The 107,893-nt window shown below is 52.6% G+C and carries 91 protein-coding genes, 1 tRNA gene and 1 other annotated feature; of the genes, 24 read left to right on the forward strand and 68 right to left on the reverse strand.

Annotated features, from left to right (window positions below):
- Positions 1-991 precede the first annotated feature (991 nt).
- From I2D94_RS09805 to I2D94_RS09865, 13 genes are all read right to left on the reverse strand, one after another.
- Positions 992-2,380 (reverse strand): MATE family efflux transporter, encoded by a 1,389-nt coding sequence (locus tag I2D94_RS09805; RefSeq protein WP_195396655.1) that lies wholly within the window; start codon positions 2,378-2,380, stop codon positions 992-994.
- Between the two features lie 116 nt (positions 2,381-2,496).
- Positions 2,497-3,852, reverse strand: a complete 1,356-nt coding sequence (locus I2D94_RS09810; RefSeq protein ID WP_195396657.1) for a dicarboxylate/amino acid:cation symporter — start codon at positions 3,850-3,852, stop codon at positions 2,497-2,499.
- A gap of 219 nt (positions 3,853-4,071) precedes the next feature.
- Positions 4,072-4,446: a DUF6054 family protein gene (locus tag I2D94_RS09815; protein WP_195396658.1), complete on the reverse strand. Its 375-nt coding sequence runs from the start codon at positions 4,444-4,446 to the stop codon at positions 4,072-4,074.
- Positions 4,447-4,542: 96 nt separating this feature from the next.
- Positions 4,543-5,283, reverse strand: a complete 741-nt coding sequence (locus I2D94_RS09820; protein ID WP_195396660.1) for a tyrosine-protein phosphatase — start codon at positions 5,281-5,283, stop codon at positions 4,543-4,545.
- A 417-nt stretch (positions 5,284-5,700) separates the two neighbouring features.
- Positions 5,701-6,672 carry a 3'-5' exoribonuclease YhaM family protein gene (locus I2D94_RS09825; RefSeq protein ID WP_195396661.1) on the reverse strand — a complete coding sequence of 324 codons (972 nt, stop codon included), beginning with the start codon at positions 6,670-6,672 and terminating at the stop codon, positions 5,701-5,703.
- A complete protein-coding gene (locus tag I2D94_RS09830) occupies positions 6,662-8,647 on the reverse strand; it encodes a RecX family transcriptional regulator (protein ID WP_195396663.1) in 1,986 nt (661 codons plus the stop codon). Before I2D94_RS09830 ends, I2D94_RS09825 begins: the two co-directional genes overlap by 11 nt.
- The gene (locus tag I2D94_RS09835; RefSeq protein WP_006058904.1) at positions 8,644-9,693 is read right to left on the reverse strand and encodes a lysylphosphatidylglycerol synthase transmembrane domain-containing protein; all 1,050 of its coding nucleotides are present in this window, start codon (positions 9,691-9,693) and stop codon (positions 8,644-8,646) included. The genes I2D94_RS09830 and I2D94_RS09835 overlap by 4 nt, the downstream gene beginning before the upstream one ends.
- A 155-nt stretch (positions 9,694-9,848) precedes the next feature.
- Positions 9,849-10,868 (reverse strand): glycosyltransferase, encoded by a 1,020-nt coding sequence (locus tag I2D94_RS09840; RefSeq protein WP_072684162.1) that lies wholly within the window; start codon positions 10,866-10,868, stop codon positions 9,849-9,851.
- Positions 10,869-11,122: 254 nt separating this feature from the next.
- Complete coding sequence (gene nifJ / locus I2D94_RS09845; protein WP_195396665.1) at positions 11,123-14,629, reverse strand: pyruvate:ferredoxin (flavodoxin) oxidoreductase; 3,507 nt, start codon at positions 14,627-14,629, stop codon at positions 11,123-11,125.
- 207 nt (positions 14,630-14,836) lie between these two features.
- Complete coding sequence (locus I2D94_RS09850) at positions 14,837-16,240, reverse strand: MATE family efflux transporter (protein ID WP_083538485.1); 1,404 nt, start codon at positions 16,238-16,240, stop codon at positions 14,837-14,839.
- A gap of 234 nt (positions 16,241-16,474) precedes the next feature.
- Entirely contained in the window at positions 16,475-17,503 is a 1,029-nt protein-coding gene (locus tag I2D94_RS09855) for a M42 family metallopeptidase (protein WP_072684552.1), read from the reverse strand.
- Between the two features lie 38 nt (positions 17,504-17,541).
- Entirely contained in the window at positions 17,542-18,051 is a 510-nt protein-coding gene (gene pyrR / locus I2D94_RS09860) for a bifunctional pyr operon transcriptional regulator/uracil phosphoribosyltransferase PyrR (protein ID WP_072684160.1), read from the reverse strand.
- An 18-nt stretch (positions 18,052-18,069) separates the two neighbouring features.
- A complete protein-coding gene (locus I2D94_RS09865) occupies positions 18,070-19,287 on the reverse strand; it encodes a class I SAM-dependent rRNA methyltransferase (RefSeq protein WP_195396667.1) in 1,218 nt (405 codons plus the stop codon).
- Between the two features lie 207 nt (positions 19,288-19,494).
- Between I2D94_RS09865 and I2D94_RS09870 the strand changes: the two genes are divergently transcribed.
- Positions 19,495-19,941, forward strand: coding sequence for a sporulation initiation factor Spo0A C-terminal domain-containing protein (locus I2D94_RS09870; RefSeq protein WP_195396669.1), 447 nt, complete (start codon positions 19,495-19,497; stop codon positions 19,939-19,941).
- 12 nt (positions 19,942-19,953) lie between these two features.
- Positions 19,954-20,151: a hypothetical protein gene (locus I2D94_RS09875; RefSeq protein WP_195396670.1), complete on the forward strand. Its 198-nt coding sequence runs from the start codon at positions 19,954-19,956 to the stop codon at positions 20,149-20,151.
- Positions 20,152-20,187: 36 nt separating this feature from the next.
- Here the strand turns inward: I2D94_RS09875 and murD are convergent, their stop codons facing one another.
- From murD to I2D94_RS09930, 11 genes are all read right to left on the reverse strand, one after another.
- Positions 20,188-21,516: a UDP-N-acetylmuramoyl-L-alanine--D-glutamate ligase gene (murD, locus tag I2D94_RS09880; protein WP_195396672.1), complete on the reverse strand. Its 1,329-nt coding sequence runs from the start codon at positions 21,514-21,516 to the stop codon at positions 20,188-20,190.
- 1 nt (position 21,517) lies between these two features.
- Positions 21,518-22,480, reverse strand: a complete 963-nt coding sequence (gene mraY, locus I2D94_RS09885) for a phospho-N-acetylmuramoyl-pentapeptide-transferase (RefSeq protein ID WP_195396674.1) — start codon at positions 22,478-22,480, stop codon at positions 21,518-21,520.
- Between the two features lie 17 nt (positions 22,481-22,497).
- Positions 22,498-23,937: a UDP-N-acetylmuramoyl-L-alanyl-D-glutamate--2,6-diaminopimelate ligase gene (locus tag I2D94_RS09890; protein WP_195396675.1), complete on the reverse strand. Its 1,440-nt coding sequence runs from the start codon at positions 23,935-23,937 to the stop codon at positions 22,498-22,500.
- On the reverse strand, positions 23,888-25,804 hold the full coding sequence (locus I2D94_RS09895) for a penicillin-binding transpeptidase domain-containing protein (RefSeq protein WP_195396677.1): 1,917 nt from the start codon (positions 25,802-25,804) through the stop codon (positions 23,888-23,890). The genes I2D94_RS09890 and I2D94_RS09895 overlap by 50 nt, the downstream gene beginning before the upstream one ends.
- A 78-nt stretch (positions 25,805-25,882) precedes the next feature.
- On the reverse strand, positions 25,883-28,066 hold the full coding sequence (locus I2D94_RS09900; RefSeq protein ID WP_195396679.1) for a penicillin-binding protein: 2,184 nt from the start codon (positions 28,064-28,066) through the stop codon (positions 25,883-25,885).
- Positions 28,067-28,071: 5 nt separating this feature from the next.
- Positions 28,072-28,374 (reverse strand): hypothetical protein, encoded by a 303-nt coding sequence (locus I2D94_RS09905; RefSeq protein ID WP_006058889.1) that lies wholly within the window; start codon positions 28,372-28,374, stop codon positions 28,072-28,074.
- Between the two features lie 4 nt (positions 28,375-28,378).
- Entirely contained in the window at positions 28,379-29,317 is a 939-nt protein-coding gene (gene rsmH / locus I2D94_RS09910; RefSeq protein WP_195396681.1) for a 16S rRNA (cytosine(1402)-N(4))-methyltransferase RsmH, read from the reverse strand.
- Positions 29,314-29,745, reverse strand: a complete 432-nt coding sequence (mraZ, locus tag I2D94_RS09915) for a division/cell wall cluster transcriptional repressor MraZ (protein WP_072684150.1) — start codon at positions 29,743-29,745, stop codon at positions 29,314-29,316. Before mraZ ends, rsmH begins: the two co-directional genes overlap by 4 nt.
- A 271-nt stretch (positions 29,746-30,016) precedes the next feature.
- Positions 30,017-30,172, reverse strand: a complete 156-nt coding sequence (rpmF, locus tag I2D94_RS09920) for a 50S ribosomal protein L32 (protein WP_006058885.1) — start codon at positions 30,170-30,172, stop codon at positions 30,017-30,019.
- A gap of 13 nt (positions 30,173-30,185) precedes the next feature.
- A complete protein-coding gene (locus tag I2D94_RS09925; protein WP_072684149.1) occupies positions 30,186-30,689 on the reverse strand; it encodes a DUF177 domain-containing protein in 504 nt (167 codons plus the stop codon).
- Between the two features lie 144 nt (positions 30,690-30,833).
- A complete protein-coding gene (locus tag I2D94_RS09930; protein WP_072684148.1) occupies positions 30,834-31,769 on the reverse strand; it encodes an alpha/beta hydrolase in 936 nt (311 codons plus the stop codon).
- A gap of 159 nt (positions 31,770-31,928) precedes the next feature.
- On the opposite strand from I2D94_RS09930, the gene I2D94_RS09935 reads away from it, so the two are divergent.
- Positions 31,929-33,041 (forward strand): nucleotidyltransferase family protein, encoded by a 1,113-nt coding sequence (locus tag I2D94_RS09935; protein ID WP_072684147.1) that lies wholly within the window; start codon positions 31,929-31,931, stop codon positions 33,039-33,041.
- A gap of 681 nt (positions 33,042-33,722) precedes the next feature.
- Here the strand turns inward: I2D94_RS09935 and tagD are convergent.
- Positions 33,723-34,115 carry a glycerol-3-phosphate cytidylyltransferase gene (gene tagD, locus I2D94_RS09940; RefSeq protein ID WP_020223869.1) on the reverse strand — a complete coding sequence of 131 codons (393 nt, stop codon included), beginning with the start codon at positions 34,113-34,115 and terminating at the stop codon, positions 33,723-33,725.
- 182 nt (positions 34,116-34,297) lie between these two features.
- Between tagD and I2D94_RS09945 the strand changes: the two genes are divergently transcribed.
- A complete protein-coding gene (locus I2D94_RS09945) occupies positions 34,298-35,065 on the forward strand; it encodes an SDR family NAD(P)-dependent oxidoreductase (RefSeq protein ID WP_072684146.1) in 768 nt (255 codons plus the stop codon).
- A gap of 105 nt (positions 35,066-35,170) precedes the next feature.
- Here the strand turns inward: I2D94_RS09945 and I2D94_RS09950 are convergent, their stop codons facing one another.
- From I2D94_RS09950 to I2D94_RS09970, 5 genes are all read right to left on the reverse strand, one after another.
- Positions 35,171-35,893 (reverse strand): YebC/PmpR family DNA-binding transcriptional regulator, encoded by a 723-nt coding sequence (locus I2D94_RS09950; protein WP_072684145.1) that lies wholly within the window; start codon positions 35,891-35,893, stop codon positions 35,171-35,173.
- A gap of 83 nt (positions 35,894-35,976) precedes the next feature.
- Positions 35,977-36,846, reverse strand: coding sequence for a PHP domain-containing protein (locus tag I2D94_RS09955; protein WP_195396683.1), 870 nt, complete (start codon positions 36,844-36,846; stop codon positions 35,977-35,979).
- Between the two features lie 112 nt (positions 36,847-36,958).
- Positions 36,959-38,683, reverse strand: a complete 1,725-nt coding sequence (locus tag I2D94_RS09960; RefSeq protein ID WP_195396685.1) for a M56 family metallopeptidase — start codon at positions 38,681-38,683, stop codon at positions 36,959-36,961.
- Positions 38,670-39,041 (reverse strand): BlaI/MecI/CopY family transcriptional regulator, encoded by a 372-nt coding sequence (locus I2D94_RS09965; RefSeq protein WP_072684142.1) that lies wholly within the window; start codon positions 39,039-39,041, stop codon positions 38,670-38,672. The genes I2D94_RS09960 and I2D94_RS09965 overlap by 14 nt, the downstream gene beginning before the upstream one ends.
- A gap of 110 nt (positions 39,042-39,151) precedes the next feature.
- Positions 39,152-40,108, reverse strand: coding sequence for an NAD-dependent epimerase/dehydratase family protein (locus I2D94_RS09970; protein ID WP_195396687.1), 957 nt, complete (start codon positions 40,106-40,108; stop codon positions 39,152-39,154).
- A 331-nt stretch (positions 40,109-40,439) separates the two neighbouring features.
- Here I2D94_RS09970 and I2D94_RS09975 point away from each other — a divergent pair, with 331 nt between their 5' ends.
- Positions 40,440-40,619 carry a hypothetical protein gene (locus tag I2D94_RS09975; protein WP_072684140.1) on the forward strand — a complete coding sequence of 60 codons (180 nt, stop codon included), beginning with the start codon at positions 40,440-40,442 and terminating at the stop codon, positions 40,617-40,619.
- 337 nt (positions 40,620-40,956) lie between these two features.
- Here the strand turns inward: I2D94_RS09975 and parC are convergent, their stop codons facing one another.
- Positions 40,957-43,506, reverse strand: coding sequence for a DNA topoisomerase IV subunit A (gene parC / locus I2D94_RS09980; protein ID WP_072684139.1), 2,550 nt, complete (start codon positions 43,504-43,506; stop codon positions 40,957-40,959).
- Positions 43,503-45,425 (reverse strand): DNA topoisomerase IV subunit B, encoded by a 1,923-nt coding sequence (gene parE / locus I2D94_RS09985; protein ID WP_072684138.1) that lies wholly within the window; start codon positions 45,423-45,425, stop codon positions 43,503-43,505. The genes parC and parE overlap by 4 nt, the downstream gene beginning before the upstream one ends.
- A gap of 195 nt (positions 45,426-45,620) precedes the next feature.
- On the opposite strand from parE, the gene plsY reads away from it, so the two are divergent.
- Positions 45,621-46,226 carry a glycerol-3-phosphate 1-O-acyltransferase PlsY gene (gene plsY / locus I2D94_RS09990; protein WP_195396689.1) on the forward strand — a complete coding sequence of 202 codons (606 nt, stop codon included), beginning with the start codon at positions 45,621-45,623 and terminating at the stop codon, positions 46,224-46,226.
- 73 nt (positions 46,227-46,299) lie between these two features.
- Here plsY and I2D94_RS09995 read toward each other — a convergent pair whose 3' ends face one another.
- The 6 genes from I2D94_RS09995 to I2D94_RS10020 all read right to left on the reverse strand — a co-directional run bounded on the left by I2D94_RS09995 (position 46,300) and on the right by I2D94_RS10020 (position 50,231).
- Positions 46,300-46,713, reverse strand: coding sequence for a hypothetical protein (locus tag I2D94_RS09995; RefSeq protein WP_195396691.1), 414 nt, complete (start codon positions 46,711-46,713; stop codon positions 46,300-46,302).
- Between the two features lie 106 nt (positions 46,714-46,819).
- Complete coding sequence (locus tag I2D94_RS10000; RefSeq protein WP_195396693.1) at positions 46,820-47,533, reverse strand: biosynthetic peptidoglycan transglycosylase; 714 nt, start codon at positions 47,531-47,533, stop codon at positions 46,820-46,822.
- Positions 47,534-47,688: 155 nt separating this feature from the next.
- The gene (locus I2D94_RS10005) at positions 47,689-47,904 is read right to left on the reverse strand and encodes a YneF family protein (RefSeq protein ID WP_072684134.1); all 216 of its coding nucleotides are present in this window, start codon (positions 47,902-47,904) and stop codon (positions 47,689-47,691) included.
- A gap of 57 nt (positions 47,905-47,961) precedes the next feature.
- Entirely contained in the window at positions 47,962-48,306 is a 345-nt protein-coding gene (locus I2D94_RS10010; RefSeq protein WP_139248592.1) for a hypothetical protein, read from the reverse strand.
- A 349-nt stretch (positions 48,307-48,655) separates the two neighbouring features.
- A complete protein-coding gene (locus tag I2D94_RS10015) occupies positions 48,656-48,817 on the reverse strand; it encodes a hypothetical protein (protein WP_159432770.1) in 162 nt (53 codons plus the stop codon).
- A 103-nt stretch (positions 48,818-48,920) separates the two neighbouring features.
- Positions 48,921-50,231 carry a hypothetical protein gene (locus I2D94_RS10020; protein WP_072684132.1) on the reverse strand — a complete coding sequence of 437 codons (1,311 nt, stop codon included), beginning with the start codon at positions 50,229-50,231 and terminating at the stop codon, positions 48,921-48,923.
- Between the two features lie 362 nt (positions 50,232-50,593).
- Between I2D94_RS10020 and sigK the strand changes: the two genes are divergently transcribed.
- From sigK to nagZ, 3 genes are read left to right on the forward strand one after another with little or no spacing between them, the layout of a single operon-like run.
- Entirely contained in the window at positions 50,594-51,298 is a 705-nt protein-coding gene (gene sigK, locus I2D94_RS10025) for an RNA polymerase sporulation sigma factor SigK (protein ID WP_195396695.1), read from the forward strand.
- A gap of 53 nt (positions 51,299-51,351) precedes the next feature.
- The gene (locus I2D94_RS10030) at positions 51,352-52,011 is read left to right on the forward strand and encodes an HAD family phosphatase (protein ID WP_072684109.1); all 660 of its coding nucleotides are present in this window, start codon (positions 51,352-51,354) and stop codon (positions 52,009-52,011) included.
- Positions 52,008-53,783, forward strand: a complete 1,776-nt coding sequence (gene nagZ / locus I2D94_RS10035; RefSeq protein WP_195396697.1) for a beta-N-acetylhexosaminidase — start codon at positions 52,008-52,010, stop codon at positions 53,781-53,783. Before I2D94_RS10030 ends, nagZ begins: the two co-directional genes overlap by 4 nt.
- Positions 53,784-53,876: 93 nt before the next feature.
- On the opposite strand, the gene I2D94_RS10040 is transcribed toward nagZ, so the two are convergent.
- From I2D94_RS10040 to I2D94_RS10105, 14 genes are all read right to left on the reverse strand, one after another.
- Positions 53,877-54,107 carry a hypothetical protein gene (locus tag I2D94_RS10040; RefSeq protein ID WP_195396699.1) on the reverse strand — a complete coding sequence of 77 codons (231 nt, stop codon included), beginning with the start codon at positions 54,105-54,107 and terminating at the stop codon, positions 53,877-53,879.
- 96 nt (positions 54,108-54,203) lie between these two features.
- Positions 54,204-54,842: an orotate phosphoribosyltransferase gene (pyrE, locus tag I2D94_RS10045; RefSeq protein WP_195396701.1), complete on the reverse strand. Its 639-nt coding sequence runs from the start codon at positions 54,840-54,842 to the stop codon at positions 54,204-54,206.
- A gap of 2 nt (positions 54,843-54,844) precedes the next feature.
- A complete protein-coding gene (pyrF, locus tag I2D94_RS10050) occupies positions 54,845-55,552 on the reverse strand; it encodes an orotidine-5'-phosphate decarboxylase (RefSeq protein WP_229056844.1) in 708 nt (235 codons plus the stop codon).
- Positions 55,549-56,466: a dihydroorotate dehydrogenase gene (locus tag I2D94_RS10055; protein ID WP_195396702.1), complete on the reverse strand. Its 918-nt coding sequence runs from the start codon at positions 56,464-56,466 to the stop codon at positions 55,549-55,551. The genes pyrF and I2D94_RS10055 overlap by 4 nt, the downstream gene beginning before the upstream one ends.
- Positions 56,451-57,206, reverse strand: a complete 756-nt coding sequence (locus I2D94_RS10060) for a dihydroorotate dehydrogenase electron transfer subunit (RefSeq protein WP_195396704.1) — start codon at positions 57,204-57,206, stop codon at positions 56,451-56,453. The genes I2D94_RS10055 and I2D94_RS10060 overlap by 16 nt, the downstream gene beginning before the upstream one ends.
- Before the next feature lie 9 nt (positions 57,207-57,215).
- Positions 57,216-60,395 carry a carbamoyl-phosphate synthase large subunit gene (gene carB, locus I2D94_RS10065; RefSeq protein ID WP_195396706.1) on the reverse strand — a complete coding sequence of 1,060 codons (3,180 nt, stop codon included), beginning with the start codon at positions 60,393-60,395 and terminating at the stop codon, positions 57,216-57,218.
- 1 nt (position 60,396) lies between these two features.
- Complete coding sequence (gene carA, locus I2D94_RS10070; RefSeq protein WP_195396708.1) at positions 60,397-61,482, reverse strand: glutamine-hydrolyzing carbamoyl-phosphate synthase small subunit; 1,086 nt, start codon at positions 61,480-61,482, stop codon at positions 60,397-60,399.
- 3 nt (positions 61,483-61,485) lie between these two features.
- Positions 61,486-62,772, reverse strand: a complete 1,287-nt coding sequence (locus I2D94_RS10075) for a dihydroorotase (RefSeq protein ID WP_195396710.1) — start codon at positions 62,770-62,772, stop codon at positions 61,486-61,488.
- Positions 62,773-63,648, reverse strand: coding sequence for an aspartate carbamoyltransferase catalytic subunit (locus I2D94_RS10080; protein ID WP_195396712.1), 876 nt, complete (start codon positions 63,646-63,648; stop codon positions 62,773-62,775). It lies immediately after the preceding gene.
- A gap of 387 nt (positions 63,649-64,035) precedes the next feature.
- Positions 64,036-65,421 carry a PTS transporter subunit EIIC gene (locus I2D94_RS10085; protein WP_195396744.1) on the reverse strand — a complete coding sequence of 462 codons (1,386 nt, stop codon included), beginning with the start codon at positions 65,419-65,421 and terminating at the stop codon, positions 64,036-64,038.
- Between the two features lie 124 nt (positions 65,422-65,545).
- Positions 65,546-66,034 (reverse strand): PTS glucose transporter subunit IIA, encoded by a 489-nt coding sequence (locus tag I2D94_RS10090; RefSeq protein ID WP_072684100.1) that lies wholly within the window; start codon positions 66,032-66,034, stop codon positions 65,546-65,548.
- A 4-nt stretch (positions 66,035-66,038) separates the two neighbouring features.
- Positions 66,039-66,926 (reverse strand): ferredoxin family protein, encoded by an 888-nt coding sequence (locus I2D94_RS10095; protein ID WP_195396714.1) that lies wholly within the window; start codon positions 66,924-66,926, stop codon positions 66,039-66,041.
- On the reverse strand, positions 66,907-67,788 hold the full coding sequence (locus tag I2D94_RS10100; RefSeq protein WP_195396716.1) for a PRD domain-containing protein: 882 nt from the start codon (positions 67,786-67,788) through the stop codon (positions 66,907-66,909). Before I2D94_RS10100 ends, I2D94_RS10095 begins: the two co-directional genes overlap by 20 nt.
- A gap of 644 nt (positions 67,789-68,432) precedes the next feature.
- Entirely contained in the window at positions 68,433-69,557 is a 1,125-nt protein-coding gene (locus tag I2D94_RS10105) for a helix-turn-helix domain-containing protein (RefSeq protein WP_195396718.1), read from the reverse strand.
- A 298-nt stretch (positions 69,558-69,855) separates the two neighbouring features.
- Here I2D94_RS10105 and I2D94_RS10110 point away from each other — a divergent pair, with 298 nt between their 5' ends.
- From I2D94_RS10110 to I2D94_RS10135, 6 genes are read left to right on the forward strand one after another with little or no spacing between them, the layout of a single operon-like run.
- Positions 69,856-77,136, forward strand: coding sequence for a non-ribosomal peptide synthetase (locus I2D94_RS10110; protein ID WP_195396719.1), 7,281 nt, complete (start codon positions 69,856-69,858; stop codon positions 77,134-77,136).
- Complete coding sequence (locus I2D94_RS10115) at positions 77,133-79,010, forward strand: histidine kinase N-terminal 7TM domain-containing protein (RefSeq protein ID WP_072684094.1); 1,878 nt, start codon at positions 77,133-77,135, stop codon at positions 79,008-79,010. The genes I2D94_RS10110 and I2D94_RS10115 overlap by 4 nt, the downstream gene beginning before the upstream one ends.
- Positions 79,010-80,545 carry an HD domain-containing response regulator gene (locus I2D94_RS10120; RefSeq protein ID WP_072684093.1) on the forward strand — a complete coding sequence of 512 codons (1,536 nt, stop codon included), beginning with the start codon at positions 79,010-79,012 and terminating at the stop codon, positions 80,543-80,545. The genes I2D94_RS10115 and I2D94_RS10120 overlap by 1 nt, the downstream gene beginning before the upstream one ends.
- Before the next feature lie 15 nt (positions 80,546-80,560).
- Entirely contained in the window at positions 80,561-82,222 is a 1,662-nt protein-coding gene (locus tag I2D94_RS10125) for an AMP-binding protein (RefSeq protein WP_195396722.1), read from the forward strand.
- 9 nt (positions 82,223-82,231) lie between these two features.
- Positions 82,232-82,459 carry an acyl carrier protein gene (locus I2D94_RS10130; RefSeq protein ID WP_195396724.1) on the forward strand — a complete coding sequence of 76 codons (228 nt, stop codon included), beginning with the start codon at positions 82,232-82,234 and terminating at the stop codon, positions 82,457-82,459.
- Entirely contained in the window at positions 82,452-83,012 is a 561-nt protein-coding gene (locus I2D94_RS10135; protein ID WP_195396726.1) for a 4'-phosphopantetheinyl transferase superfamily protein, read from the forward strand. Before I2D94_RS10130 ends, I2D94_RS10135 begins: the two co-directional genes overlap by 8 nt.
- Here I2D94_RS10135 and I2D94_RS10140 read toward each other — a convergent pair.
- From I2D94_RS10140 to I2D94_RS10160, 5 genes are all read right to left on the reverse strand, one after another.
- A complete protein-coding gene (locus I2D94_RS10140) occupies positions 82,997-83,659 on the reverse strand; it encodes an amino acid ABC transporter ATP-binding protein (protein WP_195396727.1) in 663 nt (220 codons plus the stop codon). The genes I2D94_RS10135 and I2D94_RS10140 overlap by 16 nt on opposite strands.
- A gap of 11 nt (positions 83,660-83,670) precedes the next feature.
- Positions 83,671-84,303, reverse strand: a complete 633-nt coding sequence (locus tag I2D94_RS10145) for an amino acid ABC transporter permease (protein WP_072684088.1) — start codon at positions 84,301-84,303, stop codon at positions 83,671-83,673.
- A 2-nt stretch (positions 84,304-84,305) separates the two neighbouring features.
- On the reverse strand, positions 84,306-85,103 hold the full coding sequence (locus tag I2D94_RS10150; protein ID WP_195396729.1) for an amino acid ABC transporter substrate-binding protein: 798 nt from the start codon (positions 85,101-85,103) through the stop codon (positions 84,306-84,308).
- Positions 85,104-85,210: 107 nt separating this feature from the next.
- Positions 85,211-85,469 (reverse strand) — a binding site (T-box leader).
- An 80-nt stretch (positions 85,470-85,549) separates the two neighbouring features.
- Positions 85,550-86,437 (reverse strand): SDR family oxidoreductase, encoded by an 888-nt coding sequence (locus I2D94_RS10155; protein WP_195396731.1) that lies wholly within the window; start codon positions 86,435-86,437, stop codon positions 85,550-85,552.
- Between the two features lie 186 nt (positions 86,438-86,623).
- On the reverse strand, positions 86,624-87,724 hold the full coding sequence (locus I2D94_RS10160; protein ID WP_195396733.1) for a M20 family metallopeptidase: 1,101 nt from the start codon (positions 87,722-87,724) through the stop codon (positions 86,624-86,626).
- Between the two features lie 119 nt (positions 87,725-87,843).
- On the opposite strand from I2D94_RS10160, the gene I2D94_RS10165 reads away from it, so the two are divergent.
- The 5 genes from I2D94_RS10165 to I2D94_RS10185 all read left to right on the forward strand — a co-directional run bounded on the left by I2D94_RS10165 (position 87,844) and on the right by I2D94_RS10185 (position 93,638).
- Positions 87,844-89,436 carry an NAD(P)/FAD-dependent oxidoreductase gene (locus I2D94_RS10165; protein ID WP_072684085.1) on the forward strand — a complete coding sequence of 531 codons (1,593 nt, stop codon included), beginning with the start codon at positions 87,844-87,846 and terminating at the stop codon, positions 89,434-89,436.
- A complete protein-coding gene (locus I2D94_RS10170; RefSeq protein ID WP_195396735.1) occupies positions 89,433-90,203 on the forward strand; it encodes a threonine/serine exporter family protein in 771 nt (256 codons plus the stop codon). Before I2D94_RS10165 ends, I2D94_RS10170 begins: the two co-directional genes overlap by 4 nt.
- Positions 90,197-90,619 carry a threonine/serine exporter family protein gene (locus I2D94_RS10175; protein ID WP_072684083.1) on the forward strand — a complete coding sequence of 141 codons (423 nt, stop codon included), beginning with the start codon at positions 90,197-90,199 and terminating at the stop codon, positions 90,617-90,619. Before I2D94_RS10170 ends, I2D94_RS10175 begins: the two co-directional genes overlap by 7 nt.
- Before the next feature lie 267 nt (positions 90,620-90,886).
- Positions 90,887-92,149: a glycosyltransferase family 2 protein gene (locus I2D94_RS10180; RefSeq protein ID WP_229056845.1), complete on the forward strand. Its 1,263-nt coding sequence runs from the start codon at positions 90,887-90,889 to the stop codon at positions 92,147-92,149.
- A 343-nt stretch (positions 92,150-92,492) separates the two neighbouring features.
- Positions 92,493-93,638, forward strand: a complete 1,146-nt coding sequence (locus I2D94_RS10185) for a S1C family serine protease (RefSeq protein ID WP_072684081.1) — start codon at positions 92,493-92,495, stop codon at positions 93,636-93,638.
- A 167-nt stretch (positions 93,639-93,805) separates the two neighbouring features.
- Here I2D94_RS10185 and I2D94_RS10190 read toward each other — a convergent pair whose 3' ends face one another.
- Both I2D94_RS10190 and I2D94_RS10195 read right to left on the reverse strand, forming a co-directional pair.
- On the reverse strand, positions 93,806-95,878 hold the full coding sequence (locus I2D94_RS10190; protein ID WP_072684080.1) for an elongation factor G: 2,073 nt from the start codon (positions 95,876-95,878) through the stop codon (positions 93,806-93,808).
- Between the two features lie 11 nt (positions 95,879-95,889).
- Positions 95,890-96,558: an ankyrin repeat domain-containing protein gene (locus I2D94_RS10195; protein ID WP_072684079.1), complete on the reverse strand. Its 669-nt coding sequence runs from the start codon at positions 96,556-96,558 to the stop codon at positions 95,890-95,892.
- A 597-nt stretch (positions 96,559-97,155) separates the two neighbouring features.
- On the opposite strand from I2D94_RS10195, the gene I2D94_RS10200 reads away from it, so the two are divergent.
- The gene (locus I2D94_RS10200) at positions 97,156-97,905 is read left to right on the forward strand and encodes a sugar isomerase domain-containing protein (protein WP_072684078.1); all 750 of its coding nucleotides are present in this window, start codon (positions 97,156-97,158) and stop codon (positions 97,903-97,905) included.
- Between the two features lie 102 nt (positions 97,906-98,007).
- On the opposite strand, the gene I2D94_RS10205 is transcribed toward I2D94_RS10200, so the two are convergent.
- On the reverse strand, positions 98,008-99,156 hold the full coding sequence (locus I2D94_RS10205) for a MalY/PatB family protein (protein ID WP_195396737.1): 1,149 nt from the start codon (positions 99,154-99,156) through the stop codon (positions 98,008-98,010).
- 108 nt (positions 99,157-99,264) lie between these two features.
- Entirely contained in the window at positions 99,265-99,945 is a 681-nt protein-coding gene (locus I2D94_RS10210) for a peptidoglycan-binding protein (protein WP_072684076.1), read from the reverse strand.
- A 138-nt stretch (positions 99,946-100,083) separates the two neighbouring features.
- Here I2D94_RS10210 and I2D94_RS10215 point away from each other — a divergent pair, with 138 nt between their 5' ends.
- Entirely contained in the window at positions 100,084-100,578 is a 495-nt protein-coding gene (locus I2D94_RS10215; protein WP_072684075.1) for a peptidoglycan-binding protein, read from the forward strand.
- 73 nt (positions 100,579-100,651) lie between these two features.
- On the opposite strand, the gene I2D94_RS10220 is transcribed toward I2D94_RS10215, so the two are convergent.
- From I2D94_RS10220 to I2D94_RS10245, 6 genes are all read right to left on the reverse strand, one after another.
- A complete protein-coding gene (locus I2D94_RS10220; protein WP_072684074.1) occupies positions 100,652-101,155 on the reverse strand; it encodes a hypothetical protein in 504 nt (167 codons plus the stop codon).
- Between the two features lie 84 nt (positions 101,156-101,239).
- Entirely contained in the window at positions 101,240-103,174 is a 1,935-nt protein-coding gene (locus I2D94_RS10225) for a sensor histidine kinase KdpD (RefSeq protein ID WP_072684073.1), read from the reverse strand.
- A complete protein-coding gene (locus I2D94_RS10230; RefSeq protein WP_072684072.1) occupies positions 103,149-103,844 on the reverse strand; it encodes a response regulator transcription factor in 696 nt (231 codons plus the stop codon). The genes I2D94_RS10225 and I2D94_RS10230 overlap by 26 nt, the downstream gene beginning before the upstream one ends.
- An 82-nt stretch (positions 103,845-103,926) precedes the next feature.
- Complete coding sequence (locus tag I2D94_RS10235; RefSeq protein ID WP_072684071.1) at positions 103,927-104,616, reverse strand: M48 family metallopeptidase; 690 nt, start codon at positions 104,614-104,616, stop codon at positions 103,927-103,929.
- Between the two features lie 164 nt (positions 104,617-104,780).
- Positions 104,781-105,806, reverse strand: a complete 1,026-nt coding sequence (locus tag I2D94_RS10240; protein WP_195396739.1) for a DUF4097 family beta strand repeat-containing protein — start codon at positions 105,804-105,806, stop codon at positions 104,781-104,783.
- Positions 105,803-106,120: a PadR family transcriptional regulator gene (locus I2D94_RS10245; RefSeq protein ID WP_072684069.1), complete on the reverse strand. Its 318-nt coding sequence runs from the start codon at positions 106,118-106,120 to the stop codon at positions 105,803-105,805. The genes I2D94_RS10240 and I2D94_RS10245 overlap by 4 nt, the downstream gene beginning before the upstream one ends.
- Before the next feature lie 130 nt (positions 106,121-106,250).
- On the opposite strand from I2D94_RS10245, the gene I2D94_RS10250 reads away from it, so the two are divergent.
- Positions 106,251-106,967, forward strand: a complete 717-nt coding sequence (locus I2D94_RS10250) for an RcpC/CpaB family pilus assembly protein (protein WP_072684068.1) — start codon at positions 106,251-106,253, stop codon at positions 106,965-106,967.
- Positions 106,968-107,050: 83 nt separating this feature from the next.
- Positions 107,051-107,127 (forward strand) — tRNA-His (locus I2D94_RS10255).
- Between the two features lie 418 nt (positions 107,128-107,545).
- Here I2D94_RS10255 and I2D94_RS10260 read toward each other — a convergent pair.
- Positions 107,546-107,788 carry a DUF948 domain-containing protein gene (locus tag I2D94_RS10260; protein ID WP_195396740.1) on the reverse strand — a complete coding sequence of 81 codons (243 nt, stop codon included), beginning with the start codon at positions 107,786-107,788 and terminating at the stop codon, positions 107,546-107,548.
- Positions 107,789-107,893: the final 105 nt, after the last annotated feature.

Consider the following 107,893-nt stretch of genomic DNA (forward strand, 5'->3'; position numbering starts at 1 on the left):
TGAGTCCCATTTCTGGAACTCATCTGCGTCTTTCTTGTTTCGGTTTTTCTCTCACCAACACTATTTTTGAAAGAGCCATTTTAGTGAAGAAAGTTTTGCCAGAAAGCAAGCATGTAAGATACAACCATAATAACTAGAACCATTTAATATTAAAGTTATACTAAATAGAATTTTTGAGCTAAAAGAATTAGGAATTAAACCTAAACTTTCAACTGTATAACAAACAAAGCCAATGTTAAATATCCAAATAATTATGAAAAAAAACCTGCTTAAATTCCAGTTAAATAGTGAACTATTATATTTTTTATATAGATTATTATAATCAGAATTTTCATTGTAGATATATTTTAATTTTTTAATTCTATTATAAAAATTTTTAGCCACTCCAAACCATATAGATATAATTAAAATCAAAATAAAATCATACATGATTTTATACGTATTAGATTGTTCATAGATAAATAAAACAAAATAAATAATTATCAAAAATTCAAAGACAGATACACTGAATTTAGTATCAGTTTTTTTAAATACTAAAGGAAATTTTTCAATAAAAAATTTTAACAACATACTTTCTTTAGTATATTTTTATAAACTCATATACAGAGAATTTTAAAATATACAATTCCTCCTAATATAATATGAATACTAGAAACCATTACAACCAGGATAATGCTTAGTAATCACGTCTGTAAGCATTGACACGCTGATCGATTTTATTTATAATGAAAATAATTACCCTATCTTCTTACATTAGACATTATAAAAGTAGATCGTGTGAATGTCAATGAAAGTGTAAGTAAAGTTCCAGTTTCAACACTTAAAATGTAATGAATTACCTGTTTTTTGTCCTGAACGTTCACTAAAAATTATAAAAAATCGAAGAATTTTTACCTTCGATTTTCTTATTTATACAGTTTTATAACTCAAGAAAATCTAACTTGGCTTACATCCTGACGAATCTTATAAACTGTTTAAAAGAATAAACAAATCAATTTTGAAGCCCTTTTCTCTCTTCTTTTTTCAACCTGCGCTTTAACCAGCCACCCTGCAGATAATACAGCACAAACAGGATCGAAGTCAGACTCCACGTCAACGGATAGCTGAACAAAACATTCTCAATTGTAGGATTCAGCGGAACGGCGATCCAGATCCAGACGACGCGCAATACACATACCCCCATGCAGGTCATGATCATCGGAATTACAGAATCTCCTGTGCCGCGCACCACCCCTGACAGCACCTCAATACACACATAAGTGAAATAATAGGGAGCCAGATACAACAACATCTGCATCCCCACCTCAATCACCGCCGCGTCCTGCGTAAACAAATGATAGATCCAGCGACTGGTCACCATCAAGATCCCACTCATTCCCAATGCTGTGCCAAATGCCATCGCCAGGCACACCCTGACGCTCTTGTGAATCCTGTCGATTTTACGCGCGCCGAAATTCTGTCCGACAAACGTCGTGATCGCCACGCCGAAAGCCCCCATGATCATCCAGAAGATCCCATCGATCTTCCCATACGCCGTATACGCCGCAATCGTGTCCGTGCCAAACGTATTCACGCTGGCCTGAATCACAATATTCGATACCGAATACATGACCGACTGCAGCCCAGCCGGGATCCCGATTACGACGATTTCCTTCAACAATTCGCCATGCAGCCGAATTCGCTTGCGGATCAGCCGGTAACGGTCATCCTCAGCCTGAGATAAGCTCAGATAGACAAGTCCGCCGCTGATAAACTGCGCCAGACAGGTAGCCGCCGCCGCACCGAAGACACCCCATTGGAAGACCAGGACAAAAAGCAGATCCAGAACCACGTTGGCCAGGCAGCAGACAATCAGAAAGTACATCGGCCGCTTGGAATCCCCGACGGCCCGCAGAATACCAGACCCGACATTGTACAACAAATTCGGAATCAAGCCGACGAAGTAGACAATCATATAAATCAATGAATAATTCATGATGTTCTCCGGCGTCCCCATCGCCCTTAACGCCACCGGTGCGCCGAAAATCCCGATCACCATCATGATCGCCCCGCCGATCAACGACATCGCCACCGCCGTGTGCACGGCGTCGCTTGACTGCTCCACCTTTCGCGCGCCATAATACTGTGAAATAATGACCGTCGCGCCCGAAGACAAGCCGACAAAAAAGCCGACCAGCAGATTGATCAAAGTCCCCGTCGCGCCCCCAACCGCCGCCAGCGCCTCCTTGCCGACAAACTGGCCGACGATGATCGCGTCGACCGTGTTGTATAACTGCTGGAAGAACGTGCCCAGCATAATCGGAAAGAAAAACAGCAGCAGCTGTTTCCAAATAACCCCTTCCGTAATCTCATTGACTGTCGGATGTTGATGCTTTCTCATCAGTGATGCTCCCCCTTAAACTGAATACTAGAATAGCACTGAAATTTCCGTTTGTCACGAACAAATATGAAAAAACCAGAAGCATTTTTCAGCTTCTGGCCAACTCTTTTCACACTCTAATTTTGTTCGGCATTGTATTGCTTTTCATCCAGCATTTTCTCGCTCCGGGCGACGATGACCGACGTTGCGGCATCCCCGACGACGTTCAGCGAAGTGACCAGCATTTCAATCGGCCGGTTGATCGCCAGGATCAGCGAATACGCCAGCAACGCCGCGTCATTGGTATAACCCATCCCCGTCAAAATCGTGAACAGGATGACTGCTCCAGCCCCCGGAGCCGCCGGCGTGCCGATCGAAGCGATCAGCGCCAGGATCGCAATGATCGCGATGCTGGAAACCGTCACAGAATAGCCGGAGGAGGCCGCGACGAAGATCGCGGCAATGACCTGCATGATCGCCGTTCCGTCCATGTTGACCGTCATGCCTAACGGCAGGGTAAACGATGCAATTTCATCGCTGACGCCCAGTTCCTCGGTTACCGTCTTGCGGTTCAGCGGCAGCGTTGCCGCACTGGAGGAAGTAGAGAAACCGAACACCGCAACTTTCGCAATCTTCTTAACGAACGGAATCGGATTGATCCGGCCCAAGACCGCCACAAAGATCGCATAGCCGACGATCAGGAAGGCCAGCAGAAGCAGCACCGTCGTCACGACATAGGCCAGCGCCGGCTTCAGATGATCGACGCCGTAGATCGCAAACGTCCGGGTCAAAAGGACGAAGATTGCCAGCGGACCAAATTTATTGATCACATAGCTTAAGCAAACTGTGATGATATCGCTGATCTCCTGCAGCAGCTTCTTTAAAACGGTTACCTTGGAACCTAAGGCGTTGATGCCCAACCCCGTCGCTACCGCTAAGAACACCACTGCCAGCACCTGCCCGTTGGTTGAGAACGCGCTGGTCATGTTGTTCGGGACGATCGACAACAAGATTGACAGCGGATTGCTTCCACTGGACCCCGTCGAAACATTCAAGCCGCTGACTTCCACCGCATTGAAAGCCCCTGTCGCATAAACAGTAAGACCGACAGCGCCGGCGATCACCAGCGCCACCACGGTCGTCAGTAAGAAAGTCCCCAGCGTCTTGCTGGAAATTCGCCCCAGCTTGCGCGTATCCGTAATCTGACAGATCGCCAACGCAATCGAACAGAAAATCATCGGTACGATGATGACCTGCAGCGCGTTGACAAACAGCTGACCGACGATGTAGAACAAACCGATCGCATTCTTGCCGGCCTCTGCCGTAATATCCTGGAATAATAGATTGTTGATGGCCGCCCAGGTCTGGGTCTGGCCCGAGGTCAAGAGATTTTCACGAAGCATCAGCATGGCCAGGCCGCAGATTAGCCCCAGAACCATCGCGATCGCCATTTTGACGGCAAGATGATTGCCTTTTTTTTCTGTTTTTTTCATACAGTTCCCCTTTCATAAAAATACTCCTGACCCTTTAAGATCAGGAGTAAATGAACAGGCGAAACGTATTCATCTTCCTTGAGCAGCCTCACGGGACTCTCTTAAAGGATCACTGCAAAAAGTATACTCATAAATCCCTCCCTTGTCAACAATCAAAAAAGCACTTGTTTATGGAGCATTTTTATCCCTGGCGTATCCTTAACTTTTTTCTGAAATGATTTAAGGACGAACGCTGATCGCGCCCGGGATCCACTTGAAAGCATACGAAAGCAAAAGCTTCTCCACCTTTTTCAAATAATTTTCATAGTTGCCCCAGCTGATATTGAACGGTCCTTCGCCGCCGGCCACAACCGCAACATAAGCCGTGATCTCCCTTTCTCGAATCACCAAGGTGATCGTCACGCCCGTTGCCGAATTCACCCGCGCATAATAGCGCTCAGCTGTGATTATCTGAACCTCGGTATCACCCGCCTGCTGTCGATAAACAACGACATCCCCGCTAAAAGCCTTGACTTGTCTGACGAAGGTTTCCGCAAATGAAGCCTCCGGCTGACCTTCAAAACGATAGAGCTGATCGATGATATTTTTACTCATTTTCCTTCCCCTTTCCCTTTCATTTGGCCCCGGATCTTGGTTGTTCTGCTTTCACGCCGGTCAAATTGTCCTATTCCTTTCCTGATGATTTTCACCTCAGCGATGGATCAAGGCGTCACCCGTGATCAGCCGCCGCCCGTTTTCATGGCACAGCAACAGAGCAGTATCCCGGTCTGTCCGCCGTTCAATCTCGGCCTGAACATCGCTCAGCTTGATCACCCGCTTGCCCCAGCAATGATGCGCGTCGGTGCCGATGGCGTCGCAATAGCCTTCCTCTACCATCCGCCAGGCCAGCGCGCATTGTTCCTTATCGTCGTTGTGGATCAGCGAAGTCCGGTTGACCTGAAAATCGCAGCCCAGGGCCCGCCATCGCTTCAGCGTAGAGAAATCCTCCTGCACGCTCTTATACCGTTCCGGATGCGCGATGATCACCTCATAGCCCGCATCCAACACCTGCTTTAACAGCTCGGTTTCGCTGCTGCCCAGCTGGACCTTCTGATACCAGGGAAATTCGATCAACAGCCGCCGCGAACCGTTCAGCGTCAGCGCCCGGCCGCTGCGGATCCATTCCAGCGACGCATCGGTCAAAAAGAACTCGCAGCCCAGCGCCGTTTCAATCGGCCAGTTTTCTTCGGCGATCAGCTCCTGCAGCGCCGCAAACGGCGCCGCCAGCGTTTGGGCGTCGTTTTCATATTTATAATAAGGAAGACTGTGCGGCGTACACAAGATCGCCTCAATTCCATCCTCTACCGCAATTTGCAGCATCTTCTTCGTTGTTTCCCGATCCTGCGACGCGTCGTCGACGCCCCACAACACATGACAATGAATATCAATCATTCCATTTTTTCCTCCTCTGTCCGCAATCGCTATCCTTATTATAATAGAGTGTACAAAAAAGAAAAGAGAATCCCGCAAGATTCTCTTCAGTCTTCATTTCACAAAGTCGAACCGTCAAAATAAAGATCAGACGGATATTTGAGTTCATCTTGATTCGCAAATTCGTCAATAAACTTGTCTGACGAATATTGATTCATCTGATAATCTCAAACCAGGATTTGTTTGATTTCCTCCCGCCGCAGATCCACGTCCACTTCATTCACATAGACAATCCCATCCACGTCCACACAGGATACATAAATTTCATAAACCAATCCAGTGACGAAAACAAGCTGACTTCGACGGTATTATCCAGCACTTCGTTCATGATCAGATATTTATCTTATAATGCCTCTCAGCTTACCGAAATCTGTGGCCTTAATCCACTTCATCCTGTTTTTCATTCTTTTTCGATTTCGGCTTGTAAAACGCCCGGTTTTCCATCGGGAACAGACGCGATGTGAAGCTGCCCGGCTCCGTTTGCGCGTACGCCTTATCCAGTGTGTTCATGCGCGCGTCCAGATTGTCGATCAGATGCAGCACTTCCGCCTCCGCGACCATCGGCATGACCGGCGAACCGAATTCCAGCTGACCGTGGTGCGACAAAACCATGTGCCGCAGTAAAATCGCTTCCTCGCTCTTTTCGTAGCCCAGCTGAACGGCGACTTCCATAATCTTCGCCTGCATGATCGAGATATGCCCGATCAGCTTGCCCTCCAGCGTATATTCCGTCATGACCGGGCCGGACAGTTCCGTCAGCTTGCCCAGATCATGAACCAGCACGCCGCTGACCAAAAGATCCCGGTCCAGCAGCGGATAGAGCTTGACGATCTCATTCGCCAGATCGACCATCCCGGTGACATGCACCGCCAGGCCGCCGACGAAGTTGTGATGGTTCTTCGCCGCCGCCGGATAATCAAAGAACGGCTTATCATATTCCGCGAACAACGCGCTGACAATCCCTTTATAAATCGGATTGGACAGCGAGCTGATCGCGTCCTGGATCTTCTGCTGCAACAGCTCCTTGGGAATATCCGAAGCGATAACATAATCGCTCAATTCAATACTCTGCTGATCCATCGGCGTCAACCGATGTACGCGCAGCTGCAGTGAATTCCGGTACCGCAGCACCTCGCAGCTGACCTCGCCGACCCGTCCCGGCACGCAGGCAGCCGCCTGTTCTTCCTTCACATCCCAGATCTTGCCTTCGATTGTGCCGGATTTATCCTGCAGCGTCAAAGACAGATAGGGTGAACCATTGCTCGTCACGCCCTTGGTGACCTGCACAAGCAAAAGCGGCAGCGTCAGGCTTTCTCCTTCCTTAAACTCACTGATTTTCTTATTCATCATCCCACTCCATTTCACTTAAAATTAAATAAATATCCTCAACGTCGAAGCCCTGGGCTGAACAGTAGCGGAAGACATAATTGCGCAGCTTGGTGCCGCTATACTTCGACTGATACCGTTTCTTCGCTTTCGCCGCCGTCTTGCGCAGGCTCTCCAACTCGGCCCGTTCTTCCTCAACAAAGCTCAGGTTGTCCATGACCTCATTGATCACGTCGACCGCAAAGCCCTGAGCGATCAATTTGGATTTCATCATATTCTTCTTCATCCGCACTGATTTTTCCTTGATCGTCGGCTGCAGCTTCTGCGCCCACTTCAACGCGTTGCGGAATTCCGACTGTTCATCCTCGTCGGCGAACACGGATTCAATCATCTCATACGGGATGCCCTTCTTCCGCAATGTCCGGCTGATCTTGTTTTTGCCCTGCATCAGAAGCTTCAGATTATAAACTTGATTTTTGGTATAGCGCAGGTCGTTGATCAGATCCCGTTCTTCCAGCTTCTCAACGATCTCGTTGATCTGCTTGATATCCAGCTGCGTGTTCTGCGTCAGCCAGTCGTAGATTTCCTTGCGCGTGCGGTCTTTCGCCGCGATCCGCTTCAGACAGCTCTGATACGCCTTGACCGCTTCTTCCTCGCTGATCAGTTCGTCCAGCTCATCGCTGCTGATCAGCACGTCCTTGCGCAGTCCCTTATTGAAATACGTTTCTAGTGAAACAAGAATCCGGATTTCATCGTTGGGCGAGCAGACCTTCAGCTCAACGCAGTCGTCCTTCGGCCGGATCGATTCCAGCCGGTACATTTCACGGTATTCCGCAGTCGCGCTTTCATAGACTTCCAGCACCTTCTGATAGAAAATCCGGCTGTCGTAAACTTCAACCTGCGACTTCGCGGCAGCCTTCATCGCAGCGCGCTCCTCTGCGCTCATCGCTAAGAAAAGCTGCACTTTCTCGGCAAACTGTTCAGGTTTCTTAAACAGGAAACCGGTCTGGCCTTCCAGCACCAGATCTTCCAGCACTTCATCCGGCCGGGCAAAAACCGGCAGTTCGCTGGCTAACGCTTCGATGTAGGTCATACCCTGCGTTTCAGTCAGCGAAGCGGAAACAAACGCGTCCGCGCAATGGTAGTAGGAAGGGATCTGATCCGCCGGCTTCTTCCCGGCAAAGGTGATCATTGAATCCAGCCCCAGCTCGCGCACATGGCTCTCCAAGGCTTCCTGCTCCGGCCCGCCGCCGATCACCGCAAAATGAACCGGCATCCCGGCTTCTTTTAAATAGGTAAACCCGTCGATCACAAAGTCGATGCTTTTCTCCTTCGCGATACGGCCGACGAAAATGATCAGCGTCTCTTCCGAATTCGCCATCAGCTCTTCGCGCCGCTGCCGGATCGTTTCCGCATCCGTACGGTGGGCGTCAAAGCGCTGCAGATCCAGCCCGGTCGGAATCACGTGAATCCGCTTCTTAATTCCATAGCGCTGCAGCATTTCCTTGGTCTTCTGGGATGGAGCGATCAGTTCCGTGCTCGTCTCACCATACAGCTTGCTTAGGCTGCTGACTGCCTTCTTTGCGACCTTATCGACCGTTTCCAGATTAAACACGTTGACGTAATGCGTATAATCCTCATAGGTTGTATGATACGTCGACACCAGCGGGATCTGCAGCATCTTCGCTACGATCCGGGCGAAGATCCCGACACCGAATTCCGTATGGGCATGGATCACATCCAGCTCCATCTCGCGGATATCCTTGAGCACCGCAAAATGAATCGGACTGGTCAGCACATAGCCGTACAAGCTTTTTAATTCCACGCCCGGCAGCCGCAGCACATTGCCTTCGCGCTGGACCTGAAGCAATCCCGGATGGGTTGTGATCACGAACACATCGTGACCATTCTTTTCTAATTCCTGCTGCAGCGTCACAATGGAAGAAACGACGCCGTTGACATCAGGCAGATAGGTATCTGTAAATAATCCAATTCTCATTTCTTTTCCTCCTGCATCGGTTCGACAACGATCGCCGGCCGGCTCTTAACCCAGATAAAGGTCAGACCGCCCAGGATCAGCATAAAGTAATAAGAGGCAAACCGCCATAAAATCATCGAGCTGGTCGCGCCCAGCTTTCCGAAGATCGTTGAAAACATCAAAACATACGTGGCTTCCGTGCCGCCGCTGGCGCCCGGAATCGGAATGAACGCGTTGATCATCGACACGAACGCTGACAGCGCCATGCAGTCGATAATCAGATCAAGGCTGACGTTCAGGCCCAGCGCCTGCGCGCAGAAAAACGGGATCGCGTAATACAGGCCCAGCCGTACAAAGTTGGCCAGCGTCACTCGCACAATCAGCGGCCGGTGGCCTTTCAGCTTCGCAGTTTCACTGCCGAACCGGTCGAGCTGATCCTTTAATAAAGCCAGCGCTTTTTCCGGATTTTTTACCAGATGCAGCTTACAGCCCAAATTCAGACCGGTCGTGCTGATCCATGTGTAAACCTTCGGGAACCGGACTAACGCCCACAACCCGATAATCACCAGGCTGTTGACCAGAAAGCCAAGCAGGACAAGCAAAAAGAACTGCGAATAGTTAGTGTAGAAATGATGAAACCGCAGCAGGATCAAAATGAAAACCGACGCGATCATCGTCGACTGGTACACAATAAAATCCATCCACAGCACGCTCGCCGAATCACTTAACGGCACGCCCTGTTTCTTAAACACATACACCTGGGCAAACTGACCACCCGAGGCGCTCGGAGTCACGCCATGGAAAAAAGAAGCCACCAGGGCGTTGACAATCCCATAATTCAACTTGTAATGCGGATTGCTGATGCGGGTCAGCTGCGTCAGTATCCAGCCGATCACACACTGATACAGAATCGCGATCGCAATGATCACGATCAGCCAGCCGGCGTTCACCTGCTGCAGAATCCCCATGACCTCGTTAAAATTATCCTTCAAGGTAAACCACAGCACTCCGGCTGTGAAGCCTACGATGAGCAGAATATTAATCACATAGTTTCGCGCTTTTTTCATACTTCCTCAGCCTCGTTAACTTATTATACAATGAAAAACAAGGTTACACAAGGAATAAGGCTTCCTGCCCCGCGCTCTTAAGACCGCCTTCGCCGATTCTTTTTTCTTTCTTAAGAAATCCCCGTCAAATCAAAGAAAAAGAGAGCTTGCTCTCCTTACAACGTCTCCGGCCGGTTGTTTTCCAGCACGGTTTCATAAATGGTTTTCAGCTGCTGGCCCACGCTGGCGATGCTGCGTTCCTGCGCCGTCTTTTTCCCCTCGTCGCTGACCGACGGCAGACGCTTCTCAACGACTCCTTCGATCAGCTCGACGAACTCGTCTACAGACTGGCCTTTATAACAGTTCACCCGATCTTTCAGCCAAGGATCAAACACCCCGATGTCACGGACGATGACCTGTTGGGAAGCGGCCAGCGCTTCCAGCACGACGATGCCTTCCGTTTCCTCGTAAGACGGGAAGAAAAAAGCATTCGCTCCGGCATACGCGCCCTCGATAATCGCGCCCTTAACATAGCCTGGGAAGATCACATTGGCCGGATGATCCTCAACCAGCTCGCGGATATTCTTCGGCACGGAGATCAGCGGCGTATAGCCGAACCAGATAAACTTATACTGCGGCAGACGCTTCGCTACCTCAATGAAATCCGGCAGTCCCTTGCGCTCAAAATACAAGCCGACAGACAATACGACCTTATCGGTTTCATTCAGGCTGAAATACTTGTAATACGCTTTGACCTTTTCCGGATTGTAGCTGAAGCGGTCCAGATCAATGCCGTTGGACACGGCATAAATCGGTAAGTCAATGCCATAGCCTTCCAACAAGCTCTTGGAATAGGGCGTCGGCGTAATGATCGCATCGGCGCTGGAATAGAGCGAAACCAGATGCTTCTTAAACAGCGGGGCAAACTGATTGGACAGCACAAACGAATTGCGGAAATCTTCTTCAGTTGAATGTGCGTGATAAATGACCGGTTTGCCTTCCCGGCGGGCTTTGGCAATCACTCCCGCGCTGGCCGGTCCGACCGTATTGATGTGCAGAATATCAAAATCATCGTTCGGATCCAGCGTGTACTCAATCCCCGCCATCGTCAGCGCCTGCTTCTGATGCTTCAGCGCCCGGCCGATCCCGGAAGTTGAGATCACCTTTTCTCCTTCAAAAAACAACAATACTTTCATGTACATACCTCGAATCCACTATCAAGTATAATGAAAACCCTATCAATTATCAAGTCCTTCCGCGGTTTTCATCCTGAGCCTTAGACATCCGGCGGACATTGTTTGCCAGATTTCTGCAAAGAGGAGCTTGTTTTATTCAAATTCAGATGTATCAAAATCATCAGGGAATAATTCCATGCTTCCATTCAACAGCGGCTGAAAAGCAAAAAAAGCGACCCCCAAAATGAGGGTCAGCTTTCTATGCAAGTTTCAGCTTATTCTTCTGACAGCTTGACTAAGCGTGTATAACGGCGCTGCGCATCCTTCTTTGTTCTTTCGAACATTTCGTATGCTTTTTCGCCCTTCAGCTTCGGCAGCTGGCTGTAACGGGTTTCGTTCAGCAGGAACGCCTGGAACAGATCCCAGTTCGGTTCCTTGGAATCGATCGTTAACGGATGTTCTTCGTTGCGCGGATCGAAACGGTACAGAACGGTATAGCCGCATTCAACAGCCTTGGCCTGAACTCTCTGATGGTTCGCCAGACCGCCCTTGATGCCGTGTTCAGCACATGGTGCGTAAGCGATGATCAGGGATGGTCCATCGTAGCTTTCAGCTTCCTTGAAGGCTTTCAGCGTCTGAGCCCGGTTCGCGCCCATCGAAACGGAAGCGACATAGACATGACCGTAAGCCATCGCGATCTGACCGAGGTCTTTCTTCGCGGTGCTCTTGCCGCCGGCTGCGAACTTCGCGATCGCTGCCGACTGCGAAGACTTGGATGCCTGTCCGCCGGTGTTGGAGTAAACTTCGGTATCCAGAACCAGGACGTTGACGTTCAGGTTGTTGGCCAGAACATGATCCAATCCGCCGTAGCCGATATCATAAGCCCAGCCGTCGCCGCCGACGATCCAGATCGACTTGCCGACCAGGTCGCGTTCGTAATCCAGCAGTTCCTTGACCGCTTCATTCGCAGAAGCTTTGACGCCGGCAATGATTTCATCTTTGATTTCACGCTGTGCATCACGGTTGTTGCCCGCCGCCAGATATTTCTCGAACGCCGCCTTCAGTTCCGGTTCAACGGAATCCAGGTTGTTTTCCATCAGCGACAGGATGCGCGCTTCCTTGAAGTTCTGCGCCAAAGCCATGCCGTAGCCGTATTCAGCGTTGTCTTCAAACAGGGAGTTCGCCCAGGCGACGCCGTTGCCTTCCGCATCGTTGGAGAACGGAGTTGACGGTGTCGAGGAGCAGTAGATCATCGAGCAGCCGGTCGCGTTGGCGATCATCATATCCTTGCCGAACAGCTGAGAAGCCAGCTTGTAGTAAGGCGTTTCGCCGCAGCCCGGGCAGGCTCCGGAAACTTCAAAGTAAGGCATTGCGAACTGCGAGCCCTTGACCGTGTCCACCGGGAAGTAGTTCGTCTTGTATTCGGTGTGCTTGAACAGGTAATCGGCCAGCGGTTCCTGATCCAGCTTTTCGTTGATATCGACCATCTTCAGCGCCTTGTTGCCGCCCTTGCCCGGACATTCAACAACGCACAGACCGCAGCCGACGCAGTTCGCCGGAGAAACCTGAATCCGATACTTCAGATTTTCAACACCCTTGCCCATCGCCTGAATCGTCTTGAATTCCATCGGCGCATTGGCGATTTCTTCATCTGTCAGTAAGAACGGACGGATTGTCGCATGCGGGCAGACGAACGAGCAGAATCCGCACTGGATACAGTTGTTTGGATCCCAGGTCGGAACCTGAACCGCGATCGTGCGCTTTTCCTTGAAGGAAACGCTGTTGTGAATCGAGCCGTCCAGGATATCGTACTTCATGAAGTTGGATACCGGCAGATCGTAGCCTTCCAGAGAGTTGATCGCCATGACATGGTTGTCAAAGTATTCGTCGCCGGTCAGCTTGCGTCCGGAATCATAGCTCAGTTCAGCCCATTCCGGCTTCACTTCGATTTCAACCAGACCGTTTTTGCCCTGGTCGATCGCCTTGTAGTTCAGCTGGACGATTTCGTCGCCCTTCTTGGAGTAGGACTTCTTCGCCATGTACTTCATCAGTTCAACCGCTTTATCATACGGCATGATCTGTTCGTTCAGCGCGAAGAACGCCGACTGCAGGATCGTGTTGGTCCGGCGGCCCATGCCGATTTCCTGAGCGATCTTGGTCGCGTCGATGATGTAGAACTTCGCGTTCTTCTTCGCCAGCTGCGCCAGCATGCGGTTCGGCAGGTGATCCTGCAGTTCCTCTGCGGAGAACGTTGTGTTCAATAAGAAGGTTCCGCCGTTCTTCAGGCAGCTGACCATGTCATACTTGAAGCAGTAAGCGTCTAAGCTGCAGGAAACGAAATCAGCGTTTTCAATATAATAGGTGGAACGGATCGGGGAATGACCGAAACGCAGGTGGGAGCGGGTAACGCCGCCGGCCTTCTTCGAGTCATACTGGAAATACGCCTGCGCATACTGATCGGTGTTGTCGCCGATGATCTTGATCGAAGACTTGTTCGCCGAAACGGTACCGTCAGAACCCAAACCGAAGAACAGGCAGGATGTGTAGTCCGCGCTGACATGGAATTCAGGATCGACTTCCAAGCTCAGGTGCGTAACGTCATCGTTGATGCCGATGGTGAATTCCGCCTTCGGAGCATCTTTCGCCAGTTCGTCATAAACAGCCTTGATCTGGTTCGGCTGCGTATCGCGGGAGCTTAAGCCGTAGCGGCCGCCGATGATCGTCAGATCCATGCCCTTTAATGCGGCTAAGACGTCGAGGTACAGCGGTTCGCGGGCGCCCATTTCCTTCGTGCGGTCCAGAACCGCGATCTTCTTGACCGAAGCCGGCAGCACCGCGGTCAGATACTTCACGGAGAACGGACGATACAGATGGACTTTGATCAGGCCGACTTTTTCGCCGCGCTTGGTCAGCTCGTCGATCGTTTCTTTAATCGTTTCGGTAACGGAACCCATCGCAATGATGATGCGTTCCGCATCCGGTGCACCATAGTAAGTGAACGGTGCGTATTCGCGGCCGGTATGCTCGCTGATCTTCTTCATGTAATCGGCAACGATATCCGGGATCGCTTCATAGTGCAGATTCTGCGCTTCGCGGCCCTGGAAATAAATGTCGTCGTTTTCCGCGCCGCCGCGGGTTACCGCGTTGGTATGCGGGTTTAGCGCATTGGCCCGGAACGCTTCAACCGCGTCCATGTCGATCAAGCTCTTTAAGAACTCATAATCCATGACTTCGACTTTCTGAATTTCGTGAGAAGTTCTGAAGCCATCAAAGAAATGAATGAACGGCACGGAGCCCTTGATCGCCGCTAAATGCGCGACGCCGGCCAGATCCATTGCTTCCTGAACGGAATGCGACGCCAGCATGCAGACGCCGGTCTGACGGCAGGCATAAATGTCGCTGTGATCGCCGAAAATGCTCAGTGCACGGGTTGCCAGAGAACGCGCTGCGACGTGAATAACGCCTGGCAGCAGCTCGCCGGCCATCTTATAGATATTTGGAATCATCAACAGTAAGCCCTGGCTTGCCGTAAATGTGGACGCCAGCGCACCGCCCTGCAGAGCGCCGTGTACCGCGCCGGCGGCACCGCCTTCAGCCTGCAGTTCCGCAACTTTGACAATCGTGTCAAAAATGTTTTTACGGCCCTGAGTAGCCCATGCGTCAACGACTTCAGCCATCGGTGAGGATGGGGTGATAGGATAGATTGCAGCTACTTCAGTAAACGCATACGCGCAATGAGCGGCAGCTGTATTGCCATCCATGGACATAAAAGTTTTTGTCATGGTTAAACCTCCTGTACTCTCTAACCGTTACCATTATAAAACAAAAGGTTTGATTTTTAAACCTCGATTTTCAACTTCTTCCTGCTTCTTTCCGATTTTTACCCATTTTTTTCAAGCGCTTTCCATCAGATGATTTAAACTTTACAATTTGCCTGAAAACCGGCCGTCAAAAAAGGAGGAAATCAATGAATTTCCCCCTTCTGTTGCCTACACTTGAATGCGCGTCCACTTCGCTTCGCGGAAACGCCAGTAGCTGACGATATAGCGCGTGAACTGATCGAGCAGCACCGACAGCCACGCCCCCGGCAATCCCAGATTGAGCGGATAGCACAGCACCCAGGTCAGAACCGGCCGGACGATCGTGACGCTGACAAACATCAGAAGCGCGACAAACTTGACGTCGCCGGCCCCGCGCAGCGATCCGACGATGATGACCTGCACGATCTGAAACAGCACGGTGATCGAAAGAATGATCAACGGTGTTTCCCCGGCCAGAATCACCGCCGCCTCGTTGGTGAACAGCGCCATCAGCTGGGCGCGGAACAGCGTGATCGAACCGGAGACAAGAATTGCCAGAATCAAGCCGATCCGCTGGGCAACCTTGCCGTAGATGATCGCCATATCCGAGCGGCTGGCGCCTAAGCTCTGCCCGACCAGCGAGGTATTGGCAATCGACAGCCCGTCGCCGACGGAGAACGAAATCGACATGATGTTCATGACGATCTGATGGGCGGCGAAGGCGACCGTGCCCAGGCCGGCCACCGCTTTGGCGTACATCAGAAAGCCGATCCGCAAAAAGATCTGTTCAACAAAGGCCGACCAGCTGATGTTATAAAGATCGCGGATCGCCGGAATATCCGGCTTCCACGACTGCCGCCGATGCAGCTTTAAGAAGCCCTCGGTATGCGTGACGGAATACACCGCGATCAGAAACGAGACGATATTGCCGATCGCCGTCGCGATCGCCGCGCCCGCCACCTCCAGGCGCGGGAAGAAAAACAGACCGTTGATCAAAAGTGCGTTGAACACGAGGTTGACAAGATTGGCCGCGATGTTGGTCACCATCGAAATCCGCGTGTTGCCGACGCCGCGCTGGGCGGCGGTGATCGTCAGACCGATGCAGTAGAAGAAATTACCGAACATGATGATCCGGAAATAGGTCACCGCCAGGCCCAGATAATCCGGCGTCGCCCCGGCAAACGCCAGAATCTGCGGAGCGAACAGCGCGCCGCAGAAGGAAAGCAGAAAAGAAAACCCGACGCTCAGCAGCAGCGCCTGGCGCAGATAGGTATTCGCTTCTTCCTGCTTTCCCGCCCCCTTGCGGCGGGAAACGAGCACGGTAACTCCGGTGTTGAGCGCCAGGATCGTCGCCAGCACAAGAAACTTCGGCTGGTTGGTGATGCCGACCGCCGCGATCGACGCCGAGCCCAGGTTGCCGACCATCATCAAATCGACCGCTCCGATCAGCGCGATCAGCACGCTCTCGACGGCGCTGGGCCAGGCGATTTGATAGGTGCGCTTGTAAATCGCTTTGTTGCTCGGTATTTCGCCGCGGATCTGAGCCGGCTTGATCATTCCCTGCCAGCGGAAAAAGTTCAATATTGCGTCCACTTATAACTCCCCCTCAATTCTATACCGAATAGTTTACCATAATTCTTCAGAAAATGCGTCTTTAGTTCTGCCCTTGATTAAGGGAAACGGACCGGCCTGATTTTTTCACCCTATCCTCAGCGCAAAAAAAAGAAACCCGCCGCCGGAAGATCGAACTTCCACTTCAGCTGCGGGCTTCGATATTGAAAATCCTGTCCAATAAACGGGATTTGTCTCTTTCAGAGCATCCTTCGCTTATTTTTCAAGCAGGTAGGCCGCCAGCAGCGTGTAAGCCGCGCTGACGCCCTGCATGTGCGTCCGTTCCATACCGTGGCTGGCATGCACGCCCGGGCCGATCAAAGCGCCGCGGATATCGTTGCCGCCCTTGAGCGCCGCGCCGCAGTCGCTGCCGTAAAACGGATAGATGTCGACGGCATAGGGCAGCTGGTGCGCCTGCGCCAGTTCGATCAGCCGGCTGGTCATCTGATAATCATACGGGCCGCCGGAATCTTTGGCGCAGATCGACACATCGGTCTCAGTACAGCTCAGATCTGTACCGACGCAGCCCATATCGACCGCCAACAGCTCCCGGACATCACCTGGAATCCACGAAGCGCCGTGGCCGACTTCCTCATAGGTGGAGAACAGGAAATAGGTTTTCTGCGGCGTGGTCACGTTTTCATCTTTGAGCGCTTTCAGCAGCGTCAGAAAGATCGCGGCGGAAATCTTGTCGTCCAGAAAGCGGGATTTGATGAAGCCGCTCGGGGTGATCGTCGTCTTCGGGTCGATCGCGATGATATCCCCGGCCTGGATTCCCAATCTGCGCACATCCTCTTCATTGCGGACAAGCTCGTCGATCCGTACTTCCATCGTTTCCTCCGAGCGTTCCTGGCTCGAAGCTTCCTTGTAGACATGCACCGCCGGGGCCGTCGACAGAATCGTACCGGTATAGACTTTTCCCTGGCGTGTGATGATGCGGCAATATTCGCCATCCAGCGTCGGCAGGCACGGCCCGCCCAGCCGGGTAAACGCCAGCTTGCCATCCTTTTTAATTGATCGGACCATCAGCCCCAGCGTATCGGTATGCGCGCTCACCGCAACAGCCGGCTGATCGGCCGGTCCTTCGATTTCCACGATCAGATTGCCCTTGGCGTTGCGATAACAGGCGTAGCCTAACGCCTGCACCTGTTTTTCGATCCAGTCGATCGCATGCTGAGTAAAACCGGTCGGGCTGTCGATGCTCAGCAGTTGTTGAGCATAGTCCGCCAGAATTTGTTCGTTCATCTTCTTCATTGCGTTTCCTCTTTTCCTTCTGAACCAGACTAACTGATATAGACTCCGTCCTGATCATCCGTTTCGCTGACCAGCACTTTCACATCCTCATTGAGTGAAGTCGGCACGTTCTTGCCGACATAATCGGCGCGGATCGGCAGCTCGCGGTGTCCGCGGTCAACCAACACCGCCAGATGAATCGCCCGCGGCCGGCCGAAGTGCATGATGCCGTCCATCGCTGCGCGCACTGTGCGGCCTTTATACAAGACGTCGTCGACCAGAATCACGATTCTGTCCTGCACCGGCACGCGCAAGGCCGGCGGCTGAACCTCGCCGCGTTCTATATCGTCGCGCCACGAAGAAATATCAAGGCTGTCGCAGGGAATGTCGCATTCCTCAAACTGATCGATCATCTTTTTTAAACGTTCCGCCAGAAATTCGCCGCGGGTCTTGATGCCGACCAGCACCAGTCCTTCCACACCCTTGTTTTTTTCTACGATTTCATGCGCCATGCGTACTAACGAACGCTTCATGGAACTGGCGTCCATAATTTCCTTCATGTTTGTCTTCTCCTTTCGTCACACAATCTGGAATAAATAAAATTTAAGATACCGGGTTTCCGGCACGGTTATTAAAATGGGATGATCCGGGGCCTGATGACGGACCTCGATTTGCCGCAGCTCGACCTTTGCGTTCCGCGCGGCTTCCTGCAGCATCGTTTCAAACATTGCGTCTTCCATAAAATGCGAACATGACGCCGTTGCGAACAATCCGCCCCGCGGCAAAAGCTTCATCGCCAGCGTGTTGATCTGGCAATAGCCCTGATAGGCGCTGCGGATCGTTTTGCGGGATTTGGTAAACGCCGGCGGATCGAGAATGACATAATCAATGCCCTGCGCTTTCCACTTCGGATCCGCTAACAGATCGAACACGTCGGCCTGCACAAACTCCAGCTTCTCTTCCAATCCGTTAAGCCGCGCATTGTCTCTGGCGCTGGCTAATGCGCTGGCGGAAATATCGGCGGCGATCACCCGCGCCGCCCCAGCCTTCGCCGCATTGAGCGCAAATGATCCGGTATGCGTGCAGCAGTCCAGCACCGATCTTCCCTTCGCCAGCCGGGCCGCCGCCTGACGGTTGTATTTCTGATCGAGGAAAAATCCCGTCTTCTGCCCCTCGCCAAAATCAACCTCATAGCGGATTCCGTTTTCCACGATCTGCGTCGTCGTGCTTTCGGGATGCGGGAAGCCGGCGGCCCAGCCCGTGCTTTCCGTCAGGCCTTCCTTTTTGCGCAGCGCGATGTCGTTGCGTTCGTAAATCCCCGCGATCGTTTGACCGCGTTTTTCCATTTCTTCCCACAACAGGGCAAACAGCTGATCCTTGATCCGTTCGATCCCCAGCGACATGATCTGGCTGACCAGCACCGAGCCAAACCGATCGACCGTCCAGCCCGGGAAGTGATCGGCTTCCCCAAAGATCAGCCGGCAGCAGCCGAAATCCTCGCCCATGACGATCCGGCGGTAATCCAGACTGTAACCGATCCGGCGGCGCCAGAACGTCTCGTCAAATCCGTCGTTGGCATTCTGCGAAACAATCCGCACGCGGATCAGCGACTGTTCATTATAAAAGCCGGTTCCCAGATAGGTTCCCTTTTCATTGACGACATCGCACAGCTGCCCGTCCGCCGTTTCTTTGACTTCGACGACTTCGCCGCCGTAAACCCACGGATGACCGCTTTGCAGGCTGCGCTGCGCTTTTTTCGTCACGGTCACCGTCGGAAACTGACGTTGTTGTTTCATGATTCATCCCTCTTTTTCACAGTCTTATCTTATCTGAAAGTCAGGGAAATTACAAATATTCTTTTCCCAAATTTCCGGTTAAACCTTTGACAAGGTCACAAAAAGAGTGTAATCTGAAATGGCACCGTTTTTTATCATTTCTGCAAGCCAGACCTCTGTTTTTATTCTGATTCCAAACAAATCAGGAGAAAAGAGGGTGCCAGGGATATGAGTTATGACTTTTTCAGCATGAATACAATTAGTGAAAACGCTGTGCTTCATCACAGACTTTTTTATTGCGTCCGTGAATTATTTCGGGCGCCTGAAAATCACAGGAGGCCGCAGTTAAGCCGTTCGGCTCAGCTGCTTCACGAATTGGGCATGCCCAGCAGTCTTTCCGGTTACCGGTTCTTGGAATTCGCGATGATCACGCTCGCGGAACAGCCGCACCTGCTCAAGAACCTGGACCGCGGATTATATCCGATCATTGCCGAAAAGTTTAACAGCACCAAAGACCGGGTTGAGAAAAACATCCGCTGCGCCATTGAACGAACATGGCTGCGCGGCAATGCTTCCCTGATCAGTGAGATTTTCGGGTATTCCGTCAATCCGGATCAGGGCCGACCATCCAACGCCGAGTTCCTCTGGGCCGTCTGCGATTATCTGAACCGCTGAACAGGTTCAGACGTGCCGGTTTATGCGCAACCCAAAAATCCGCCGTTGAAGCCAACGATCAACGAATCCGGGCAGCTGCCCTGGGATATTCGCGATCAAGTGCTCGACGGCGGATCTTTTTTATTTTATCGCAGCTGTTTCAAGTATGAAAATCAGGTCTTCTTCAAGAACATCCGCTGCATGACCTGTCGTGACCGGATACGCCAATGATCTCGGATCGCTCAAGGTTAAAGCACAATACCGGCGTTACAGACCGTTTTTTTCATCAGCCTGCCCGGTCAGCGCCAACACCTGTTCCTTGAACTGGCGGCCGCGCTGTTCATAGTCGGTAAACTGATCCCAGCTGGCGCAGACTGGCGACAACAGCACAATATCGCCCTTCTTCGCCAGCTGACAGGCCTGATCAACAGCCTCCGCCATCGTTTCCACGACGATCGCATCCGGCCGCAGCGCCTTGAGCTGATCGCGGGTTTCGCCATACACGATCATCGTCGCGATCCGGTCCAGAACCGGCTTCAGACCCTCGAAGCCGGTCTTTTTATCATACCCCCCGGCAAGCAGAATCACCGGTTTGTCAAAAGCCTTCAGGGCGACCGTCGTCGCGTCGACGTTGGTCCCCTTGGAATCGTTGTAATACCGCGCGCCATTGATTTCCGCCACAAATTCGATCCGGTGCTCGACGCCCTTGAACGTGCGGATGCCTTCGCGGATCTGATCCGCGTCCACGCCCATCTTCACCGCCATCGCGGCCGCCGCCATCGCATTCTGCAGGTTATGCCGGCCCGGCAGATGCAGATCACTCAGCGCAAACAGCGGCTGATCAAACAGCCAGACCTGATCCTGCTTTACGCAGACGTCGGCCGGCTTATCCAGCGAAAACGTCACCCTGCGGCACGGCAGATCCACGCAGCGTTTGACGATTTCCGGATCGTCAAGATTGACTAAAAACCAGTCGTCGCCGGTCTGATTTTTCCAGACGAGCATCTTGGCGTCGTAATAGGCGTCCAGCGAACCGAAATAATCCAGATGATCCGGCGTCAGATTCATGCAGACCGACACCGCTGGATGGAACTTTTCCATCGCGACCAGCTGAAAGGCAGCGACCTCCAGCGCCACGTCCGTCTTCTGATCACCTTGTTGGCGCACAATTTCCGATAACGGCACGCCGATATTGCCCGCTGTCCGGGCATTGGGACGCTTGCGTTTCAGCAGTTCGCCCAGCAGCGTCGTCGTCGTGGTCTTACCATTAGTACCGGTAATGGCGGCATAGGTAAACTGATCGGTAAACCACGAAGCGACCTCGATTTCATTGACAATCCGCGCCTTTTTCTCCACGAAATACTGCACGAACGGCGCATGATAAGGAATTCCCGGATTCTTGACGATCAGATCCCAGTTTTCCATTTTCAAAAATTCCGGATGTCCGTGATCCAACACCTGAACTCCGGCTTCTTCCAGTTCGCGTTTTGCGTCGATCTGCTTCATATCGGTGATCGTGACCGCATGATGATGACTTGCCAGCAAATACGCCGCCTGCGTCCCGCTGCGGGCCGCGCCGATGATTAAAACCTTCATATTACAACACTCCAATCAGAAAGCCGGCCACTGTGCAGACCAGCTGTAAAATCCAGAACATCACAACGACCTGCGTCTCGCGCATGCCGCCTAAAACAAAGCTGTAATGAATCGGTGTGTAGCGGAACACGCGTTTGCCGCGCAGCTTCACCGACGAGATCTGGATGATGACGCACAGCGTTTCCCAGACGAACACTCCGCCGATCACCACTACGGCGATCTCCTGCTTCAGAATCATCCCGACCGCAGCCAGCGCCCCGCCCAAAGCCAGCGAGCCGGTATCGCCCATGAAGATCTTCGCCGGATGCGAATTGTATTTCAAAAAGCCCAGCAGCGAACCCATCACCGCCATGATGAACGTCGCGATCGCCAGCTTGTCCTGCTGCAGAGCGAACATCACAAACGGCGCGAAGGCCAAAAAGCTGCATCCCCCTGCCAGCCCATCCATGCCATCGGTCAGATTGACGGCGTTGGACGCGCCGGTGAACATAAAGAACACCAAAAGCATATACAGCCCGCCTAACGGAATCACCCATTCAAGAAACGGCAGGATCACATCCGTCGACGCGTTCTGGCGGTACATGAAGAAGAACAACACCGCTAAGACCAGCTGTAAAAAGAATTTGTACTGCGGCTTAAGACCTTCGTTGTTCTGCCGGATCACGATGATATAATCGTCCAGAAAGCCGATCAGACCGTAGCCGACATACGCCAGCATCACGATCATCGCCTGCAGGTCGCTGATCGCCCCCGGCTGCAGAAGCAGCGTTACGGCTAAGGGCGTCAGCACGAACACGATGCCGCCCATCGTCGGCGTCTTCTGTTTTTGTTTGTATTCTTCTAACGAATATTCGCTGACGGTCTGGTTGTAGTTGATTTTATGTAGATAGGAGATCAGCAGCGGCATCGTCGCAAGCACGACGACCAGGCTGATTCCAAAAGCACTGACCAGTGTTAGAAACATGTTTCTGTCCTCCCCGCTTACCCGAAGTACCGCTCGATCAACGTGCGGTCGCTGGGGCAAGTCTTTGCCGTGTTCTGAATCAGGGAAGTCTCCCCGCCTTTTCCAGCGACTACTATTATATCATCAGTTTGCGCGCCGTCGAGTACAAATTTTATTGCTTCCGCCCGGTCGCGGATGATTTTCTGAGAGCCGTCGCAGCCCGCGGCAATCTGCGCCAGAATTCGATCTGGATCCTCGGTGCGCGGATTGTCGTCGCATAACACAACCTGATCGGCATAGGTGCAGGCGATCCGGCCCATCAGCGGGCGTTTATCCGCCTCCCGGTCCCCGCCGCAGCCAAACACGACGCTTAAGCGGGTATGCCGCTGATCCGCCACCTTACGCCAGTGCTTCAGCATCGCTTCCAGCGCGCTGGCGGTGTGCGCGTAGTCCACAACAGCCAGCACCGGCTGCTGGCATACGATTTCCATCCGGCCTTCCGGCAACGCCGCATGACGCGCGAACTCCAGCATCGCCGCCCAGGGGATATCCAGCGCGAACCCGCAGGCCAGTGCGGCTGCCAGATTCCCTTCATTAAAGATTCCGGCCAGCGGCGCTTCGACGCGGTGGCCGTTGAGATCAAACGTGATCGAATCCAGCGTTTCCGCGACCGGATGAATCCGGAAATTGACGCTGTCCCGGCCATAGGTAAACACCGGCCGGTGCAGCTGACTCAGCCAGCGCTGCGTCACCGGGTCGTCCTGATTCAAAATCGCCGTCCCTTTCTCTTTCAATTTCTCAAACAACATGAATTTCGCCCGCTGATACGCTTTTAATGTCTTGTGATAATCCAAATGATCCTGTTTCAGATTTGTCAGCACCGCCAGATCGAACAACAGCCCGTCGACCCGGTGCATCGCCAGCGCCTGGGAGCTGACCTCCATGATCACGGTATCAATCCCCCGTCTCACCGCTTCGTCCAGCAAGCGCGTTAACGTCAGCGGATCGGGCGTCGTATTCGGACTGAAGCGAATTTCATCGCCGATCACAATCCGCCCGGTGCCGATCAGACAACAGCGCCGTCCGGCGCCGCTTAACATGTCGTAAAGCAGCTGGGTAACCGTGCTTTTGCCATTGGTGCCGGTCACGCCGATCATCGTCAGCTTCAGCGCCGGATAATCGTAATATGCCTGCAGCAGCAGCGGATAGACTGCACGCGGATCGGGATGCACGATCGTCCGTTCCCCCGGCTGATCGCTGAGCACGTACCCCCCGCGCGAGCGCACCGCGTCAGCCCATTGCCGCCCGTCCGCGCGGTCGCCGCGCAGCGCGACAAACAACCCACCGCGGCCGATTTCCTGCGCCCGGTCACTGAGTGCGGTCAGCTCCGTCGTGTCTTCCGTTTCAATGCCAATCACCCGCAGCAGCTCATTCAGCCGACGCCGCCGGGCAGTAGAGCCAGACTGTGCCTTGTTCATCAATTTTCACCCCCGGACTTGGCAGCTGGTCGACGACGACGTCGCCCTCGCCGATCTTGACCAGCTTCAGATTTTCGTTTTTCACCTTTTTGTATTCCTTGCCGATATAATCGCCGACCTCGATGGTCACCGGATCGGTCCACAGCTTGATCTTCGCCATCTGATCGTCGGTTCGCCTGACCTCATAGAGCGTCAGCACATCTTCCAGCACATTGCGCACGATCGGGGAAACGACGGTGCCGCCGTACTGAATGTTGGACTTTGGCGCATCGAGCGCGATATACACGACGATCTGCGGATCGTCGATCGGAGCCGCGGCGATCGTCGACAGAATGTATTCGCCGCTCATATACGCGCCGTCCTTCGCCTTCTGGGCCGTGCCGGTCTTGCCGCCGATCTTGTAGCCGTCGATATACGCGCCCTTCGCTCCGCCTAACGCCACGACGCTTTCCAGCGCGTAGCGCATCTTGAAGCTGGTGTCCTCGCTGATGACCTGGCGTACGGCGTTGGGCTTCACCTCGACGATCGGATCCTTGGTTGTCGGATGCAGGATCGCCTTGGTGATATACGGCTGGTACAGCGTCCCGCCGTTGACGATCGCGCAGAAGGCCGTGACCAGCTGAATCGCCGTGACGGAAATGCCCTGGCCGAAACCCGTCGTTGACTGTTCCAGCAACCCCCAGTCGTCGGTATTGAACAGGATGCCCTTGGCTTCGCCCGGCAGATCGACGCCGGTTTTCTGACCGAAGCCGAAGGCGTCAAGATATTTACTCAGATTGTCGCCGCCCAGCATCTGCGCGATGTGCACGAAGCAGGGATTGGACGAATTCTGCAGGCATTGCATATAGGTCTGCTGACCATGACCGCCGGCTTTCCACGACTTTAAGCGCGCACCTTCGACAATCTCATAACCGCGGTCGTAATAACCGTCGTGTTCCATATCGAACAGTCCTTCCTCCAGCCCCGCGGAAAACGTCACCGTTTTAAACGTCGAACCCGGTTCATAGCTCATCCAGACCGGCAGGTTGCGGTTGTAGACGGATTCGTCGTAGTCCTGGTAATGATTGGGATCAAAGTCCGGCTTCGACACCATCGCCAGAATTTCGCCGGTGTTGGGGTTCATCGCCAGCCCCCAGGCAGAATCCGGGTTGTAGCGTTCCATTGCGTTGTTCAGCTCGCGCTCCAGAATACTTTGAATCCGCGTGTCGATTGTCAGCATGACGTCCATCCCCTGACCCGGGGCTTCATAGCGCTCGGAATAGATTTTCACCGGATGCCCCTTCGCGTCGAATGGAATTTTCATACTTCCCTTATTCGCTTTTAAAATTTCCTCATATTGCAGCTCCAGTCCGGCCAGCCCCTGATTGTCCACGCCGGTAAAGCCGAGCACCTGCGCCAGGTAGGCGCCGTTGGGATAATAGCGCAGCGAGTCCTGCACCAGATACACGCCGGTCAGATCCAGATGGTCGATCGCCTTGGCCTGTTCGTTGGAAATCAGCCGGCCGTAAGGGACGATCCGCTGGGTCGAAACCTTGCGGGTGATCTGCTTGTAGATGTTCTCTTTTTCCGTTTCCAGAATGTCCGCCAGCTGCTGGGCGGTGCTGTCGGGATCGGTGATCTGAGCCGGAACAACCATGACCGACGTCGAAGGAATATCCGTCGCCAGCACTTCGCCGTTGATGTCCAGAACATTCCCGCGCAGCCCGGACACTGGGAAATCCCGCTCCCATAAATCCTGCGCTTTGGAAAACAGCGTTTCCCGATCCAGAATCTGAACGTAAGCCAGCTTGCCGATGATCAAGGCAAAAATGACCGTGCCGCCGATCACGATTTTGTTGATGCGTTTTTTTATCCGCGTGCTCAGCATCCGATCACCTCTGTTTCATCCTATGAAAAAAGACCCGCGCTCATGCGGATCTTTCTTTGTTTGCAAAGGATGAAACGTCTATTCCTGCAGCACGACCTCGATTGCCGTCTGCTTGTTGACCAGCGTCCCCGGCGGAATATTCTGGGAAACGACCTTGCCGTAGCCTTCGATCTTGACCGGCAGACCGCTGGCCTTCCAGAAGCCGCTGACCTCCTTGCGCGTCCAGCCGTTCATGTCGGGCATCGTGATCTGATAGGTGTCCGTCAGCAGGAAAACCTTCTGGCGCGTCACCACCATCTCGCCGGCCTGCGGGAACTGATCGATGATCTCCTCGCCTCCGCCCAAGACGATCACATCGCATTCGCTGTCGGCCAGCTTGTTCTGCGCGTAGGTTAACGTGTGATTGATCAGCGAGGGCATCGTGGATTCATGAATCGGTACGATTTCCGCCGACGGCGCACCCGGCTCGCTGACATCCTGCTGCCCGGCAAAATTGTAGGTCATCGCGACCTTGCGCAGCACCGATTTGATCGCGTCGGATTTGACGTGCGCGTTCTTATCATAATCGGCCTGGAACGCATAATACACCAAGACCTTCGGATCCTCCGCCGGCATCGCCGCCATCAGCGAAACGATCGTCTTGCCCGTGCTGTAGCCGCCCCCGCCGACCGCTGCCAGCTGGGTGGTTCCGGTCTTGGCGATGATCGTCGTTTCCGGAATCTGATAGAACCGGGCGGTGCCGTCCTCGCGGTTGGCTGTGTCGTACATCAGCTGCTGGACCTGCTTGGAGGTTTCGACGCTGATCGGATTGCCGACAACCTGCGTCTGGCCCTGATACAACACATTCTGATCGTCATAAGAGGAACGCACCTGATCGATGACGTACGGCTTGACCATCGTGCCGTCGTTGAAAATTGCGGAATAGGCCTGGATCATCTGCAGCATCGTGACGGTCGAGCCCTGCCCGTAGGTCAGCGCCAGCTTGTCCGCCGGCCAGGTAAAATTCTTCACGCCGGTGCTTCCCGCAATGCCGTCGGTATCGACCAGCTTGAAAAAACCGAAACGGTCGAGATACTCCTCATAGACCGACGGTTCAATTAAATTCGTAATGATGCTCGCAGTCACGACGTTGGACGAATAGACTAAGCCCAGATCGTAAGGGATCATGCCCCAGCTTTTGCCCGACGCATTGCCGATGCAGCCGATCTTGCGGGAATCACCTTGGGAAACGCGGTACGGCTTCCGGTTGGCCGCCGCGTAACAAAACTTCGAGCTGTCCACCAGTACGCTGCCGTCATACGCTCCGCTGTCGATCGCCGCGGCATACGTGAAAACCTTCATCGTCGAGCCCGGTTCGTAAGGCATCTGCGATACATAATTGACGTAATCATCAATATTCATCGTGTTCGGATCAAACGACGGCGACTGGCCCCATGCCAGGATCTTGCCGGTTTCGACTTCCATGACCGAACCCCATACCTTTTCCGGGTTAAACTCGGCCTGCGTCTGCATGAACGCCGTTTCCAACGCTTCCTGAATCCCCTGATCCAGCGTTAAAATCACGTCGTTGCCATTGACGGCGCTCTTTTCTTCCATCTTCATGCCCGGCAGAATGTTGCCGTTTTTGTCTGCCTGATAGCGTTTATAGCCATCCTCACCGCTCAGCGCGGCATTCATATATTGTTCGATGCCCATCCGGCCGCTGACTTCCCCGTCGTCGTCCGCCTGCGCGAAGCCGATCAGATAGGAAGCAAACGTGCCTAACGGATAGGACCGCTTTGTCGTCTGCACAAATTCGATCCCGTTGAGATCCAGCGCTTCGATCGCTTCCTTGGTTTCCCGCGGCAGATTGCGCCCTTTGCTGCCAAGCTCCACCTGTTTGGCGCTCTTGGTCAGATAGCCGTAAAGCGTCGATTCCTCCATACCTAAAATCGGCGCCAGCGCACGCGCCGTGGCCAGCGGATCGTCGACATAAGCGATCTCACCCTTGCGGCTCTGACGGTCCTTATCCAGAATAGCGATGATGTTGTAGGTCACGTTGTCCTGCGCGATGATCGTTCCGTTGCGGTCTAAAATATATCCCCTTCGGGCCTGCTGAACCGTCCTGTGCACGTTGCTGGCGGAAACATAATCGGTCAGATCCGTTCCGCTGCGGGCGTGGACCTTCACGACGGCCACTAAAAAAACATTCGCCGTGACCAAAGTGCTGATCAACAGAATCGTCGCCAGGATCAGCAGGATCATGCGATTGCTTTGCCGCATGAGAATTACTCTCCAGTTTTGGCGATTGTCACAATATTCCCCTGATTTTGTGTCATGCCGTCCTCGGCCGCAATGCCGGTGACGCGGTCGCGCGTGCTCAAGCTCTGGACTTCAATCTTTAACGCGTCGTTCTCAGTCTGCAGTGCCGCGATGTCGCGGGATACGCTCTGCTGACGCGCGCTCAATGAGTTATTGTAAGTTCTTAAGAATAATGAAGAAGAAACATAACAAACTGAGGCGAAAAAAAGCAGCACTGCAGCCAATCCTTCTAACCTTAGCTTCTTCTTCTTTTTCACTAACTTAGCCATGATTCTAATCCCCTATCCTTTCTAATACGCGTAATTTCGCGGAATGTGAACGATTGTTTTCCGCAAGCTCCTCCTCGCCTGGCAAAATCGGCTTGCGGCTGACCAGACGGAAGTCCGGCTGCCGGATCTGACTTGGCAGCAAGGGAATCCGCGGGTCGGTTTTTTCAACGCTGGACGCCTGACGGAAGGTTTCCTTCACGATCCTGTCCTCCAGCGAATGAAAGGTGATGACGGCGATCCGGCCGCCCGGTTTGACTAACGACATCGCCGCCCGCAGGCCGGTTTCCAGCGATTCCAGTTCGCCGTTGACGGCGATCCGCAAAGCCTGAAACGTCTGCTTGGCCGGATGTCCCTTCTTATTGAGCACTTTCGCCGGCAGCGCCTTTTTGATCACGTCGACCAACTCGAAAGTCGTGTCGATCGGATGCAGGGCACGGGCCCGCACGATCTGCCGGGCGATCGGACGGGAATAGCTTTCCTCGCCGTATTTCCACAGCAGCGCGCTCAGTTCTTTTTCATCAAGTTCGTTGACCAGATTCCAGGCCGAGCGCGGCTGACTCTGATCCATGCGCATATCCAGACGGGCGTCGTAGCGGTAGCTGAATCCCCGTTCGCCGTCGTCAAACTGCGGCGAGGAAACGCCCAGATCCATGACCACACCGTCGACACTCAGCACGCCCCGCGCGTTCAATTCCTCACGCATCTGCGCGAAATTGGCGCGGATCAGCGTCACGCGGTCGCTGACTTCGGCTAATCGCTGTGCGGATTCCGCCAGTGCCTGTTCGTCAAGGTCGAACGCGTAAAGATGACCGGTCTGCAAGCGGCGGGCAATTTCCAGACTGTGGCCGCCGCGGCCTAATGTGCCGTCAACATAAATACCGTCAGATTGGCAGTTCAGGGCGTCGATGGACTCCTGAAGCAATACACTGTAATGTCTTGTCATATAAGAAACTCCGTGAGCTGTTCGGCAACATCCTCAAACGAAGCACTGGCTTCGTCATAGTAGTTGTCCCAGCGTTCCTTGGCCCAGATTTCCACGTGATCGGCAACCCCGACCACGACGCATTCTTTTTCAATTCCGGACTCGGTGATCAAAGCGGCGGGAAGCAGAATTCGTCCCTGGCTGTCCAGTTCGCATTCCGACGCTTTCGACGTCAGCATGTGAATGTACATCCGGGTTTCCCGCTTGGTGGAAGGCAGCCGTTTCAGCTGCTCGAACACGGCGTCCCACTGCGCCATTGTATAGGTGCGCAGACAGCCGTCCAAACCGCGGGTAACAACGAAGCGATTGCCAAGCTCATCGCGAAAGCGGGCAGGAATGATCATTCTGCCCTTGGCGTCAATGTTGTGCCGATATTCGCCCATGAACATGATCAATCACCCACAATCTACCACTTTATGCCACTTCATACCACAATTATAACACCGTCCCCGCAAATGCCAAGAATTTATTTTAATAAAACGTCATTAAGTCGTCATAATTTGTTAACCAATTTTTACCATTTGGCTTAAACACAGGCTTTTTGTCGAAATGTGTCAGAATAAATCAAGTCCTGTTTCTTAATTTAATTGAATTATTTTCAACTTATCTACAAGAATAAAAAAAGACACCGGAAACCTTTTCCGATATCTTCTTTTTGTTTTATTTGCCGTTGTAGGAACCGCAGGAGCAAACGCGATGCGGCAGCTTGTATTCTCCGCAAGCCGGGCATTTAACCAGCGTCGGAGCCGTCAGCTTGAAATGCGTTCTGCGTTTTGCCTTTCTTGTCTTCGAATTTCTTCTCTGTTGTACAGCCATGTGTCAGCACCTCCTAATCATCAAACTTGAATTCTTTCAGTTTCGCTAAACGAGGGTCAATTTCTTGTTTCTTCTGCCGGTTGTAATCTTCTTCCCTGATGACTTCCCAGCCTTCTCCCTTGGGATAGGAAATTCCGCTTTTAACAACCTTGAGCGGGACTTCGGCCAGGATCAGCTGAAAGACGACCGGGTAGAGTTCAAGTACATCCTTCTTCAGAACATGAACCTCATCTTCCTCGCACGGAAGGAAAGAGAACACTTCGTGAGAAGAAGTCTCAAACGGCACGATGACGTCTTCCAACGACACCGCGCAGGGAACCACCATATCACCCGTGACCTTGAGATCTGCCTCGAAACGCTGCCGCGACGGATCGTAATGTCCGCTGCCGGTCACCGTCACGTTTTTCAAATCCCGCAGGCGGTCACTCGCCAAACTTTCCGGATCAAACGTCACAGCCTCGTTAATTGTGAGTTCTTGATTCCCTTGATTGATCAGTTCAGTTTTAGACCATTTCACGCGCAGTTCACCCTATTTCGTTAACAGCCTTTATTATATGTAAAAACCCAGCTAAAGTCAATGATAACTTTTAAAGCTTAACACCGGGGTTTTTCGCAGGTTGGAAAACGTTGGACAGCGGAAATGAAAGCAGAAATTTACAGCTTACTGACCGACTTGTTCTCCCTGCCGCAGATCGGCGCAGCCGGGGATCTTGCGGGCTGACCAGTCAAGGATCTCCGCAACGACCTGATCCTTTTCTTTTTCGTTGAGCAGCTCATGACGCAGACTCTTGAACACCCGCATTTCGATGTCATCATAGCCGGCTTCCCGCAGCGTTGCCGCTGAGCTTTCCAGTCCCTTGCGGCCGCCGGTCACCGGATCATCCCCGCCGGCGATAAACAGAATCGGCAGCTTCGGGTTCTTGAGATTCCAGCGCATCAGATCGTGCATATCCTGAATCCCGTAAAACATATCGTCAAACGCCGAAGCGGTAAACCGGAATCCGCACAGCGGATCGGCGATGTACGCGTCGACATTGTCCGGGTTCTTGCTCAGCCAGTCTAACGGCGTGCGCGGATTGGGGATCTGCTTGTTGAAGGAGCCCTGCACCAGCTGATCGAGCAGCTTGCTGCGGTAATGATCACCCTTGAGCGCCATGATCGTCTTGGCCATAACCCGGCCGGCCGAGGCGGCCGGGTTGTAATTCGGCGCGCCGCACAGGATCAGTCCGTTCAGCAGCGCGTCGTAGCGTTTGACAAAGCTGCGGGCCATGATCGAACCCATGCTGTGACCGAACAGGATTACCGGCACATCCGGATATTCCTGCTTCACCTGAATCATCAGCTCATACAGATCGTTGACGCATTTCTGCCAACCCTTATGCTTGTTGAAATAACCCAGCTCCTCAGGACTGGCAGCGGATCCGCCATGACCGCGGTGATCGCTGGTCACCACCACAAAGCCCAGTTTAGCCAGATTCTGTGCGAATTCCGCATACCGCAGCCGGTGTTCCGCCATCCCGTGCGAAATCTGGAAGATTGCCCGCGGCTGCCCATCAGGGCGGTATATCGTTGTCGCTATTTTTTGTTTTTCATCCATTATTTTTGTTTCACCTCGGATTCCTAGTTTATTATAGCATAGCGTTTCTCCGGTTTGTGAGCATTTCACGAATGTTTATGATATCATAAGGGGCGACAGTGCAAAACACCGCTGTCTGCCTTCCCATAAGGAAGGGTTGGAAAGTTCTGGAGGTTGTCTATGAAAGCTTGCGGCATTATCGTGGAATACAATCCGTTTCATAACGGTCATCTTTATCATATAGAACAAGCCCGTGCGATCACCGGCTGCGACGTGCTGATCGCGGTGATGTCGGGGAATTTCGTCCAGCGCGGGGAGCCGGCAATTCTGGACAAATGGAAACGGGCGGCGGCGGCGCTGGCGCAGGGCTGCGATTTGATCATCGAGCTGCCCTACCCCTGGGTCACGCAAAGCGCTTCGCATTTTGCCGAAGGCGCGGTGACATTATTAAAACTGGCGCAGGTTTCTTCCCTGGTCTTCGGCTCGGAAAGCAACAACCTGCAGGAGCTGAAGGAAATCGCGTCGATGCCGATCAATCCGGATCATCTGAAGGAGTCGTTGGCCGCCGGACTGGCCTTTCCCAAGGCATATGGTTTATGGGCCAGGGAGATGCTGCCCAACGATATCCTGGGCGTGGCCTATCTGAAGCAGCTGCAGGACAGCCCGATCACGCCCTATACGATCCAGCGTACCGTCGGCTATCATGAAACAGCGCTGCAGGGTCCGGTGGCCAGCGCCAAGGCAATCCGGCTGGCCGCTGAACAGGAATGCTTCTGCGATGAACAGACGCCGATGGCTTCCGCGCTGAAGACCGGTCCCCGGGTCTGTCTGGCGCAGTTCTATCCTTATTTAAGAACGATGTTGATCACGATGCCGGTTCACGTGCTGCAAACGTACTTCCTGTTTTCCGAAGGGATTGAAGTTCATCTGGCTCATTGTGCAGAAATTTCGCCGAATTGGGACAGCTTCATCGCTGCGGCCGTGAACCGACGCTATACCCGATCGCGGATTCAGCGCACCTGTCTGCAGCTGCTGTGCCAGATTCATTGGGATGAGGTCCGCAGCCTGCCGCCGCTGGATACGCTGCGTCCGCTGGCGTTCAACGAAACCGGAAGACAGTATTTAAAACAGCTGCGTCAACAGGAAGTTCGCATCGCCTCCCGTTTTGCGGCCGTTCCCGAGCCTTACCGCCGGCTGGAATACCGTTCGACACAGCTGTACGCCTCAATGATGGCGGAATCCGCCCGGATCGCATTGTTAAAAAAAGAAATCGGCGGACCGATCATCCTGTAAAATAAGGATCATGACATCATCCTCATTAAATTACCATAAAAAAAGCTGGCAACAGTAGACCTATTTTTAAGCTTACTGCCGCCAGCTTTTTGCCGTCAGAAATTCGATGCCGATCAAAACTGAGTAAGAATCGTTCAATGCCGCTTTCTGATCACTCATTTCACTACTTTTTTTATCGCAATCTTCGTCGAAATTGATATACCGTCCTATGCAATTACAAAACAGGGCCAACACTTTATTGTTAAAGAATTTTTTATAGATCCGGGTCCCGCTTGACTGCGGCTAATGCAAATTTTAATCATATCGGTTGATCCTTCCCGGGCATAAAATTCATAAAACGGCGAACATAAGTTTTCAAGCTATAAGTGATAAATACAGCCTCCCCTTATCAAGAAAGCAATCCTTGATCTTCAACAGAGAGAAAAGTCCGTGTCTCCATTCGAATATAGAGATACTGATTATCTGTTTATAATGCTTGGACATAAGAAAAATACACTCTTTTTTTACAGTGGATTAAAGCAATAAACCGGTTCTTACTAAATTTAGGGTAGGCTTAGAATTTCTATACAAAAAAGGAGGCTGTACAAAGCAAGATTTCAGGCTTTGTGCTACCTATTCTTTTTATCTTTACCCAAGTTCGAGGAAAAACCAATAAATCTTCCTGCCTTTTTTTATTTCAACTTATTTCAGCTTTTCAAGATCCTCCTTGATCTTAGTCGTAGAGATTCCTTCGGTGCGCGGCAGATAAACAACCTCGCAATATGCTTTCAGCTCGTCGAACTTCCCTTCCCAATCATCGCCCATAACAAACACGTCAGCGTGATATTCCTGGATATCCTTTGCCTTCTGTCCCCATTCGTTTTCCGGAATCACCAGATCGACATAGCGGATCGCCTCCAGCATCATCTTACGTTCTTCATAGCTGTGATAAGCTTTTTTTCCTTTGATCGCGTTGAACTCGTCGGTCGACAGTCCGACGATCAGATAATCTCCCAGCTGTTTCGCGCGCTTTAATAAACGGATATGTCCCCAATGCAGAAGATCATAGGTTCCGTAAGTCAGTATTCGTTTCATAATTCATTCCTTTCCTCGCTTTCCATTATATCAAAAATCGATCTTTGCGGGTATCGTTCTGTGAATTCGCAATTATTTTCAGGCTTTTTTTCAAACAACTTTGTGAATTTATTTAACTATTTAACATTTTCATTGTTTCTTTCATCATCACGATTTACGATTATAGTAAAGGAGGAATCTTCATGAATGTCTTAAAAGAGAAAGTGGCTTTGATCACCGGCTGCAGCGGAGGAATCGGACGGGAAACGGCCATTCGCTTCGCGGAAGAAGGCGCAAATTTGGCGATCTGCGCAAGAACCCAGTCCAAGCTTGAGGAAACAGCTGAAATCTGCCGTAAGAAAGGCGCGGAGGTTCTGGCTGTCGTCTGTGACATTACCGATCGGGCACAGCTTGAAAATCTGGTCAAGCAAACCGCCGACCGCTTTGGACGAATCGATATTCTGATCAACAACGCGGTAGACGCAAAACCGGGCATTCCATTTTTGCAGCAGACGGAAGCCGATCTGATGACGGTATTCAAAAGCGGCTATCTGGCGACATGGCGGCTGATGCAGCTGTGCTATCCTTATTTGAAAGAATCCCATGGCAAGATCATCAACTTTGCTTCCCCGGCCGGCTTGACCGGTACAGAAGGCTACGCAGCGTACGCTTCGGTCAAAGAAGCGATCCGCGGTCTGTCAAAAGTTGCGGCCCGCGAGTGGGGCAAAGATGGGATTAACATCAACTGCATCAGTCCGACGGCGATCACTCCGAAAATGCAGGCGATCATTGATTCGTTTCCGGAAGGTCAGCGTAAACCAGAAACCCTGGGCTTTACGGTTCCGGCTATCGGTCGGATTGGCACGGCCTATGCTGATTTAACTCCGGTTCTCGTTTTCTTAGCCAGCGATGCCTCCGGCTATATCACCGGTCAGACAATCCGCGCCGACGGCGGCGGCACGATTTTCTAAGCCGCTGGCAGCTTCCTGTTTTCAAAAAAAAAACGGTACAATCGAAGCCATCCCCAGTTTGATCCAACACGTCAGACGGGCTTCAAAATTTACCGTTTTTTTTACTTATTCAGCTTCGACGTTATGATAAACCTTCTGTACGTCGTCGCAATCGTCCAGCATCGTCAACAGACGATTCCAGGATTCCTTGTCTTCTTCACTCTCCAGCTTGACATATTCCTGCGGCAGCATCGTGATTTCGCAGGCGTCATATTCAACCTCCGGAATCAGGGCGTCGATCGCTTCCTTCGCTTTGTGGAAATCCGTCGGATCGACCGTCACGGTCATGGTGCCGTCTTCACATTCAATGTCGATGACATTGACTTCCGCCATGATCAGCGCATCCAGCATGCCTTCTTCATCTTCATACGGGAAGTTGAACAGACCGACGTTGTCGTAGCTGTGCGAGACGCAGCCCGCAACACCCATCTTGCAATGCGCCTTGTTGAAGCAGGTCTTAACCGCGCTGACGCTGCGGTTGGTGTTGTCGGTCAGACAGTCGATAATGATTGTCGCCGCGCCCGGGCCGAAACCTTCGTAACGGCAGGAATCGTAGTTTTCGCCAGTGCCGCCCTTCGCTTTTTCAATCGCTCTTTTAATGACGTCGGCAGGTACCTGATTCGCCTTCGCTTCGGCAATTTTCCGTTTCAGGCCCAGATTCATCTCCGGATCCGGAACGCCCGCTTTCGCTGCGATCAACAGTTCTTTGCCGTAACGGGAGTATAATTTTGACTTCGCTGCGGCTGTTTTGGCCATCGCCGCCGCACGGACCTCATGTGCACGTCCCATAGTTAATAACCACCTTCCAAAATTGACTTTATCATTATATCAAAGCACACTGTAAAAATCACGAAGAAATTTGTAAAACAGGCTTAAAAGCGGTGAATTTCCGCTTCATCCATAAGAAACGGGATGCGCCCGATCTGAATCGCCGGTTTGTGATGGCCGTGGAAATCGCTGCCGCAGGTCATCCACAGCCCATGATCCAGCGCCATCTGCCGGTAACGGCGGGTCTGTTCCTCATTGTGATAGCTGCTGTAAACCTCCATGCCCCGCACGCCGCTGTCTAATAATCGTTCCAAAATTTCATCCTTGCCTTTGAAATTGGCGCCCGGATGGGCGACGACGGCTTCCCCGCCGGTAGCGTGAATCAGGTCGATGATTTTCGCCGCCGTCTTCTTGCTTCCTGCGGTATAGCCCGGCTTGCCCTGGGAGAAGAAATCCCAGAAAAAGTTCACATTCGGATTATCGCTGCGGCTGCCGCCCTTGCGGTAGGGATCCAGCCAGCGTAAACCGTCGTATTCCCTGTGGCTTAACAGGTATGCGCCGATATCCTCGGGCACAAGAATGTTGTCCTTGGCCACGGTCTTTAACAGCTCGTCCGGCAAATCCAGTTCCATCGCTTCGCAGAACTGATGCTTCGCTTTCCAGGTGTTTTCAACAGACTGATCGTAATAATAATGGAACAATTCATCATAACGCGGATCGGTGATATCAATTCCATAAGCCGTCATGTGGAAGCCCACGCCTTCAAATTCGCAGTCAATCTCAATGCCCGGAATGACGCGGATGCCTGCCGCTTCACCCAAGCGCGCCGCCTCGGCGACGCTGCCAACGTTGTTGTGATCGGTAATCGCCAGCGTCTTCACGCCGTTTTCCTGCGCCATGCGGATGATTTCCTCCGGTGTGTAGTCCGCGTCGGTGCTGACGATCGTATGGATATGATAATCCAGGGTACTCATAAAATTCCTCCTCTTACCTCTAGGTGAAGTATACCGTGAAACCGTTTTCCAAGCAACAAAAGAACCCGGAAATTTTCCGGGTTTTGATTTGAAGAGCGATGTATTTTCCTCTTTACTGGTACAAACTTGACGGATCCAACGCCGTTTCATTCTGAATCAGATAGAAATGTACATGTGGTCCGGTTGCCCGTCCGGTCATTCCCATGATGCCGATCGTCTGTCCCTGCGCGACAGCGTCCCCTTCCGCAACCTGAATTTCGCCCAAATGTCCGTAAAAGCTCTGAATTCCGTCGACATGATCAAGAATGATGTAATTACCGTCGATCGAATTAAACCCGGTCGTGTTCACCGTTCCCGCCGCCGTTGCCAGAATCGGCGCCTGCTTGTTATCCGGATCGGTGATATCCAGCGCCTGATGATCAGCATAACAGCCCCAGCGGCAGGTGATTTCAGGGTTTTCAACCGGGGAAATCGCCTGAATCCGGGCTACGGCGTCAGCGCCGTCCGCATCCGGATACGGCTGAAGAAGCTGGTCCGAAGTCAGTTTTACAAAGATCCGATCTGTTGGCATGAAGCAGGTCACGGATTCCGGGATTTCCCCGAATTCCAGCTGCGCCAGGGATTCTGCGCCCCGCTGCATATCGGTCAGCGTCAGCGTTTCGCCAGTCGGCGAAACCCATTCCTTAACCCGCACGATGACCGGCACCTCCATGCCCATTGATTCCAGCGCTTTCTTCGAGCCTTCGCACCAGACCTTGATTTCATGGGTGTCCGTCAATTCAACCGGCGCTGCTTCGTTTTGAATCAGCGTCCGCTTCATCGTCATTTTCCAGCCGGACTGAGCATCCGGTTTTACCATCATGCCGACGCTGACCCCGGCGCAAATCAGGACGATCCCGGCCGCAAGCAGCCACGGCGTTCGTTTTTTATTCACAATCCATCCCATCCTTTCTTTAAATCGCTTTTGTGTTCGCTTGCTATTGAGGCACTGCAGCGCCCGCTCATCATGATCCGCGCTCAACGCCAGCAACAGGCGAGCGTAACCGATCCGGTCTGCCTGCGGTTTATCCTCCAGCAGTTTTTCGTCGATGAAGTATTCCAGATCCAGCCGCAGCTGATTCATCATCAGGCGCACTAATGGATTAAACCAATATACAATCTCCAGCAGCAGAATGAACCCCAGAAACCATGGATGTCCGTATTTCACATGCAGGCATTCATGATCGAGCATCACTCTCCGCTGCGCTTCTGTTCGTTCTTTAAAATCTGCGCCCAAGACCAGCTGCGGCATCAAGTTGCCATAAATCGCGCAGCTGTGAAGGCTCGCGCTCTGCCGGACAGGAATCTGCAGGCAGCGATTAATCCGCATCTGACGCACTGCTTCTTCACCCAGCGCGGGAGAACAAGGCTGCAGACATAACCGTTTTTTCAATTTCACACGGGCGATCCCATTGACAGTCGTCATGACGACCATTCCCAATACCCAGAGCATCACCAGTCCCTCGCCCCAGGTCCAATTTTGCGGTATCGGCTTGTCCGGCGGCATTGAGAGCGCAGCTTGGGCTGGATGGATGATTATCGGCGTAGTTTCAATTTGTTCTACCGTTTCCGTGAATGAATCTGCCAACGGGATTGTCGTCAATTTCTGATACGGGCTGTGCTTTGACGTCAGCTGAACGGGAATTGCCAGCTGGATCAACAGCGGAACCCACAACAACAGCCGGGCGGTTGGTCCAAGCCTGCGCAGACTCTTTTTTCTCAGCAGGAAGATCAAGATAATCAGCGGACTGATCATTAATGAGACTTCCAGAAGCTGCCGCAGACTATTTTTCAGCATCGCGGATCATTTCCTTCAATTCTTCCAGCTCATCGTCACTCAGCTGAACTTCTTCCATGAAGTTCAGCATCATCCGGCTCATCGAACCGTTGAACAGCTTATCGGCCAGACTTTTCTGTGTCTGTCGCGTATAATCCCGGCGGCTGATCGCCGGGCTGTATAAAATTTCACGCGCGCTGCGGTCGGCCGTCACCGCCTGTTTTTCCTCGCAGCGATGGATTAACGTACGAATCGTCTTGGCATTCCAGTCCTTTTGTTTGGAAACCTCCTCGACAATCTGATTCGCGGTCAAGGGTTCCCGCAGCCACAGAACTTTAAGAACCTCTAATTCGGCATCGGTGATTTTTTCGGCGTTCATCAACGTCCCTCCATTCAGATTACAACTGTAATACATCTATATATTACAGTTGTAATCTCATTCTGTCAAGCGAATTCATAAAAACGTCCGGCTTGTGCCGGACGCTCTGTTTATTCCTGTATTCCCATTTCGCTTAGAATCTGTTTTTCATTGGCCGCCAGCTTGGGCTTAAACACAATCTCGCCGCGATGTTCGCAAAACCAGCGGTAAGCCCGCGTCAAGCCGGTTTCAAACGAGGTATCTTCCGGCACAATTTGATGAATCTTCGTCACATCCAGTACATTGTCATAATCGCGGAACGGGAAGTAATCTCTGGCGTTCCAGTTTGCATCATGAACCGGAATGATCTTCGCCTGCGCGCCGCAGACGTCAGCACATTGTTGAATCCATTCGCTGAAGCTCACGCCCTGTTGATCGCCGACATTGTAAATCTCAATCCCCTGACCCGGACACCTTAACAGAGTCGTGACGATCTTGGCTAAATCGCCGGTGTAGCAGAACTGAATGCGGTTATCCGCCGCCGGGATCAAAATCGGCTGATTCCGCATCAGGTGATCAAAAATGAAGCTTTCCCGCTGCACATAATTATATTCCCCATACATATAAGGCGGCCGCAAAATCGACAGCGCGATGTTTTGCTTTTGGCAAAATGCCGTCAGCGCGCTTTCCGCCGCGATTTTATCGGTACCATATTGTCCCCAGTATGGATTTTCCCCTAACGGTTGCGTTTCTAAAATCGGCAGCGCACACCGGTCTACGTCATAAACCGCACTGGAACTGATGAAAATCCAGTGTTTAACGGAGCAATCCAGACTTTCGCAGCAGATCTCAATCTGCTTCTGGTTTAATCCCGACACGTCAATCACCGCGTCGAAAGTTCTGCCTTTTAACGTTTGTTTCATCGCTGCCGCGTCTTCCCGATCACAGGTCAGCTGCGTTACCGGTCTCCCTGTCCACGGCTTACTGTCGCGGTTTAATAACGAAACTTCCCAGCCATCTTCCAAACACTGTTCTGTAATCCGTCTGCCGATAAAATAACTGCCGCCTAAAATCAATACTTTTCGCATGAATGATCTCCTTTTTCAGGTTTATTATATCATCAGCCTGAACAATTACCAGTTTTCCAATCGATTCTTCCTGCATAATCATCCTATATGCAGAATAATAGAATCCCCATCGCAGCTTATTTCCGAAAAGTATCTTCAGCGCTCTTTTTTTACTTTGTGAACATATTTTTCATCATTTTCTTAGGGGGTTATTTTTACTTTTCCGCAATATTAATAGTGTTGGGTTTTGTTGAACCGCGGATGCCCGTCCGGACAGAATCGACTTTTGACCTTTTCAATTCGATTCAAACCGACAGATTTTTGTCGTCTGTCATTCAAGGAGGGCAATTCTATGGAACATTTCCTGGAACTTTTTGTCAATGTAGTTTTGAAAGTTGGTTTGCCCTTGATCGAATGTTCGATCAAGGTGATTGAATGCCGCTTAAAAATTATAGAGGCCAAAAAGAAAAGCGCTGCACCATCGACCAAGAAAAGTCAGCGCTCATCTGTCCGCCGCCACCGTAAAAGGTAGCTCATGACGGGTGCCGCCTTTCAGCAACACCTTACACCTTTAGTATAGGCATTCCTGATGGAATTTCAACCTTTTTCTTTCCTTCCTGAGTTAATCCGTTATTATTCATTGGGAACAAGGCTGAAAAACAAACAAGAATTTATAATAAAAAGGCTCAAATCAAAACACGACACTGCAAGCCGAAAAGAGTAAACGATATAGATTGGCAAAAATGAAACGAAAGAAATTGATTTCATCATCCTTTGACGACGAACGTTTGTTCAAGTCTGCCGGCGTTTACTGCCAGCCACAAGCTTCTGCCCCGTAAAAGAAAAGCCCGGCTTACGCCGGGCCTTCCTTATTCTTCTTCAAACAAACTCATCATTTCAATATCGGAATGGACTTTTTCATCCGCTTCCGATTCTTCATCATAGTCTTCAAACGGAATTTCGTCCTCGCCGACCGGATGATCGACAATCCGCACTTCCTCAATCCCCTTAATCAGACCCCAGTCCTTTTTCAGTTCCAGCGGTGTGGAGAAGGTGGCTTCCCGGCTCATCATCGGCACGTCTTTCGCCTGAAGAATCTGCAGCTGCGGATCCATCAGCATCAGACTGTCATACGGCTGCACGCATTGGCAGTAGGCGATATGATAAGGGTTGGTCTTCAGCCGCTTCACAACGATTTCGCCTTTGACCGGACGCCCGGTGACGTTGATGTCGCTCATCTTGATCCGTTTCATATTGCCCTTATCCGACAATACCCACAGGCTCTGACGTTCGTCGCTGTAGCTGCAGGCCGCCGCCAGCGTGTCGTCCTTCGCCAGATTCAGCGCCTTGACGCCCTGCGACTTGGTGCCGTTGGCCGGTACCAGATCCGAGGAATACCGGCTGATCCAGCCGCTGCGGCTGATCATGATCAGATCCTCGTGCGCATACACGACGAACGCCCGCATCATCTCATCGTCTTTCTTGAGATTCATCGCGGTCATCATCTTGTTGTTGCGCTGCACCTGCCACTGACTGATCGGCGTTTTCTTGACCTGTCCGCGCCGGCTGACGGTCACAATCCAGGCGTAGCTGGAGAAGTTTTTGACGACAATCGCATTGATGATTTTATCGTCGCCGTCAATGCTGACATATTTATTCATATGCGAGCCGACGTCCTTCCACTTCGCTTCGTCGATCTGATACACCGGCAGATACGCGTAGTTACCCTTGCTTGTGAACAACAACAGCGTGTCAAGCGTATCGACTTCCAGCTGTCCAACGAGCACGTCGCCTTCCTTCAAGCCGGTCATCGCGTTGTCGCTGGCCCCGTAGGAACGCAGCGATACCCGTTTGACATACCCATCGCGGGATGCGGTGATCATGACGCGTTCGTTAGGAATCATCGCGGTCTTATCAATGACGATTTCCTCAACCTCCGCCTGAATCTCGCTGCGGCGCGGGTCGGCATATTCCTTTTTGATCTCGCGCAGTTCCTTGATCAGAACGCTCTTTAAGACAGTCTCACTTTCCAAAATCGTTTTCAGCATTTCCATCTCGTTGACTAACTGCGCAAATTCCTCCCGCAGCGCCACGATATCGGTCGACGTCAAACGATACAGCCGCAGGGTGACGATCGCTTCGGCCTGGGTTTCACTGAAACCAAACGATTCCGTCAGATTGCGCTTGGCGTCGCCCTTATCCTTCGACTGCCGGATGACGGCGATCACCTCGTCCATGATCGACACGGCTTTCATCAAGCCCTCTAAGATGTGGCAGCGTTCCTCCATCTTATTATAAAGGTAACGGCTGCGGCGCAGCACGACCTCCTCACGGTGCGCGATGAAGGCGTCCAACATCCCGATCAAGCCCATCTGAACCGGACGCTTGTTGACGATCGACACCATGTTGTAGCTGTAATAGATCTGTAAATCTGTGTTTTTATAGAAATAATTCAGGATTACATTGGGATCGGCATCCTTTTTGACGTCGATGACAATCCGCAGACCAGTCCGGTCCGTTTCGTCGCGGATATCCATAATCCCTTCAATTTCGCGGGAAAGCCGGATATCGTCCATTTTGCGGACCATCGACGATTTGACGACTTCATAGGGAATTTCCCGGATAATAATCTGATTGCATGTCTTGCCCGTGACGATCTCCGTGCGGGCGCGGATGACAATCCGGCCCTTGCCGGTGGTGAAGGCATCGACAATCCCTTTTTTGCCCATGACGATACCGCCGGTCGGAAAGTCCGGTCCCGGCAGGATTTCCATCAGTTCCTCCAGCGAACACTTCGGCCGCTGCATCCGGTAGATCGCCGCGTCGATCACTTCGCTCAGATTGTGCGGCGGGATGTTGGTCGCGTAACCCGCCGCGATTCCCGTCGCTCCGTTGACCAGCAGAACCGGAAAGCGGGCCGGCAGGACGGTCGGTTCATTCTCCGTATCGTCGAAGTTCGGCGCGAACAGGACCGTGTCCTTGTCGATATCCTCCAGCATCGTTCCGGCGATTTTCGCCAGCCGTGCTTCGGTATATCGCATCGCCGCCGCCGGGTCGTCGTCGATCGAACCATTGTTGCCATGCATATCGATCAAAGGCATGCGGATCTTCCAATCCTGCGACATCCGCACCATCGCGTCGTAAACCGAGCTGTCGCCGTGAGGATGGTAATTACCGATGACCAGACCGACGGTTTTCGCCGATTTGCGGTGCTGATGATCAAACGTGTTGCCATCATGATACATCGCGTACAGAATCCGCCGCTGAACCGGCTTCAGCCCATCGCGGGCATCCGGCAGCGCGCGTTCCTGAATAATATATTTGGAATAGCGGCCAAACCGCTCGCCCATGATGTCCTCTAACGGAGAAATCACCAGGCTGGGTTCTTTGACCGGCGCTGTATTTTCTTTCTTCTTCATTTCTGTTCCACCTTAAACGTATCTTCCAACGTAAACGCGACGTGCTGCTCAATCCAGGTACGGCGCAGATTGGCCTTGTCGCCCATCAAAATGGAAACATTGCGCTCCGCCTGCACCGCGTCTTCAATCGAAACCTGAATCAGCGTCCGGGTTTCAGGGTCCATTGTCGTTTCCCACAGCTGGGACGCGTTCATTTCGCCCAAACCTTTGTAGCGCTGAATCTCGACCTTGCCCCACTGCTGCTTCACCTCGTCCAGCTCCTCATCAGTGTAGGCGTAGCGCAGCTGCTTGCCCTTGGTCACCTTATATAACGGCGGCAGGGCGATGTAAACCATGCCATGCTCGATCAACTGCCGCATGTAGCGGTAAAAGAACGTCAAGAGCAGCACCTGAATGTGCGCGCCGTCGGTATCGGCATCGGTCATGATGATGATTTTGTTGTAATTGCTGTCGGAGTAATCGAAGCCGGAACCGATCCCCGCGCCCAGGGCATGGACGATCGTATTCAATTCTTCGTTCTTTTCAATCTCTGCCAGTCCCGCCTTTTCCGTATTCAGCACCTTACCGCGCAGCGGCAGAATCGCCTGGTACTTGGAATCGCGGCCCTGCTTGGCGGAACCACCGGCGGAATCGCCTTCCACTAAGAATAATTCTTTGCGGGTCGCATCCTTGGACTGAGCCGGCGCCAGCTTGCCGGAAAGCACCTTTTCACTTTTGCCGGCCTTCTTGCCCTTCCGCGCTTCTTCACGCGCTTTCCGCGCCGCTTCCCGGGCCTGCGACGCCTTCTGCATCTTCTTGATCAGCATCGTCGAAAGCTCTTTGTTTTCTTCCAGATAGAAGCTCAGCTTATCGCCGACAAGGCTCTCGACCGCACTCTTCGCTTCCGCGGTCCCCAGCTTGCCTTTGGTCTGACCTTCAAACTGAAGCAGATTTTCCGGAATCGACACCGACACGATCGAGGTCAGACCTTCGCGCACGTCGCTGCCTTCAAAGTTTTTATCTTTCTCTTTTAACAAACCGAGCTTCCGCGCATAATCGTTAAACGCCTTGGTGAACGCCGATCGGAAACCCATTTCATGCGTGCCCCCATCCTTGGTGCGGACAAGGTTGACAAAGGAAACCATGCTTTCCTGATAATCATCCGTATACTGGAACGCGCACTGTACCTCGATGTCATTCGCCATTCCGGTAAACACAACCGGATCATGCAGCACCGTCCGATCCTCATGCAGATACTCCAGAAAAGCCTTTAAGCCGTCTTCGTAATGGAACGTTTCCGTCTTGCCGGAACGTTCGTCCTTCACGACCATCGTGATATTCTTCAATAAGAACGCGTTTTCCCGTGCCCGCTCGCAGATCAAGCCGGCATTGAATTCGATCGTCGAGAAGATCCGCTTGTCCGGCATGAACCGGATCTTACTGCCGGTTTTGGTGCTTTTGCCAAGCTTTTCGAGCTTGCCGATCTTCTTGCCGCCATCCTCAAAACGCATGGAAACCATCTGTCCTTCCTGACAGACCGTCACCTCAACCCATTCACTTAAAGCGTTGACGACCGAGGCGCCGACGCCGTGCAGACCGCCGGAGGTCTTATACCCTCCTTCGGAGGAAAACTTGCCGCCCGCATGCAGGACGGTAAAAATAACCTGAATCGTCGGAACACCGCTGGCATGCATGCCGATCGGCATCCCGCGACCCTCATCCTCAACGCAGACCGCGCCGCACTTTTCCAGCGTGATCGTTATTTTCTTGCCGAAGCCGTTGAGCGCTTCGTCAATCGCATTGTCGACCGTTTCCCAGACCAGATGATGCAGGCCGCGCGAATCTGTCGATCCGATATACATCCCCGGACGTTTTCTGACCGCTTCCAATCCTTCCAGGATCTGAATTGAATTCTCATCATATTTCTGTGTTTTTGCCATCTTTTATTACGATTAGAGAAGAAAAAATCCTACTCTTTCTCCTTTCCGTTTCAGCTTGATTTTCCTGAGTTTAGCCTTTCCCCGCCGCCTTCATTCCAATCCGCCGTAGATTAGATTATACACAAAAACGGCTTAAAATAAAAGTTTACGCGCTCGGTTTTTATGATAAAATAGGGGCGAAGGAGTGAAGAGGAAATGATTAAAATTCTTTTTGCGATGGTCCTGGGTTATCTTTTCGGATCGATCCCCTGGGCGTTAGTCATCGGCAAAGTCTTCTATAAAACCGACGTTCGTAATTTTGGCTCCGGCAATCTGGGCGGCACCAACGCCGGCCGCGTGCTGGGAAAAAAGGCCGGCGTCACCGTGATTGTGCTGGATGGTTTGAAAGCCTTCTTCGTTGTCGGCCTGTGCATCTTGTTTGTTCCGGAGGCTGCGGTCTACGCCGGCATGTGCTGCTGCGCAGGGCATTGCTTCCCGATCTTCGCCAATTTCAAGGGCGGCAAGGCGGTCGCGACAACGTTTGGCTATCTGTTGGCCACCGGCCTGTTCGTCACCCATGAACCGATCCAGATGTTTGTGATTCCGTTTGTGATCTTCATGATCACCTTGAAGATCTGGAAGATGGTATCGCTGTCCTCCATCATCGGCATCGCCAGCGCGGCGCTGATCACGACGCTGACCCAGTCCAATCTCATGATCACCGCTTCCAGCTGGATTCTCTGGGCGTTCGTCACTTACCGCCACAAGGCCAATATCGAACGGATCCGCAACCATGAGGAAAAGAAAATCTCCTGGATGTAACTGACGATCAATCTGAAAAAAGCTCGTTTTCATCTGAAAGCGAGTTTTTATTTTATCGTCGATTCAATGCCTGTCATTCGCCGTTGAGCTGTTCATTCAACGCCTGGAGAATCACATCGTTCGCACCATTATAAATGATCATCAGCTGATCGTAATAATAGATATGATAATGGGTGTCCAGCACTTTTTCTTCACGGGCCTCTGCGGATCCTTCAATAATATATAAAGTCGCATCTGACTCCGCGAGCGAGCCGATCTGCTCGGCGCTGATCGTTTCCAGATTTAACGTTTCATAAAAATCATAGCTCTTAAACCGATCCAGCAGATTGCTGATCGAAATTGGAAATCCATCGTTGCTGACGCTGATTTCGGCCTGTGATTTTACGGAATACTCCGAGGCCGTCGCCGCGTTTTCAGGCTGGCTGCCGCATCCTGCGCTCAACAGAAATACGCAAAAAAACAAGAAAGGCAAAATTGACCTTTTCATAGACAGAACCTCCTACTATCTTGATTATGCCGATCCCGGCTTTAAATAGATAGAGGATTAAGGAATGCTTCATGTCAATTTAAGAAAGGTGTAATAAATTATTCAATCACATACCCAAATAGTTGGATGACCATTCCAAAGCAGCCTGACTTTGCGCCGCGTCGATCAAGCCGACCGCCTGCATCGCTTCCAAAACCTGCTGCTGACGATGCAGCGCCAGATCTTTGCCGGAACTGAGCTGATAGCGACTTGGTGACTGCGGTAATCCTGCCAGTAAGGTCGCTTCCGCCAACGTCAGCTCGGAAGGTTCCTTGTTGAAATATCCGCGGCTGGCCTGAGCAACGCCGTAATGCCCGTCGCCGTAATAGATGACGTTGACATAAAAAGAAAGAATCTCATCTTTGGAGTAGGCCGCTTCCAGATCATAGAGAAAAAACACTTCTGCGATTTTCCGCGTCAAGGACGGTTTGTGCGTAAAATACAGGTTTTTCGCCAGCTGCTGAGGAATCGTGCTGCCGCCTTCCTTGAGCTCGCCGGAGATCAGATTTGTCAGCAATGCCCGGCCCAGAGAAATTACATCAATTCCCTGTCGGGTATAAAACCGCCGATCCTCCACCGCGACGACCGCATTCACAAAATCCGGACTGATCTGATCCAGCGGCATATAATCTTCGCGTTGTTTCACTTCTTCGATCTTATCCGCCAGCGGCATTTCGGCGATCGCTTCTTTATATCGCTGATAGCCTGAAGCCGTCAGCCATCCCCCGCCGATCACAAGCAGCGTGAGCAGAACAAGCACGAAACGCTTTATCCATTTCATCTTTATCACCTGTCCGCATTATACCACGCAGATCCTGCTTGCAGCCTTACAGTTTAGTCATGTTCCCGTCACCTGAGTCAAATAAAAAAACTGATAAGTCCGGCGATCCTGTCCCCTGCTTATCAGCTTTTTATTTCCTTCTTCCCAATGTTGAGTTACTGTCCCATGGACTTCATGATAGCCCGGATCTGAGCTTCGGACGGCTTCCGTCCCATCTGCAGGAACATGGCGCGAATCATCTTCTCATTGACTGGAGGATGTTCCTTCAACTGCTTTTCAAAATAACGGCGCGTGAAGAAGAAACCTAATCCACCACCGATAACCAGTCCCAAAATCAGAAATCCGATTGAACTCAAGAATGCGTTTCCCATTATTACACCACCTATCTCTGTGATTATCGTATTTATTGTATCGTTTTTCAATCTATTTTACAAGTCTATTTCCGTCAGAACCAATGTCCCCCGCAGCTGTTTCAATTCATACAGAAACGGGTATTCCGCCTTATCTGAGAGAACCAGATGCCATTGTTCTTTTTCGAGCGTGCTCGTCCGCTGTGTCAGCGAGTTATAATAAGTTATTTTATCCGGTACCAGAAACATATCATCACGATATTGAAAGCGTGTCTTCAGCTGCTGAAAAATGACATCCGGCGAGATCAGGATCGCGTCAAGCTGAGCTTGATATTCATCACGATTTTCCATCCAGCCAAGAACCGACGTACTGTTTTTCATAACAGAAATAAACTCATCGCGGATCATATATCCTCTAATCATCTTCTCACCCCGATCAATATAACAGTCCGCGCTTCAAAATTTTGTCGAAACACAAAAAAACGATGGAGAATCCGACTCCCTATCAGATTCTCCATCACTGCCTGCGACCGGTTTTGCACCTATAAATAGACCGATCACTCACCAATTTTTATCATTTTTCTACAAGCAAGACATCAAATAAATATCGATTATGTTTTTATTCTCACTGTAGCGGTCCGGTTTATTATGTTTCTGCAACTTAGTTCTTCTACCTTGTTTCGTTCACTCGTTTTCCCGTAGAATGAAGCCCCCATTACTTCGCCATAATAAACATTGTTGTTGATTTTATGCAATTCAGTTAATCTATAGATTAACCAAACATGCAATCTGGTGCTGTGCAACCCGCTGGTTCAATGCACAATTCTGGATGTTCAACAGAGCAACCTTCTGGGTCTGTTTCTTCAGCACTCACTGGTGTACACAATACGCATAACGCTACTAAAGCTAATGCGCTTAACAATACTTTCTTCATATTTCCTCCTTTCAACGGTCTTATTATATAATGAAAATCGCATTTAATATGTTTTTGTTACATTTCAAAAGTCAGAATATTTGAATCATGAAATCTTTACATATCAAGCAATTTTATGCGAAGTAAAATCATTGAAACTATCAATATCTTTATATTTTTTCGTTATTTTTACTAATTTTGATAATTCAGACTTAAAATAGCTTAAAATGCTTTCTGAACGATATTGATTTATCAATAATCTATGAATATCCGTCATGATAAAATTTTGTAATTCTTTAGCAGAAGCATTATTAATTTTCATTGAAAAATACTCATAAAAAATTTTACAAGTACTATTATCATTGGGATCCTCTAAATGAATCTGCTTGAATAACGCTGTATCTGTTGGTAAATTTAATTCTTCAAAACATTCTAAAACATGTAAAATATGAGCTGTAAACTTAGGCTTATAACTTAAGAACTTTTCAAAGTATTCCTTGGCTAATAGATAATCCTTATCATAATAATAATGATAACCTACGTTAAAATAATTTTCTTTGAGCTTTTTTTCAGCTAATCGACCTCCACATTTTGATAAATATTCTATAGATCGATCAAAGTAATTTTTTACATTATCTTTATTGCCTGTATGCAAAGCCAATGCCTTCGTATAATATAAAATACCTAAATAATATATGCTATTTAATTGCGTAAAATAAATGATTCCCAGTTCAGTATAGCGCAAGGCATCTAATAACCTTTCTTTATAAATAAGCCAGAAAACTATATAAATTGTTGAAATTTGTGAACCATTTTTATAACTAATTAATTGTTCTGATATTTTCTCAGAGTAAGACATATTCATTTCTCTAAAGAAAAAATAATCAAATAATATATTTTTAAGTATTTCATCTATTTTTGAGCTTAATAAAAAACTCGTATAATACATTCTTTCTGCAGTCACACTATTAGGATATTCAGCAAACAAATAGTATTGTATAATAATTTTAAATGCTTCATAAATATCACTATAATAGAAATATGATTTAGCTTTAGTGAATAGAGTTTCTATTTTATTATCAATTTCCTTTATTTTCCTAATATCATACAGTTCTACAGCTTCAAATAATTCAGCACTAATTAATTCAACCTGTGACATCACCCCCGGAAAGTCATCGACCTTAAACCCCAGTTTCTCAATGAAGAAGACGTATAACTCATCATCTTTGATGATCTGTCCCCGCTCTAAACGATTTAATGTAGCTCGGGAACAAACTGGTTCACCCTCAACAACTTCATAAAAAGGATGTTCCCTGGTCGCTAAAATAAATTCGTTGCAGCTGAAACGTTTATCTTTAGATCCCTGATGCATTCGTTCACGATAGATCTTGATTAGACGTCCACTGTTTTCTCGCATTTTGTTATTCGCAAACATGTTCGTTCCCCCTCCAAAAATTCCGGTTATATTCTATCATAGATTATATTGAAAAATGGTAATATTTGGGAATTCTATCAATGAAATCATATCACAAATTTATCAATACAGAGCAAAATGTAAGAATTATAGAAGTTTAAGAACACAATGCCGTTAACAAATCAAGGTCTTGATTTTAAACGATTGCTGAGGAAAGATCGAAAATTTCCATAGCGGATCGAGGATTTAATCCAATTCAAGAAGACTGCTGACTTCAAATTGGGAAGAAAGTGAACTTTTAATCGAGAGTGCCGCATTAAGAAAATTCATCAAATTTCGACTAAAATCGCAGGATCGAACATACGTTGAAGAAGGTGATAACTATGTGGACACAACTTTTTCAAATGCTACAGATTTTCTTCAGCTGCTTTATCGGTTCCATCCGGACAACCTCCTTCCCGCAGCCTTTGACAGCGGAAGAAGAACAAGACGCATTGCAGCGCATGGCCAAAGGCGACGTCGAAGCGCGGGCTGATTTAATCGAACACAATCTTCGTTTAGTCGCGCACATCGTAAAGAAATTCGATATCCGCCGCGAACAAACCGAAGATCTCATCAGCATCGGTACGATCGGTTTGATCAAAGGCATCGACACGTTCAAGGTCGATAAAGGACATAAGCTGGCAACTTATGTTTCCCGCTGTATCGAAAATGAAATTCTGATGCACTTACGCAACAACAAGCATGCTTTCCAGACGCGTTCTTTAGATGATGCGATTGGTCAGGATAAAGATGGCAGCGAGCTGACCTTGATCGACGTGATTCCCGCCCCGGACCAGCCTGACCCCATCGACAAATTGATGCTTGAGGAAAACAAACGCAAGCTCGCTCAGTTTATGGGTTTATTGGATGAACGGGAGCACAGCATCCTTGTCCGCCGCTATGGGCTGGAAGGGCATCAGGAAATGACGCAGCGGGATATTGCCAGACAGGAACACATTTCCAGATCCTACGTCTCGCGGATTGAAAAGCGGGCTTTCATGAAGCTTCTGCGGGCATTTATGAAGGAGAATCAGGAAAAGAAGTAGCCATTTGTTTTGAAAACCATTATAATCATCTTGAGAGATTCGAGGTGGATAAAATGAGTATAGAATGTGTAATTTTTGACTGTGACGGCCTGATGTTCGATACCGAAAAGGTCGCTAATGAAAACTGGCGGGAAATCGCTGGAAAATATGGAATTACGTTAGACGATGAGTTTTTCTATCAGATCATCGGCTGCGGACACAAATTATTCTTAAAAGCCATGGAGAACCATCAGGATCTAAAACCGCATCTTCCGGAAATCAGCGAAGGCCGGTTAAAAAAGATCTTTGGCATGTGTGAAAACAAAGGCAGCCTGAATAAAAAAGGATTGACTGAATTGCTCGACTATTTAGACGAGGCAGGCATCAAGAAATGCGTCGCTTCGTCCAGTCACCGCGAATATGTCGACACGCTTTTAGGCAGTATCGGCAAGCCTTATCACTTCGACAGCGTCGTGTGCGGCGATGAAGTGACCCATGGCAAACCGGATCCGGAAATCTTTTTAACCGCCGCGCGGAAAGCCGGCGCCGCCCCGGAAAAATGCGTCGTGCTGGAAGATTCCAAGTTCGGCATCATCGCCGCAAAGCGGGCAGGGATGAAAAGCGTCTGGATCTATGACTTTGTAAAACCGGATGAAGAAATGAAGGAAGCAATCCAGGAAAGCCGCAATGATCTGCTTGAAGTAATTGATTATTTAAAGGAGCAGGCACGATGAGCCGTTCCCCTGCTTTTCCTGCTTCTTCATCTGTTCACGGCCGGCGGTGGTCAGCGATGCTTTTATCTCTGTTGATGCTTGCCAGCTGCAGCCGCCCGGAACCTGTTCCCTCTCCGGAAATTTTACCCAGCCCAACGCCTTCTGACAATGCCGTTTCTGAAAAGCTCAATGAACAGCAGTTAAAAGAGCTTGTCGCAAAAATGGACGTTCAGGAGAAAGTGGGTCAACTGGTCATCGTTTCTTTTGAAACGACGGAAGTCGATACGAAAACTGAGGCCTGGCTCAGAACCAATAAGATCGGCAACGTCATCGTGTATGCGAAAAATATCGAAAACGCCGGGCAGGCGACGACGCTGACCGGACAGCTCCAGAACACCATCCGCGGCGCAACTCAGATTCCGGCGTTCATTGGAATCGATCAGGAAGGCGGCATGGTCAACCGGGTCCGCGAAGGCGTCACAATTTTCCCATCCCCGATGGCGATCGCGGCCGGCCGGCAGGAGAATCTGTATTCGCTGGCGTGGTCGATGGCAGATGAGCTTTCCGGCATGGGATTCAACATGAACTTCGCGCCGGTGCTCGACGTCAACTCCAATCCGGACAACCCGGTGATCAATCTGCGCTCGTATGGCGATGATCCGAAAGCTGTCGCCAGCTTTGCCTCGATCTGGATTAAAGGCTTGCAGGAAGGCGGCGTGGTCAGCGTAGCGAAGCATTTCCCAGGGCATGGAGATACAAGCGAGGATTCGCATTTCGCCCTGCCCACTGTCAATAAGACGCTGGATCAGCTGAAAGAAACGGAATTGATTCCGTTTGAAACGGCGATTCGCAGCGGCGTCAGCGCGATTATGACCTCGCATATCCTGTTCCCTAAAATTGAAAAAGAAAAGATTCCCGCAACTTTATCCAAAACGATCATCACCGATTTGTTAAAAAATGAGTTGGGCTACAACGGAATCGTCATCAGCGACAGCCTGCAGATGGACGCCATTGAAGCGCATTACGGGATGGCAGAAGCGGCAGTTCAGGCAATTCAGGCCGGCGTGGACATGGTGATTCTGGGCGATGGCAAAGTCCTGCAGCCGGACAGCGAAGATGTTCAAACACCGGTGATCGAGGCCCTGATTGAAGCTGTCAATCAGGGAACCATCAGCACCGAGCGACTGGACGATGCGGTTCTTTCCATTCTGCGGATTAAGAATGATTATGGCTTGTTTGAGGACAACGGTGAATCCAATCATGCACCTTACGATATTGATCTGGAATCGCATCAGGTGCTCGTTCAGGATACGACAGACCAAAGCATGACGTTGATCCGCGATGAGATTTCCGCGCTGCCGCTGCCGACAGACAGCACCTTGTTTATTTCCTTTCCTTGCGTCTATCCGCTGGAATTCGATAAAAAGAGCTTCGGCGAAGTGGCCGCGGATTCCTTATTTGGCAAGGCCGTGAATGTTCATCAGGATCCGACACAATCGGAAATCGACGATATCCTGCAGCGGGCCTCCGGTTACGACACCCTTGTTTTATTGGTCTACAATATGGCGGATTCTCCAAACCAGAAAAAATTACTGGATCAGCTGCTTGACACAGAAAAGCCGGTTGTTGTCATCTGCGCGGGCAGTCCGTATGATCTGCAATATCTAAAAGATGCTCCGACCGTGCTTTGTACGTATGGCTATACCCCTGCCGCGGTGCAGTCGGTCATCTCCGTACTCAATGGAACCTTGCTTCCTGAAGGCAAATTGCCCGTGGAAATCCCTGAGAACTAAAATAAGAAAAGCTGATGATTCACACAGGAATGAAGCTTCTTTCCTGGAGTGAATCGATCAGCTTTTTTATGTCTGTTCTTTAAAATATAATTTTTAAAATTCACGGCTCAACAGAAAATCCGCAATGGACATCGCCTTAATTTTCTCCACATTACCGCCTGAGAAAATATCGGTTCGTAATACATCGTTCGGGATAATTATCCCGAATATCCAATAATTTTCCAGCTTCACATTTTCTGTTTCTGCGGATCCAATCTCCTGGGCGAACTGGATATACAGCTTATTCTCCTGCTTCAGGAGAATCTCATTCCATTCTCTTTTCACAGAAAATTCTCTTAGTTTTATGGTTATAATTGTATTTTTTTAATAAAAAAGGGCTGGATTTTACAATTCAGCCCTTTCTTTTTTCTGAAATTCAGATTACAGACTCATCCAGCTGGAATCCGACGGATTCGCCCGGAACGCCTGGAGCTTCTTGACGTCATCAGCGCTGATATAGCCGGTTTCCACAGCGACCTCGATCAGCGCATCATAGTTGGAAGCCGATACGTTCTTCACGTCTGCGGCCGCCAGCCGGTCGATCCCCTTCTGCAGGCCATAGGTGAAGATCGACGCAATGCCCAGCACTTCCGCGCCCGCTTCCCGCAGCACGTTGACGACGTCGATGCAGCTGCCGCCGGTGGAAATCAGATCTTCGACGACGACGACCTTCGTTCCCGGCTCGCAGCGCCCCTCAATCTGATTGGTGCGGCCATGATCCTTGGCGCTGGAACGGACATAGCCCATCGGCAGGTTCAGAATCTGAGCGACCAGCGCGGCATGCGCGATGCCGGCGGTGCTGGTGCCCATGACCGCCTCGCATTGCGGATAGTGCGTTTTGATGATCTCGGCAATCGCATGCTCCACATCATCGCGGACCTCCGGATAGGATAAAGTCAGGCGGTTGTCGCAGTAGATCGGCGCTTTGATCCCGCTGGCCCAGGTAAACGGATCGTTCGGCTTTAAGAAAACCGCTTTGATGTCCAGTAAATGCTTGGCAATATTTTTCTCTGTGCTCATGGTTATTTCCCCTCCACAAATTCTCTGATGCAGCGGCGGTAGCTGGCCACCGGATCCTTGCTGGCAGTAATCGAACGGCCGACGACGATGTAATCGGCGCCGATCTCGCGAGCCTTGGCCGGCGTGGTGACGCGGACCTGATCGCCCTTGGCGTCATCCGCAAAGCGAATGCCCGGCGTGACGGTAAGGAAGTTTTCACCGCAGACCTGATGTACCAGACCGGCTTCCAGCGGGCTGCAGACAACCCCGGCCAGGCCGGCAATTTCCGCATTGTGCGCGTAATGCTGGACGGTATCCGCAATCGGATGATCGATCCACAGCTCATTGCGCATCCGATCTTCGCTGGTGCTGGTCAGCTGGGTGACGGCGATCAGCTTCGTATGCGCGCCGACCTCGTCGATCGCTTCCTGCGCGGCTTTCATCATTTCGATTGTGCCGGCGACGTGAACGTTGGTCATATCGACGTCCAGCAGCGCGATGTTGCGCATCGCTTTCTTCACGGTATTGGGAATATCGTGCAGCTTCAGATCGAGGAAAATTTTATGGCCGCGCGCCTTGATCTCGCGGACCATGTCCGGTCCTTCGGCATACAACAGCTCCATGCCGATTTTCACATACGGCTTTTCCTCGGTAAACAGGTCCAGAAACGCCATCGTTTCCGCTTTGGTTGAAAAGTCGCAGGCGATCATTACATCTCGTTCTTTCATCATTGGTGAGCCCTCCCTATTACGTCACTCAATTTTTCAATGTTCAGTTCATCCATCAAGGATGGCAGCCGTTCGATAATTTCCTTGCAGACATACGGATTGCGCAGGTTTTCCGCGCCGATCTCGACCGCAGTGGCCCCGGCGTACATCATTTCGATGACGTCCTCGGCGCTGGCGATGCCGCCGATCCCGATGATCGGCAGTTTGACAGCTTCATAAACCTGATACACCATCCGTAAGGCGACCGGCTTGATCGCCGGGCCGGAGAAGCCGCCCATGACATTGGCGATGATCGGCCTGCCCGTGCGCAGATCGAAGCGCGCGCCCAATAACGTGTTGATCATCGAGATCCCATCCGCCCCGGCGTTTTCGCAGGCTTTGGCAATCGCAACGATGTCGGTGACGTTCGGCGACAGCTTGATGTAGACCGGCTTGGTGGTCACCGCCTTGACCGCGCGGGTGATCTCGACCGCGGCGTCCGGACTGACGCCGAAGCTCATGCCCCCGCCATGCACGTTCGGGCAGCTGATGTTGACCTCCAGAATGCCGACGATGTCCTGTGCGTCCATCTTTTTCGCACATTCCACGTATTCCTCTTTGGAGAAGCCGGATACGTTAGCGACGACTTTTTTCTGGTAGACCTGTTTCAGCTTCGGAAATTCCTCGCTGATGACCTTGTCAATGCCCGGGTTCTGTAACCCGACGGCATTGATCATACCCCGTTCGCACTCCGCGATCCGCGGCGTCGGGTTGCCGAAGCGCGCCTCGCGGGTCGTGCCCTTGGTCGCGATCGAGCCGAGGATGTTGATGTCGTAGAAATCCGCAAACTCATAGCCGAACCCGAAAGTTCCGCTGGCCGGGATGACCGGGTTGTCCAGCTCCCAGCCGGACAGCGTGACCTTTAATCTTTCGTCCATAAGACCTCCTGACTGGAAAGCACCGGGCCTTCCTTGCAGATGCGTTTCGGGCCGGAAATCGTTTCGCAGCTGCAGCCCATGCACGCGCCGAAGCCGCAGCCCATGCGTTCCTCAAAGGACAGCTGACCCTGAGCGTTTGAGGTTCTCCAGACTGCCTTGAGCATCGGCATCGGGCCGCAGGCGAAGTACGGCAGATTGGTCAGACCTTCCTGAATCATGACGTCGCTGACAAAGCCCTTGATACCCTGACTGCCGTCGTTGGTGCTGAGCTTGACGTCGCAGCCCAGATCCGCAAACTTCTTGATGTAGAAGATATCCTTCTCCGCCGTAAAGCCGAGAATCACAACCGGCTGCTTCCCCTGCTTTAAACACGTTTTCGCCAGTCCGTAGAGCGGCGGCACGCCGACGCCCCCGCCGACCAGCAGCACCTTTTTTTCATCGAAGGCTTCCGGTGTGAAGCCGTTGCCCAGGCCGACCAGACATTCCAGCAGCTCGCCCGGCTGTTTTTGAGACATCTGCTTCGTACCGAAGCCAACGACCTTGTAGATGATCGTCAGGCCGTTCTCGTTCCAGTCGCAGATGCTGATCGGCCGCTTGAGGTAGGCGTTGTCGATCGTGACGTTGAGAAACTGACCGGGATGGGTGATCCAGGAGGAATCCCCTTCCAGTTCCATTTCATAGACCTGGTCGGCAAGATTCCAGTTGGAGATGATCCGGTATTGTTTTATGCGCTCTCCCATAACTCCTCCTTAATTCTGATCAATCGTCGAAACGCCCATTGTGATTTCTTCCAGCACATCCAATAAGACGTTGACGGTATCCAGCGAGGTAAAGACAGTCACGTTGTTTTCCACGGCGCACCGGCGGATCTGATAGCCGTCTTTAGAGGTGCGGGAATCGTTGGAAGACAAGGTGTTGAGGATATAAGTGACGTGGCCCTTGCGGATCGAATCGAGAATTTCCTCGGAGCCTTCGGAGATTTTTTTCTTTTCGCGCGTCTTGATGCCATGCGCCTTCAAGAGCTTGGCCGTGCCTGAGGTCGCTTCGATGTTGAAGCCCAGATCGTAGAACCGGCGGACCAGCGGAATCGCCCGGTCCTTGTCCTGATCGGCCAAGGTCACCAGCACCGTGCCGTAGTTGACGACGCGCATGTTGGAGGCCTGCAGCGACTTGTACAGCGCGCGGTTGAGCGAATCGTCATAGCCGATCGCCTCGCCGGTCGATTTCATTTCCGGGGACAGATAGGCATCCAGTCCGTGCAGCTTGGAGAAGCTGAACGTCGGGCTCTTGACGTAGAACCGTTTCTTTTCCGCCATGACCTCGGTCGTATAACCCTGATCCTTTAAGCTTCGCCCAAGCATGACCTTGGTCGCGATGTTGGCCATCGGCACGCCGGTCGCCTTGGATAAGAACGGCACCGAGCGCGAGGAACGCGGATTGACCTCGATGACCGACACCTCGTCGTTTTCATCGACGATGAACTGAATGTTGAACAGCCCTTCAATGCCGATCGCCAGCCCCAGCTTCACCGTGTATTCCTGAATCGTCGCCTTGACCTTGTCGCTCAGGGAGTACGGCGGATAGACGCTCATCGAGTCGCCGGAGTGCACGCCGGTCGCTTCGACCAGCTGCATGATGCCCGGGATAAACACGTCTTTGCCGTCGCAGATTGCGTCGACCTCGACCTCGCAGCCGTGGATATACTTATCGACTAAGACCGGCTGATCCTGATCGATTTTCACGGCGCTGGTCAGGTATTCGATCAGCTCCTCATCCTGATGCACGATCTGCATCGCCCGGCCGCCCAGAACATAGCTTGGCCGCACTAAGACCGGATAGCCGATCCGGTTGGCAACCTTCAGACCGTCCTCAATGTTGGTGACGGCCTGACCGAGCGGCTGCGGGATGCCGCATTCCGTGACGACCTTTTCAAACAGATCGCGGTTTTCCGCCTTGTCAATCGCTTCGGTGCCGGTGCCGATGATCGGCACATTCAGCTTGTTCAGCCGGTCCGCCAGATTGATCGCCGTCTGGCCGCCCAGCGATACGATGACGCCCTGCGGCTTTTCCAGATCAATGACGTTCATGACGTCCTCGATGCACAACGGTTCAAAGTACAGCTTATCGCTGATCGAGTAGTCGGTCGAAACAGTTTCCGGGTTGTTGTTGATGACGATCGCTTCATAGCCGGCCTGCTGGATCGCCCAGATCGCATGGACCGTGGAGTAATCAAATTCCACGCCCTGCCCGATGCGGATCGGGCCGGAGCCCAGCACGAGGATCGACGGCTTGTCGGTGACGATGCTTTCGTTTTCCTCCTCGTAGGTGGAATAGAAGTATGGGACATAGGCGCTGAACTCCCCGGCACAGGTGTCGATCATCTTGTAGACCGGCCGCAGATTGTGCTCGCGGCGCCACTGCACCATTTCCAGCTCGCTCTTGCCCAGAATTTTGCCCAGATATTTATCGGAGAAGCCTAAGCGCTTGGCCTTGCGGATGTTTTCCTCGCTTGGATCGGCCTTCACCCGTTCCTCCACGGAAATGATGTGGTGGATCTTATCGAGGAAGAACGCGTCGATCTTGGTCGCATCGTAGATCAGCATCATGTCAACCTTGCGGCGGAACAGCTCGGCAATCGCATACAGCCGTTCATCGGTCGGGGTCTTGATGTTTTCCAGCAGCTCCTCGGTTGACAAAGAATCGAACTTTTCAAGGTAGATGTGATCGACGCCGATTTCCAGCGAACGCACCGCTTTCAGCAGGCTTTCCTCCATCGTCCGGCCGATGCTCATGACCTCGCCGGTCGCCTTCATCTGCGTGCTCAGCGTGTGATCGGCCTTGGCGAACTTATCGAACGGGAAGCGCGCAATCTTGGTCACGACGTAGTCGATCGTCGGTTCAAAGGAAGCCGGAGTGTTGGCAATCGGAATTTCGTCCAGCGTCAGGCCGACGGCGATCTTGCTGGAAACACGGGCGATCGGGAAGCCGGCCGCCTTGGACGCCAGCGCCGAAGACCGGGATACACGCGGGTTGACCTCGATGACGTAGTAATCAAAGGAGAACGGATCAAGCGCGAACTGCACGTTGCAGCCACCTTCGATCTTTAATTCGCGGATCAACGTCAGTGCGGCGTTGCGCAGCAGCTGATATTCCTTGTTGGACAGCGTCTGGCAGGGAGCGACGACCATCGAATCGCCGGTGTGCACGCCGACCGGATCAATATTTTCCATGCTGCAGATCACGATCGCAGTATCGTTGTGATCGCGCATGACTTCAAATTCAATTTCTTTATAACCCTTGATCGACTTTTCAACTAAAACCTCGCTGACCGGAGACAGCTTGAGGGCATTTTTGCCCAGCGCGATGACTTCCGCGTCGTCGTAGGCAAAGCCGCCGCCGGTGCCGCCCAGCGTAAACGCCGGCCGCAGCACGACCGGATAGCCGATCTTGTTGGCATATTCCACGACTTCCTCAATCGTACGGGCGACATAGGATTCCAGGCATGGCTGGCCGATCCGCAGGCACAGATCCTTGAAGCGCTGGCGGTCCTCCGCCTGATCGATGGATTCAAAGTCGGTGCCGAGAATCTCGCACCGGCATTCTTCCAGCACACCTTTTTTCGCCAGCTGCATCGCCATGTTTAAGCCGGTCTGGCCGCCCAGCGTCGGCAGAATCGCATCCGGGCGTTCCTTGCGGATGATGCGGGACACATATTCCAGCGTCAGCGGTTCCATGTAGACCTTGTCGGCAATGTTGGTATCGGTCATGATCGTCGCCGGATTGGAGTTGATCAGGATGACCTCATAGCCCTCCTCGCGCAAGGCCAGGCAGGCCTGGGTGCCGGCATAGTCAAATTCCGCAGCCTGACCGATGACGATCGGTCCCGAGCCAATGACTAAGATTTTATGAATATTCGTTCTTTTCGGCATCTTAACGGCCCTCCTTCATAGCTTCCATGTTGTGAATGAACAATCCGAATAAATATTTGGAATCCTCCGGTCCGGAAGCGGATTCCGGATGGTACTGGGTTGAGAAGATGCGGTCCTCGTCAATCCGCAGGCCCTCGACCGTCTGATCCAGCAGGTTGATGTGCGTAATTTCGACGCGGGTCTTTTCAATCCCTTCCGTGCTGACGGCGTAGCTGTGATTCTGGGAGGTAATCTCGACCTTGCCGGTCAACAGATTTTTAACCGGATGATTGCCGCCGCGGTGGCCGAATTTCAGCTTGTAGGTATGCAAGCCGTTGGCCAGCGCGATCATCTGATGGCCCAGACAGATGCCGAAGATCGGCTTTTTGCCCTGAAGCTGACGGATCAAATCAATGACCTCCGGCACGTTTTCCGGATCGCCCGGCCCGTTGGACAGGAAGATGCCGTCTGGATTGAGCGCCATGATCGTTTCATACGAAGTGTTGTACGGCACGATTGTGACGTTGCAGCCATAGCGGTTCAGCTCGCGGATGATGTTGTATTTGATGCCGCAGTCAATCGCAACGACATTGAAGCGCGGATTGGCGCAGCGGGAATACCATTTTTTCCTGCACGAGACGCGCGCGACCAGATCCTTTGGGGCGTTGTAGGCCGCCAGCTTCGTCATCGCTTCCTCATGGGTTACATCTGAGTCGCAGATCAGTCCGAGCATCGAACCTTCGTCGCGCAGAATCCGCGTCAATTTCCGGGTGTCCAGATGCGTCAGGCCCGGCACCTCGTTTTCTTCCAGCAGCTCGTTGAGCGTCTTGGTGTAGCGGAAGTTGCTTGGCTTGTCGTTGTATTCGCGGACGATGAAGCCCTTCGGTCCGATCAGCTTGGATTCATAGTCTTCGTCAATGATGCCGTAGTTGCCGATCAGCGGATAGGTCATGACGACGATCTGTTCGGTGTAGGAGGGATCGCTGAGAATCTCCTGATAGCCGACCATCGACGTGTTGAATACCAGCTCGGCAATCACTTCCTTCGGACTGCCGAAGCCCTTGGCCTGCAGCTCCATGCCGTTTTGTAATACGAGTTTACGATCCATTGTTTATAGCCCCTCTCTATACACGATCTGTCCGTCCGCCACCGTCATCACGCAGCGGCCCATCGCCCACCAGCCTTCAAACGGTGTGCTTTTGCCTTGGGAGACAAAGGTTTTCGGATTGATTTTTTCGCGTTGATTCAAGTTGAAGACGGCCAGATTGGCCTTTTCAAAGTTGACGATCTCGCCGCCCTCGATGCCGAAGATATCGGCGCAGTTGTAGCTCATTAACTCAAAGCACTTTTCCAGCGTGATCTTGCCGGTGCGGACAAGATAGGTGTAGATCAGCTCAAACGCGGGTTCAAGGCCGACGATGCCCATTGCGCTGCCCTGCAGGCCCTTCGCTTTTTCCTCGGCGCTGTGCGGTGCGTGGTCAGTTGCGATCATGTCGATCGTGCCGTCCTGAATGCCCGCGATCAGCGCTTCCTGATCGGCCTTAGTGCGCAGCGGCGGGTTCATCTTGAAGCGGCCGTCGTCGGCGCTGATGTCGTCCTCGCACAATAACAGGTGATGCGGCGTGACCTCGCAGCTGACCTGGACACCACGCTGTTTCGCCTGGCGGACCAGCTCGACGGATTCCTTACAGGAGATGTGGCAGATATGATATTGGCAGCCGGTTTCCTCCGCCAGTCTGAGATCGCGTTCGATCTGTTGGTATTCGCTGGCGCTGCTGATGCCAATCAAGCCGAGTTCCTCCGCCTTGCGGCCCGCGTGGATGCAGGCGCCCCTGGCGATCAGGCTTTCATCCTCGCAATGCGCGACGATCAGGCAGTTGTTGCGCCTGGCCGCCCGCATCGCTTCGCGCATCATCGCTTCTTCCTGCACGCCCTTGCCGTCGTCGGAGAAGGCGATCACCTCCGAGGCCAGCGCGTCGAAATCAACCAGCTCGCCGACCCCCTTCTGCCCCTGAGTGATGGCGGCATAGGGAATGACCTGGATCTTTGCGTTATAGCGGATCAGGTCCTGCTGCACCTTTAAGTGTTCCAGGGAGTCCGGCACCGGATTGAGGTTGGGCATCGCCATGATCGTCGTATAGCCGCCCTTGGCCGCAGCCGCGGTTCCGGAAGCAATCGTTTCCTTGTATTCAAAGCCCGGCTCGCGCAGATGCACATGCGGATCGATCAGCCCCGGTGCGATCAGCAGGCTTGACGCGTCGATCACCTCGTCCACGTCCTCCGCCGTCAGATCGATCTGATCTGCGGCCGTGACCCGGCCCAGATCGTCAACCAGAACGTCCATTTTGCGGACCTTGCCGCGGTAAAGCACCTCGCCGTTCTGCATTAAAAAGCTCATTTATCGTCCCTCCATTGCGCGTTTCAGCACCGCCATGCGCACGAACACGCCGTTGTTGATCTGTTTGAAGATGCGGGATTTTTCGCATTCCACGACCTCATCGGCAATTTCCACGCCGCGGTTAAACGGCGCTGGGTGCATGATGATCGCGGTGTCCTTCATCGCTTTCACCCGCTCCAAAGTCAGACCATAGCGCGCATGGTATTCTTTTTGAGTCAGGGACATCGCCTGTTCATGCCGTTCGTGCTGCACCCGCAGCAGCATGATCACGTCCATATCCTTGACCGCCTGATCGAAATCAATGTAGTCGTACTGCGGATCGCGGTATTCCTCCGGTCCGCTGATGAAGCATTGCATGCCTAAGCGCTGCATAACCTCGATGTTGGTATGGGCGACGCGGGAGTATTTTACGTCCCCGACAATCGCGATTTTCAAGCCGTCAAAGTGACCGAACTCCTGGCGGATCGTCATCAAATCGAGCAGCGACTGGGTCGGGTGGTCTTTCTTGCCGTCGCCGGCGTTGAGGATCGGAATGTTGATCCGGCCCTGCAGCTGCTTGTAGTATTCATCCTGCCGATCGCGGATGACCACGGCGTCCAGGCCGAAGCTCTCAAACGTTTTGACCGTATCGTAGAAGCTTTCGCCCTTCTGCATCGAAGAGGCCTGAGCGTTGAAGTTGATCACCTTCATCCCCAGTTTTTCCTCGGCGGTATTGAAGCTGTACTGGGTTCGGGTAGATGGTTCAAAAAACAGGTTGGCAACGATTTTTCCTTTCTCGCTGTCGATGAACTGGCCCTGGCGGCATTGTTCGGCAACATCGAGAATGTGCTGAATCTCATCGGTAGAAAGAGAGCTGAGTTGGTATAGATCGTTCATCAGGAATCCTCCGTTTCTGTAAAAAAAGCCTTCAAAAACAGGCTTTTGAAGGTTACACGAAAAGAACGCAGATTCATCTTAAAATTTGTGTATGCCTTCTTAGTGTCGCTGCACTAAATTAAAGCCATGAATATTATAACCCAGTTTGTTTTTCAGCACAAGCTTTCGTTCATAAAACCCTGGAAATTCAGTTCCGTTTCCTTCACTTTTCCCCTGTCTTTCCAAGATAAACCAAGCTGTTCGCTATCCTTATTTTATATCTGGGATCAATCTTTTCGATAGTCCCATAAAACTGTGGCTTCTGCCGCTGAAACGCAGAGACAAAAAAGGAAGTCCGTTTTTCCTCAGACTTCCCTTATTTCCCTTTTTGCTTATTCAGTCGGCGGGTTACTGGATCTCCTCCGGCTTGATCATCATCCATGCCGCGATGAAGGCCACCGCGAAGGCGATCAGCACTGTGATGCAGGCATTGATCAAATTCATCGGATTATCCAGACTGATGAAAACCGGCAAGGTCGGCAAACCCGGAGCGCCCTTGGCGAAGCGAACGACATGCGTGATGCCGGCATAGAAGCCGCCGACGCCTCCGCCGATGACCGTCGCGATCAACGACTTCTTATTTTTGGCGGTAAACCCGTACAGCGCCGGTTCCGTGATCCCACACAACGCGGTCACGCCGGCGGTAAAGGCCAGCGGCTTTACCTTTTCATCCTTCGACTTCAATGACAGCACCAGTGTGGACGCTCCCTGCGCGATGTTGCTTGCCAACATGCCTGTGCCTAACAGCGAGCTAAAACCCATCTGAGCGATCTGCATTGTTTCCAACGTACCGACTGCCCGGTGCATACCGACAAAGACCAGAAACGGCGAAACGGCGCCGACGATCACCGGAACTAAGAATGGGACGGAAGCGTCGATCGCCGCGAAGATCTGCATTAAGACCTCGCCGAGAACCGCACCGATCGGGCCGAGGATTAACAGGCCCACCGGAAAGGTGATCAGCAGCGTCAGCATCGGCTCCATGATCGCTTTGACGACCTTGGGTGAAACCTTGCGTGCAAACCGTTCGACATACGCCATGAACCAGACGGTCAGGATCGTCGGAAAGACGGTCGAGGAATAATTATACAGAACGACCGGCATGCCGAAAAACGCAACGGCCTCGCCTGCGGAAACCAGACCGACATACGCCGGATGCACAAACATGGCCGTAACGGCGGCCGCGATATATTTGTTGCAGCCAAAATAAGAAGCGGCGGTGACGCCTAAATAAATCGGCAGGAAGTAGAAAATCGTATCGGAAACATAATTGATAATGATGTATTCCTGCGAGGTTTTCGCCAGTCCGAAAACAGCTACGAGAATCGCCAGCACGGCCTTGATCATCCCGGCCGCCGTAAACGCCGGCACCAGCGGGGTAAACATACTGCTGCAGGCATCGAAGAATTTCCCCGCAGCCGCCTTCTTTTTATTCTTCGCCACCGGCTGTTTTTCTGCCGCTTCCGCGGACTTGGCCGGGGCTTCGCTCTGGGCCTGCTCGACCAGCTGACTAACCACGCCGTACAATTCCGGAGCGTCGCTGCCGATAATGATCTGCGTCTGCGCTCCGACCTGCATCACCTTGATGACTTCCGGCAAAGCAGTCAACGCCGCCTCATTCACCTGACTTTGATCCCGCAGCGTCAGCCGCAGCCGGGTCGCGCAATGGGAGACGGCTTGGATATTGGCAGCGCCGCCGACGTGTTCGATACATTGTTTTGCAAGTTCTTTCATCTTCATTCTCCTTATTTTAATAGATTTAAAAACATTGACTCTAAGCCCGGATGGGAAAATGAATCGGATACTGATCTTGCCTGCGTGAGTAACAATTCTGGTTATCGGGATTCGTGGATGTGAATTACTTCGATACGGATAATAAATTTTCCTGGGCTTTGATCATCCCCTCCTTCAGTGTTTCAACCTGTTTGAACAAACGGGCGTTGGTAACGATCATCACAACGCCGTCCGGATAGCCGGCAGCCTGAATCTGTTCGCGTGAAAAGCGCATCAGCCGCTCCCCCGCCTGCACGTGCATCTTCGGCTGGACTTCCACCTGAAAGCCTTCGCCGTTGAGATTGACGGTGTCCAGACCGACGTGCAGCATCAACTCGACGCCCTCATCGCTCATCAACCCGATCGCGTGCTTCGTCGCCGCCACCATGACAACCTCGCCCGCAAACGGCGCGGTCAGTTCGTCTTCACCCGGCTGGATAACGCAGCCCGGTCCCAGCAGCGCTTCTGAAAACACGCCGTCATTCAGGCTGGCCAGCGGTTTCACTTCGCCGGAAACCGGCGCTTTGACGATCAAGCGGGCCGCCGTCCGCCGGCCCTGTTTAAATAATCCCATCGTTCTACTCCTTTCCTTCTTTGAGAATTTCTTCCGGATATTCCGGCTCAATTTTGCTTGCGAACCATTGACGCAGCGGTTCAATTTCCTGAGCGCTCATCCACCGCTGCGGGCGGCCTGCCAGACGGTAAAAGCAGGGAAAGACAATCTCCACAACCGCAAACGGCCGGTTTTGCCGCTGCAGCATCAACGCCTTACGCAAGCTTTGCGTCAGCCGTCCTATCGCTTCGGGCGAGCGCACGCTGCCGCGGGCCAGATAGGAAGCGTAACCTAAGTCGCGCAGCTGTTCAAGCATCCGCGAACCGCCGCCGATAAGCTGTCCCGCTTCATCGCGCTCAAACCAGTTTAAGGTATTGATGATTGTAACCGACTCGTCTCGCAGCGCGTTGAAGCGTTGTTGGTTCAGGGCGGTGGACGGCGCTTTGCTGCTGGAACAAATCAAGATGACCAGCTTTTCCGGATGCGCCTGTTTATAGGCCAGACCATCCTGATAAAACTGTTCGTCCGCGTAATCGTGCAGTTCGCAATTCAGATTAACATCAGCGGCTTTCTTCTTAAAGATCACCACCTGCTCTTGCACCCCTAACTGTTCGATCGCATCGGCCAGCGCTTTTGTCAGCGAACCGAGATAACAACCCGCATGCGGCGGGATTGCCTGCTTGTCAATCAGAGTATTGCTGACAGGCTGATTGTTTTCAAGAAAATCAATCGCTCCCGCCGTACACATCAGCTCGCATCGCCGGCAAGCGATGCAGCGCTGAGGATCGACATTTTCAACGAAGCACACGCCGCGGCGGTTATACTGGGCTGACAGGCGAAGCAAATCCAGCGGACAGGCCGTCAGGCAGTTCCCGCAGCCGGTACACTGATCCTTATTTAAACGTTGTTCCATTAGAACTCTCCTCCATTTTCAAATTTTTAAGCAGATTGTGGATGTGCAGCGCCAGATAACCCTTTTCTTCCTCGCCCACCGGCATGTGAAACTCGTTTAAGATAATCCCGGCAATCAGTTCCGTACACGCTTCTAAGCGTGGATATTTCTGCACAAGCAGCGGGTACAGCGTACTCTGCGAAGCTTCCAATAACTGTCCGTCATGCAGGCGGGCAGCCAGAAAGCTCAGATGTGTCAGAAACCGGGAATAATAGACCGACAGATGATCCAGCTTCACGCCGTATTCCCGCTCGATTTCCTGAATCACGCGCTCCTGAAACAAAAGTCTGACCTTCGCGTCGCTGCGGAAATGCTGTCCCTGAGCATTGATATAATGCAGCACAATGTAGCCGGCTTCATCTTCCCCCAGTGTCGTCCGGGTTTCTTTCTCGATCAGATCCAGTCCCTCTTTCGCAATCAGAAATTCCCGCGGATACATCGTCTTGACTTCCTCAAGAATATCCAGCGGCACCTGGAAGCCCTCCTGCTTGTTCCGCACGGCATTGTGAATATGATCGGAGAGACTGATATTCATCATCACGTTGACCTTGCAATGCAGCCGGGATTCAAATAAAGCGATAATTTTCGTGGTCATGTCGATATACACCGGGTCGATATCCTCAACCAGATTCATCAGGAAATTCTTTTCCTTCGTATCCGAAGGTTCAAAAACCTTGATGATTTTTGAATTGTCGATGCTATCCCCACGCTTCTTTCCAAATCCAACAGCCTTGCCGAACACAATGATTTCCCGGCCTCCGGCATCCGTGGAAAACACCACGTTGTTGTTGATCAGTTTTGTTATCACATAGTGATCCTGCATAAGAAAACAGCCCCTTTCGTTTCTGACATAGAAAAAGATCAGTAACAGATGCAAAAAACGCATCAGATACTGATCTTGCCTGTTCCCAGTAACAATTCTGGATATCTGTGTCTCTACTATAAAATCTTCAAAATAATTTGTCAATCTTTTTCTAAAAAAATCCATTTTCCCTACACAGGTATAAATTAAGCGTCTTTTTATCCTTAATTTCTCATCGCGTCTGTTGATCTTGAACCCGTTCTCACTTTGATCGCGGATCGTCAATTTCCTTCCATCAGCGCTGCCATAAAACCGCATCGTCGCTTCCCACGTATTAAAATCAATCATCTTTTGCCTATCCGAACCTCCCAACCCTATTTCTGAATCAACCATTCTCTTTGTCTTGTGTCAGCACGCTTTCATCAACATAATCTTTCGCCGCATTCTCCAGCCGCTCGCTGCAGTCAAAGTAGAAATAAACATCTACTTGCCGCCCGTATTTTTCCAATTCGCTGAGGCGCTGACGAATGGAAGAAGGAACCGGAAAGTCAATGACAAGCTGATCATTCGATTCCTTCTGACCTTTTCAGCCCCTTTGTTATGATCACCTTTCCTTATTCTCCACGATTCTGGAATTTCCAGAAAGCTGAACGCATCCCGATCTGCTAAGCCCAGCTGATCAACAGGATCAATCCCAGCAGAATTCCATCCGCCACCGCCACGCCCAGCGTATTTTTGCCGAAGCGATAGATTTCACCACGCTCAATCAACCGGTGCAGTTTATCCTGCTCAATCATCATCCAGACGACATTCAACAGGATATAGGGCAGAAAAAGAAGGACCTGAAATGCAGCTTTGGGGGAATTATGACCCACCCAGCCCAACATGCCGGAAAGAATCAGAATCATCACTCCCGCCATCAGTGCCGCGGCGAAGAAAATTGAAATGCGATTCCCGCTGCGGATCTTGTCGGGATAATCCGGATCCCGATAAATCCGGTCCTTATATTTCACATTAACGAGGAGAATGGACAGGACAAAGCCTGCCAGGTACATCACAAACAAGACCATCGACAGAGATTCAGAAAGCTGCCCTTCCAACAAACAGCTCAGAATTGAAAAGCTCAGCGTATCGGTCAGAATCATCGTTGCCATCGCCGCCGTCATGTCCGCCATCACATCCAGATCATACGGCGCATGCGGATCATAACCAGACAACAGCGAGAAATCGCGGCTGCGGATGCAATAGGTAAACGCCGCATAGATCGACAGCGCGATCAGCACGAAGACAAACCGAAAGCCATACCGGCTCAGCGCTTCCTTCATCGTGGACGTCGTGGCGCACAACCAGAGCAACGATCCCAAATGAGTCGCCAGAATTGCCAAAAAGAGTCGGGTTAACGGCCGTGTATCGACTTCCCTGCGTTTAAGATGGATATCGGTTAACAGCTCGTTCATATCGACGCCGAACACCTGTCCGATCTTCTTCAGCGCGGCGACATCTGGTTCCGTCTTATCCCGCTCCCAATTCGAGATTGCCTGACGGGTCACGCCCATGACGTCCGCGAACGCCTGCTGCGTCATGTTTTTCTCCTGCCGCAGCCCGGCGATTTTTTCACCCAGTGTTTTCATGCTCTTCACCTCAACCCGATTGTAAGGGACACCCTGCGGATTTGTCACGCAACGTTTTCTTGCCTGACGCTTAAACCGCAGTAAACCGATTATTTTAAGCCTTCCTGCCGGATCACCGGCGCGCAGCGCGGGCTTAAAAGATTCTAATGCTGCGTTCATTGAATTTTCCTCATTCCTGATTTTAAGTTTACCTGAAAATTCCGCAGCCGTCAAAAATCTGCGAAATGAATTCGTGTCCGCATCAAGAGGTTGGGTTTCAGAACGAAAAAAGCAGCGATTTCGCAAAAAGGAAAGCATTCGAAAAAGCAGGATGAAAATTGAATCAAAAAGTCATGAACCGCGTCTTGTTTTTTGATTATTGAACCGATATAATTCTCATAGTTAATGTTTACTTTGAGCTTCAAAGCCTGATGCCTCACCGCTTCCTGACACACTTTCAAATTTAAGGAGGACCGGGATGAAAACCTTTTCGCAGCCCCACACTGAAGACCTGTCATTCAGTCAACAGAATATCTGGAATCTGGAACAAGCGCTGCCGCACACGCCAATCAATCACATCAGTACCACTTTGTTTATCGACGAAGGCTTTGACGCCGAAGCTTTGCAGCGAACGCTGAATGCCATCGTCGAACATGATGAAACGCTGCGAACACGGCTGACGTTGATCGAAGGCCGGCCGCGCCAGTATTTTGTTCCGTTTGTTTCCCAATCCTTTCCCGTGCTGGATTTCTCAGCGGTAAGCGAAGCGGAATTCGCCGTTTGGCAAAAGGCAATGACACAGACGCCGATGCCATATCTGGATCAGCCTTTGATCCATTTTTATGGTTTTCAGACCGGGGAAACGTGCGGCGGCGTGCTGATTCTGGCGCATCATCTGATTTCCGACGGCTGGGCGCAGGTGCTGCTGCACAACCGCATCGCCGCGCTGTATTGCCGCGCATGCCGCGGTGAGAGTCTCAAGGAAGCTGAGCTGACGCCGTATCGGGAACACCTGCGTCAGGAACAAGCCTACCTGCGCAGTCCCCGCTACGAGCGCGACCAGCAATTCTGGCAGCGGGAAACCGCGGCATGGGAAGCGCCAAAACCATTGCGGACCGCGCCGGTCTATCCCCCAAGTCCAATATCAAAGCGGTTCAGCCGCCCGCTTTCAGAAAGCCTCAGCCGGCGGCTTCAAGCCTTCTGCAGCGAGCGTCAGATCTCTCCGTTTATCATGATTCTGTTGGGACTGACCGTTTATCTCAGCCGGGTTCACGCCCAAAAAGCGCCGGTGATCGGCGTACCGGTAATCAATCGTTCCCAATCCAAAGAAAAAAATGCCGGCGGGATGTTCGTCAGCACGCTGCCCTTTCGCTGCGAAACAGATCCTGCGCAGACAGCGGATCAGTTCTGCCAGACGCTCAACGATCAATGGTACCGCCTGTTAAAGCATCAGAAATATCCGTTTACCGAAATCATGAAACTGGCCCGCGCTCAGCAGCCGGAACTGGAAGCCTTGTTTTCGATCGCGCTTTCCTATGAAGACACGCGCTTAACCCCGCCTTCGGACACCACGGTCCATTTCAGCGGCGCCTGGCATTTCAGCGGCTGGCAGATGGAGGAATTATGCCTGCACGTCAGCCATCGCGAAACCGCCGCCCTGCAGATCGACTACGATTATCAGGTCCAGAGCTTCAGCGAAGCCCGGATCGCGCAGCTGCATCAAAGCCTGACCGTGATCCTCCAGGACGTGCTGACTCATCCGGATACGCCGTTGAGCCAACTGCGCGTGCTGGAAGAAGCCGGAGAAGACCGCGTTCTGTATGCTTTCAATCCACAAGCCGCAGCCGTCTGCTCTTCAACGCTGACCGCCCGCTGGCGTCAGATCGCAGAAAATCAGGGACAGACGATCGCGATTGTCGATCAGGACCGCAATCTGACCTTTGCCCAGCTCAATGCTCAGGCGGAAGCTTTAGCCGCGCAGATTTTAACTTTACCGCAGGAAAAACCGCTGCGGATCGCGCTGCTTCTGCCGCGGGGCGAAGCTCTGATCACCGGCATGCTTGCGGCGATGCTCAGCCACGCCGTGTGGATCAACCTCGATCCTGCCCAACCCGCAAACCGCTTGAAAACGCTGCTTGCACAAACGGGCGCAGACTTGATCATCAGTTCCTGCGCGCTGCGCGAACAGCTGGACCCGCAGCGGCGCTGGACCTGGAAAACGATCGAAGATGATCAGTTTCATCCGGCCGCGCTTGCGGACGCCCCGCGTCCCTTCACGCCGCCGGAGACAGCGTATATCGTCACTACCTCGGGCACGACCGGAACCCCCAAGGGCGTCCTGGTCGGTTCCGCCAGTTTATGCAACTTTATCGACGCGATGGCCGGCGTCTATCCGCAAAATCCGGTGCTTTCGTTATGCAGCCCGGCGTTCGACGCGTTCCTGATCGAATCGATTTGCGCGTTATTGAATGGACGAAGCGTGGTTTTCGCTGATGCGGAAGCGGCGGAGAACCCGGCCCAGCTGGCCGATTACATCGGCCGCTATCACATCGGCATGCTTTCCCTGACGCCTTCGCGCTTGCAGGCATATCTCAGACATCCGGCATTTTGTCAGGCGGTCTCCCGGCTGGACTGTCTGGTCTGCGGTGGGGAAGCTTATCCTTCCGCCCTGCTGCGTCAGCTCAAGCGCTGGACATCGGCGCGGCTTTATAATCAATATGGTCCCAGCGAGGCGACGATCGGCGTCTGCATGAAAGAGCTGTCGCACGCCCGCCGGATTACCGCCGGCCAGCCCCTGCCCGGCTGCCGCCTGCTCGTGCTCGATCCCACAGGCCAGCCGTTGCCTTGCGAGAGTATTGGCGAACTGTGGATCAGCGGTCCCTGCCTGGCGCTGGGCTATGATCAGGATCGCGCCAAAACCGACGAAAGCTTCCAGCCGCTGACTTGTTTACAGGGAGAACGTGCCTATCGTACGGGCGATCTGGCTTATTGGACGCAGGATGGCGAGATCGTGATCGCCGGCCGTCAGGATCAGCAGCTCAAGGTGCGCGGGTACCGGATTGAAGCGCAGGAAATCACCGCTCAGCTGCGCCGGCTGCCGCACATTCAAAACGCCGCGGTCGTGCTTCAGAATGACCGCCGCACTCTGGCAGCCTACATCGTCAGCGATCAGCCGGTCGATCCGGCCGGTCTCAGGCGCGCCTTAATGGAACAGCTACCCGCGCCGGTCGTCCCGTCCGTTTATCTTGCGGTTGACGAACTGCCGCTTACCGCTAACGGCAAGCTGGATCCTAGCCGGCTGCCGCCGCTGCCCCAGTCCCCTCAGCCCCTCAGATCCGCCGCCGCTTCCGCGGCTCAGCGCTGGCTGCTCGATCAGCTGCGTACGCTTCTAAAACGGCCGGACATGCAGCTGGACAGCGATTATTTCGCTTACGGCGGGGATTCGTTGATCGCGATGGAATTGTTAAGTTTAATCGAAGAAAAATTTCAGATCCGTTTAAAAACGGCGGATCTTTACCACCTGCGCACCGCCGCGGCGATCGGCGAAGTGCTGGACGGCGGGCAGTCTGCCCCGCAGCCAAAGCCGCAAGCGGCTCCAAAACAAAAAACCTATCCGCTGAGCTTTCAACAGAAAGCGATTCTGGCGGATCTGCTTGCCGACCCGGAAAACGACGCATACCACATGCCGGGCTTGTTCACGCTGCCCGACACACTCGATATCGACCGCTTACGTCAAGCGTTAGTCCAACTGGTGCAGGAAGAAGAACTGCTGCGCACCGGCTTTGTCCTGGATGATGGAGAAATCCGAATGCAGGTTCACGACAAGGTCGCCTTCAACGTCGAGATCATCGAAGCAGGACCGGATTGGGATCCGGCGGCGTTAATCCGGCCGATGGATCTGGCCAGACCGCCGCTGTTTTCCGCCGCCCTCATTCATCGTAAAGAAGGCTGGGCGCTGGGACTGGACATGCATCATCTGATCAGCGACGGGCTGACGACGCCGTTACTGCTTTCGCATCTCGACCAGCTCTATCAGGGACGTGTCTGCAGCTCGCCGGCGCTCACCTACAAAGACGCGGCCTGGGCGATGCAGGATGGCCCTGCGGAAGATGATCTTGCGTATTGGAAAAAGACGCTGACCCCGCTGCCGAAACCGCTGCTTCTGCCGCAGGACCGGCGGGAACAGCCGCATCAGGGAGGCAGTCAGCTCATCTATGATCTGAGTCTGGAAGGCTCGGAAAAGATCCGCACGTTCTGCGCTGCGAAGCAGCTGACGCCGGCCGCCCTGTTTGCCTGTGCGGCGCTGATTCAGCTGGCCCGCTGGAACCAGAGCGACCGGGTCGTTGTCGGAATGCCGGTCAGCGGCCGGACGCAGGCGGCGACGCAGGCGATGCCGGGGTTATTCATGCATACGCTGCCGTTGGCGCTTCAGCTTGACCCTCAGATGCGGATCAGCGCGCTGCTGGCGCGCGTGCAGAATCAGCTGGCGGCAATTCAGGATCATCAGGCGGTCAGTCTGGAAGATTTAATCCGGATGTTCAATCTGCCCCGCCAGGTGGGCGGCAACGCCGTCTTCGGCCTGTTGTTTTCGCTGCGGCCGATCGCGGCGGACCAGCTGCGCTTAGCCGGGCAGCCACTGGGCTGTCAGCCAGTGGCGACCGGGTTAAGCAAACTGCCGCTAACCGAGGAAGTTTATTGGGAAGCCGGCCGCTGGCATTTCTGCTTTGAATTCGAAAACCAGCGCTACCGCGAAGAAACGATCCGCTTCTACCAGCGCAGTCTGGAACACATCGTCATGACTTTAACGAAGGAGGATCCGGTCTGGACTGAATTGGACGTGCTTGCGCCGCTGGATCGCTACCGCTGCCTGGACGCGCCCAACGCTCTGCGCGTGCCATATTGCGGACTGCCGCTGGACGTGCAGATTCGCCAACGCGCCCGGCTGCATCCAGACCATCCGGCTCTGCGCTTTCATCAAAAGACGACGACCTTTGCCGAGCTGATCGAACAGGCGGATCGTCTGGCTGGCGCACTGATGCAGAACGCTTCGGCCAAGCCGGCTGGAATTCTGTGTGAGCGGGGCGAGGGACTGTTTGTCGCAATGCTCGCACTGATGCATTGCGGCCGGGCATATGTTCCGCTGGATCCGGACTTCCCTTCAGCCCGGATCGCAACGATGCTGGATCAGGCCGGCGCCGATCTGATCGTTGGAACTCCGGCTTTATTAAAGAAATTGAATCTATCGCTTTCAACCTGTTCCGTGCTCGCTCAGGGTTCGGTGCTGACTGAGGCGCCGACCCGTCCGCTGGACGCCGTGCATTATTGCCTGTTTACCTCCGGCTCCACCGGTCTGCCCAAAGGAACGCAGATCACTTACCGCAACACCGCGGCATTTCTGGAATCAATGCGGCCGCTGCTCGGCGGATGCCGGCGGGCTCTATGCGCGACCAATCCGGTTTTCGATGTCTTCCTGACGGAAAGTCTGATCGCTCTGGCGTTGGATATGACGGTAGTGATCGCCGATGAATCCCAGCTGCGCCTGCCGTGGGAGCTGGCCGCCTTAATCCAGAATGAGGGCTGTGATTTCGTGCAGTTCACACCGACGCGAATGCAGATGAACATGGCCGACGCTGCATTCCGGGAAGCGTTGGCTTCGGTCAAAACAATCATCCATGTCGGGGAAGCGCTGCCCGCGCCGTTAGTGCGCCAGATTGCCTCCTGCACCTCAGCCCGGATCCTCAACTGTTATGGTCCGACGGAAACGACGGTGTATGCCACGTGGGATGAAGTTTCCAAAACCCCGGTCACCATCGGTATGCCGCTGGCCAATTACGTAACCTATGTCTTAAACGAAGCCCGTCAGCGCTGTCTGCCAATGCAGAGCGGCGAGCTGGTGATCGGCGGCGCCGGGGTCGGATTGGGCTATATCAACGCCCCCGATAAAAACACGGCGTTCGTTCAGGCTCCGCAGCAGCCTCAGCGGCGGTTTTACTTCACCGGCGATTTAGTCCGCGTCAATCCGCAAGGCAAGCTGGAATATCTTGGCCGGCGCGACAGTCAGATCAAGCTGAACGGCCACCGCATCGAGCTGCAGGAAATTGAGCAGCAGCTTTTGCGTCTTGCGGGCATCCGCGAATGCGCCGTGATCCCGCGGATTCAGGATCACGAGGTGCTCTCGCTGCACGCGTTTGTCTCGGGCAGCGAAGAAACGGACTGGCGGCCGGCGTTAAAATCCATGCTGCCGGACTTCATGATCCCCTCCTCGCTAACGTGGCTGGATCATCTGCCGCTCACCGCCTCCGGCAAAACTGACCGGCGGGCGCTGGCGGCGTTGATTGAAACTGCCGCTGCCGACCGGCCTTGTACTTCCGAAGGAATTCAGCCCGAAATTGAAATGCCGCCGGTTGTGGAAGAAGCCGGCCCCGCCGATCTGGCGGCGATGTGGCGGAAGGTCTTGAAGCGTTCCGAACTGGACGAAAATCTGTCATTTTTCGATCAGGGCGGCACTTCGCTGGGCGCTTTGACGTTACTGACAGAATATTACAATCTCGGCCTGCATTTGACACTGGAAGAGTTCTACGCCCACCCGACGTTAGCTGAACAGCGTCAGAAAATACAGCCGGAGTGGCAAGTCCAAAAGCCGGTCTCCCCCCGGTTAGACAAGTTCCCGCTGCAATCCGATACACCGGTCAACTGGCGCAGCCCGCTGATCAGCGGCGGTTCCGGTTTCTTCGGCCTGCATCTGATCGACGTGCTGCTGACACAGAACCTGTCGTGCTCGATCGTTGTCCTGTCGCGTTCAGATAAAGCCACGCTGCTGGAAAAAGCGCAGGCGTTATTCGGCCCGGAATGGGTCGGCCGTTATCAGAACAAACTTGTCTGCCTGCATGCCGATCTGACCCGCTCTGATCTGGGATTGTCCGCCGCAGAGCGATCACGGCTGCAAGCCTCGCTGACGTGCGGCGTGCACAGCGCCGCCGAGGTCAGTCACTATGGCCGCCGCGATGCCTTTCTGGCCGCCAACGTCGAGAGCACCCGCAACATGCTTGCCCTCGCCCGGCAAATCAACGTCCCGCTGGTGCATGTCTCCACGCTCAGCGTCAGCGGGTCGTATCTGCCCGCCGATCCGCAGAAACCGGCAAGCTTTTGCGAAACCGATCTCGACATCGGGCAGAACTGGAACGAAAATCTGTACGTTGAAAGCAAATTTCTGGCCGAACAGGCCGTTCGTCAGGCAATCGCTGCCGGCCAGCCGGCGCGGATCCTGCGCTTAGGCCGGCTGTGCGGGCGGCATCGGGACGGTCAGTTCCAGCGCCATCCGCAAACCAACGCCTTCTGGCGGCTGTGTCAGGCCATCCTGCAGGTCGGCTGTCTGAATCCGGTGCTGGCACAGACCGCGGCGGAGGTCACGGCGGTTGACGAATGCGCCCTGGCGGCCGTCGCCGGCCTGCGTTCCCGCCTGACCGTTTTGCATCTGATGAATCCTCATTTGCTATCATTTAAGGAAATTTTCCCGCAGCTGCCCATCGTCGGCGACGAACAATTCGCCGCTGCGCTGCAGCGGGAAGCCGGTTCAGGCAGCGATGTGATCGGCAGTCTGATCGAACAGCTTAATCAGCTGGAAAAGCAGCCCGTTCAAATCCAGCCCGACGCCGCTGTGACGCTGCAGGCGCTGGACGCGGAAGGCTACCGCTGGCCGCTTCCGCGTCCCGACCGCGAGCTGGCCCAGCTTTGTCAGAAACGAGGTGAATCCCGATGATAACCAACGGCGCCCTGATTACCTTCTACATCTCCATCATCGGTCTGGTGCTGATCGTCTCGCGCAACCTGCGCACCAACCGCAGCCACCTGATCAATAAAATCTATGTCGCGTTCTCGATGATTCTGATCGAATGGATGACCGCTCTGATCGGCATGCGCTTCACCGCGCCCGGCGATGAAATCATGCTTTACATCTGGGACGCATTGTCCAATTTCGGCACAAGCATGGCGCCGGTGCTGCTGCTTTTGATCGCGCTGGTCTTCACCCATCATTACGACAGTCTGCCGAAGAAAGTCCGCGGCCTGTTTATCGTCCCGGTGCTCACTAACATCATGATTTGGACCAATCCGCTGCATCATCTGCATTACAAGCATTTCAGCGTGATCGCCAGCGAGGTCGTGTTCGGCCCCTACATGTATATCAGCGGCGGCTACAGCTACCTGTGCATGATCGCCGCGATCTGCATCATCCTGCACTTTGCCTTTAAAAGCAACAACCGCCTGTATATGCAGCAGGCCGTCATGTTCTCCTTGGGCACGCTGATTCCGTTAGTCGTCAGTATGCTCGCAACGCTCAAAATTCTGAACCTGTCGATCGCTGCGACACCGATCAGCTTTGTGTTCACGGTCATCTTCCACGGCATCGCGATCGAGAAGCTGAATTTCCTCAACATCACGCCGATTGCGACGCAGCACATCCTCGACTGGATTTCCGACTGTTATCTGATCCTCAGCGAGACCGGGCTGGTGCTCAACTATAACCAGCCGTTCGCCCAGATTATCGGCAGCCGCTGCGGGATTGAGATCAACAAGCCGCTGATCAACATCCACCGCGATCACGATCCCAGCGCGATGACGGCCGTCTACAATCTGATCAGCTCCGTCGAATCGTCGCGCGAAAGCCGCAGTTCGATCGCCTATGAACAGTCGATCGTCGCCGACGGTCATCTGCATTACTACATGGTCGAGGTCACGCCGTTAATCATGAATAAGGTGATCGTCGGATTCAGCGTTATTTACAAGGACGTCACCAAGCTGAAGGAAAGCATGCAGAAATTACAGAATTCACAGAAGCGGATGATGGAACGGGAACGGCTGGCTTCGTTAGGTCAGATGGTCGGCGGTATTGCGCACAACTTGAAAACGCCGATCATGTCGATTGCCGGAGCGCTCAACGCGATGGATGATCTGGTCGACGAATGTCAGCGCAGCTTCGGCGATCCGGAGGTCACCCCGGCCGATTACAAGGAGATCGCTCAGGAAATGACGGACTGGATTCACCGCTGCAAGGATTCGTGTTCGTACATGTCCGACATCATCACGGCCGTCAAAGGCCAGGCCGCCAGTATGAACGCCTCCGATAAGGTCACCTTCACGCCCGAGGAACTGCTGCGGCGGACGACGCTGCTCATGCGCCATGAGCTGACCGTCCACAACTGCCAGCTCATCGCAGAAAACTGCGTGCCGCCTGCGGTTGTGCTGCATGGGGATATCAACAACCTCGTTCAGATCGTCAACAACTTCATCGCCAACGCGATCGACGCTCAGCTGCCCCAATCCGACCACACCATTCGCTTAAAGATCTGGCAGGAAGACGACCAGCTCTCGCTCTCGGTCAGCGATCACGGCAGCGGCATTTCCGATTCCGTGCGCCGTCATTTATTAAAGGAAATGATCACATCCAAGGGCACCGCCGGAGCCGGTTTGGGATTGTATATGTCCAAAGCGCTGATCCAGGGAAAGTTTGACGGCGAACTGTGGTTTAACGATAACCCGGGCGGCGGCGCGGTGTTCGGGTTCACGATTCCGCTCAACAGCGAAGTCCTGCAGGAAGAAAACCTGCCTAAATCTGAAGAAAGGAGTCCCTTTTGATGCGTAAAAATCGCAAAGGTCAGATCCATAACGAGTTCCGCCTGCTGGTGTTGGACGACGATGAAATGATCACGCTGGCGCTGCGCTCTTATTTTGAGGGCTGCGGCTACACCGTCGACATTGAAAGCAATCCGCGGCGGGCTATCGAAAAAATCCGTCTGGATCACTACGACATCCTGCTGCTGGACTTTCTGATGAATCCAATCTGCGGCGACAAGGTCGTCGAGGAGATCCGCAAGTTCAACACCGATCTGTTTATCATCCTGCTAACCGGCCACAAGGATCTGGCGCCGCCGGTCAAGACGATCCGTGAGCTGGACATCCAGGGCTACTATGAAAAAAGCGATAAATTCGATCAGCTGGAGCTGCTGGTTGAATCGTGCGTCAAGTCGATCCGCCAGATGCAGACAATCCGCCGCTACCGCGACGGACTTAACGAAATTCTCGGCAACGTCACGACGTTGTATCAGGATCAGAATCCGCAGCAGCTGATCGCGGCGATCGTGGAACAGGTGCGTTCTCTGTGTCATGAAGACGACGTCTTCGTGATGCTCAACCCGCAGAACATCCCCTCCTTCAGCGAAAAAGTGTCGCTGGTTTCCTCGCTGTTATTAAGCGGCAGCGGCGATTATGAGCTGGACGCGGGGCAGTTTATGCGGCTGTACTATCCGAATTTTCTCGACGCGATCCAGCGGATAAAAAGCTCCCGTCAGCCGGATCTGTGCGAACAGCGCCTGGCCCTGCCGCTGCATGATGAAAGCGGGCATTTTCTCGGCATGATCGGAATTCATTTCAGGCAGGCCCCGGCCGAAACACTGATTCAGTTATTGACGCTCTACAGCCGTCAGGCGGGTTCGGCGATCGCGCGGATGGTTCTGCATACGGTCTTGCAAAGCCGCAACCATCAGCTGAAAGAAACGAACAAGCAGCTCAAAGACAGCTATATGGAAACGATAACGGCGGTCCGGCTGATGGTTGAAGCGAAAGATATTTACACCCGCGGCCATTCCGATCGGGTCAGCTATTACACGACGTTATTGGCTAAAAAACGAATTCAGGATCCGCAGCGGCTGGAGCTGATCCGCCTGGCCGGCCTGTTTCACGACGTCGGCAAGATCGGCGTCCCGGATTCCATTTTGACCAAGCTGGGACCATTAAGCGAGGAAGAATTCGCGCAGATCCGCCGCCACAGCGAGCTGGGCTGTCAGATTCTTTCCACGATGAGCTTCTTTCAGGATATCGCCGGCATCATCCGCGGTCATCACGAACGCTGGGACGGCAAGGGTTATCCCGATGGTCTGGCTGGTACCCAGATTCCGCTGGAATCGCGGATGATCGCCGTGGCCGACGCGTTCGACGCGATGACCTCGTTTAGGGCCTACCGCCAGTCGCTCTCGCTCGATCAGGCGCGGGCCGAACTGATCCGCAACAAGGGCACGCAGTTTGATCCGCAACTGGTCGACGAGTTCCTGGAGCTCTTAAATGATTACGACAAGATCCATGCGCAGCTGGAATGGACATTCCACGAACTTTAGGAAAGGGACCTCACAATGAAAAATTATGCCTATTACCCGGCCGACGACTACGCTACCTTCCGCCAGTTCATCGACGGCACAAGCCGCCGTTTTGCCGAAAAAGAAGCGCTGGTCAGTTACGCCGCGAAGGGGGAACGCCGCAGTCTGACCTTCATCCAGCTGAAGCAAAACGTCCAGGCGTTAAGCGAAGCCTTCCGGCTGGCGCTGCCTGAAGGCAACGTTGCGATCATCAGCGAAAACAGTATCGAATGGCTGCTTGTTTACTTCGCGCTGATCATCAGCGGCCGCACCGCCGTGTGCATCGACATCGAACAATCCGACGACGTGCTGCGAAGCATGGTCATGCAGGCGGACTGCACAGCCTGTTTTCTTTCCCCGGCCTTCCAGCCTGTCGGCAGCCTGTTATGCCAGGAAAATCCGACGCTGAAGCAGTTGATCTTGATGGAAGGCGAAGGTGAATTCACGCTGAAGACGCTGCTGAAGCAGGGGCAGGCCCTCGTCAAACGCCGTCAGGGCGTCTGGTCGTTTCCCGATCATCCGCAAAATTTTACCGCTTCGATCGTTTACACCTCCGGTACGACCAGCACCTCCAAGCCGGTGATGTTGTCGGAGGTTGGCATTCTTACCAACGCCGCTGACTCGATGCGCCTGGTCGGGGTCGGTGCGACGGTCTTCACCTCGCTGCCCTTCTATCACACCTATGGCCTGACCTGTTCCGTCATCAACATGCTTCTGCACGGCAGCACGGTCGGGGTCAACGGCTCATTAAAAACGATGATGCGCGATTTGAAAGCCTTCGCGCCGGAAACAATGATGGCTGTGCCGCTGATCGTCGAGACCCTTCATCAGAATATCTGGCGCACGCTGCGCAAACAAGGCAAAGAAGAAGCCCTGCGCAAATATATGAAGCTGTTTCAGTTTTGCCGCAAATTCGGGATCACGCTGCACCCCGCGTTTTTGCAGCTGATCCGCGACGCTTTCGGCGGACATTTGTCGCTGATCATCTGCGGCGGCGCGCACCTGTCGGCCTCAATCGGCGAGGAAATGGAGGCCTTCGGCTTTCAGATCATCCAGGGCTATGGGATCACGGAATGTTCTCCATTACTGGCGGTCAACCGCAATAAGGACCGCCGCGTCGACACCGTTGGTCATGTTTTGCCCAGCTACAAGCTGAAGCTTAAGGACGGCGAAATTCTCGTTCAGGGCGTGTCCCTGATGCAGGGGTATTATAAAAACGAAGAACTGACGGCCGCAGCGTTTGACGAGGGCTGGTTTATGACCGGCGATCTGGGCAGTCTGGATAAAAACGGACATCTGACGATTACCGGCCGCAAGAAAAATCTGATCGTGTTTAAGAATGGTAAGAAAGTCTCCCCGGAAGAGATTGAAGGTTATGTCAGTTCGCTGCCGCTGATCAAGGAGGTCATGGCCTTCGGGCTGAACTCCTCCGCCCATGCCGACGACGTGCGGCTGGCTTTGATGGTCTATCCGGATCCCGAGCTGACCGCCGGAATGTCGCCATATGAAATATTAGAACAGCTGCAGGCGCAGATCGATCAGGTCAACGAAACGCTGCCGGCATACAAACAAATCCAGATGATTAAGCTGCGCGATTCTGAATTTGAGAAAACGGCGACCAAAAAAATCAAACGCAGCACCGTTTTAGAAAAGAGGTAACGGCCGACTATGCTTGAAAAAATTATCGCGATCATCATCGCTGAAACGGGTCAGCCGGGCGTCAGCGCACAAACCGATCTGGTCCGCGATCTCCAGCTGAATTCCTTCGATATCGTTAATATTGTCGCGGCGCTGGAAGAAACGTTTGACGTTGAGATCAATGTCCGCAGCATCCGCAAAATCCGCAATGTAAAAGATATTCTGGCTACCTTGACCGAACTGGGCGCGCATGAATGAGCCGCTGAGGGGACTGTGGCGCTTCAGTGCTGATTTCAGCGGAAACGACAGCGCGCAGCGGCTGAATCAGGCACTGTCCTGGCTGGCAGATCAGCACCTGCTGCCTTTTGTCCCGGTACAAAAGGTTGTTTCCGCCCGGGGCAAGCCAGCCTTCGCCGATCTGCCGGGGCTGCATTTCAGCATCTCCCATTGCCGGCAGGAGTGGATCTGCCTGATCGCCGGCGCGCCGGTGGGCATCGACATCGAACAGCCCCATCCCTGCCGTCAGGAAGCGATTACCCGCCGGTTCTTTCACCCCCGGGAACAGGCCTGGCTAACCCAGTATCCGGAAGCCTTTTTTTCACTGTGGACGGCGAAGGAAAGCGTCGTCAAATGGTCGGGAAAAGGCATCGGGGAAGATTTTTCCCGCTTCAGCGTCATTGATGAAGCAGGCCAGCTGCACGATACCCCAAACTACCGATTGATCCCCTTTGTCACAAAAAAAGGAACGCCCGGCACGATGTGCCTGAGCGCTTCCCTGAGGGATACGGTTCATGATTATTTTTTAGACTGAAGTTCGCTAAGCCGGACGAAACGCGTGCCGGTGCGGTGCGCGAATTGTTCGTCATGGGTGACGACCAGAATCCCCAAACCATCCTGTTTCGCCAGCGACTGAATGATGTTGGACACTTCCAGCGCCGATTGTTCGTCCAGCGCGCTGGTCGGTTCATCAAAGCACAGGATTTCCGGCGCCAGCATGCAGGCCCGCGCGATCGCGGCCCGCTGCTTCTGCCCGCCGGAAAGTGAATTGGGATAGGCGTCCGCCTTCTCCGCCAAATTCAGCTGTTGTAAAAGCCTGCGGGCTTTTTTTTCAGCTTCCGCCCGATTCATCCGTTTCTGATGAACCGGCGCCTTGATCAGATTTTGCATGACGGTCCAATGCGGAAACAGATTCCAGTTCTGAAATACCAGTCCGATCTTCTGCCGGTATTCCATGGGCGACTGCCAGCGGCCATCCTGACACAGCACCGTGCCGGAAAGTGAAATCGTGCCCTTTTCCGGCAGCTCCAGCCCGCACAGACAGCGCAGCAGCGTGGTTTTTCCAGCGCCGGAGGGTCCCATCAGACACACGATCTCACCCGGATCCACGCGCAATGACACATTTTCAAAGACCGGCGTCCTGCCGAAGGTCTTGGCGCAATTTTCTGCGATGCAGCTCATGACTTGCCCTCCTAATAATAACTGATGCGTTTCTCAATCCGTCCCAAAAGCCAGCTGAACCCGCCGCACATCGCCAGATAGAGAATCCCGACGACGACAAACGGCAGTGCGGTCGCATACGTGTTGACGGCGGAACGGCCGGCTTTCAGCAGCTCTGAAGCCCCCAAAACGTAGATCAACGACGTGTCCTTGACCAAATTCAGGACTTCGTTGCCAATCGAAGGCATCGCCGTGCGCAGCGCCTGCGGCAGCTGAATCCGAAAGTAGATATAGCGGCGGGAGAATCCGAGCATCTTCCCGGCTTCCGCCTGTCCAGGATCGACTGCGCTTAACGCGCCGCGCAGAATCTCGATAAAATAAGCGGTATAATTCAAGGTGAAAGCGATAAAAATCGACAGTTCCCGGCTCAGCGTCAGGCCGAGATACGGCATGCCGAAGAAGATGAACATCAGCTGCAATAACAGCGGCGTCCCCCGCATCAGCGTGATGTAGCCGCGAAACAGCGGCTTTAAGGCGCGGCCGGAAAACTGCTGGAGCGCCTGAAGCAGACAAGCCAGCGGCAGCGACAGGATCAGCGTTATAAAGAATACCTGCAGCGTGACCCCGGCGCCAGCCAGTAATGACGGCAGAATCTGACGGATCATGCTTATTCCCCGAACCACTTGGCGTTCAGCGCCGCCGTTGTGCCGTCTTCATTGCAGGCCTTCATCGCTTCGTTGATCTTCTCCAGCAACGTCGTATCCTGCTTGCGCATTCCGACTGCGTATTGTTCCGTTCCAAAATTCTCGTCCAGCACCTTGTATTTTTCCTGACCTCTTTGCTTCATCACATACCGCGCCAGCACTTCGTCGACGACGATCGCCTGCGAACGGCCGGCTTCCAGATCCATAAAGCAGTCGATGTTCGTATCGAATTCCTCCGGCGCGCCGTTTTTTAACGCAGACGTGAACGCAGCATCGGCGCTGACCGCTTCCAAGGCGCTCGATTCCTTCTGCACCGCGATCGTTTTCCCTGCCAGATCCGCTTTGGAATTGACCTCGGAATCCGCCAGCGTGATGATCAGCTGGCGGTTTTCCAGATAAGGCTCGGAGAACGCCACCTGCTGCTTCCGCGTGTCCGTAATTGAATAACCATTCCAGATTAAGTCGATGTTGCCGGCATTCAATTCGGATTCCTTCATCGACCAGTCGATCGTCTGAAATTCAAAGGCAATTCCCAGCTTTTCTGAAACGGCCTTGGCCATCTCGATATCATAACCGGCCAGCTCGTTGTTTTCATCGCGGAAGCCCATCGGTGCAAACGTATCGTCAATCCCGACGACCAGCTTCCCCCTGTCTTCGATTGCGCTCCAGCTGTCCCCCTGCGGCTTGGCGGCGCTCTGACATCCCGTCATCGCCACCAGCGCCAATCCGATCAAACCCATTCCCAATTTTCCGATTTTCATTTTCATTTCTCCTTTTTTCTTTTTTGATATAGCATGAAATGAAATTGAATCCCGAACAGGATGCGTTTCAGCCCGCGCCGCTAAAACAAAAACCCTCCCGTCCTGCAGCTAAGGACGAGAGGGTCGTTTTTCCCTTCGTGGTTCCACCTTAATTTACCAGATTCCTCGCGGAGTCCAGCCTCTTCGAGTACAAAACTTCTATACTCTAGTACGATAACGGGTACAGGTTCCGATCCAGCCTACTTGATTCCTCGTTCGGTGAATTGCTCCAAGATGTGTTCAACCTGCTTCTCATATTCCCTTGCACCAACCGGGAACTCTCTGGATAAGCAGTTCAGGTTTACTTTTTCTTTTCATCGCTGTTATATCAATGACTGTATGATAAATCTGAAGCGGAAACTTGTCAAGCAGGAAATGAAATTTTTCTGAAAATGAATGACAATCTTTCACCGCGGCATACCGGCATGACTGGCCTGAATTGAAGTTTCCAGCAGTTTCAACATTTCGTAATGTGTTTCTGCCTCCCCGGGCTTAGAGGTGTGCGGACAATGCCAGACATGCATGCCGTTAAGTCCCTGCTGCATCAGCCACACGGCCATTGTGATTCCGGTTGGAAGCAGCTTCGCCCCCAAAATAGCGAGCCGCGTCAGCGTTCCATAAACGGAGCGGCGTCTGCCTTTCTGACTGTCAGAAATTGCCGCCCGGGCGACCGGGGCCGGATCCGTGATCGGAAACATCCGCACAACGTCGGGTCTGGCCGTGGTTTGCGCCTTATTGAGCAGCGGGGTTCTCATCCAGCAGGGACAGACCGAGGTCACCGTGATCCCCCGCGGCTTCAGCTCGACGGCTAACGCCAGTGAAAACCGGTCGATAAACGCCTTGCTTGCCGCATAGACACTGAAATACGGCAGCGGCTGAAAGGCGGCTTGGGAAGCCGTGTTGACAATCCGGCTGCCCGGGGGCATATAGGGCAGGCAGTTCCATGTCATTTCCACGACCGCGCGGCAGTTGAGATCGACGATCCGCGCCGCTTCCAACGCTTCCAGCTTTTCAAACGGACCGAACTTGCCGATCCCCGCGTTGTTGATCAGCCAGCGGATCTCTGGTTTTTCCAGACTTAAACGACGATGAAAATCCACCAAAGCGTCCAGCTGCATCAGATCAATTTCGACCGGAACGATCCGGGCGCCGAAATCCTGAACCAGCCGCTGCAGCCGGGCCGGTGTTTTGGCCAGCGCCCAGATTTCATCCACATTTGATTCTTCCAGGATCAGCCGCGTATATTCCCGACCCAAACCGCTGTCTGCACCGGTGATCACCGCAATTTTTTTCATAACACCCCTCTTTTCCGATTCATTATTCTTCCTCTTTAGTATGGCTGCTTCTTCCCGTTTACCCGGAAAGTCCGCTGCCTTTTTTAACCTTTATGCCGGTCTTTTGAGATGGCGGAAAACATTTCAATGCCCGCCATACCTAAAAAAGGCTGAGTCACACCCCAGCCTTCCTAGCGTTTCCTATGTTTACAGATCAATGTTCATCAGCGCCAGGTCGGTCTTAATCCCTTCCTGCAGCACCTGTTCGTCAAAATTGAAATGGCAGTTATGCAGCGCGATGCCCGTGCCTGTGCCCAAGAAGAAGAACACGCCCGGGATTTTCCGCTGATAGAACGCGAAATCCTCCGCGATCATTTCCGGCTTGTCCATCACCTGCAGCTGCGGCAGAAGCGCCTGCGCCTTCGCAAACAGCGGGGTGTCGTTGATCACGGCCGGATAGCCTTCCGTATAATCAAACACGATCTGGCAGCCAGTTTCCTGTTCCAGCTGTTGCATGATCGCCTTCGTCTGATCGATCATCCAGTCGAACGTGGCGTCCTGAAACGACCGGTAGGAGCCTTCCAGCACCGCGGTTTCCGGCAGGATGTTGCGCACCGTGCCGGCGTGGAAATTTCCGAACTTTAAAATCCGGTATTGGTTCGGAGCAATTTTCTTTTCCATCGCGTACAGGCGGCATAACAGCTCCGCGCCGATCGCCAGCGCGTCGATGCCCTCATCCGGTTTGGCGCAATGGGTGCTCTTGCCCTTGACCGTCACCGTGACCTCGCTGGCGTGCGCCATCATCTCCTCCGGCCGGCTGGCTACGGTCCCGGCAGGGATAAACGGCCACAAATGCGTGCCGAAGATCGCCTTGACGTTGTACTTTTCAAAAATCCCGGTATCGCAGATCGGCTTGGCGCCCCCGACCGTTTCCTCCGAGGGCTGGAAGATTAACAGAATGTTGTTTTTCCAACCGCTGCGGTCAAGCTGATCCAGCTCCTGGGCAAATCCCAGCAGCATCGCCATGTGGCCGTCGTGGCCGCAGGCGTGCATTTTCCCCGGATGGCGCGAGGCGAATTCCAGCCCCGTTTCTTCCTGGATCGGCAGCGCGTCCATATCGGCGCGATACGCCAGCGTTGCCGGCCGGCCGGCGTCAAAGTAGGCGGCTACGCCCGTTTCCAACAGCTCGATGAGCTCGCAATGCAGTGTTTTTAAGACGGAAACAACATACTCCCTGGTTTTAAATTCTGTGAAGCTGGTTTCCGGAATCTGATGCAGATCCCGGCGGAATTGTGTCGCTTGATTCATACGGAAGACTCCTTTCGTGATTCTCTCTCATTCATTGTAACGATCTTGTAAAATTCGTCAAGCAAAGAGCGCACACTGTCATAAGATTTGTTATAATGGAGGACAGGAGTTGATCAACCATGCTGCAAATATCCAATTTACAGCTTTCGCTGGATGAAAATCCGCAAAGCCTGGAATCCCTGATTATGAAGAAACTGCGGCTGCGTCCGGGCCGTCTGACATCCTGGAAAATCGTGAAGGAATCGCTGGACGCGCGCAAGAAACCGCTGCGGTTTGTCTATACCGTCCTGGTTGAAACGCCGGGCGAAGCTCAGATCCTCAAAAAGAAACTGACCCATGTCAGCGCGGCTGAACCTTATCGCTATCAGCCGCCCAAGCCGGTTTCCTTTGACGGCCCGCGGCCGGTTGTCGTCGGCTTCGGCCCGTGCGGCATGTTCGCGGCGCTGTTGTTAGCCGAGGCGGGACTGCGGCCGATTGTGCTGGAGCGCGGCGCAGACGTCGATCAGCGTGTGAAGGACGTCGAAACCTATTGGCAAGGCGGGCCGCTGAATCCGCAAAGCAATGTGCAGTTCGGCGAAGGCGGCGCGGGTACTTTTTCCGACGGCAAGCTGACGACGCGCGTCAAAGATGTGCGGATTGTCAAAGTGATGGACGAGCTGATTGAAGCGGGCGCGGATCCGGAGATCGGCTATCAGGCGCATCCGCATATCGGCACCGACCGGCTGCGGCAGATCGTCAAAAACATCCGGCTGAAAATCCAGCGGCTGGGCGGCGAGGTCCGCTTCAACACACCGATGACCGCGCTGTTCACGGATGAAAACGGAGTCTGCGCGATTGCGGCCGGGGATCAGCGGATCGCCTGCCGCCAGCTGGTGCTGGCGCTGGGCCACAGTGCGCGCGATACGTTTACGATGCTGCACGAAGCCGGGATCGCGATGGAAGCCAAGGACTTTGCGGTCGGCGTGCGTGTCGAGCATCCGCAAAAACTGATCGATCAGAATCAATATAAGGAAGCCTCCGGCCATCCGCGTTTAAAAAGCGCGGAATACCGGCTGACCTGTCAGACGCGGGAAGGCCGCGGCGTTTATTCGTTCTGCATGTGTCCCGGCGGCATGGTCGTCGCCAGCGCCAGCGAGGACGAAGCGATCGTGACCAACGGAATGAGCGAATACGCCCGCGATCAGGCCAATGCCAACAGTGCTCTGTTAGTCCAGGTGCGCCGCAGCGATTTCGGCGAGGGCGTGCTGGATGGCATGCATTATCAGCAGGAACTTGAACACCGGGCGTGGATTTTGGGCGGCCGCTGCGGCAAAGCGCCGTGCCAGCGGATCGCGGACTACCTGGCCGCCCAGCCTTCCCACGATTACGGGATTGTGATTCCCAGCTACAGCCGCGGGGTGACGATGACGGATCTGCATCCGCTGTTTTCCCCCTCCATCAATAGAGCATTGACGGAAGCGCTGCGTTATTTTGATCAGAAAATTCCCGGGTTTATCGAAACCGACGCGCTGATGACAGGTGTCGAAACCCGGTCTTCCTCGCCGGTACGGATCCTAAGGAACGAACAATTTCAGAGCTTAACCACCCCGGGTCTGTACCCGGCGGGCGAAGGCGCGGGCTATGCCGGCGGAATCGTGTCGGCCGCGATCGACGGGCTGCGTGTTGGTGAACAGATCCTTCGCGATGGAGAAAGCGTGGGATTCAGAAAATGACCCACGATTTTGATCAGCTGCTGCAAAGTGCAGCCTACGCCGGCCAGCTGTTGTTGGAAAGCGGCGCAGAGATTTACCGCGTCGAGGACACGATCTGCCGGATCTGCCTGAATTACGGCGCTCAGGAGGCCAGCAGCATCGTGCTGCCGACCGGCATCTTCGTCACGATCGTCGCCGGCGGGCGTTCCGTCAGCAAGATCGTCCGGATCAAGTCGCGCGGTCTGGATATCGACCGGATCGACCGGATCAACACGCTCTCCCGCCAAAGCAGGACGCTGACGCTGGACGAATTTCTAACACAGCTGCGCGCGATCGCCCGGCTTCACCCGTACTCACTTTCGCGCCGGATTGCGGCTGGGGCGTTAGGCGCGGGTGGATTCACCTTATTCTTCGGCGGGCAATTTCCCGATCTGTGCTGCGCGCTGGTCATCGGCGGCCTGATTGAAGGATGCAGTTCGATTTTGGAACAACGCCAGTTTCCGTCCTTCTTCGCAATCAGCCTGTGCTCGGCTCTCACCGCGCTGTTGGCGATCGTCTTCAATCAAACCGGACTGGCGCCGTCGTTAGACGCGTTAATCATCGGCTGTCTGATGCTTCTGGTCCCCGGTCTGGCGATTACCAACGCGATCCGCGACAGCCTGTCCGGCGATCTGATCTCCGGGATGACCCGCGGCGTCGAGGCTTTCCTGATCGCGATTGCCGTGGCGTTAGGACCCGGCCTGGTCATGAGTCTGTGGATGATGCTGGGAGGAAACCCGCTATGGTGATCAAACTGATCGGAGCCTTTCTCGCTGAAATCGGCTTTGGCATTTTGTTTAATATTCATGATCGGAAACTGTTGGCGGCGGCGCTCACCGGAACCCTGGGCAGTCTGATCTATGAACTGGTGATGCAGGTTCACGGCGGCGAAGTGCTGGCAATGTTTCTGGCAGCCTGCGGACTGTGTCTGGTCAGCGAGCTGCTTGCCCGGCGCATGAAAACCCCGGTCACGACGTTTCTGATCTGCGCCCTGATCCCCCTGGTTCCCGGAGGCGGCATGTATTATACAATGCTGGCCATCATCCAGGGCAACACGATGAACGCTTTGGAAATCGGAATTCACACGTTGGGCTGCGCCGGCGCACTGGCGCTGGGAATTGCCCTGACCAGTGCTTTCTTCTCCTTTTCGATGAAAAAATCATGAAAAATCATGCGAAACCTGAATTTTTTCAGGTTTTTTATGTATAATTAACGTCATTCTGATGACATACTAAGGTCTGAGCTCATCTCTTAAGAAGTCTGAAAGTTTCTTACATTTTTCTTAAAATAAACAAAAACTTTCATGACTAATGTGAATTTTTCTTCACAGAGATTGCATTTCTTCTTCAGCCGTTTAAAATAGAATCCAGCATCCGGATTTTGGGGGGTGCTGCTTTTTACAGGGTGAAAATCCGAAGAAAGGACCATGTATATGCTAGAAAGTTTAAACGCATTTAATTTTACAATTTTTCTCTTATTCCTGCTTCTCTATCTCTATCAGATCATTTATGCCGGGATCGTCCTGTTTGGCAAAAAGAAGCCGGCGCCTGAAGCGAAGCAGATGCACCGCTATGGCGTCATCATCGCCGCGCGCAACGAAGCGACCGTCATCCGCGAACTGCTTCAGAGCATTAAGGCGCAGAATTATCCGGACGGGCTTGTCACGGCATTTGTGGTCGCTGATAACTGCACTGACAACACGGCCGAGCTGGCGCAGATGGAAGGTGCAGTCGTATATGAACGTTTCAATCAGCTCAAGGTCGGCAAAGGCTACGCGCTGGATTACGCGTTCAAGCACATCATGAAGGAATATCCCAAAGATTGGTTTGAGGCTTATTTTGTCTTTGACGCCGACAATCTGCTCGATCCGAACTATATTCGGGAAATGAACAAAGTCTTCGATTCCGGCTATGAAATCATCACCAGCTACCGCAACTCCAAGAATTACGATTCCAACTGGATTTCCGCCGGGTATTCGCTGTGGTTTTTACGCGAATCAAAATATCTGAACCAGGCGCGGATGATGTGCGGCTCCAGCTGTGCGATCTCCGGCACCGGCTTCATGATTTCCAATCAGATCGTTAAAGCGAACAACGGCTGGAAGCATCACTTACTGACCGAAGATATCGAATTCTCCGTCGACAGCGTCCTGCACGGATTAAAGATCGGCTATTGCGGCGACGCGGTGCTGTATGACGAACAGCCCTGCACGTTTGAACAATCGTGGAAACAGCGGCTGCGCTGGTCCAAGGGTTTCTATCAGGTTTTCGGTAAGTACGGCACTTCCCTGGTCAAACGGATTCTCAAGGAGCACGATTTCAGCAGCTACGATATGACGATGACGATTGCGCCGGCGCTGTTCGTTTCCCTGTTCAGCGTGTTGATCAACTCGCTGGCTCTGGTATGGACATTGTTTGTTCAGCGTGACCCGGAAGTCTTATCCGTAACATTGGGCGCCATCACCGCTTCCGTCACGAATTACTATTTGATCCTGTACGCATTCGGCATCCTGACCACCGTTACGGAATGGAACAATATCCATTGCAGCGCTATGAAAAAAATCCTGTATACTTTCTCCTTTCCGATCTTTATTTTCACCTATGTTCCGATTGCGATCGAAGCGTTGTTCAAGAAGATCGAATGGAGTCCAATCACGCATACCATCGCCAAATCAATTCAGGAAATACGCGATTAACCGCGTATTTTTTTATCAGCTTCCTTAACGGAAACTGAATTTCGCACTGTCACAAACTACAAGCAAAACAGAGCGCAGGCAAGAAGAAACTTTTGACATAACCGGAAACGTTATGAGACAAAGGGATTGGGGTCCGGCATGGGAAGCCGCCTTATGCTCTCACTGCGCAAAGTTTATAATTCAAACGTTTTCAGCCTGATTTCAGATTTTTGACGCGGGAATTGCTCAGTTTTAGACATTTTGTCTAAAAAGTCGTCGCCCGTCAAGGCAAGTTTACAATTTCTTCACACAAACTTCACGGATTCTTCCTATAATAAAAACGATAAGAAAGAAGGAAATAAAAATGTTCGATTCTGAATTTTTGGATTCCGATACCGCGGCGATTCAAAAAGAACTGCGGTCAATGAAAAGAACCTTCCGCCTCGGATTAGCCGCTTGCGCGCTGTTATCCGGAGTGATCGGCTTTTCTGCCGGGACGCTGGCCGCTAAAAGTCAGAAAGGCAGCGTCGTTGTCCAGAGCGTAGAGCGCCTGCCTCAGAATCTTGAGAATGTGCCTGTGACCTCGATCAATATTCCGACCGTCGCCGCCCGGACGCAGAACAGCGTCGTGGAGATCCGCACGGAATCGGTGACCAACAGCTTGTTCCTGCGCCAGTTTGTCACGGAAGGCGCCGGCAGCGGGGTGATCATTTCCGAGGATGGCTACATCGTCACCAACAACCATGTGATTCAGGACGCCCGTTCGATCACCGTTGCGCTGCATGATGGTACGACATACCAGGCGCAGCTGGTCGCAACGGATTCCAAAATGGATATCGGCGTTATCAAGATTGACGCTTCCGGTCTGACCCCGGCAATTCTGGGCGATTCCGATTCGCTGTCGGTCGGCGAGCCGGTCGTGGCCGTCGGCAATCCGTTAGGCCAGCTGGGCGGGACGGTTACCAACGGTATCGTCAGCGCGCTCGACCGGGAAATCATTCTGAACAATGAGCGCCGGAACCTGCTTCAGACCAACGCCGCCATTAATCCGGGCAACTCCGGAGGCGGTCTGTTCAATGCCAATGGCGAACTGGTCGGCATCGTCGTCGCCAAATCTTCCGGTGAAGACGTCGAGGGCCTGGGCTTCGCGATTCCAGTCAACGATGCAAAACCGATTATTGAGGATCTGATATCGCAGGGTTATGTCGGCGGCCGCGTATCGTTGGGCATCACTGCGCTGGATCTGACGACAGCGCAGCTGGCCGCTCAGTACGGCTATAAAACGCCGGGCGTCTACGTTCAATCTGTCGTCGAAAACTCCAGCGCCGCCAACGGCGGGCTGCAGCCGGGCGACTGCTTCGTTTCGATCAACGATACGGCGATTGAAGCCATCTCTGACGTCACCACGATTCTCAACAACAGCTCAGTCGGCGATCAGCTTGAAATCACCGTCAAGCGGGATGGCAGGATCGTCGAACTCACCGTCACCCTGCAGGAGAAAAAAGGATAGTCTTGAAAAGCTGGCTGCGGCCAGCTTTTTATAATGCACTAAGAAACGAAAGGAATTTTCATCTTTCCAATTTTAAAGACGCTGTCCGACGGTATTTCATTGATCAAAGCGAAAGCGAAAAAAAGGAAAGGATCTGATTTTATCCAGTCCTTTCCGCTTTAATTCTATCAATCTTCGTCGTTCGCAACATTCGCAGCTTTGATCACCTTATCGGCAATCGGCTGCGGCGCCGGTTCGTAACGATCGAATTCGATGATAAAGGATCCGCGGCCCTGCGTCATTGAACGCAGTTCGGTCGAATATTTCATCATTTCCGCCATCGGCACTTCAGCGGTAATCTTCTGTTCTTTTTCATCGACCAGATCCATACCGAGGATAATACCGCGGCGTTTGTTGAAATCACCGATGATCGTGCCGGTATATTCTTCAGGAATCAGAACCTCAACCTTGCCGATCGGTTCCAACAGAATCGGCTTGGCTTTCGGCATGCCGGCCTTATAGGCCAGACGGGCCGCGGCCTTAAACGCGATTTCCTTGGAGTCAACCTCGTGATAAGAGCCGTCGGTCAGCGTCGCCTTGACGCCGACAACCTTGTATCCGGCCAGTACGCCTTTTTCCATGCATTCCCGCAGACCTGCTTCAACCGCCGGGAAATACTGCTTTGGAACCGCGCCGCCGAAGACGGATTCCGCAAACACCATTTCATCGCCGTCGCATGGTTCAAATTTAACGAAGACATGACCATACTGCCCCGCCCCGCCGGACTGCTTTTTATGCTTGCCTTCCGCCGTGACTGTACCGCGGATTGTTTCACGGTACTGAACCTTCGGTTCCGTCGTATCGACTTCCACTTTGTATTTTGATTTCAGCTTGCTTAAAATGACGTCGATATGCTGCACACCCATGCCGTACAGCACCGTTTCCTTGGTTTCTTTATTCTTATCCAGACGAATTGACGGGTCTTCCTCGCACATCCGCTGCAGACCCATGCTCATCTTGTCTTCATCCGCTTTGGTCTTCGGCCAGATCGCAACGCCCAGCATCGGCTTCGGGAATTCAATCGGCGCATACGTCACCGGCTTGGACCGGGTTGCCAGCGTATCGTTGGTATCCGTAAACTGCAGTTTGACCACTGCGCCGATATCGCCGGTAAACAGCTTGCCGACCGCGATCTGATGCTTGCCCTTGACGATGTAAATCTGATTCAGTTTTTCAATTTTATCCTTCTGAACGTTTAAGACCTGCGCATCCGTGCTCATAACGCCGGTCATGACCTTTAACAATGAAATCTTGCCGACAAACGGATCAATAATCGTTTTGAAGACCTGCGCTGTGAACGCTTCCTGTTCGTTGGTTTCCATCAGAATCGGAATTCCATCCGGATCCAGCGCTTCAATCATGCCTTTTTCCGCATAGCTCGGGAAGTATTCGCGAATCAGATCCAACAACCGTTCAATGCCGGTAACCTGCGTCGCACTGCCGCAGTAAACCGGTCGGATATCGCCGTTGCGCACGCCGATCCGCAAGCCCTTGGCCACTTCATGTTCGTCAAAGCTCTCGCCGCTGAAGAATTTTTCCATCAGCTCGTCGTCGGCCATTGCGATCGCCTCCGCGATCTGGCTGTAATATTCCTCAACGATGTCTTTCAGCTCGTCCGGGACTTCCTTCGGTGTCGTTCGATCGTCATAATACCATGCTTTTTTACGCAGAATGTTGACCGAACCGACAACCTTGCCTTCGCGCTGAATCGGAACTTCAAACGGAATGACCGTCTTGCCGAAATGTTCGCGCAGCTGATTGTAGGTCTGATCAAACGAAGCATTTTCCTCGTCGATCTTGTTGATGAAGAAAATTGTCGGCAGTTTCTTACGGGTAACGATTTTCCACGCTTTTTCCGTTCCCGATTCCACGCCGTCTTTAGCGCCGACGACGATCAGCGCGTTATCGCCGACCGCGATGCCGCACTGCGCCTCGCCCTCATAATCCAGATAACCCGGCGTATCAATAAAATTGATTTTACATTCTTTCCATTCCACCGGAGCGATGGAGGTATAGACGGACAGCCCGCGTTTCACTTCTTCCGCGTCGTTATCCATCACGCTGGTTCCGTCGATCGTTTTGCCCAGCCGGTCCGTTGCCTTGGTAAAATATAATGCAGCTTCCACGACGCTGGACTTGCCCGCGCCGCTGTGTCCCATCAGAACGATGTTGCGGACTTCATTCGCTAAATAATCTCTCATGCTGCTTCCCCCTACTTCAAATGCTCTTTCAGCTCAGCGAAGCAGTGCTCGCGGACATAATGAATTGCAAGATTGCCCTGGAAATCCTTGATGCTCTTATCCGCGCCCTGGTCCAGAAGGTACAGAACCAAATCGACATAACCGCTATAACTCGCTCTCATCAACGCCGTGCAGCCCGCATTATCCTGCATGTTGATATCCGCGCCATGTTCGATCAGATATTTGATGACGTCAACTTTGCACGCCAGAACCGCTTCCATTAACGCGGTCCGCCCCTTGCTGTCGCGGGCGTTGACATTCGCTCCATTTTCCACCAGATATTCCACAACTTCACTCTGACCCAAGAACGAAGCCCGCATCAGAGAAGTCCGGCCGTTGTCGTCATGCGAATTCACATCGGATCCAGCTTCGACCAACATCTTGACGATGCCCAGATGACCTTTTTTCGCCGCGCCCATCAACGCCGTCTTATTGTTGACGTCGCGAGCCCGGACATTGGCTCCGTTATCCAGCAGAAAACGCACGATATCTTCATAGCCGCGCTTGGCGCTGCGCATCAAAGCGGTCCGTCCGTCGCCGTTGGAAACGTTAACGTTCGCCCCTTTGGAAACACAGGCGCAGACTTTCGCGAAATCGCCGGCTGCCGCCGCATCCCAGAACTCTTTGTTTGTTTGATCCATAATGAATTCCTCCTTTTATTTATTCATCAAACAATGTACCTTCCATACCTCATTCCGAATCTCGGAACCCCTTGCGGCATAGCCCGCAAAAGTATTCCTGAACTTCTGATCCCTGCCGCCGTATTGTATGCTTCCTGCCGCCGGCTTTTTCAAGGATCCTCATTCAGGCGTAGGTGGATTTACACCGCTGCCTCTCTTGTCTGACCGCTGTGACGCATCCTTTTCTTATTGCGTCGTTCCATTGAGTAGACAAAAAAGATGGACAGTCTAAATCCATCTTAAAAACAACTGATTTTTTCCAAAAGAACCCCGCCGAAAACACCTTCAGCTCTAACATCTCCATTTTGAGGGGCGCCAAAAACTAAGCCTTTCTTCTGGTTCATGATGTTTCACTCCATTCCGGTCTTGGTTCTTTATAGCTTTATTGTAACCGATTTCATTTTTTGTTCAAGACCTTTCTTCACGAATTTCCATGAAAATAAGTTTCAATTTGTTACATTTTGTAAATTCTTTCATTTTGTTTTTTTCTTCCGTTTTGGACTTCTTTTTTACAAACGAAGTTGTTACAATGAAAGCAATGAGAAAAAGGAGATTCTTATGGAAGCCTGGAAAAATTACTTCAACGTCATGAACGAAATCATCGCCAAGGTTATGGACAGTCAGGGCGAAAACATCATGAAAGCTGCCACTTTGTGCGCCGACGTTTCGCAGCGGGGAGGTCTGATCTATGGATTGGGCGCGGGCCATTCCCATTTGGTCATTGAAGACGCCTTCTGGCGCGCCGCCACCGTCGCCAATTATGCCGCGCTGCTGGAACCCAGCGTCACCGGCACTTTTGACATCACCAAGAGCTACCTGATGGAAAACACCTACGAGATCGGCCGCCATATCGTCGATTATCACCGCGTCACGCCCAATGACTGCATGATCATCATTTCCAATTCCGGCAACAATATCGTACCGGTGGACGCTGCCTTGCGCGCCAAAGAAAAAGGCATTCCGACGATCGCGATCACGGCCGTCGAATACAGCGATTATCTGACGACCAAGCATAAAAGCGGCAGGAAATTAAAAGACGTCTGCGATATTGTATTAGATAATTGTTCGCTGATCGGCGACGCGGCGGTCCAGATCGAAGGCTTCCCGATGAAGATCGGCTCGACCTCGACGATCCCGGCCGTTTATCTGCAAAACGCCGTGCTGACCCAGACGGTGGAGCTGCTTGTCCAGCGCGGATTGGATCCGGACGTCTACTTCAACGGCCACATCGCCTTTATGGACGCCTCGGCAGCGGAGCATAACGACAAACTCGTCGATAAATACTTCTATCGCATCCGCAACTTGTAGGCCAGCGCTTCCCGACTTGGCCTTGCCAAACAACACCGCCGGTCTGCTTGAAGCGCAGACCGGCGGTGTTCTTATTTTTATGCTCTGGCGTCTTTCTTTCCTTCAGCACGATTGCGAAAGCGCGCGGATCAGCCGCTCCGCCGCCGTCACAATCACGCTGCGGGGCGCGGCGATATTCAAGCGGATAAACGGTTTGCCGGATTGATAATGCGAACCGGTGCTGCCATAGATATGACAGCGGTTTTCAAACAGATCGACGACTTCCGCGTCGGTTTTACAGCAGCCGCTGCAGTCTACCCACAACAGAAACGTCGATTCCAGCCGCATCGGCTTCAGCGGCACGCCGGCCGTTTTCAGCATCGCGCAAAAAACCCGCGCGTTTTCCTGCACATACGCCTTCGCCTGGTCCAGCCACGCCGCGCCTTCCTCACTGTAAGCGGCCAGCGCGGCTGCGTGCGAGAAAGTCTGATTATTCATATACGCCAGCGCATCACGCTCGCGTTGGACCGCCTGCGCCTGATCAGCGTCGGGGATAAACATAAACGAACATTGCATCCCCTGCAGGTTAAACGTCTTGCTTGGCGATAAAAGGGTAATTACATTCTGATCAAGAGCGCTGGCCGCCGTCATTGTCCCATATACCCAATCCGCATGGATCTCATCGGCGATCACGGCGATGTGATATCGGCGGCACAACGATAACATCGCGTCCAGCTCCTGCGGACTGAACACCCGGGAGGTCGGATTGTGCGGCGAACATAGAATAAACATCCTTACCTCGCTGAGCTTCGCTTCAAAATCAGCCAGATCCAGTTCATAATGATCGTCCTTCTGAATCAGTTCGTTGATCACGCAGCGCCGCTGATTCAGCTCAGCGACTTTGCGGAATGGACTATACGAAGGATTCTGGATCAGTATTCCGTCCCCCGGCTGCGTCAGCGCCCTCACGCACAGTGCAATCGCAGTGTTGACGCTGGGCGCGATCTGAATTGTCTGCGGATCCAGAATTGCTCCGCTGTGTTCCTTTGCCCACGCGCACACCCGTTTTGGCAAGACCTCGTCAAATTGCTGATAGCCGTAAAACGGATGCGCCGCCCGCTCGACGATGGCCTGTGTGATCGCTTTGCAGCAAGGCAGATCCATGTCCGCCAGCGTCATCACCAGCGCATCCTGAGGCCGCTGTGCGGTTTTAGCCTGACTGTACTTGACGCAGTGCGTATTTCTGCGGTCGATGTATTCATCAAAATTCATGGTTGGTCTTCTCCCTCTTATTTTCATTATAACACCTTTTCCCACGATCCACGCAAACGAAAATGGCCCTGAAATCAGGCCATTTCATTCTTTTCTTTCCGTTGAAGTTCAGTCTGCGATGTCATCATCAATACCGGGAACCGGCCGCAGCTGGGACATCAACGCTTCCCAGGTCAGTCTTCCGATAATTCCATCCGCAACCAGCCCCTGATCCCGCTGAAACGCCCGTACGACCCGATCAAGTTCCGCGTCAAACACGCCGCTGATCTTCGTGACTGGATAGCCCAGCGCCCACAGCGCATCCTGCGCCACACAGACCTCGGTCTTCTGATCGCCTTTCTGAATCTGCGCGAACGGAACAAAGTCGCTGGCCGCTTCATTTTGATGATGCATGTGGGCTTCAATCCGGGTATGCTGCAGGTCGGTGATCACATCTAACAACTCCTGATCCTCCGCCAGCGTGACCAGCTGCTGCAGCCCCGACAGCGACAGGTTTCGTCCCAGATCAACTCCTGTCCCCAGCATGTGCGTTAAAATCATCGGTTCCTCAGCGCTCCACGCCCGCCGAAACGCCCGGCTGATGCGCGGCTTCATGCCAAACCGCCGGATCAGTTCATCCGTTGACCGCAGAAACCGCCGGGTCGACCAGCCAATCGTTCGGCTGTGGGAATTACGCATGAACTCGCCGACTGTAAACCGGCAGCAAGCCGTATAAGGCATGTTATCGCAGCAGCGCAGCGAATACGTTTCCATCTTATCGGTTTGATCGTTGTAAATCAAAATTCTCATGGTTTTCACCTCCAGTATACCGTATGCAGCTCACGCAGAAGAGAAAAGGCCAATAACCAAATGAATTCCCGTTAGGCACGTTCCCTTTCGGTCCTCTCCCTTAGACATACCTTGTTAATGAAAGGAGGATTTACTCACATGGCTTATGTTATTCGCAGAGGGTATACCGGCCTGGCGGTCAAGAAAATGCAGCAGTATCTGAACGTCCTGCGCTCTTCATACCCTGACCTTCCTGTTTTAAAAGAAGACGGCTCCTTCGGACCCGCCACAGAAAACGCTGTCATGATTTTCCAAAGACACACCGGTTTAACGGCCGACGGAATCATCGGTACCCTGACCTGGGATAAAATTATCGCTAAATACAAGGCGAATCCCGGCCCCGGTCCGAATCCCGACCCGGATCCCGGCAGCGGGCAGCCGCCGCTGGAATACGGCGACACGGGACTGGAAGTCCAGAAAATGCAGAACTATCTGAATCGGCTTACGCTGCCGTCGACCCCGATTACAGCCGACGGCGTTTTCGGCGCCAAAACCGAAGCCAAGGTCATTGCGTTTCAAAATGCCCACAGTCTGACGCCGGATGGCAAAATTGGCGAAAAGACCTGGGATAAGATCATCGCCTTAATCGACTAGACAAAAATAAAACCGGAATCTCCACCTCGGAAGTTCCGGTTTTTTTCATGCTTCAGATCGTTGCCCGGCCGCGTTATTTCTGCACAGGTTCAGGATGTTCAGCCTGACTGACCGCTTTTTCTACCGTCTGCAAATAGTTCTGAATCGTGATCGTGCACTGCGTCCGCAGATCTTCGTTCGCCGCTTTGCCTTCCTCATCGACGTCCACAGCGTCCAGACCATGCGCGACGATGTAGTCTTCCAGCGCTTTGATCTGCTCGCTCCAGCCGGCGATCGCCTGTTCACCCAGCTTATACTGATCGCCCAGCGCTTTCTTCGTCGTATCTTCGGTGATCTCGTCGATCGAAACCCAGCTGATTTTGCCGTCCTTCATCTGAACGGACACGATCGGCGTTCCAAACGCCGTTGTTTCCCCGACGATATCGCTGGCTTCCGTGATGGCCGGATCAATCGTCGGCAGAGCGGATGGCGACGGACTGGGCGAAGCGGAAGGCGCGGGCTGCGAATTATTTTTATTCCAGGAACAGCCGGCCAGCACCGCCAGACAGATTCCGGCGCACAGAATGATTTTCTTCATGAAACTGCCTCCTTTTCATTCTGCCCTTAGTCTGCCCCGTACCGGCCTGTTTTATCAGATCAGAATCCAGGAAAGCCGCTGAGCTTACATTTCAGCGTGGTCCTGCGGCAATTCCGCAAATCGAATTTCAATTTTAAACAGATCACCGTCGGCGCTGACCTCAATCTGCCCCTTCATCAAAGTCACGAAAGTTTCCGCAATCGCCAGTCCCAGTCCGGAGCCCTCGGTGGAGCGGGATACATCGCCGCGGACAAACCGTTCGGTCAGAGAACCGGGATCAAATTTCAGCTCGTAATTCGCAATGTTTTTAAAACTGATGCAAATCTGATCATCCATGCGTTCAATCTGGATGTAGACGCGGGTATTTTCCATCGAATATTTGATCGCGTTGGTAATCAGATTGTCAAAAACATTATACAATCGTCCGCCGTCGGCCAGAATATAGCCCGGCGTGTCCAGATACTGAATCTTGAACTCCAAGGAACTGGCCTCGATCTTTTCGTCCAGCTCAGCCAGCGTCTGCATCAGCAGTCCGTTGATTTCCAGCCTGCGCAGATCCATCTGCAGGTTGCCGCTGGCGGCTTTGGAGATCTCAAACAGATCCTGGATCAGATTCTTCAGCCGCACGCTTTTCTGCGTGATGATCCGCACGTAATCCCGCGCGTATTCCGGCTGGATTTCCGCTTTCGTCAACAGGTCGGAGTAGTTGATCAGCGAGGTGATCGGCGTCTTTAAATCATGCGATACATTCGTGATCAATTCAATTTTCAGCTTTTCGCTCTTAAGCTGCTCCTCCACCTGATGACTGACGCCTTCGCGGATCTTTTCAAGATTATCGCTGACCGGCTGCAGCAGACTGCCTTCGCTCAATTCAAAGCTTTCGTTGAGCCGGCCGCGGCGAATATTTTCCACCTGCTGCGCCAGCGTCGCAGAGTCCTGCATGAATGTCATCATCCGCCTGATATAGAGAAACAAAACAAGAAATGCCGCCGCAAAGATCAAGACGAACACCAGAATGCCGATAAAGCCTAAGAAGGAAGAAAACATCATCGTCCATAAAATAAACGCGCAGACGACCTCGAACACCACTAAAAGCAGAAATTCTGTCAGCCATTTTTTCTGATAGCCATAGGGGCCGCTGATCAGCCTGACAGTCTTCATCGCAGAATTCAGGATATTATGATGGAAGGGTTTCAGGCCATGGAAATGCAGCTCGTTGACTAAAACATAGAATTCCCAAAACGTCACCGTAGCCGATAACGGCAACGGCAGCCACAAAGAAAGCATCATCACTGTCAGCACCAGCACCAGGCCCAGCTTTACTTCAATCCAGAAATTCGCGGTAAACTGCGCCAGCCCCTCGTTAAAGGCTGTAATTGCCGTCCGCTTGAACACGCCGTAGGCCAGCGTGATAAAAAACAGGCACAAGGAAGAATAGAAGCAGATCTTGAGATTATTCATGGATTCCTGAAAATAAGTATAGCTGTAATACATCGGCGTGTTGTAAGCAAGCTGATCGGGAATCACCAACGCCAGCCGCTCGACTTTTTCCTGCGAATACAGCTTGAGCAGACTGACCGCTGTTTCCGCGGTTTCCCGCGTAATCGTCTTCTGATCAATCAGAAAGTAGCCGCCGCGGTAGGTGATCTGCGGCGTTTCGCCCTGCTGCCAGGTCAGCGTCAGCATGCCTTTGCCGCCATACTGTTGTAAAAACTGATCGTAAGTCAGCTTCAGATCATCTTCGCTGTTGAAATAAATCTCTTTCTGTTCGACAACATAATGCAGATTGTAGTACAGGTCTTCCTGCACTTCCATGGCCAGCGGCGTTTCATCATAAAGCAGCTGCGCCAGATCCTGCAGGCTCTGCTGGATCATCTGTTTGGGATACAGGGCCTGCTTGCCCTGCGCGGAATACAGCGTTTCCACCGTCAGCGACGAGGTGAACAACAGCCCCGTCAGCAGCACGAAAAAAAGCAGGAACGCCAGAAACCCGCTAGTTTTTCTCGATCTTGTATCCAATCCCCCACACCACCTTTATATACCGGGGATTCTTCGGATCGATCTCAATTTTTTCCCGAATCCGCCGGATGTGCACCGCGACCGTGTTCTCACTCTGGAAGCTGGTTTCATTCCACACTCGTTCATAGATCTCGTCGATCGAGAACACCCGGTTGAGATTCGTCAAGAACAGCTCCAGGATTCGATATTCGATCGGCGTCACCTTGACCGGTTCGCCTTCCAGCGTGACCGTCTTGGCTTCCAGATCAATGCTCAGACCGCCGACCTCGATCACCGTTCCGGTTTCCGCCGTCGCCCCCAACTGCATGTAGCGGCGCAGCTGCGATTTGACGCGGGCGATCATTTCCAGCGGATTAAATGGTTTTGTGATATAATCGTCAGCCCCGATGTTCAAGCCCAGCACCTTATCCATGTCCTCTGACTTGGCAGACAGGATAATGATCGGAATGTTGGAGGTTTCCCGAATATGCATGATCGCCTGAATGCCATCCATCTTCGGCATCATCACGTCCATCAGAATGCAGTGGATCTTCTGTTGATTCAGGATTTCCAGGGCTTCCATGCCATTATAGGCTTTAAAAATTTCATAGCCTTCGCTCTTCAGATAAATTTCAATCGCGTCGGCAATTTCATGATCATCGTCCACAACTAAGATTTTATAGTTTTCCATCAGTCCTATCCTCCCCGCTTTTCTCTTTTATAACCTTACCAGACAAATCTTAAGCGTTTCCATTGTTTTCCTTACAGTTTTCTTACAAATCCCCATTTAACAGGGCTTTGCGCACTTCATAGTCCGGCATGTGATGCAAAATAACCGCGTAAAACCGCTGCGAATGGTTCGGCACGATCAAATGCGCGTATTCATGCCACAGCACGGCATCAACGCAGGCCAGCGGATAATGAATCAGCTTCAGATTCAGCGTAATCTTGGATTTAGCCGGAATGCAGCTGCCCCAACGGCTTGTCATGCGCCGGTAGTGGATCGAAGGCTGCGCGAGATGATAATCGGCGATCACCTGATCCCAGCGCGGCCGCAGCTGTCCAATTTCGGCCTCCAGACTGGTTTTGGCAAACTGATCGAAGGCCCGCCGCTTTGTTTCCGGCTGCGAATCCGGACCATAGAGAACCAGCCGCTCCGATTGCAGGCGGGGTTTGCCTTTGCCGATCACCCACTGCAGCTGTACCGGCCGGCCATATACCGCCAGACTCCCGTCAGCCGAGGATTCCGCCTGTCTGGCCTGCCGCTGGGCAAGCTTTTCGGCATGCGCCGCAATCCAGCTGCGCTTCGTTTCGATAAACCGCAGGATTTCCGCCGTCGAACAGGCGTAAGGTGCGCTGACAAGCAATTCGTCCGGCGTTTTCAAGCGCAGGATTAAATTGCGGATCGGTTTGCGCTGAATCGTCAGCCGCAGCGTTTTCCCATTGATATTCAAGCTTTCCATGAGCCGCACTCCTTTAGAGGTTTTATTATAGCATAAAACCGGAAACAACGAAACGGCGCCCTGCCGGACGCCGTCGTCTTTTTGTCTGCCTAATTCTCCTCAAAGCCCGCGCAATGCGTTATTCAAACATCTCCGGGTCATTTTTTAAGGTGATAGAACAGTTGTCAGTCGCTGATTTTAAAATCGCCGCTGATCGTCTTCACGGCGATTTGCGCATGCCCGTCGCCGGCTCTCAGCTGGCGGCCCTGCCGCTGCAGCGGTAAGCCGATATGCTGGCCAAGATCGCCGGAGATCGTTGAGAAGCTGCATAGAAAACCGGTTGTGCGCGGCAGCTTTAAATGAATGTCGCCGCTGATCGTATCGAGCTTCAGACTCTCGGCTTCTTCAATCGACAAGTCCAGATCGCCGCTTTTGCTTTCCGCCAGCACCGCCTGGAAGCAGCCCTGAACCTTTAGATCGCCGGAAGTCGTGCGGAACTTGCCCAGCTTCCCTTCCGCCTGAGTGATGTCAAGATCGCCGCTGACAGATGCCGCCTGGACTAATTCGCCACGCACTGCCGCCTGGATATCACCGGAGGTCGACGTAAGCTGAACCGCTTCGGCGTCCAAGGCGCGGATTTCAATATCCCCGCTCTGTGTGACGACCGCAAGCTTACCGCAGCTTATCGCTTCCCTCAGGCGGATATCGCCGCTCATCCCGGTGATTTTAATGTCCAGGCACGCAGCCGGCAGCGTGACGTCCAGCCGCAGATGCTCGCCCGCCCCGGCCCGCAGCCAGCTGTTCTGCAAGCGATGCACATGAATATGATAAATATCGCCTTCCTGAAAGGTATCCAAACGATAATTATGCACCCGCAGCGGATTGCGGCTGTCATAGAACTCGACCAGCACCTCACTGCCATTTCCCTGTCTGAGCGTAATATCGGCGCTGTCCGCCTCAATGACAACCGCAGACAATGAGCTGGCGTCCGGCTGAGCTTCCGTCTGCGACTGATGATGCGGCCGGGTGTTCAATTCACTGATCAGCTCCGCAGGATCACCCAGTTCCGCGCTGATTTCCTCTTCACTCCGTCCCTCGCTCAGCCCCTGATCAAAATGATCGGCAAAATCCTGAAGAATTTCCTTCGCCGTCGTTTCGTCAACAGCCTCCAGATCCATCTGCAGCCGTTCCATGTATTCTTTTCTGTTCATGCTTCTCCTTTCCGGATGAGTTCATCCACTAAACGTACAAATTCACGCCATTCGCCTTGTAACTGTTGTTCGTGGGACCGGCCTTTTTCCGTCAGCCGGTAATACTTGCGGGCTGGACCTTCTGCGGATTCCACCAGATAGGTCTCCACATCGCCGTCGTCTTTCAGCCGCTTTAGAATTAAATACAACGTTCCGGCCGCGACCGTCATTTTCTGCGAGATTGCTTCTGTCAGCTCATAGCCATATTGATCATCCTGCGCTAACAAGGACAACACACACATTTCCAGCACGCCTTTCTTAAACTGAGCGTTCATCCAATCCCTCCTTCTAACAAGATCATATCACTAGCTATTCTATATTGCAATATACTATTCATTAAAATTTTAAAAAATTGTAAGGCAATTTGCGAATTTCCGCAATATTTATAGTAGGAGGATTTTATCTATGAAGAAAAAAATCGCAACGACCCTCGCAGTTTCTGCCGCAGCTCTTATCCTCATTCTCAGCGGGATTTTATTATTCCGGCAGGAGCTGGCCCGACGTCTGTCTTTGGTTTCTGTTCCCGTCAGCGTCTCAACCCTGCCGCCTCGTCATTTGATCGCGGCGGACGATCTGATCTGGATTGACGTGCCTTCCGCTTACCTGCAAGCTGACGTTTTATGCCGGGAAGAAGAGCTTGTCGGTTCCTGGACACGGCTTGAGGGCACAATTCCGGCCGGTTCTTTGTTCTATCGGGAAATGGTTGAAACGCCGGCAGCGATGGCAGATTTCAGCGTAACTTTATTGAACGAAGGTCAGGCGGTCTTCCCTTTGACCATAGCGGTCAGCGAGATCAGCGGCCAGTTGATGCAGCCGGGACAGAAGGTCGATCTTTACGTCTATGGACAATGGCCAGAAGGTCAGGAAATGATGGACTGCCTGCTGCGTGGGGTACGCGTTCTGGAGCTGCAGAACCGCAATGGCGAACGAATCACTCAGGCGGACGACACGCTGCCTTCAACGGTGTTGTTAGCTGTTGATCAAGCTTATCTCACTGCCTTGTCCATCGCGGAGAAAAAAGGACGAATCGAGTTATATTTAACCGCCGGCAGTTATGCGGAATCTGAATGTCAGTTAGTTGAGGACAGTGAGGTGCTTCGCTGGCTAAAAAACGAGCGTTAAACTTTTGATCGCGCTCTTCTTCTTTTTTTGAAATTTATGCTTTACAAATTCCGCCATCTAGGGTAAAATAGTATTCGCTGATGGCGGTCGTGGTGAAGTTGGTTAACACTCTGGATTGTGGCTCCAGCATTCGCGAGTTCGAGTCTCGTCGATCGCCCCATTAAGTTAAAATAAAGCGCCTAACAAAGGCGTTTTTTATATATTTCATGAAATTTGCCATATCTTTTGCCATATTTTTTAGAACACTTGATATTGAATACAATTAAAATGGGTGATATACAATGAACGTCTATAAAAAGCAAGTTATAGTCAATGGCGATTACTTAACTAATGGGCAGATCGTGCCAAGATCATTCCGACTCAAAGAAATGATGAATGTATATAATGTTGAGAAGATAATTGGTCATGTCCCTGTTCAGGCGTCCCTGGCCGGAATGTGCGGTGAATGCTGGATCGTCAAAGTGTCAGGTGTGCAGAGAAATCTATATAAGGAATCAAACGGTAAATGGTATATCGAATCCGTTAAACCATAATAAAAAGCCCCACCCTCCGGCATTGGAAGGTGGGGTGTTTGCTATTTAATGACTATGTTCCAGATCTGTGATCCGTTGCTCGTGATCGTCCAGCTTATCGTGAATACGCCGATGACTATCCGAGTTTTTGACAGCTAGGTCATTGACCTCCTCATGAGCACGTTTTTTGAGATCGTCGTAATCCCTTTGCAGCTGCTCGACGGTTACCGTCAGTTTGGTGATACTGGTATTGAGGTTGATCACCGGCCGGCCGACCGTAAAAAACAGGCCGACGATGGCAATCAACACCCCTACTACTCCCCACTCGCTCATGGCCTACTCCTTATCAGGCTTGTCCTGCTTGGCAAAATAAAAGGTTACGATCATCGTAACCAACGGCACAAACTGCTCTGC

Source organism: Holdemania sp. 1001302B_160321_E10, assembly GCF_015552275.1.
Classification (GTDB): domain Bacteria; phylum Bacillota_I; class Bacilli_A; order Erysipelotrichales; family Erysipelotrichaceae; genus Holdemania.

Excerpts from the sequence above, each read along its gene's own strand:
- I2D94_RS09805 (WP_195396655.1), bottom strand. The coding sequence starts at position 2,380 with ATGAGAAAGCATCAACATCCGACAGTCAATGAGATTACGGAAGGGGTT.
- I2D94_RS09810 (WP_195396657.1), bottom strand. The coding sequence starts at position 3,852 with ATGAAAAAAACAGAAAAAAAAGGCAATCATCTTGCCGTCAAAATGGCG.
- I2D94_RS09815 (WP_195396658.1), bottom strand. The coding sequence starts at position 4,446 with ATGAGTAAAAATATCATCGATCAGCTCTATCGTTTTGAAGGTCAGCCG.
- I2D94_RS09820 (WP_195396660.1), bottom strand. The coding sequence starts at position 5,283 with ATGATTGATATTCATTGTCATGTGTTGTGGGGCGTCGACGACGCGTCG.
- I2D94_RS09825 (WP_195396661.1), bottom strand. The coding sequence starts at position 6,672 with ATGATGAATAAGAAAATCAGTGAGTTTAAGGAAGGAGAAAGCCTGACG.
- I2D94_RS09830 (WP_195396663.1), bottom strand. The coding sequence starts at position 8,647 with ATGAGAATTGGATTATTTACAGATACCTATCTGCCTGATGTCAACGGC.
- I2D94_RS09835 (WP_006058904.1), bottom strand. The coding sequence starts at position 9,693 with ATGAAAAAAGCGCGAAACTATGTGATTAATATTCTGCTCATCGTAGGC.
- I2D94_RS09840 (WP_072684162.1), bottom strand. The coding sequence starts at position 10,868 with ATGAAAGTATTGTTGTTTTTTGAAGGAGAAAAGGTGATCTCAACTTCC.
- nifJ (WP_195396665.1), bottom strand. The coding sequence starts at position 14,629 with ATGACAAAAACTTTTATGTCCATGGATGGCAATACAGCTGCCGCTCAT.
- I2D94_RS09855 (WP_072684552.1), bottom strand. The coding sequence starts at position 17,503 with ATGAACGAACAAATTCTGGCGGACTATGCTCAACAACTGCTGAGCATC.
- pyrR (WP_072684160.1), bottom strand. The coding sequence starts at position 18,051 with ATGAAGGAAATTATGGACGCCAGTTCCATGAAGCGTTCGTTAGTACGC.
- I2D94_RS09865 (WP_195396667.1), bottom strand. The coding sequence starts at position 19,287 with ATGAAACAACAACGTCAGTTTCCGACGGTGACCGTGACGAAAAAAGCG.
- I2D94_RS09870 (WP_195396669.1), top strand. The coding sequence starts at position 19,495 with ATGAGTTATGACTTTTTCAGCATGAATACAATTAGTGAAAACGCTGTG.
- murD (WP_195396672.1), bottom strand. The coding sequence starts at position 21,516 with ATGAAGGTTTTAATCATCGGCGCGGCCCGCAGCGGGACGCAGGCGGCG.
- mraY (WP_195396674.1), bottom strand. The coding sequence starts at position 22,480 with ATGTTTCTAACACTGGTCAGTGCTTTTGGAATCAGCCTGGTCGTCGTG.
- I2D94_RS09890 (WP_195396675.1), bottom strand. The coding sequence starts at position 23,937 with ATGAACAAGGCACAGTCTGGCTCTACTGCCCGGCGGCGTCGGCTGAAT.
- I2D94_RS09895 (WP_195396677.1), bottom strand. The coding sequence starts at position 25,804 with ATGCTGAGCACGCGGATAAAAAAACGCATCAACAAAATCGTGATCGGC.
- I2D94_RS09900 (WP_195396679.1), bottom strand. The coding sequence starts at position 28,066 with ATGCGGCAAAGCAATCGCATGATCCTGCTGATCCTGGCGACGATTCTG.
- I2D94_RS09905 (WP_006058889.1), bottom strand. The coding sequence starts at position 28,374 with ATGGCTAAGTTAGTGAAAAAGAAGAAGAAGCTAAGGTTAGAAGGATTG.
- rsmH (WP_195396681.1), bottom strand. The coding sequence starts at position 29,317 with ATGACAAGACATTACAGTGTATTGCTTCAGGAGTCCATCGACGCCCTG.
- mraZ (WP_072684150.1), bottom strand. The coding sequence starts at position 29,745 with ATGTTCATGGGCGAATATCGGCACAACATTGACGCCAAGGGCAGAATG.
- rpmF (WP_006058885.1), bottom strand. The coding sequence starts at position 30,172 with ATGGCTGTACAACAGAGAAGAAATTCGAAGACAAGAAAGGCAAAACGC.
- I2D94_RS09930 (WP_072684148.1), bottom strand. The coding sequence starts at position 31,769 with ATGGATGAAAAACAAAAAATAGCGACAACGATATACCGCCCTGATGGG.
- I2D94_RS09935 (WP_072684147.1), top strand. The coding sequence starts at position 31,929 with ATGAAAGCTTGCGGCATTATCGTGGAATACAATCCGTTTCATAACGGT.
- tagD (WP_020223869.1), bottom strand. The coding sequence starts at position 34,115 with ATGAAACGAATACTGACTTACGGAACCTATGATCTTCTGCATTGGGGA.
- I2D94_RS09945 (WP_072684146.1), top strand. The coding sequence starts at position 34,298 with ATGAATGTCTTAAAAGAGAAAGTGGCTTTGATCACCGGCTGCAGCGGA.
- I2D94_RS09950 (WP_072684145.1), bottom strand. The coding sequence starts at position 35,893 with ATGGGACGTGCACATGAGGTCCGTGCGGCGGCGATGGCCAAAACAGCC.
- I2D94_RS09955 (WP_195396683.1), bottom strand. The coding sequence starts at position 36,846 with ATGAGTACCCTGGATTATCATATCCATACGATCGTCAGCACCGACGCG.
- I2D94_RS09960 (WP_195396685.1), bottom strand. The coding sequence starts at position 38,683 with ATGCTGAAAAATAGTCTGCGGCAGCTTCTGGAAGTCTCATTAATGATC.
- I2D94_RS09965 (WP_072684142.1), bottom strand. The coding sequence starts at position 39,041 with ATGAACGCCGAAAAAATCACCGATGCCGAATTAGAGGTTCTTAAAGTT.
- I2D94_RS09970 (WP_195396687.1), bottom strand. The coding sequence starts at position 40,108 with ATGCGAAAAGTATTGATTTTAGGCGGCAGTTATTTTATCGGCAGACGG.
- I2D94_RS09975 (WP_072684140.1), top strand. The coding sequence starts at position 40,440 with ATGGAACATTTCCTGGAACTTTTTGTCAATGTAGTTTTGAAAGTTGGT.
- parC (WP_072684139.1), bottom strand. The coding sequence starts at position 43,506 with ATGAAGAAGAAAGAAAATACAGCGCCGGTCAAAGAACCCAGCCTGGTG.
- parE (WP_072684138.1), bottom strand. The coding sequence starts at position 45,425 with ATGGCAAAAACACAGAAATATGATGAGAATTCAATTCAGATCCTGGAA.
- plsY (WP_195396689.1), top strand. The coding sequence starts at position 45,621 with ATGATTAAAATTCTTTTTGCGATGGTCCTGGGTTATCTTTTCGGATCG.
- I2D94_RS09995 (WP_195396691.1), bottom strand. The coding sequence starts at position 46,713 with ATGAAAAGGTCAATTTTGCCTTTCTTGTTTTTTTGCGTATTTCTGTTG.
- I2D94_RS10000 (WP_195396693.1), bottom strand. The coding sequence starts at position 47,533 with ATGAAATGGATAAAGCGTTTCGTGCTTGTTCTGCTCACGCTGCTTGTG.
- I2D94_RS10005 (WP_072684134.1), bottom strand. The coding sequence starts at position 47,904 with ATGGGAAACGCATTCTTGAGTTCAATCGGATTTCTGATTTTGGGACTG.
- I2D94_RS10010 (WP_139248592.1), bottom strand. The coding sequence starts at position 48,306 with ATGATTAGAGGATATATGATCCGCGATGAGTTTATTTCTGTTATGAAA.
- I2D94_RS10015 (WP_159432770.1), bottom strand. The coding sequence starts at position 48,817 with ATGAAGAAAGTATTGTTAAGCGCATTAGCTTTAGTAGCGTTATGCGTA.
- I2D94_RS10020 (WP_072684132.1), bottom strand. The coding sequence starts at position 50,231 with ATGTTTGCGAATAACAAAATGCGAGAAAACAGTGGACGTCTAATCAAG.
- sigK (WP_195396695.1), top strand. The coding sequence starts at position 50,594 with ATGTGGACACAACTTTTTCAAATGCTACAGATTTTCTTCAGCTGCTTT.
- I2D94_RS10030 (WP_072684109.1), top strand. The coding sequence starts at position 51,352 with ATGAGTATAGAATGTGTAATTTTTGACTGTGACGGCCTGATGTTCGAT.
- nagZ (WP_195396697.1), top strand. The coding sequence starts at position 52,008 with ATGAGCCGTTCCCCTGCTTTTCCTGCTTCTTCATCTGTTCACGGCCGG.
- pyrE (WP_195396701.1), bottom strand. The coding sequence starts at position 54,842 with ATGAGCACAGAGAAAAATATTGCCAAGCATTTACTGGACATCAAAGCG.
- pyrF (WP_229056844.1), bottom strand. The coding sequence starts at position 55,552 with ATGATGAAAGAACGAGATGTAATGATCGCCTGCGACTTTTCAACCAAA.
- I2D94_RS10055 (WP_195396702.1), bottom strand. The coding sequence starts at position 56,466 with ATGGACGAAAGATTAAAGGTCACGCTGTCCGGCTGGGAGCTGGACAAC.
- I2D94_RS10060 (WP_195396704.1), bottom strand. The coding sequence starts at position 57,206 with ATGGGAGAGCGCATAAAACAATACCGGATCATCTCCAACTGGAATCTT.
- carB (WP_195396706.1), bottom strand. The coding sequence starts at position 60,395 with ATGCCGAAAAGAACGAATATTCATAAAATCTTAGTCATTGGCTCGGGA.
- carA (WP_195396708.1), bottom strand. The coding sequence starts at position 61,482 with ATGGATCGTAAACTCGTATTACAAAACGGCATGGAGCTGCAGGCCAAG.
- I2D94_RS10075 (WP_195396710.1), bottom strand. The coding sequence starts at position 62,772 with ATGAGCTTTTTAATGCAGAACGGCGAGGTGCTTTACCGCGGCAAGGTC.
- I2D94_RS10080 (WP_195396712.1), bottom strand. The coding sequence starts at position 63,648 with ATGAACGATCTATACCAACTCAGCTCTCTTTCTACCGATGAGATTCAG.
- I2D94_RS10085 (WP_195396744.1), bottom strand. The coding sequence starts at position 65,421 with ATGAAAGAACTTGCAAAACAATGTATCGAACACGTCGGCGGCGCTGCC.
- I2D94_RS10090 (WP_072684100.1), bottom strand. The coding sequence starts at position 66,034 with ATGGGATTATTTAAACAGGGCCGGCGGACGGCGGCCCGCTTGATCGTC.
- I2D94_RS10095 (WP_195396714.1), bottom strand. The coding sequence starts at position 66,926 with ATGGAACAACGTTTAAATAAGGATCAGTGTACCGGCTGCGGGAACTGC.
- I2D94_RS10100 (WP_195396716.1), bottom strand. The coding sequence starts at position 67,788 with ATGCAGGATCACTATGTGATAACAAAACTGATCAACAACAACGTGGTG.
- I2D94_RS10105 (WP_195396718.1), bottom strand. The coding sequence starts at position 69,557 with ATGAACGCAGCATTAGAATCTTTTAAGCCCGCGCTGCGCGCCGGTGAT.
- I2D94_RS10110 (WP_195396719.1), top strand. The coding sequence starts at position 69,856 with ATGAAAACCTTTTCGCAGCCCCACACTGAAGACCTGTCATTCAGTCAA.
- I2D94_RS10115 (WP_072684094.1), top strand. The coding sequence starts at position 77,133 with ATGATAACCAACGGCGCCCTGATTACCTTCTACATCTCCATCATCGGT.
- I2D94_RS10120 (WP_072684093.1), top strand. The coding sequence starts at position 79,010 with ATGCGTAAAAATCGCAAAGGTCAGATCCATAACGAGTTCCGCCTGCTG.
- I2D94_RS10125 (WP_195396722.1), top strand. The coding sequence starts at position 80,561 with ATGAAAAATTATGCCTATTACCCGGCCGACGACTACGCTACCTTCCGC.
- I2D94_RS10130 (WP_195396724.1), top strand. The coding sequence starts at position 82,232 with ATGCTTGAAAAAATTATCGCGATCATCATCGCTGAAACGGGTCAGCCG.
- I2D94_RS10135 (WP_195396726.1), top strand. The coding sequence starts at position 82,452 with ATGAATGAGCCGCTGAGGGGACTGTGGCGCTTCAGTGCTGATTTCAGC.
- I2D94_RS10140 (WP_195396727.1), bottom strand. The coding sequence starts at position 83,659 with ATGAGCTGCATCGCAGAAAATTGCGCCAAGACCTTCGGCAGGACGCCG.
- I2D94_RS10145 (WP_072684088.1), bottom strand. The coding sequence starts at position 84,303 with ATGATCCGTCAGATTCTGCCGTCATTACTGGCTGGCGCCGGGGTCACG.
- I2D94_RS10150 (WP_195396729.1), bottom strand. The coding sequence starts at position 85,103 with ATGAAAATCGGAAAATTGGGAATGGGTTTGATCGGATTGGCGCTGGTG.
- I2D94_RS10155 (WP_195396731.1), bottom strand. The coding sequence starts at position 86,437 with ATGAAAAAAATTGCGGTGATCACCGGTGCAGACAGCGGTTTGGGTCGG.
- I2D94_RS10160 (WP_195396733.1), bottom strand. The coding sequence starts at position 87,724 with ATGAATCAAGCGACACAATTCCGCCGGGATCTGCATCAGATTCCGGAA.
- I2D94_RS10165 (WP_072684085.1), top strand. The coding sequence starts at position 87,844 with ATGCTGCAAATATCCAATTTACAGCTTTCGCTGGATGAAAATCCGCAA.
- I2D94_RS10170 (WP_195396735.1), top strand. The coding sequence starts at position 89,433 with ATGACCCACGATTTTGATCAGCTGCTGCAAAGTGCAGCCTACGCCGGC.
- I2D94_RS10175 (WP_072684083.1), top strand. The coding sequence starts at position 90,197 with ATGGTGATCAAACTGATCGGAGCCTTTCTCGCTGAAATCGGCTTTGGC.
- I2D94_RS10180 (WP_229056845.1), top strand. The coding sequence starts at position 90,887 with ATGCTAGAAAGTTTAAACGCATTTAATTTTACAATTTTTCTCTTATTC.
- I2D94_RS10185 (WP_072684081.1), top strand. The coding sequence starts at position 92,493 with ATGTTCGATTCTGAATTTTTGGATTCCGATACCGCGGCGATTCAAAAA.
- I2D94_RS10190 (WP_072684080.1), bottom strand. The coding sequence starts at position 95,878 with ATGAGAGATTATTTAGCGAATGAAGTCCGCAACATCGTTCTGATGGGA.
- I2D94_RS10195 (WP_072684079.1), bottom strand. The coding sequence starts at position 96,558 with ATGGATCAAACAAACAAAGAGTTCTGGGATGCGGCGGCAGCCGGCGAT.
- I2D94_RS10200 (WP_072684078.1), top strand. The coding sequence starts at position 97,156 with ATGGAAGCCTGGAAAAATTACTTCAACGTCATGAACGAAATCATCGCC.
- I2D94_RS10205 (WP_195396737.1), bottom strand. The coding sequence starts at position 99,156 with ATGAATTTTGATGAATACATCGACCGCAGAAATACGCACTGCGTCAAG.
- I2D94_RS10210 (WP_072684076.1), bottom strand. The coding sequence starts at position 99,945 with ATGAGAATTTTGATTTACAACGATCAAACCGATAAGATGGAAACGTAT.
- I2D94_RS10215 (WP_072684075.1), top strand. The coding sequence starts at position 100,084 with ATGGCTTATGTTATTCGCAGAGGGTATACCGGCCTGGCGGTCAAGAAA.
- I2D94_RS10220 (WP_072684074.1), bottom strand. The coding sequence starts at position 101,155 with ATGAAGAAAATCATTCTGTGCGCCGGAATCTGTCTGGCGGTGCTGGCC.
- I2D94_RS10230 (WP_072684072.1), bottom strand. The coding sequence starts at position 103,844 with ATGGAAAACTATAAAATCTTAGTTGTGGACGATGATCATGAAATTGCC.
- I2D94_RS10235 (WP_072684071.1), bottom strand. The coding sequence starts at position 104,616 with ATGGAAAGCTTGAATATCAATGGGAAAACGCTGCGGCTGACGATTCAG.
- I2D94_RS10240 (WP_195396739.1), bottom strand. The coding sequence starts at position 105,806 with ATGAACAGAAAAGAATACATGGAACGGCTGCAGATGGATCTGGAGGCT.
- I2D94_RS10245 (WP_072684069.1), bottom strand. The coding sequence starts at position 106,120 with ATGAACGCTCAGTTTAAGAAAGGCGTGCTGGAAATGTGTGTGTTGTCC.
- I2D94_RS10250 (WP_072684068.1), top strand. The coding sequence starts at position 106,251 with ATGAAGAAAAAAATCGCAACGACCCTCGCAGTTTCTGCCGCAGCTCTT.